This is a genomic window from Bradyrhizobium sp. 138, from assembly GCF_023074075.1.
Taxonomy (GTDB): Bacteria; Pseudomonadota; Alphaproteobacteria; order Rhizobiales; family Xanthobacteraceae; genus Bradyrhizobium.
Genome location: NZ_JADPKT010000094.1, coordinates 56415 through 171757 on the forward strand (window position 1 = coordinate 56415; position 115343 = coordinate 171757).

The 115343-nt window shown below is 64.3% G+C and carries 97 protein-coding genes (2 of these 97 cut by a window edge); 41 read left to right on the forward strand and 56 right to left on the reverse strand.

What is annotated here, in order from left to right:
- From IVA79_RS32575 to IVA79_RS32585, 3 genes are all read right to left on the reverse strand, one after another.
- A protein-coding gene (locus IVA79_RS32575; RefSeq protein WP_247560900.1) for a Na+/H+ antiporter crosses the window boundary here: on the reverse strand, positions 1–846 show its 5' portion. The gene continues 762 nt to the left of window position 1, outside the view; only the first 846 of its 1608 coding nucleotides appear in the window; it begins with the start codon at positions 844–846; its stop codon lies beyond the left edge, outside the window.
- A gap of 48 nt (positions 847–894) precedes the next feature.
- Positions 895–1749, reverse strand: coding sequence for a class A beta-lactamase (gene bla, locus IVA79_RS32580; RefSeq protein WP_247560902.1), 855 nt, complete (start codon positions 1747–1749; stop codon positions 895–897).
- A gap of 209 nt (positions 1750–1958) precedes the next feature.
- Positions 1959–2333, reverse strand: coding sequence for a nuclear transport factor 2 family protein (locus IVA79_RS32585; protein WP_247560904.1), 375 nt, complete (start codon positions 2331–2333; stop codon positions 1959–1961).
- Positions 2334–2429: 96 nt separating this feature from the next.
- Between IVA79_RS32585 and IVA79_RS32590 the strand changes: the two genes are divergently transcribed.
- A complete protein-coding gene (locus IVA79_RS32590) occupies positions 2430–2858 on the forward strand; it encodes a GFA family protein (RefSeq protein WP_247560906.1) in 429 nt (142 codons plus the stop codon).
- Between the two features lie 183 nt (positions 2859–3041).
- Entirely contained in the window at positions 3042–4853 is a 1812-nt protein-coding gene (locus IVA79_RS32595) for a caspase family protein (protein WP_247560908.1), read from the forward strand.
- Between the two features lie 116 nt (positions 4854–4969).
- Here the strand turns inward: IVA79_RS32595 and IVA79_RS32600 are convergent, their stop codons facing one another.
- The gene (locus IVA79_RS32600; protein WP_247560910.1) at positions 4970–5893 is read right to left on the reverse strand and encodes a polyprenyl synthetase family protein; all 924 of its coding nucleotides are present in this window, start codon (positions 5891–5893) and stop codon (positions 4970–4972) included.
- A 160-nt stretch (positions 5894–6053) separates the two neighbouring features.
- On the opposite strand from IVA79_RS32600, the gene mtgA reads away from it, so the two are divergent.
- The 3 genes from mtgA (at position 6054) to IVA79_RS32615 (ending at position 7872) form a co-directional block, all read left to right on the forward strand.
- On the forward strand, positions 6054–6728 hold the full coding sequence (gene mtgA / locus IVA79_RS32605) for a monofunctional biosynthetic peptidoglycan transglycosylase (RefSeq protein WP_247560912.1): 675 nt from the start codon (positions 6054–6056) through the stop codon (positions 6726–6728).
- Positions 6729–6895: 167 nt separating this feature from the next.
- Complete coding sequence (rpmF, locus tag IVA79_RS32610) at positions 6896–7078, forward strand: 50S ribosomal protein L32 (protein ID WP_007598106.1); 183 nt, start codon at positions 6896–6898, stop codon at positions 7076–7078.
- A 143-nt stretch (positions 7079–7221) separates the two neighbouring features.
- On the forward strand, positions 7222–7872 hold the full coding sequence (locus IVA79_RS32615; RefSeq protein ID WP_247560914.1) for a hypothetical protein: 651 nt from the start codon (positions 7222–7224) through the stop codon (positions 7870–7872).
- Between the two features lie 6 nt (positions 7873–7878).
- On the opposite strand, the gene IVA79_RS32620 is transcribed toward IVA79_RS32615, so the two are convergent.
- Entirely contained in the window at positions 7879–8139 is a 261-nt protein-coding gene (locus IVA79_RS32620) for a hypothetical protein (RefSeq protein WP_247561530.1), read from the reverse strand.
- 219 nt (positions 8140–8358) lie between these two features.
- Here IVA79_RS32620 and IVA79_RS32625 point away from each other — a divergent pair, with 219 nt between their 5' ends.
- A complete protein-coding gene (locus IVA79_RS32625) occupies positions 8359–10050 on the forward strand; it encodes a bifunctional diguanylate cyclase/phosphodiesterase (protein WP_247560916.1) in 1692 nt (563 codons plus the stop codon).
- A gap of 105 nt (positions 10051–10155) precedes the next feature.
- Here the strand turns inward: IVA79_RS32625 and IVA79_RS32630 are convergent, their stop codons facing one another.
- From IVA79_RS32630 to IVA79_RS32660, 7 genes are all read right to left on the reverse strand, one after another.
- Complete coding sequence (locus tag IVA79_RS32630) at positions 10156–11664, reverse strand: tripartite tricarboxylate transporter permease (RefSeq protein ID WP_247560918.1); 1509 nt, start codon at positions 11662–11664, stop codon at positions 10156–10158.
- A gap of 4 nt (positions 11665–11668) precedes the next feature.
- Positions 11669–12154: a tripartite tricarboxylate transporter TctB family protein gene (locus IVA79_RS32635; protein WP_247560920.1), complete on the reverse strand. Its 486-nt coding sequence runs from the start codon at positions 12152–12154 to the stop codon at positions 11669–11671.
- A gap of 159 nt (positions 12155–12313) precedes the next feature.
- Positions 12314–13291, reverse strand: a complete 978-nt coding sequence (locus IVA79_RS32640; protein ID WP_247560922.1) for a tripartite tricarboxylate transporter substrate binding protein — start codon at positions 13289–13291, stop codon at positions 12314–12316.
- A 201-nt stretch (positions 13292–13492) separates the two neighbouring features.
- Positions 13493–16360 (reverse strand): PAS-domain containing protein, encoded by a 2868-nt coding sequence (locus IVA79_RS32645; RefSeq protein WP_247560924.1) that lies wholly within the window; start codon positions 16358–16360, stop codon positions 13493–13495.
- A gap of 247 nt (positions 16361–16607) precedes the next feature.
- Entirely contained in the window at positions 16608–17483 is an 876-nt protein-coding gene (locus tag IVA79_RS32650; RefSeq protein WP_247560926.1) for an acyl-CoA acyltransferase, read from the reverse strand.
- 37 nt (positions 17484–17520) lie between these two features.
- Positions 17521–18501, reverse strand: coding sequence for an amino acid--[acyl-carrier-protein] ligase (locus IVA79_RS32655; RefSeq protein ID WP_247560928.1), 981 nt, complete (start codon positions 18499–18501; stop codon positions 17521–17523).
- A gap of 54 nt (positions 18502–18555) precedes the next feature.
- Positions 18556–19773 (reverse strand): acyl-CoA dehydrogenase family protein, encoded by a 1218-nt coding sequence (locus IVA79_RS32660; protein WP_247560930.1) that lies wholly within the window; start codon positions 19771–19773, stop codon positions 18556–18558.
- 358 nt (positions 19774–20131) lie between these two features.
- Between IVA79_RS32660 and IVA79_RS32665 the strand changes: the two genes are divergently transcribed.
- The 3 genes from IVA79_RS32665 to mtnA all read left to right on the forward strand — a co-directional run bounded on the left by IVA79_RS32665 (position 20132) and on the right by mtnA (position 22526).
- Positions 20132–20404, forward strand: coding sequence for a phosphopantetheine-binding protein (locus IVA79_RS32665; protein ID WP_247560932.1), 273 nt, complete (start codon positions 20132–20134; stop codon positions 20402–20404).
- A gap of 121 nt (positions 20405–20525) precedes the next feature.
- Positions 20526–21401 carry an S-methyl-5'-thioadenosine phosphorylase gene (locus IVA79_RS32670; RefSeq protein WP_247560943.1) on the forward strand — a complete coding sequence of 292 codons (876 nt, stop codon included), beginning with the start codon at positions 20526–20528 and terminating at the stop codon, positions 21399–21401.
- A gap of 18 nt (positions 21402–21419) precedes the next feature.
- On the forward strand, positions 21420–22526 hold the full coding sequence (mtnA, locus tag IVA79_RS32675) for an S-methyl-5-thioribose-1-phosphate isomerase (protein ID WP_247560946.1): 1107 nt from the start codon (positions 21420–21422) through the stop codon (positions 22524–22526).
- Positions 22527–22642: 116 nt separating this feature from the next.
- Here the strand turns inward: mtnA and IVA79_RS32680 are convergent, their stop codons facing one another.
- Positions 22643–23278: an HAD-IA family hydrolase gene (locus tag IVA79_RS32680; protein WP_247560957.1), complete on the reverse strand. Its 636-nt coding sequence runs from the start codon at positions 23276–23278 to the stop codon at positions 22643–22645.
- Positions 23279–23382: 104 nt separating this feature from the next.
- Here IVA79_RS32680 and IVA79_RS32685 point away from each other — a divergent pair, with 104 nt between their 5' ends.
- Together IVA79_RS32685 and IVA79_RS32690 are read left to right on the forward strand one after the other, a co-directional pair.
- Positions 23383–24138, forward strand: a complete 756-nt coding sequence (locus IVA79_RS32685) for a trypsin-like serine protease (RefSeq protein ID WP_247560960.1) — start codon at positions 23383–23385, stop codon at positions 24136–24138.
- Between the two features lie 124 nt (positions 24139–24262).
- On the forward strand, positions 24263–25765 hold the full coding sequence (locus IVA79_RS32690) for an NAD(P)/FAD-dependent oxidoreductase (RefSeq protein WP_247560962.1): 1503 nt from the start codon (positions 24263–24265) through the stop codon (positions 25763–25765).
- A gap of 223 nt (positions 25766–25988) precedes the next feature.
- Here the strand turns inward: IVA79_RS32690 and IVA79_RS32695 are convergent, their stop codons facing one another.
- Complete coding sequence (locus IVA79_RS32695) at positions 25989–26915, reverse strand: response regulator (RefSeq protein WP_247560965.1); 927 nt, start codon at positions 26913–26915, stop codon at positions 25989–25991.
- The gene (locus IVA79_RS32700) at positions 26899–30270 is read right to left on the reverse strand and encodes an ATP-binding protein (protein WP_247560967.1); all 3372 of its coding nucleotides are present in this window, start codon (positions 30268–30270) and stop codon (positions 26899–26901) included. Before IVA79_RS32700 ends, IVA79_RS32695 begins: the two co-directional genes overlap by 17 nt.
- A 170-nt stretch (positions 30271–30440) precedes the next feature.
- Here IVA79_RS32700 and urtA point away from each other — a divergent pair, with 170 nt between their 5' ends.
- The 9 genes from urtA to IVA79_RS32745 all read left to right on the forward strand — a co-directional run bounded on the left by urtA (position 30441) and on the right by IVA79_RS32745 (position 41664).
- Positions 30441–31700 carry an urea ABC transporter substrate-binding protein gene (gene urtA, locus IVA79_RS32705; protein ID WP_247560970.1) on the forward strand — a complete coding sequence of 420 codons (1260 nt, stop codon included), beginning with the start codon at positions 30441–30443 and terminating at the stop codon, positions 31698–31700.
- Between the two features lie 128 nt (positions 31701–31828).
- Positions 31829–32755 (forward strand): urea ABC transporter permease subunit UrtB, encoded by a 927-nt coding sequence (gene urtB / locus IVA79_RS32710; protein ID WP_247560972.1) that lies wholly within the window; start codon positions 31829–31831, stop codon positions 32753–32755.
- Between the two features lie 17 nt (positions 32756–32772).
- A complete protein-coding gene (gene urtC, locus IVA79_RS32715; RefSeq protein ID WP_247560974.1) occupies positions 32773–33912 on the forward strand; it encodes an urea ABC transporter permease subunit UrtC in 1140 nt (379 codons plus the stop codon).
- A 9-nt stretch (positions 33913–33921) separates the two neighbouring features.
- The gene (gene urtD, locus IVA79_RS32720) at positions 33922–34677 is read left to right on the forward strand and encodes an urea ABC transporter ATP-binding protein UrtD (RefSeq protein WP_247560976.1); all 756 of its coding nucleotides are present in this window, start codon (positions 33922–33924) and stop codon (positions 34675–34677) included.
- A gap of 190 nt (positions 34678–34867) precedes the next feature.
- Complete coding sequence (gene urtE, locus IVA79_RS32725; RefSeq protein ID WP_247560978.1) at positions 34868–35557, forward strand: urea ABC transporter ATP-binding subunit UrtE; 690 nt, start codon at positions 34868–34870, stop codon at positions 35555–35557.
- Positions 35558–35584: 27 nt separating this feature from the next.
- Complete coding sequence (gene fmdA, locus IVA79_RS32730; RefSeq protein WP_014491166.1) at positions 35585–36814, forward strand: formamidase; 1230 nt, start codon at positions 35585–35587, stop codon at positions 36812–36814.
- 69 nt (positions 36815–36883) lie between these two features.
- On the forward strand, positions 36884–37261 hold the full coding sequence (locus IVA79_RS32735) for a zinc ribbon domain-containing protein (protein ID WP_247560980.1): 378 nt from the start codon (positions 36884–36886) through the stop codon (positions 37259–37261).
- A gap of 43 nt (positions 37262–37304) precedes the next feature.
- Positions 37305–38345 (forward strand): aliphatic amidase, encoded by a 1041-nt coding sequence (locus IVA79_RS32740; protein ID WP_247560982.1) that lies wholly within the window; start codon positions 37305–37307, stop codon positions 38343–38345.
- A 352-nt stretch (positions 38346–38697) separates the two neighbouring features.
- A complete protein-coding gene (locus IVA79_RS32745; protein WP_247560984.1) occupies positions 38698–41664 on the forward strand; it encodes an autotransporter outer membrane beta-barrel domain-containing protein in 2967 nt (988 codons plus the stop codon).
- Between the two features lie 27 nt (positions 41665–41691).
- Here IVA79_RS32745 and IVA79_RS32750 read toward each other — a convergent pair whose 3' ends face one another.
- On the reverse strand, positions 41692–42522 hold the full coding sequence (locus IVA79_RS32750; RefSeq protein ID WP_247560986.1) for an MlaD family protein: 831 nt from the start codon (positions 42520–42522) through the stop codon (positions 41692–41694).
- Positions 42523–42682: 160 nt separating this feature from the next.
- Positions 42683–44902: an acetate--CoA ligase family protein gene (locus tag IVA79_RS32755; protein WP_247560988.1), complete on the reverse strand. Its 2220-nt coding sequence runs from the start codon at positions 44900–44902 to the stop codon at positions 42683–42685.
- A 236-nt stretch (positions 44903–45138) separates the two neighbouring features.
- Between IVA79_RS32755 and IVA79_RS32760 the strand changes: the two genes are divergently transcribed.
- On the forward strand, positions 45139–46785 hold the full coding sequence (locus tag IVA79_RS32760; protein WP_247560990.1) for a glycosyltransferase family 2 protein: 1647 nt from the start codon (positions 45139–45141) through the stop codon (positions 46783–46785).
- An 11-nt stretch (positions 46786–46796) separates the two neighbouring features.
- Here the strand turns inward: IVA79_RS32760 and IVA79_RS32765 are convergent, their stop codons facing one another.
- The 3 genes from IVA79_RS32765 to IVA79_RS32775 form a co-directional block, all read right to left on the reverse strand.
- Entirely contained in the window at positions 46797–47789 is a 993-nt protein-coding gene (locus IVA79_RS32765) for a glycosyltransferase family 2 protein (RefSeq protein ID WP_247560992.1), read from the reverse strand.
- Between the two features lie 165 nt (positions 47790–47954).
- Positions 47955–48524: a class GN sortase gene (locus IVA79_RS32770; protein ID WP_247560994.1), complete on the reverse strand. Its 570-nt coding sequence runs from the start codon at positions 48522–48524 to the stop codon at positions 47955–47957.
- A gap of 174 nt (positions 48525–48698) precedes the next feature.
- Positions 48699–50960: a marine proteobacterial sortase target protein gene (locus tag IVA79_RS32775; RefSeq protein WP_247560996.1), complete on the reverse strand. Its 2262-nt coding sequence runs from the start codon at positions 50958–50960 to the stop codon at positions 48699–48701.
- Positions 50961–51148: 188 nt separating this feature from the next.
- On the opposite strand from IVA79_RS32775, the gene IVA79_RS32780 reads away from it, so the two are divergent.
- Together IVA79_RS32780 and IVA79_RS32785 are read left to right on the forward strand one after the other, a co-directional pair.
- Positions 51149–51919, forward strand: coding sequence for a helix-turn-helix transcriptional regulator (locus tag IVA79_RS32780; RefSeq protein ID WP_247560997.1), 771 nt, complete (start codon positions 51149–51151; stop codon positions 51917–51919).
- Positions 51920–51971: 52 nt separating this feature from the next.
- Positions 51972–53456 (forward strand): hypothetical protein, encoded by a 1485-nt coding sequence (locus IVA79_RS32785; protein WP_247560999.1) that lies wholly within the window; start codon positions 51972–51974, stop codon positions 53454–53456.
- Between the two features lie 51 nt (positions 53457–53507).
- Here IVA79_RS32785 and IVA79_RS32790 read toward each other — a convergent pair whose 3' ends face one another.
- Positions 53508–55055 (reverse strand): long-chain fatty acid--CoA ligase, encoded by a 1548-nt coding sequence (locus tag IVA79_RS32790; protein WP_247561001.1) that lies wholly within the window; start codon positions 55053–55055, stop codon positions 53508–53510.
- A gap of 241 nt (positions 55056–55296) precedes the next feature.
- Between IVA79_RS32790 and IVA79_RS32795 the strand changes: the two genes are divergently transcribed.
- The 7 genes from IVA79_RS32795 to IVA79_RS32825 all read left to right on the forward strand — a co-directional run bounded on the left by IVA79_RS32795 (position 55297) and on the right by IVA79_RS32825 (position 64052).
- Complete coding sequence (locus tag IVA79_RS32795; RefSeq protein WP_247561003.1) at positions 55297–56433, forward strand: acyl-CoA dehydrogenase family protein; 1137 nt, start codon at positions 55297–55299, stop codon at positions 56431–56433.
- Positions 56434–56445: 12 nt separating this feature from the next.
- The gene (locus tag IVA79_RS32800) at positions 56446–57609 is read left to right on the forward strand and encodes an acyl-CoA dehydrogenase family protein (RefSeq protein WP_247561005.1); all 1164 of its coding nucleotides are present in this window, start codon (positions 56446–56448) and stop codon (positions 57607–57609) included.
- Positions 57609–58265, forward strand: a complete 657-nt coding sequence (locus tag IVA79_RS32805; RefSeq protein WP_247561017.1) for a glutathione S-transferase family protein — start codon at positions 57609–57611, stop codon at positions 58263–58265. Before IVA79_RS32800 ends, IVA79_RS32805 begins: the two co-directional genes overlap by 1 nt.
- A gap of 215 nt (positions 58266–58480) precedes the next feature.
- On the forward strand, positions 58481–59281 hold the full coding sequence (locus IVA79_RS32810) for an AraC family transcriptional regulator (RefSeq protein WP_247561019.1): 801 nt from the start codon (positions 58481–58483) through the stop codon (positions 59279–59281).
- A gap of 200 nt (positions 59282–59481) precedes the next feature.
- Complete coding sequence (locus IVA79_RS32815) at positions 59482–60348, forward strand: 3-keto-5-aminohexanoate cleavage protein (protein WP_247561021.1); 867 nt, start codon at positions 59482–59484, stop codon at positions 60346–60348.
- Positions 60349–60462: 114 nt separating this feature from the next.
- Positions 60463–62079, forward strand: a complete 1617-nt coding sequence (locus tag IVA79_RS32820; protein WP_247561023.1) for an acyl-CoA carboxylase subunit beta — start codon at positions 60463–60465, stop codon at positions 62077–62079.
- Entirely contained in the window at positions 62076–64052 is a 1977-nt protein-coding gene (locus IVA79_RS32825; protein WP_247561025.1) for an acetyl-CoA carboxylase biotin carboxylase subunit, read from the forward strand. Before IVA79_RS32820 ends, IVA79_RS32825 begins: the two co-directional genes overlap by 4 nt.
- A 103-nt stretch (positions 64053–64155) precedes the next feature.
- Here IVA79_RS32825 and IVA79_RS32830 read toward each other — a convergent pair whose 3' ends face one another.
- The 7 genes from IVA79_RS32830 to IVA79_RS32860 form a co-directional block, all read right to left on the reverse strand.
- Complete coding sequence (locus tag IVA79_RS32830) at positions 64156–65151, reverse strand: dipeptide ABC transporter ATP-binding protein (protein WP_247561027.1); 996 nt, start codon at positions 65149–65151, stop codon at positions 64156–64158.
- Complete coding sequence (locus tag IVA79_RS32835; protein ID WP_247561029.1) at positions 65148–66155, reverse strand: ABC transporter ATP-binding protein; 1008 nt, start codon at positions 66153–66155, stop codon at positions 65148–65150. Before IVA79_RS32835 ends, IVA79_RS32830 begins: the two co-directional genes overlap by 4 nt.
- Positions 66155–67048, reverse strand: coding sequence for an ABC transporter permease (locus tag IVA79_RS32840; protein WP_247561031.1), 894 nt, complete (start codon positions 67046–67048; stop codon positions 66155–66157). The genes IVA79_RS32835 and IVA79_RS32840 overlap by 1 nt, the downstream gene beginning before the upstream one ends.
- A 10-nt stretch (positions 67049–67058) precedes the next feature.
- Entirely contained in the window at positions 67059–68006 is a 948-nt protein-coding gene (locus tag IVA79_RS32845; RefSeq protein ID WP_247561033.1) for an ABC transporter permease, read from the reverse strand.
- Positions 68007–68105: 99 nt separating this feature from the next.
- Positions 68106–69704, reverse strand: coding sequence for an ABC transporter substrate-binding protein (locus IVA79_RS32850; RefSeq protein ID WP_247561035.1), 1599 nt, complete (start codon positions 69702–69704; stop codon positions 68106–68108).
- Positions 69705–69932: 228 nt separating this feature from the next.
- Positions 69933–71483: an AMP-binding protein gene (locus tag IVA79_RS32855; protein WP_247561037.1), complete on the reverse strand. Its 1551-nt coding sequence runs from the start codon at positions 71481–71483 to the stop codon at positions 69933–69935.
- An 18-nt stretch (positions 71484–71501) separates the two neighbouring features.
- Positions 71502–72656, reverse strand: a complete 1155-nt coding sequence (locus tag IVA79_RS32860) for an iron-containing alcohol dehydrogenase (RefSeq protein WP_247561039.1) — start codon at positions 72654–72656, stop codon at positions 71502–71504.
- Between the two features lie 284 nt (positions 72657–72940).
- Between IVA79_RS32860 and IVA79_RS32865 the strand changes: the two genes are divergently transcribed.
- The 3 genes from IVA79_RS32865 to IVA79_RS32875 all read left to right on the forward strand — a co-directional run bounded on the left by IVA79_RS32865 (position 72941) and on the right by IVA79_RS32875 (position 78700).
- Entirely contained in the window at positions 72941–74146 is a 1206-nt protein-coding gene (locus tag IVA79_RS32865) for an efflux RND transporter periplasmic adaptor subunit (protein WP_247561041.1), read from the forward strand.
- Entirely contained in the window at positions 74143–77310 is a 3168-nt protein-coding gene (locus IVA79_RS32870) for a multidrug efflux RND transporter permease subunit (RefSeq protein ID WP_247561043.1), read from the forward strand. Before IVA79_RS32865 ends, IVA79_RS32870 begins: the two co-directional genes overlap by 4 nt.
- Before the next feature lie 196 nt (positions 77311–77506).
- On the forward strand, positions 77507–78700 hold the full coding sequence (locus tag IVA79_RS32875) for an ABC transporter substrate-binding protein (protein ID WP_247561045.1): 1194 nt from the start codon (positions 77507–77509) through the stop codon (positions 78698–78700).
- 78 nt (positions 78701–78778) lie between these two features.
- Here the strand turns inward: IVA79_RS32875 and IVA79_RS32880 are convergent, their stop codons facing one another.
- From IVA79_RS32880 to IVA79_RS32895, 4 genes are all read right to left on the reverse strand, one after another.
- A complete protein-coding gene (locus tag IVA79_RS32880) occupies positions 78779–79168 on the reverse strand; it encodes an MAPEG family protein (protein ID WP_247561047.1) in 390 nt (129 codons plus the stop codon).
- A gap of 92 nt (positions 79169–79260) precedes the next feature.
- Positions 79261–80343: a lipocalin-like domain-containing protein gene (locus IVA79_RS32885; protein WP_247561049.1), complete on the reverse strand. Its 1083-nt coding sequence runs from the start codon at positions 80341–80343 to the stop codon at positions 79261–79263.
- Positions 80333–82795, reverse strand: a complete 2463-nt coding sequence (locus IVA79_RS32890) for an ABC transporter permease (protein ID WP_247561051.1) — start codon at positions 82793–82795, stop codon at positions 80333–80335. Before IVA79_RS32890 ends, IVA79_RS32885 begins: the two co-directional genes overlap by 11 nt.
- Positions 82792–83445, reverse strand: a complete 654-nt coding sequence (locus tag IVA79_RS32895; protein ID WP_247561054.1) for an ABC transporter ATP-binding protein — start codon at positions 83443–83445, stop codon at positions 82792–82794. Before IVA79_RS32895 ends, IVA79_RS32890 begins: the two co-directional genes overlap by 4 nt.
- 153 nt (positions 83446–83598) lie before the next feature.
- Between IVA79_RS32895 and IVA79_RS32900 the strand changes: the two genes are divergently transcribed.
- Complete coding sequence (locus IVA79_RS32900; RefSeq protein ID WP_247561057.1) at positions 83599–84936, forward strand: MFS transporter; 1338 nt, start codon at positions 83599–83601, stop codon at positions 84934–84936.
- 70 nt (positions 84937–85006) lie between these two features.
- Here IVA79_RS32900 and IVA79_RS32905 read toward each other — a convergent pair whose 3' ends face one another.
- The 10 genes from IVA79_RS32905 to soxX all read right to left on the reverse strand — a co-directional run bounded on the left by IVA79_RS32905 (position 85007) and on the right by soxX (position 92509).
- Positions 85007–86212 (reverse strand): MFS transporter, encoded by a 1206-nt coding sequence (locus IVA79_RS32905; RefSeq protein ID WP_247561058.1) that lies wholly within the window; start codon positions 86210–86212, stop codon positions 85007–85009.
- 150 nt (positions 86213–86362) lie between these two features.
- Positions 86363–86530 (reverse strand): hypothetical protein, encoded by a 168-nt coding sequence (locus IVA79_RS32910; RefSeq protein WP_247561060.1) that lies wholly within the window; start codon positions 86528–86530, stop codon positions 86363–86365.
- A gap of 86 nt (positions 86531–86616) precedes the next feature.
- Positions 86617–87654: an MBL fold metallo-hydrolase gene (locus IVA79_RS32915; RefSeq protein WP_247561063.1), complete on the reverse strand. Its 1038-nt coding sequence runs from the start codon at positions 87652–87654 to the stop codon at positions 86617–86619.
- 229 nt (positions 87655–87883) lie between these two features.
- Entirely contained in the window at positions 87884–88342 is a 459-nt protein-coding gene (locus IVA79_RS32920; RefSeq protein WP_247561066.1) for a hypothetical protein, read from the reverse strand.
- On the reverse strand, positions 88339–90090 hold the full coding sequence (gene soxB, locus IVA79_RS32925) for a thiosulfohydrolase SoxB (RefSeq protein WP_247561068.1): 1752 nt from the start codon (positions 90088–90090) through the stop codon (positions 88339–88341). The genes IVA79_RS32920 and soxB overlap by 4 nt, the downstream gene beginning before the upstream one ends.
- 54 nt (positions 90091–90144) lie before the next feature.
- A complete protein-coding gene (locus IVA79_RS32930) occupies positions 90145–90450 on the reverse strand; it encodes a hypothetical protein (protein ID WP_247561071.1) in 306 nt (101 codons plus the stop codon).
- Entirely contained in the window at positions 90447–91310 is an 864-nt protein-coding gene (soxA, locus tag IVA79_RS32935; protein WP_247561073.1) for a sulfur oxidation c-type cytochrome SoxA, read from the reverse strand. Before soxA ends, IVA79_RS32930 begins: the two co-directional genes overlap by 4 nt.
- Entirely contained in the window at positions 91310–91621 is a 312-nt protein-coding gene (gene soxZ, locus IVA79_RS32940) for a thiosulfate oxidation carrier complex protein SoxZ (RefSeq protein WP_247561075.1), read from the reverse strand. The genes soxA and soxZ overlap by 1 nt, the downstream gene beginning before the upstream one ends.
- A 17-nt stretch (positions 91622–91638) precedes the next feature.
- A complete protein-coding gene (gene soxY, locus IVA79_RS32945) occupies positions 91639–92130 on the reverse strand; it encodes a thiosulfate oxidation carrier protein SoxY (RefSeq protein WP_247561077.1) in 492 nt (163 codons plus the stop codon).
- Positions 92131–92155: 25 nt separating this feature from the next.
- Positions 92156–92509 (reverse strand): sulfur oxidation c-type cytochrome SoxX, encoded by a 354-nt coding sequence (gene soxX / locus IVA79_RS32950; RefSeq protein WP_247561079.1) that lies wholly within the window; start codon positions 92507–92509, stop codon positions 92156–92158.
- A gap of 262 nt (positions 92510–92771) precedes the next feature.
- Between soxX and IVA79_RS32955 the strand changes: the two genes are divergently transcribed.
- On the forward strand, positions 92772–93446 hold the full coding sequence (locus IVA79_RS32955; protein WP_247561081.1) for a DUF938 domain-containing protein: 675 nt from the start codon (positions 92772–92774) through the stop codon (positions 93444–93446).
- A gap of 149 nt (positions 93447–93595) precedes the next feature.
- On the opposite strand, the gene IVA79_RS32960 is transcribed toward IVA79_RS32955, so the two are convergent.
- Positions 93596–95668: a prolyl oligopeptidase family serine peptidase gene (locus tag IVA79_RS32960; RefSeq protein ID WP_247561084.1), complete on the reverse strand. Its 2073-nt coding sequence runs from the start codon at positions 95666–95668 to the stop codon at positions 93596–93598.
- A gap of 209 nt (positions 95669–95877) precedes the next feature.
- On the opposite strand from IVA79_RS32960, the gene IVA79_RS32965 reads away from it, so the two are divergent.
- Both IVA79_RS32965 and IVA79_RS32970 read left to right on the forward strand, forming a co-directional pair.
- Entirely contained in the window at positions 95878–97125 is a 1248-nt protein-coding gene (locus IVA79_RS32965; RefSeq protein ID WP_247561086.1) for an MFS transporter, read from the forward strand.
- Positions 97126–97318: 193 nt separating this feature from the next.
- Positions 97319–98548, forward strand: a complete 1230-nt coding sequence (locus IVA79_RS32970; protein ID WP_247561106.1) for an MFS transporter — start codon at positions 97319–97321, stop codon at positions 98546–98548.
- Positions 98549–98556: 8 nt separating this feature from the next.
- Here the strand turns inward: IVA79_RS32970 and IVA79_RS32975 are convergent, their stop codons facing one another.
- Positions 98557–99012: a helix-turn-helix domain-containing protein gene (locus IVA79_RS32975; protein ID WP_247561109.1), complete on the reverse strand. Its 456-nt coding sequence runs from the start codon at positions 99010–99012 to the stop codon at positions 98557–98559.
- 76 nt (positions 99013–99088) lie between these two features.
- Here IVA79_RS32975 and IVA79_RS32980 point away from each other — a divergent pair, with 76 nt between their 5' ends.
- Together IVA79_RS32980 and IVA79_RS32985 are read left to right on the forward strand one after the other, a co-directional pair.
- Positions 99089–99961, forward strand: a complete 873-nt coding sequence (locus tag IVA79_RS32980) for a class I SAM-dependent methyltransferase (protein WP_247561112.1) — start codon at positions 99089–99091, stop codon at positions 99959–99961.
- Positions 99954–100451, forward strand: a complete 498-nt coding sequence (locus tag IVA79_RS32985; protein WP_247561115.1) for a DUF2938 domain-containing protein — start codon at positions 99954–99956, stop codon at positions 100449–100451. Before IVA79_RS32980 ends, IVA79_RS32985 begins: the two co-directional genes overlap by 8 nt.
- 13 nt (positions 100452–100464) lie before the next feature.
- On the opposite strand, the gene IVA79_RS32990 is transcribed toward IVA79_RS32985, so the two are convergent.
- On the reverse strand, positions 100465–100959 hold the full coding sequence (locus IVA79_RS32990; protein ID WP_247561118.1) for a VOC family protein: 495 nt from the start codon (positions 100957–100959) through the stop codon (positions 100465–100467).
- 84 nt (positions 100960–101043) lie between these two features.
- Entirely contained in the window at positions 101044–101589 is a 546-nt protein-coding gene (locus tag IVA79_RS32995; protein ID WP_247561121.1) for a carboxymuconolactone decarboxylase family protein, read from the reverse strand.
- 139 nt (positions 101590–101728) lie between these two features.
- Here IVA79_RS32995 and IVA79_RS33000 point away from each other — a divergent pair, with 139 nt between their 5' ends.
- Together IVA79_RS33000 and IVA79_RS33005 are read left to right on the forward strand one after the other, a co-directional pair.
- On the forward strand, positions 101729–102928 hold the full coding sequence (locus IVA79_RS33000) for an acyl-CoA dehydrogenase family protein (protein WP_247561124.1): 1200 nt from the start codon (positions 101729–101731) through the stop codon (positions 102926–102928).
- Between the two features lie 148 nt (positions 102929–103076).
- Positions 103077–104216: an acyl-CoA dehydrogenase family protein gene (locus IVA79_RS33005; protein WP_247561127.1), complete on the forward strand. Its 1140-nt coding sequence runs from the start codon at positions 103077–103079 to the stop codon at positions 104214–104216.
- A 232-nt stretch (positions 104217–104448) separates the two neighbouring features.
- Here IVA79_RS33005 and IVA79_RS33010 read toward each other — a convergent pair whose 3' ends face one another.
- The 10 genes from IVA79_RS33010 to IVA79_RS33055 form a co-directional block, all read right to left on the reverse strand.
- Positions 104449–105486, reverse strand: a complete 1038-nt coding sequence (locus IVA79_RS33010; RefSeq protein WP_247561531.1) for an amino acid ABC transporter substrate-binding protein — start codon at positions 105484–105486, stop codon at positions 104449–104451.
- Positions 105487–105539: 53 nt separating this feature from the next.
- Entirely contained in the window at positions 105540–106133 is a 594-nt protein-coding gene (locus tag IVA79_RS33015; RefSeq protein WP_247561130.1) for a L,D-transpeptidase, read from the reverse strand.
- Between the two features lie 329 nt (positions 106134–106462).
- A complete protein-coding gene (locus IVA79_RS33020; protein ID WP_247561133.1) occupies positions 106463–107437 on the reverse strand; it encodes a hypothetical protein in 975 nt (324 codons plus the stop codon).
- 103 nt (positions 107438–107540) lie between these two features.
- Complete coding sequence (locus IVA79_RS33025) at positions 107541–108104, reverse strand: thioredoxin family protein (protein ID WP_247561136.1); 564 nt, start codon at positions 108102–108104, stop codon at positions 107541–107543.
- 31 nt (positions 108105–108135) lie between these two features.
- Entirely contained in the window at positions 108136–108834 is a 699-nt protein-coding gene (locus tag IVA79_RS33030) for a cytochrome c biogenesis CcdA family protein (RefSeq protein ID WP_247561139.1), read from the reverse strand.
- A 431-nt stretch (positions 108835–109265) separates the two neighbouring features.
- Positions 109266–109877 carry a sigma-70 family RNA polymerase sigma factor gene (locus IVA79_RS33035; protein ID WP_247561142.1) on the reverse strand — a complete coding sequence of 204 codons (612 nt, stop codon included), beginning with the start codon at positions 109875–109877 and terminating at the stop codon, positions 109266–109268.
- A 445-nt stretch (positions 109878–110322) separates the two neighbouring features.
- The gene (locus tag IVA79_RS33040; protein ID WP_247561145.1) at positions 110323–111060 is read right to left on the reverse strand and encodes a response regulator; all 738 of its coding nucleotides are present in this window, start codon (positions 111058–111060) and stop codon (positions 110323–110325) included.
- Positions 111061–111070: 10 nt separating this feature from the next.
- The gene (locus tag IVA79_RS33045; protein ID WP_247561166.1) at positions 111071–112816 is read right to left on the reverse strand and encodes a DUF3369 domain-containing protein; all 1746 of its coding nucleotides are present in this window, start codon (positions 112814–112816) and stop codon (positions 111071–111073) included.
- A complete protein-coding gene (locus tag IVA79_RS33050; RefSeq protein ID WP_247561169.1) occupies positions 112786–114864 on the reverse strand; it encodes an ATP-binding protein in 2079 nt (692 codons plus the stop codon). Before IVA79_RS33050 ends, IVA79_RS33045 begins: the two co-directional genes overlap by 31 nt.
- Positions 114865–114870: 6 nt before the next feature.
- Positions 114871–115343, reverse strand: the final stretch of a protein-coding gene (locus IVA79_RS33055) for a TRAP transporter substrate-binding protein (protein WP_346658223.1). 538 nt of this gene lie beyond the right edge of the window; the window shows 473 of its 1011 coding nt (coding positions 539–1011); its start codon lies beyond the right edge, outside the window; the stop codon is at positions 114871–114873.

Sequence of the window (115343 nt, forward strand, 5' to 3'; positions counted from 1 at the left end):
GCCGGTGAGCAGGAACAGCACACCCTCGATCAGGTAGATCACGAGGTCCCAGAAGAAGATGCCTTGCAGGCGCGTCGCCGACGAGATCAGCAGCGGGCCGTTCCAGCTCACATAGAGCCCGCAGGCAACGGTGGCGATCACGCCGGAGCCGCCGACGTGCTCGGGCAGCCAGTAGGAGACGTAGGGCGTGATCAAAGACAGCGTCAGCTCGACCTGCGGGTCCCCGGACCATTTGCGGAAGCGCAGGGAGAGCCAACCGACGCCGATGCCGAAGGCGATCTCGCTGGCGACGATCAGCAAGAACTCGCCGGCCGCGAGCGGCAGCGAGAAATGCCCGACCATGATCGCGGCCAGCGCGAAGCGGTAGAGGATCAGCGCGGTGGCGTCGTTGGCGAGCCCTTCGCCCTCGAGGATGACCACGAGCCGCCGCGGCAAGTTGAGCCGGCGCGCGATCGCGAGCGGTGCCACCACGTCGGGTGGGGCGACGATGGCGCCGAGCAGGAAGCCGATGGTCCAGGGCAGGCCGATCAGATAATGCGTGGCGGCCGCCACCATCGCCGCGGTGAAGATCACCGCGCCAACCGCAAGCAGCACGATGGGGCGCAAATTTTTTCTGAACTCGCGCCAGCTCATGGCGACGCTCGCCGAGTAGATCAGCGGCGGCAGCACCATCAGCAACACCAGTTCCGGCGGCAATTCCACAGCGGGCATGCCCGGCACGAAGGCGAGGCCGACGCCGGCCAGCATCAACAGGATGGCAGGGGCAACGTTGAAGCGGCGTGCGGCCAGCGCCACGCCCGCCAATACGGCCAGCAGGATGAGAAAGGTCTGAAACTTCGCTTCCATGATGGTCTGTCTTGAACCGGAAGCGGCGGCAACGTCAATGCGCGCGGCTCATGCCAGCCGCTCAGCCACCATCCGCCCGATGCGTGCAAAGGCGGCTTCGATCTGCCCTGCCGTCGGCGTGCCACCCTGGACATAGGCTGCGATCAGGATCGGTGTGTCGGGCTTCGGCCAGGCCACCGCGATGTCGCCCGCTGCGTCCTTGCCATTGGAGCCGGTCTTGTCGCCGATCTTCCAGCTTGCGGGCAGGCCGCCGCGCAGCCGGTTGGCGCCGGTCTTGCAGTTGACCATCCATTCGGTGAGCTGCGCGCGACAGGCCGGCGCCAGGGCTTCGCCCACCACCAGGCGCCGCAAATTGCCCACCATCGCTACCGGCGTCGTGGTGTCCTCGGGCTTGCCGGGCGATGAGCGGTTGAGCTCGGGTTCATTGTGGTCGAGCCGCGAGGTGGTATCGCCGAGTGAGCGCCAGAACGCGGTGAGCGCGGCGGGGCCGCCGATCCGCGCCAGCAGCAAATTGGCGCAGGTGTTGTCGCTGAGCTCGACGATCGCCTTGCACATGTCGGCGACCGACATCGCGCCGGCCGCGAGGTTTTGCTTGGCGACCGGCGCGTGGTCGAGCAGGTCGGCCTTGCCGTAAGAGATCATGGCCGCGAGCTCCTCGCCGCGATCGACCCGCGCCAGCACGCAGGCCGCGAGCGAGGCTTTGAATGTCGAACACATGACGAAGCGCTCGTCGGCGCGCCAGGCGAGCTTTGCGCCGCTGGCCAGGTTTTCCGCATAGACCCCGATCCGCCCGCCGCTCTCGCGCTCATAGGCTTCGAGCTCAGGCGGCGCGCCTGCGGCCAGCACGGGAGATACGGCCATCCAGCCGAATGAGGCGAGCAGGGAGCGGCGATCGAGAAGCATGGGGACTTTCAGGGGAGTTGAGGTGAGGTTGAAATGAACGCGCTATCCGCACCGTCATTGCGAGCGTAGCGAAGCAATCCAGAATCTTTCTGCGGAGGAATTCTGGATTGCTTCGTCGCAAGAGCTCCTCGCAATGACGTGTGGCGAGAGTTAGGCTCGCAGTGAAAAGTGGAGCGGGAGCAGCTCCCAAGTCGGAGGGCTTTGCCTCGTCACTCCCTCAGGTCGTACCGATAGGACTTCGACACGATCTGCCAGCCGTCGGCGAGCTTCATCGCCACCAGATAATCGGTGAAGAAACGCGGTGGCAGTTGGCACCGGACCTTGATGAAGGCGGTCTTGTCGTCCGAGCGGTCGATGGTGACGATGAAATCCTCGCGCGGCTTGCCTTCGGCCTTGCCGGAGGGGCGCTTGCGCACGCGGTCGAGCCAGTCCGACACGGTCAAAACCTGGAGCTCACCCTTCTCGACCCAGCGCAAATCCGCGGAGGGATGGAAGATGGCGCCGAGCTTTTCGGCGTCGCCCTCGTAAAGACCATCGAAATAGGACTGCACGACGGCTTCGACGCTCGAACGGTTCTGGCTCATGGGTCATCCTCTTGCATGATGGCTTGGGGCGAAACTTAGTCGTACACATCAAAATGCGCTATGGGTGTCTCTCGCCAATTGCGCAGGGACGCTGGAATGACCGGATTAGAAACTTCGAACGCTCGTATCCTGATCGGCGAATGCTACTGCCGCGCCGTACGCTTTGAGGTGGCCGACGCGTTCTCCTATGCGATGAACTGCCACTGTTCGAACTGCCGTCGCACCACCGGCGCCGCCTTCAAGCCGTTCGCCGGCATCACGCACGACAAGCTCCGCATCGTCCGGGGTGGGGACCAGCGGATGATTTTCGGCGACGAGACCGGCCATGACGCCCATTGTGGGCGATGCGGCTCGCTGCTCTATTCCCGGGTGCGTGACGGACAATGGGTCCATGTCGCCATGGGAACCCTGGTCGACGCCCCCTCGATCCGGCCGAGCGCCCACATTTTCGTGGCGTCGAAGGCGCCCTGGCACGAAATTACGGACAATCTGCCGCAATATCGGGGGCATATCGGCGATGCCTAGGGGAACTCGGCACATGCGCCTGCTTGGCAGCGAACCGTGACCGCGCTGGCGCGACAAACAAAGGGGACCTTTCGGGCTGTCGCCGCGCGGCCTTCGTGACCTCCATCACAAGCGCCGGCGCCAGATCCTGCTAAAGCGGCCCCAAAGGGGGGCTTGAACGTCCCGAACTTCGGAAGTCGTGTCATGCGCAATCTGCTCCGACTCTGCCCGCTTCTCCTCGCCGCTTCGCTGTCGTTCGGCGCTGATCCCGCTCTCGCCGGCAACCGCGTCGCGCTGGTGCTTGCCAACTCGGCCTATCAGCACGCGCCGTCGCTCGCCAATCCCGTCAACGACGGGGTGGTGATGGCAAAGACGCTGAAGGAGGCCGGTTTCGACGTCGTCGATTACCGACACGATCTATCGGCCCTGGAAACACGGCGGGTGCTGCGCGACTTTGCCGACGTGACCCGCACGGCCGACATCGCGGTGGTTTACTATGCCGGTCACGGCATCGAGGTCGAGGGCTCGAATTATCTGATCCCTGTCGACGCCAAGCTCGAGCGCGACACCGACGTCTATGACGAGGCGCTGTCCCTCGACCGCGTCCTGGTCGCGGTCGAGCCGGCAAAGCAGCTTCGTCTGGTGATCCTGGATGCCTGCCGCGACAATCCGTTCGGCAAGCGGATGAAGCGCACGGTGGCCTCGCGCGGCATCGGCCGTGGTCTGGCCCAGGTCGAGCCGACCAGTCCCAACACGCTGATCGCCTATTCGGCGAAGGCCGGCTTCACCGCCCAGGACGGCGACGGCGCCAACAGCCCGTTTACGGTCGCGCTGTCGAGGCATCTGACGACGCCGGGCCTCGATGTCCGCCGCGCCTTCGGCTTCGTCCGCGACGACGTGCTCAAGTCGACCGGTAACAAGCAGGAGCCGTTCGTCTACGGCTCGCTCGGTGGCGAGGATGTGCCGCTGGTTCCGGTCAAGGTGGCTGCCGCAGCTGCGCCGGCGCAGAACTCGCAGGCCGACATCCGCCGTGACTATGAGCTCGCGCTCCAGCTCGGCAACAAGGCGGCATGGGACGCTTTCCTCGCCCAGCACCCTGATGGTTTCTATGCCAATCTCGCCAAGCTCCAGGTCGAAAAGATCGGTGCCGAGCAGGCTCACGCAGCGGCGATCGCGAAGGCGAAGCAGGCCGAGGCCGAGCGGGATCGTCTCGCCGCCCTTGGCGCGCAGAAGGATGCGCAGGCCAAAGCCGCAGCCGATGCGAAAGCCGCCGAGCAGGCGCAGCTTGCCGCGCAGAAGGCGAAGGAGCAGGCGCAGCAGCAGGCGGCTGCCGCCGAGCAGCAGCGCGCCAATCTCGCCGCCACAGCCCCAAGCGCGGCGCCGGCCAGCACGGCGGGCCCCGCCGGAACCAACGTTGCGTCGCTGACGCCGGCGACCGCGCCGGCCGATCTCAGCCGCTCGGTGCAGGCCGAGCTTGGCCGCGTCGGTTGCTTCTCAGGTGCAGCCGATGGCAACTGGAATACGTCCTCGCAGCGCTCGCTGTCGCAGTTCAACCGCTATGCCGGCACCAAGCTCGACGTGAAGGTGGCAAGCACTGATGCGTTGGATGCGGTGAAGTCAAAACCGTCGCGCGTCTGCCCACTGGTTTGCGAGCATGGCTTCAAGGCCGACGGCGACAAATGCACGAAGATCGTTTGCCGTGAGGGTTATGCGGTCAACGACGACAATGAGTGCGAGAAGCAGCGTGCGGCCAAGCCGGCAAAGCCCGCGACGGCCAAGCGCGACGACGGCGATGAGCGTCCCGCACGGCAGCGTCGTCAGTCGGGCAGTGCGGCTGCCGGTGCCGCAGGCGGCTATGGTGCTGCAGCTGCGACCGGCGCGGGGCGCGCCTCGGCAGGCGGCGGCCAGATTTTTTGCAACGCTCTCCTCTGCCGGCCGGTCAAGCGCGGTTGCCACCTCGTATATCGCGGGGGCGGCGGCCCCCACGTCGACGCCAATGCCGAGGTCTGCGACTGAGAAGGGCGCTGCTTCTGCGCCAGTTGCCATAAGGGTGACGGCTATCTCACTGTTGCAGCGGCGGTGGTCTGCTCCCTCGCCCCGCAAGCGGGGAGAGGTGTAGATCGGGCGCTGCGTCAGCTCTTCCGTTCGGCCACGAACCGCGCCGCGGCCTGCAGCACGGCGGCCCGATCGCCGAAGATCGACACGGCGCTGTCGGCCCGCGCGAGCAGATCGCGCACGCGCTGCTTGGCGCCTTCGATGCCGAGCTGGGTGACGAAGGTGGTCTTGCCGAGCGCGGCATCGGCGCCGGCCGGCTTGCCGAGCGCTGCCGCATCGCCTTCGACGTCGAGCAGATCGTCCGCGATCTGGAAGGCTTCACCGAGCGCGCGGCCGTAATCGTCGAGCGCCTGATATTCCTTTTGCGAGGCCTGGCCGAGGATCGCGCCGGCGATGCAGCCGAAGCGCAGCAGCGCGCCGGTCTTCATCTGCTGAATACGCGCGACATCGATCGGCTCGTTGCCGCCAAAACGGCCTTCGCCGGCGAGATCGAGGATCTGGCCGCCGACCATACCGCCGATACCGGCGCAGCGCGCCAGCGCGCGTGTCAGCAGCAGTCGCACATTGGCGTCGCGATGGATCTCGTCGCGGGTGATGATGTCGAAGGCGAGCGTCAACAGGCCGTCGCCGGCGAGAATTGCGGTGGCGTCATCGGTCTGCTTGTGCAGGGTGGGACGGCCGCGGCGCAGATCCGAATTGTCCATCGCCGGCAGATCGTCGTGGATCAGCGAATAGCAGTGGATGCATTCGAGCGCCGCGCCGACGAGCAGTGCCGCCTCGCGCGGAACACTGAATACGGCTGCACTCTCGACCACCAGGAACGGCCGCAGGCGCTTGCCGCCGTTCAGGCTCGAATAGCGCATTGCGTCCATCAGTCGCTTGGGCCGGGCGATCTCATCGTGCAGGATGTCGTCCGACAGCAGGCGCCCGAGCAGGGCCTCGGTGTCATCAGCGGTCTTGTCCAGACGTTTGGCGAAATCGGACGGGGACGTGCCGGTCATCAAGAAGGGCTCCAGAACTAAAATTCGGCGGGACAATCCTTTATGAGGCCGCGCCAGTCAATCGTTTGGAAGGCCTAAAAAGTGCTGGAAAAGGCCCGAATTATCACAGACTTAATGGCAGGATCCGTGGCTGCGTTTCATTTTGCGCCGGAAAGTTGATTTGCGCATCGTCAAAATCCTTCTCCTGGTGCTCGTGGTCGCAGCTCTCGCGCCCTATGTGATCGCGCCGTTCTATCGCACCGGCCATCCCGTTTCGACGCTGATGGCGTGGCGCTCGCTTCGCGGCGCGCCGGTGCAGCGGGAATGGATCGATCTCGCGGCGATGTCGCCTTATTTGCCGCGCGCGGTGGTGGCGGCCGAGGATGCGCATTTCTGCAAGCATCACGGCATCGATTGGGGCGCGCTGCGTGAGGCGATCGACGACGCGCAGGAGGACGGCACCCCGTTCCGGGGTGCCTCCACCATCACCCAGCAGGTCGCCAAGAACCTGTTCCTCTGGCAGGGCCGGGACTTCGTCCGCAAGGCGCTCGAATTCCCACTGGCGCTCTGGATCGATTTGGTGCTGCCCAAGCCGCGGATCCTGGAGATTTACCTCAACATCGCCGAGCTCGGCCCACAGGGACAATTCGGCGTCGAGGCGGCCAGCGCCTATGCCTTCGGCAAGTCGGCCGCCAGCCTTTCCCCTCGGGAAGCCGCCCTTCTGGCCTCGATCCTGCCGAATCCGGTCAAACGCAGCGCCCGGACCCCCGGCCCGGGTGTCCGACGGTTGGCGGCGACTTATATGGCCCGAGGGCAGGCGAACTCGCTTGCGACCTGCTGGCGGGAAAATCGCTGATTTCGGGCCCATTCCGGGCGTATTTTCCGGCCCAAGAGCCTAGCTTTACGGCCGGCCTTCCTCTATAAGCCCGGCCTTGATCGGCATTCAGCTCGCCTCGTATTGCGGGTGCTGAGCCGTCCTTCCGGACGATGCCCTGACAACACCAATCCCTAGAGGATATTGAAATGGCCGTTCCGAGAAGAAAAACCTCGCCGTCGCGCCGTGGCATGCGCCGCTCGGCAGACGCCATCAAGAAGCCGACCTATGTGGAAGACAAGGACTCCGGCGAGCTCCGTCGTCCACACCATCTCGACCTCAAGACCGGCATGTACAAGGGCCGGCAGGTCCTGAAGAAGAAAGAGTCCTGAGTTTTAGGACCTTTCTTTGGGCGGGATGATTTCGCCTGCCTGATTTAGGCCCATCCCTGAGATAGACGGTGACGGCGGCGGAGCGAATGCTTCGCCGCTGCATTGTTCTGTCCGGACATCTTGATCGAGAAGGCATTTTGCCGATGGTCGGTTTCCCGCTGCTTCTGATTCCGCTCGCGGTCTACAACATCATCGCCTTCCTGATGCCGACCGTGTCCTTTACGGACGTGCTGTTCAGGGTGCCGATGGTGTCCGGCGAGGCTTGGCCGGTCACGCTCGCCGATCTCCTGCTCGCGCTCGGCGTGGTGCTGCTGCTGCTCGAAGTGGTCAAGGGCGCGCGGCCCGGCTCGAAATTCCTGATGGATCATCTGCTGTCGCTGATCGTGTTCGGCGCCGCCGCGGCCGAATTCGTGATGTGGCCCAAATTCGGCAACTCGACCTTTTTCCTGCTGACGCTGCTCGCGATGGCCGATTTCTTCGCTGGCATCGCCCAGCGCACGCGCCGCCGTGTCACCTATGTCGCCGAGACGACGGTGGCGGCGCCGCGCAAATCCAAGCGCCAGGCCGACGCGGCTGAGGATGTGGCGGCCGAGCGCAAGTTCGAGCCGGTGATTGCGCCGCAGCCGGTGCCGGTGGAGCCCCCCGCACCGTCGGCGCAATCCGTCGCCGAATCCGTGCTGATGGATCATCCTGCGCCAAAGCCCGTGCAGAGCCCGCCTTCGCCGGAAATTCCCTCGCCGCAGCTTCAGCCGGGCAACGGCACGCCGCCGTCTTCCGACACGCCGCCGCGCTGACCAGCCTCAAGCCACCTGCCGTGTCCGCGCGCTGACGCTTGGCAGCGGGCGCTTGCTGCCATAGGCCATCTGAGCGTCTTGGGAAGAGGCACGGCGCAACCGGCTCGCCTGCGGCAGGTGCTCGGCATTGGCGATGAGCTGGGCAACGAAGCTCGGATCGGGGCGCGGCATCGGCGCCTTGTGAACCCACTGCAACGTCGGCATCAACGGCACCAGCGCCGTGCCGGCCTGCCGCTCTGCTTCTTCCATTCCATCCGCAGTCGCCATCGCAACACCGTTCATCAGGTTGAACTGGCGCGTTTTGGGACATTGGCGCCGGTGCATGTGATGGTCTCGCAAGGCCTATGCCGCTCGAGCCTAATCGGTTCCTGGGTGCCTGGAAACGTGGTTTCCAAATTGTTTAACAACTTTGCCTAGGGTCGGAGGCGAATCTGGCTCTATCCTGTGCCGGCTCAGCACTTCCCGCTGTCCCGAAACGAGGCGATTTTGACCCCTGCATTGCCGCAAGCCTCCGACATTCTGGCCGCGCTCGGTCAGGCCGTGTTCGCCTGGGACATCGCCAGCGATGCGATGGTCTGGGGTGATCAGGTCGCCAGCGTCTTTCCCGGCATTCCAGCCGAGCGATTGGCGACTGGCGCCGAATTTGCCAAGCTGATCGAACCCGCGCCATCGCTGCGGACCGCCGCGCTGGCGCAAACTTATGCCGTGCATGGTGCCGACGGAACGCCATACCGGGTCGAGTACGGCGTCCGCATGAGCGCCGGCGATCCCGTGATCTGGATCGAGGAGACCGGCCGCTGGTTCGCCGGTCCCGACGGACGCCCCACGCGCGCGATCGGCTCCGTCCGCATCAACAATGAGCGCCACGCCCGCGACGAGGAGCTGACCAGGCTGGCCCGGCTCGATCCTCTGACCGGCGAGCTCAACCGTTCGCACCTGATCGCGGCGCTGGCCGAGGCGATCGAGGAGACGACCCGCTTCCGCTCGACCGCGGCCTTCATGCTGGTCGGTATCGATCATCTCGCCCGCGTCAACGACGCCTTCGGCTTCGACGTTGCCGACGCCGTCATCCTCGACATCGCCAAGCGTATCCGCTCGCGCCTGCGCGGCGGCGACGTGCTCGGGCGCTTTTCCGGCAACAAGTTCGGACTGATCCTGAAGAACTGCACTGTCGACGACATGAACGTCGCCGCCGAGCGCTTCCTCGCGGGCATCCGCGACGAGGTGGTGCCGACCAAATCAGGTCCGGTCTCGGTCACCGCCTCAATCGGCGCGGTCAGCGTGCCGCGCTATGCCCGCAACACCGATGAGGCCGTCAATCGCGCCCACGAGATTCTGGACGCGGCCAAGCGCCGCCGTGTCGGCTCGTTCGCGGCATGGCGTCCGGATGCCGCGCGCGACGCGCAGCGCCGCGTCAACATTCGTGTCACCGACGAGATCGTCACCGCGCTGAACGAGCGCCGCATCAAGCTCGCCTATGAGCCGGTGGTATCTGCCGCCTCGCGCGAGCGCGCGTTCCACGAATGCCTGGTGCGAATGGACCAGGGCGACGGCCAGGTGCTGCTCGCGCCGGACATCGTGCCGGTGGCCGAACGGCTCGGCCTGATTCGCCTGGTCGATCATCGCGTGCTCGAGCTCGTGGTCGCCGAGCTTGCGGCGGCGCCCGACATCTGCCTCAGTCTCAATATCTCGCCGGACACCACCATGGATCCGGACTGGTGGGCGGGAATCGAATCGCTGATGCAGGCCCATCCCGGCGTTGCCGAACGGCTGATCGTCGAGATCACCGAGACGGTCGCGATCCAGGATATCGATGACGTCCGCGCTTTTGTTGGTCGTCTCAAGCATTTCGGCAGCCGCATCGCCATCGACGATTTCGGCGCCGGCTACACCTCGTTTCGAAACCTGCGCAAGCTCGGCGTGGACATCGTGAAGATCGACGGTGCCTTCGTGCAGAACATCACCCATTCCGCCGACGATCGCGCCTTCGTGCAGACCCTGATCGACCTCGCCCGCCGCCTCGACATCAAGACGGTGGCCGAATGGGTGCAGGACGAGGAAGCCGCAAGCATGCTGAGCGACTGGGGCTGCGACTACATCCAGGGCCGGCTGATCGGGCTCGCCTCGGCCGAGCGGCCTTGGGGCGCGCCGCCGGATGCATTGCCTGCGGCGGGCTGAGCATCGTAGGGTGGGCAAAGGCGCACTTGCGCCGTGCCCACCATTCTTCTCCGTATTCGAGAAAGACGTGGGCACGCTTCGCTTTGCCCACTCTACGACACCTCCTCACGCCCCCTCGTCCAGCGCCACCAGCTCGCGCTTCTTGCGCAGCGCGGGCAATAGTGGCGCGATCAGCAGCACCAGGGCAAACGCGAGACACACGCCCGAGATCGGCCGCTGCACGAAGGTCCAGAGATCGCCCTGCGACAGGATCAGCGACTTGCGTAAGTTGTTCTCCATCATCGGTCCCAGCACGAAGGCCAGCACCAGCGGCGCCGGCTCATAGCCGAGCTTGCGCATGAAATAGCCGATGATCCCGAACGCGATCATCACGTAGACATCGAACACGTTGTTGCTGGAGCAGTAGACGCCCAGGATCGTGAACAGGATGATCAGGGGAAACAGGATGTTGTAGGGCAGCTTGAGCAGCTGCACCCACATTCCGATCATCGGCAGGTTGAGGACCAGCAACATCACGTTGCCGATATACATGCTGGCGACGATGCCCCAGAACAGGCCGGGGTTCTGCGTGATCAGCAGCGGTCCCGGCTGCAGGCCGTGAATGACGAAGGCGCCGAGCAGCAGCGCCATCACCACATTCGGTGGAATGCCGAGCGTCATCAGCGGAATGAAGGCGCCGCCCGCGGCGGCGTTGTTCGCCGATTCCGGCCCCGCGACGCCTTCGATCGCGCCATGGCCGAAACGCCCGGGCGTCTTCGACAGCCGCTTCTCCAGCGCGTAGGAGGCAAAGGACGCTACCACCGCGCCGCCGCCCGGCAGGATGCCGAGGAGGAAGCCGAGAATGGTGCCGCGGCCGACCGGGCCCGCGCTCGCCTTCCAGTCCGCCTTGGTGGGCAGGAGATGGGTGATCCTGGTGTTGATGATGTCGCGCTTGATCGCCTGCTCGGTGTTGAGCAGCACCTCGGCAACGCCGAACAGGCCCATCACGACGGGCACGAGCCCGATGCCGTCGATCAGCTCCATGCGGCCGAAGGTCAGACGCGGCTGCGCTGTGATGCTGTCGAGCCCGATCAGTCCGAGCACGACGCCGATGCACGCCATCAGCAGCGCCTTCGGCATCGAGCCCTGCGTCAGGAAGGTGAGCACCACGAGGCCGAGCACCATCAGGCTGAAATATTCGGCCGGGCCGAACGCGATGGCGATGCTGGCAAGCTTCGGCGCGACCAGCATCAAGGCGATCAGTGCAAACGTGCCGGCGATGAAGGAGCCGAAGGCGGAGATGCCGAGCGCAGGACCCGCGCGGCCCTGCTTCGCCATCTGGTGGCCGTCGATGCAGGTGACGACCGAAGCCGCTTCGCCGGGGATGTTGACCAGGATCGAGGTGGTCGAACCGCCATACATCGAGCCGTAATAGATACCGGCCATCATGATGATGCCGGATTCCGGCGTCCCCGACAGCGTCACCGGCAGCAGCAGCGACATCGCCGAGATCGGCCCGATCCCCGGCAGCACGCCGACCAGCGTGCCGATGAAGACGCCGATGAAACAGTAGAGAAGGTTGATCGGAAGCAGCGCGACGCCGAATCCATGGGCGACGTTGAGAAGTGTATCCATGGGGTCAGCCGATCCCGAACAGGCCCGAGGGCAGCTGGATCAGCAGCAGCCGCTTGAGCACCCACCACATGCCCATGGGCGCCAGCACGGCGATCGGGATCGCCAGTGTCCAGCGAACGGGATCGATCAGTCGCAACAACAGCAGCATCAACGGGATCGACGACAGCAGAAACCCGAGTGGTTCCAGTGCGACGGAGAATGCCACCAGACAAGCAATCAGCAGAAGCGGCTTGCTCCAGCGCACATTCTCCCAGCGCGAGGCCAGCGTCGGCCCGCCCTCGGTGATCGCCGAGACGATGATGGAGCCTGCGAACACGCACATCAGGATGCCAGCGTAGAACGGCACATAGCCCGAGCCGGGGTCGTTGATGGTGCCGAGCTTGAGCTTCAAGCCCGACCAGATCACGAAGCCGCCGAGCGCGAGCCCGATCAGCCCGCCCCAGAGTTCGGAATTGCTGAGACGGAGCTTGACGTTGGTTTGGTCGGTCATGGATTCTCTCTCGGCCGTTCCCCGGACGCTGCGCAGCGCGAAGCGGAGCGCTGCAGATCCGGGGTCCATGAGTGTGGACGAAAAAGGTGGGTCCCGGCTCTACGGCGCAGCGCTAAAGAAGCGCTGCACCGCGTCCGGGACACGAAAGCGGGCTCAGTCCTACTTCTTCGCCAGCCCGAGCGTATCGATCACCTTGCGCTCGGATTCCGTGACCTCGACGACGAACTTCTTGTAGTCCTCGGTGTTCTTGTAGTTCGGCACCATGTCGAATTTGGCAAGCGTCGCGATCACCGCGGGGTCCTCGAGCGCCTTCTTGAAGGCATCGTGCAGCTTGACGACGATCTTGGGATCCATACCCTTCGGTCCGGCAACGCCGAAGGGGGAATCATAGACCATCGGATAACCCAGTTCCTTCAGCGTCGGCACATCGGGATAGTTCGGCGAGCGGGCGCCGGTCCACACCATCAGCAGCCGAAGCTTGCCGGCGTCGACCAGCGGCCGCCATCCCGTGGAATCAGCCTGAAGCATGGTGTGCTGACCGAGCACGGCGGCATTGGTCTCTGCGCCGCCCTTGAACGGCACCTGCGTCAGCTTGATGCCGGCCATCCCGGCGATCTGTTCCATGCCGATATGGAGCGAGGTGCCGGCGCCGGGCGTTGCGTAGGTCACCTTGCCCGGGTTTGCCTTGGCGAACTCCACCACGTCTTTCCAGCTCTTGAACTGCGATTCTGCGCTGGTGGTGACGCCGAAGGTGTAACCGGTGAGATGGACGATGTAGGTAAAATCCTTTGCAGGATCCCATGACACTTCCTGCATCAGAGGCAGGCGGAAGACGGTGATCGGAATCTGTGAAATGGTGTAGCCGTCCGGCTTCGCGGCCGCTGCCATGGTCGCCGGTCCCACCGTGCCGCCCCCGCCGGCCTTGTTGTCGATCACGATCGGCTGCCCCAGCGCCTTCGCGGCGCTGTCGGCGATTGCCCGCATCGAGATGTCGGTCGATCCGCCGGCCGGCCACGGCACGATCAGCGTGATCGGCTTGGTGGGATAGTCCTGCGCACTGGCGGCAGTCGAGAGCAATGCGCCCATGACAGCATGCATCGCGGCAAATGCGATCGTCGTCAGCCCGTATCGCGACATCGAAATTCCTCCCTCGCGGCGGCCTGCTCGGGCCACCGTTTTCGTTCTTGTGGGGGCGATTGTTCCCGAAATCACGGGAGAAGAAAAGCGCCATTGCGCGTTTGCAGGGCAGGGGACGAGATGCCAATTCCGCCGGAAACGATGTGTGCGACAATTGGTCGTTCGAAGGCGTGCCGAGATACGGAATTTGAGGGAGCCGCGCTACGCCACGCGCCGGACAATGTTCAGCGTCTCGATGGTGCGGCCGACCTCCGATGCGGGGCACGGCTTGCCGAAATAGTAGCCCTGTACGGCGGTACAACCGCATTCGCGGACGAAGTCGAGTTGCTCCTCGGTCTCCACACCCTCGGCCGTCGTCTCGACGCCGAGCACGGAGCCGAGGCTTGCGATGGTGCGGACGATGGCTACGCTCTCAGGGCTTTCGCCGAGCGTGCCGACGAAGGAGCGGTCGATCTTGATGCGATCGAACGGAAACTTGCGCAAATAGCTCAGCGAGGAATAGCCGACGCCGAAATCGTCGAGGCTGACGCGTACCCCCAGCGCGCGGAGCTGGTGCAGGATTTCGATCGTGGCCTCGCTGTCGTCGAGCAGCGCCGTCTCGGTGACCTCGAGCTCGAGCCGCTGTGGCGGCAGGCCCGCTTCCGCCAGCGCGCTCGTGACCATCGCCACCAGCCCGCGCGAGCGGAACTGCACCGGCGACAGGTTCACTGCGACGGTGACATCGGGCCAGGACACGGCGGTCGCGCAGGCGCTGCGCAGCACCCATTCGCCGATCGGAACGATCAGGCCGTTCTCTTCCGCGATCGGAATGAACTCGGCCGGCGAGACGAAGCCGCGCGAGGGATGTTTCCACCGCAGCAGTGCCTCGAAGCCGGTGAGCTCCGACGAATCGAGCCGCACCTGTGGCTGGAATACCAGATGAAATTCACGTGCCTCCAGCGCGCCGCGCAGATCCTGCTCCAGCGCGTGCCGGCTGCGCGCCTCTTCTTCCATCTCGGGTTCGAACAGCTGATAGGCGCCGCGCCCCCTGGCCTTGGCCTGGTACAGCGCGAGGTCGGCGCATTTCATCAACTCGTCGGCATCGAGCCCGTGGTCGGGCGCGATCGCGATGCCGACGGAGACGCCGACGTGGATCGACTGACTTTCCAGCGGTGGCGGGTGGCCGATGATTTCGACGAGACGCCGGGCGAGCTTCTCGGCCGATTGCGGCTGCGGTCCGCGCTGGAGGATGGCGAACTCGTCGCCACCGAGGCGTGCGACGGTGTCGTGCTCGCCGACATTCTCCGTCAGGCGCGCTGCGACCCAGCGCAGCAGGCGGTCGCCGGCGGCATGGCCGAGGCGGTCGTTGACGGTCTTGAAATTGTCGAGGTCGAAGCACAGTACCGCCATCGCGCCGCCGGCGATCGCCACCTGGCTCAGTCCTTCGCCCATCTTCTCGCGGAACAGCGTGCGGTTGGGCAGGTCGGTGAGCGAATCGTGCCGCGCCATGTGCGCGACGCGCGCCTGGGCCTTGTGGCGCTCGGTGACGTCCTCATAGGTGACGACCCAGCCGCCCTGTTCCATGCGCTTGTGATTGAGCTTGATGATGCGGCCGTCGTTCAAATTCCGGTGCAGCGTGTGCTCGCCTTCGCGCAGCCGTTCGACGTAATCGGCATAAAGCCTGGCCCCCGTCATGTTAGGATGGATGCCGAGCTCGCAGCTGTGCTCCATGATCTCGCGCATCGAGACGCCGGGCTTCACGATATCAGGCGACAGGCCGTACATCTCGATATAGCGGCGGTTGCAGACGATGACGCGCAGGCTCGAATCGAGCATGCACAGGCCCTGGCTCATGTTGTTCAGTGCAGCGTCGAAGCGTCGATACTGCTCGCTTAACTCCTCAACCGCGCGCTCGCGTTCGGTGATGTCCTCGTAGGTGGCGACGAAGCCGCCGTCCGGCAGCGCACAATAGCGCACCGAGATCACCGTATCGTTCGACATGCGTCGGCGCATCGGCGAGGAGTCGCGGCTCGCGATCCTGGCGCTGGCGGCTTCCAGGAGCTGTTGCGGGCTGTATTCGGAAGCGAACGCGCCGTTCGCCATCGAGCGCTCGATCAGCTCGGAAAGATGCGTGCCGGGCCGCGTCTCCTCGGGCGACAGCAGGTAGATCTTGCGGTAGGTGGTGTTGCAGACGCGCAGGCGCATGTCGCTGTCGTAGAAGGCGAGCCCGTGCGCCATGTTCTCCAGCGCAGCATCGAGGATGAAGTTCTGCTGTCTCAGCGTTTCCTCGTATTGCAGCCGCTCCGTGACGTCCTCGTGCACGGTCACCCAGCCGCCGTCGGGCAGGAAGCGGGAGACCGTCTGCACCATGCGCCCGTCATAACGCATCACCAGCAGGGATTTTGCCTTTCTGGTGCGCACGTCCTCCAACCTGGAGTTATGGAATTCGTCGGCCGGCATGCCCGGCAAATTGCCGCGCGACACCCAATGGTCGAGCACCGTGCGATGCGAGACCCCCGGCTTCACGATCCAGGGATCGAGGTTGTAGAGATTCAGGAACCGCTCGTTGCAGACGACGACGCGGCTGTCGGCGTCGTACATGATGAGGCCGTGCGACATGTTGGCGAGAGCGTGCTGGCTGCGCTCGGTCTGTACGCGCAATTCCGCCTCGAGCCGGGCGAGGCGGCTGACATCGTCGCAGATCGTCATCCAGCCGCCACCGGGAAGCGGCTTCAGCTCGAGCGACATGACCAGACCGCTCGCAAGCCGCTGCTCGGTCCGGAACGGCTTTCCGCCTGCGATCTGCGCCATCCGCGCCGAATACAGCGCGTCGAGCTCGGTTTTCGGAAAGTTGCCACGCCCGGCGCTGTGCGCGAGCACCTCGCGGTAGCTCGTACCCACCCGCACGATGTCGGCCGACATGTCGAACAGAGACAGATAACATTGGTTGACCAACACGATCTGGTTGTCGGCATCGTAGACGCAGACGCCCTGCTCCATGTGGTCGAGCGCAAGCTGGCTCAGCGCGACCAGGGCCTCCGGGCCTTGCTCGCGGCGTGCACCAAGCTCGTTGTCGCAGGTCGACGTCATGGGATCGGCGGGTCTCGGCGGGCAATAAACTTAACGCAACCTAATTCAGCCACCGAGCGTAGCGAAGAGGCGGGAAAATTCCCTTAAGCGCAGTAGTTTACGGAGGGTGACTGGCGATGCCGAGCGAGTGCGCAAACGGCCGGCCAGCAAGGCGATAGCCCGTAGCCCGGATAAGCGTAGCGATATCCGGGCCGACCGTTCCGGCATGTCGCTGGCGCTCATGCGGGCTACGGAGCCGAGCTTTGCTCTACGGCCCGTACAACACGAGTTCCGTATCCGTGAGATCGCCGAGCTGGGGCCGATGCGGCCCCTTGAAATATTTGCGACCGCGCCGCTCGGTATAAATACCGACAAGGCCGGGAATCGGCCCGTTGGAATCGATCGCCACCGAGATCTTGCCGAGCCGAAGCAGCAGCCGGCCGATACGGCCTGCGCATTCGGCGTATTCCGCGGCGCTCCGGCAATAGATCAGCTTCATCGCAGGCGGCGCAATAAAGCCGCGGCGGATACGCACGGGTTGCAGGATGAAGGGAAATGTTCCCTGCGGCGTGCGGCAGACCAGACTGAGGCAATTGTAGCGCGCATGCCGCGTCAGCAACTCGGTCTCGGATTCGGAAAGCCCCTCGATCGTCTTGGCGTGAGGCGAGATGACCTCGATCTCGCTCCAGCGCGGGACGCGCGCCAGTGCAGGCACCGAGAAGAAGATGCCGCGGCAATAGGCGCGAAAGCCCTGGGTCTCGATGATCGGCCAGGTCCAAGGCGCCGGAGAGATGTTGAAGTAAGTCACGTCCTTGTGCCGCTGGGCGATCTTGGTCAGCAACGGAGCGTAATTGCGATAGGCCGGATCGACATACCAGCTCGACAGGTTGCATTGGATGGCGGTCTCGTCGCCGTTCTTGCGCGCCGTGTAGATCAACAGCAGCACGCCGACCGGCGTCCCGTCATTGTCGAGCATGTAGCCGAAGCGCGGATAGCCCTCCGGCACCGAGCGGAAGGCCTGCCGGCGCAGACCCTGGATCCAATAGTCCCGCGAGCGGCCGACGAAGCCGCGCGTCAGCAGGTCCGCGATCGCTTCCGCGTCGGACTCGGTGATCTCGCGGCATCGCACCTTGGTGTGAATCACGCTCGTCTTACCCGTGGAAATGACAGGCCTCGTTTGGTTAACGCCAGCCCTCGACATGGGTGTCGGTCGTGACCGGCGGCTGCAGGCCCAGGACGTCCCGCACCTTGGCGGGCCAGACGGAAAGGTCGGTGCCGTGGGTGTGGAACATGGCGACGGCCAGCCGGTCCATGCCGAAGGCGACGCAGCCGGTATGGGCTGGCTCGCCGCCGGCATCCTGGATGCCCCAGGTCGTGCCGAAATGCTCGCGGTGATAGTTGAAGCTCATGCACGCCGTCGGTTGCTCTTCCGAGCGCAGCGGAATGAGGAGCTCGAACTTGAGCTGCTGCTGCTTCTGGCTCACCGCCTTCATCTGGCCGACACGGCCGAAGAAGGGATCGCTGGCATAGTCGACACGGAAGGTGAGACCGAGATCGGTCGCAATCGCCTGCGCGCGCACCATCCAGCGCTCGCGGAAATCGGCGACGTCGTCGGGGCTGCCGATGCAGACATACTCGCGCATCCGGAACGATTGCAGCCGGTCGAGATGCTTCGACGGCTCGCGGCGGAAGCAATCCGCGGCCACGTCGAAGCGCAGGCCGCCCTTCGGCAAGGGTCCGCGGCTCGCCGCGATCGGATAGACCGGATAGCAGGCGGCCGGCGACAGCACGAGGTCGGCGGGCGACAGCGAGGTGGTCCAGTCGCCACCGGCATCGAAGCGGCTCACCGCGGCGTTGATCTCGCGCTCGGTGCCGTGCAGGCCGCAAACGCAGCCGAGCAGGTTCGGAAAGCTCTTGAGGTAGCCGGATTTTTCCAGCTGAGCCCGGCTCATCACCGGCGGGAAACGCATCACCTCGGTGCCGGTCTCGCGATGGCTCGTGATCAGCGCGGCGAGCTTCTCGACGATGCCTTCATAGAGTGCGGTACGGGCATAGACCCCGTCGGCGCCCATGCGGTGGAACAGCTTGTCGGCCAGATGATCGAGCGGATCGATCAGCTGCGGCGCGGTCGCGGGCGAGTTGGGGAGGACGGCAATGTTCATGGGTCGATGTCCTGCTATCTCAAAATTGTTCTTGTTGGTTCAGTCGCCAAGCATTTAGTCACGAAGGTTGGTCGGCACGCCGCTCATCAGCGTCGATGTCGCGGCATTGGCCAGAATGCGGTCGTTGTTGATCATGATCGGGGACGACAACACGTCGCGCAGGTGTCGGCCCATGGTGAACTCGCCGTCGTTGCGGTAGCCGGAGAGGCCGGCTGTGCGCATCGCATGCATCACGGTCTCGACCGCGAGCTCGGAGGCCTGCACCTTCAGAAGCGTGATCGAGGACTGGAAGTCGAGCGAGCTCAACGCGCGCTCGTCATGCTCGGCGCGGGCGAAAGCGTCGATGTTGGCAGCGATCAGCGCGCGCAGCTTGGCCAGCGACATCTTTGCGGCGGTGAAGTGCGCCGCGGCCGGGGGCATCTGGCCGCCGGAAGAGCGCGCCGCCTTGCGGATGAAGGCCTGCGCGCGGGTTACGGCTGCGGCGGCGATACCGGCCCAGGCCGACGACCAGCACAGATGTGCGAACGGCGTCATGGTCTGGGCGTGGATCTTGTCATAGGATTCCGGGAAGACCCGGTCGGCGGGGCAATCGACCTTCAGCTCGAAGCCGGTCGAGCAGGTGCCGCGCATGCCGAGCGTTTCCCAACTCAGTGTCCGCTTCAGCGAGTAATCGTCCTTGGCAAGCGCCAGCAGTACCTGGTCGGAGGCGGCGGCATTGGTGGCGCGGCGGGCGATGGTGACGAGACCATCGGCCTCGGCGCCGTAGGAGATCACGGTGGCGTCGCGCACCAGCGAAACCGTGTCACCGGCATGGTCGACGGCGGCGGCGCTGGCGCGGATGTTGCCGCCGTTCTGGCCTTCGGTGGTGGAGGAGGCGAGCAGCCATTGGTCGCGGGCGACCCGGCGCATCACGGTTTCCATCCAGGGGATGCCGTGGCCGTGCCTGACGACGCAGGCAACCTTGGTCTGGTGCATCGCGTAGATCATCGCGGTCGAGGCACAGGCGCGTCCAAGCGTGTAGCAGATGTCGGTGACGTCGTAGATGGAGGCACCGAAGCCGCCGAACTCGACCGGGATCATGACGCCGAGCAGTTTTTGCTCGCGCGCGATCTCGAAAGCCTTGTGCGGGAAACGGGCGTCGCGATCGACCCCGTCGGCGTCGGCCGCCGCAGCGGCCGCGGTCCGGGCGGCGCGCTCGATCAGGGAGGGACCCTGCTCCAGGAAGCTGGTCTGCGTTTCGTCGACAGTGAGGACTGCTTCACGCACGTTCATACTCGTCCGCCTCCGGTTTGCCGTTCGAGATCGCCGGCATCATTCGCGATGCGCGTCAGCGATCCTCCGGCCATCTTTGCTTGTGAGACGAGGCTACGGATTTAATTCAAATTCGTCGATGAAATAGAGGGTAAACAAAGTCCAATTCCGAATGAACAGTTAAGGTCGGGTTGTTTGCACCTCCCGATTTTCCGGCATCGCGTTAGGAATCTGGAAGATGCCTGAATTCCCGACAATCTGAGTCATCGTTTACTAAGAAACGCGAAGTATGAGTGCCGCCCATTGCGGGATCGGCAGGCCGTGCCCATCGTAGCGGCAAGCCGGTCCGACCTTTGACAGACAGACGGGAATTTTGCCGATGCAAGCCTTTGATACCGAATTGCGCAATCGCATCATCAAGCTGGTGAAGGGCATCCTCGAGCAGAATTCGCTCAGCGCCGACGTCCCGCCGTCGGCCAAACTCGTCGATGCCGGCCTGACCTCGATGGACATGGTCAATCTGATGCTCGGCGTCGAAGCCGAGTTCGACTTCACCATCCCGCAGTCCGAGATCACGCCGGAGAATTTCCAGTCCGTCGAGACGCTGGAGCGGATGGTGGCGACCCAGCTGCGGCTGGCGACCGCGGCTTAGGTCGGGCGCGCGCCTCAGCCTCCTCACACCATCGGCATCATCTCACCACCCCCGTTCCAAAGCCGCCGCAAAACTGGCATAGCTTAACCATGCCGTATGTGGCGAACATGGTGGAGCAGGCATGACGCGGGCGGTATTGGGCATCATCGGCGGCTCGGGCATTTATGACCTGCCGGGCCTCGAGGGTGCGCGCGAAGAGGTGATCGAGAGCCCCTGGGGCGAGCCGTCGGCTCCCTTAAGGCGCGGCACCATCGCCGGCCTGCCGATCGTGTTCCTGCCGCGGCATGACAAGGGCCACCGGCTGTCACCCTCCGACATCAACTATCGCGCCAATATCGATGTGCTGAAGCGTGCCGGCGTCACCGACCTGATCTCGCTGTCGGCCTGCGGCTCCTTTAAGGAGGAACTGCCGCCCGGCACGTTCGTTCTCGTCGATCAATTCGTCGACCGCACCCACAAGCGCGAGAGTTCGTTCTTCGGCCGGGGCTGCGTCGCGCATGTGTCGATGGCGCATCCGGTCTCGCCGCGGCTGCGCATCCATCTTGCCGCAGCCGCCGAGGCCGAGGGCATCCCAATCGGGCGCACCGGTACCTATGTCTGCATGGAGGGGCCGCAATTCTCGACCTACGCCGAGAGCATGACCTACAAGACGCTGGGCTATTCGGTGATCGGCATGACCAACATGCCTGAAGCGAAGCTCGCGCGCGAGGCGGAGATCTGTTACGCCACCGTCGCAATGGTGACGGATTTCGACTGCTGGCATCCCGACCACGATGCCGTCACGGTGCAGGACATCATCCGTGTGCTGACGTCGAACGCCGACAAGGCGAAGGCGCTGGTGGCGCGGCTAGCAAGAGATTTTCCGCGCGAGCATGAGCCGTGTCCGATCGGCTCGGACCGTGCGCTCGACACCGCGCTGATCACTGCGCCCGAGGCACGCGATCCGGAGCTGCTTAGGAAGCTCGACGCGGTGGCCGGGCGCGTGCTGCGGGCGTGAGACGAAAGGCAGAATGCCATGAAGGTCGACGGCAAGCATTTCCGCAGCATCTGGCGCGAAGGCGACGGCTGGTCGATCGGCGCGATCGATCAGCGCCGGCTGCCGCACGAGTTCGTCGTTGCAAAGCTGATATCGTGTGAAGATGCAGTCGTCGCCATCCGCGACATGCTGGTGCGCGGCGCGCCGCTGATCGGCGCCACCGCGGCCTATGGCATGGCGCTCGCCATGCGCGAGGACGCCTCCGACGCCGGCCTGAAGCGCGCTTACGACAAGCTCGTGGTGGCGCGCCCGACGGCGATCAATCTGAAATGGGCGCTGGACGAAATGCGTGCGACGCTCGCGCCGATCGATCCGATTGAAAGGGCCGAGGCAGCCTACGCGCGCGCCGACGAGATCGTCGAGCAGGATGTCGAGATCAACCGCGGCATTGCCGGCAACGGTCTGAAGCTGATCGACGCGATCGCATCGAAGAAGCCGGGCGAGACGGTCAATGTGCTGACCCATTGCAATGCCGGCTGGCTCGCCACCGTCGATTGGGGCACGGCGACGGCGCCAATCTATCTTGCGCATGAGCGCGGCATCAAGATCCATGTCTGGGTCGACGAGACGCGTCCGCGCAACCAGGGCGCCTCGCTCACCGCCTGGGAGCTCGGCCATCACGGCGTGCCGCACACCGTGATCCCCGACAATACCGGCGGGCACCTTATGCAGCACGGTATGGTCGATCTCGCCATCGTCGGCACCGACCGCGTCGCCGCCAATGGCGACGTCTGCAACAAGATCGGCACCTATCTGAAGGCGCTCGCCGCGCACGACAACGGCGTGCCGTTCTACGTCGCGCTGCCGTCACCGACGATCGATTTTGCCGTCCATGATGGTATCCGCGACATCCCCATCGAGCAGCGCAGCGGCACGGAGGTCACCGACATGACCGGCCGCACGGCCGACGGGAGATTGGAAACGGTGCGTATCGTGCCGGAGGGATCGCCGGTCGCGAACTACGCCTTCGATGTGACGCCGGCCCGGCTCGTGACCGGCCTCATCACCGAGCGCGGTGTACTGAAGCCGGATCGTGGATCGCTCGCGGCGGCCTTCCCGGAGCGGATCGCTGCTGCGGCGAAATAGGTCTCGTAGGGTGGGCAAAGCGTAGCGTGCCCACGATTTGTGGCGATCGAGAAAGAAGGTGGGCACGGCGCTGCGTGCCTTTGCCCACGGCTTCGCGCCTCGCAACGATGAGTTGCCTACCTCAGCCTCAGCCCCGTCGCCTGCTCAAGCTCCGCGATCGCCTGCGCACCGCTCGTCACCTTGATTGTGGTCATGCCGATCTCGCGCGCAGGCTTCAGGTTGACGCCGAGGTCGTCGAGATAGACGCACTTGTTCGGATCGACCTTCAGCGTCTCGACCATCAGCCGGTAGATCCGCGGGTCGGGCTTGCGCAGGCCGATCTTGGCGGATTCGATCACGTGATCGAACAGCACCATCACTTCGGCAATGTAAAGTGAGCGTCCGGTCATGCTGCCGATGGCGTTGGCGGGAAGGTTGTTGGTGATGCAGCCGGTCTTGAATTTCGCCTTGATGCGCTTCAACGCCTCGACCATCTCGGGGCGCAGATCGCCCTGCAGCAGCGATACCACGTCGCGTCCGCGCACCTCGGCGCCGAGTGCACGCGACTCCTCGGCAAACAGGCGATCAAACGTGTCGATATCGACCTCGGCCCGCTCGAACTTGGCCCAGGCGTTTTCCAGATGGTTGGCGGCGTTGATGCGCCGGATGATGTCGATGGGCAGGCCGCGCTCGGTCTCGAAACGCGCGAAGGCTTCGAACGGTGAACTCGTCAACACGCCGCCAAAATCAAAGATCACAGCTTCGATCGCCAATGTCCTGTCCTCGTCAATTCCTTTCCAAGAGGGCTAGCATGCGCTATCGGCAAGGGCCAGTCCGAAGCCATCCCCTGCTGTCATCGATGCCGAAGCGTGTTCCCATGAAGATGCTTGCAACTCTCATCATAGCGCTGCTGATCGCCAGCCCCGCGCATGCCATCGTCGGCGGCGGCACGCCGCAGGCCGATGGCGTGGCGCGTGCCGTCGTCACCATCGTCGGCTCGCGCGGCAATTTCTGCACCGGCAGCCTGATCGCGCCAAGTCTTGTGCTCACTGTCGCCCACTGCGTGCAGCCCGGCGCTGACTACAAGATCGTCGGTCACGGTACCGACGGTCAGCCGCAATTGATGAACGTGCGCACGGTCGCAATCCATCCGAACTTCAATATGCAGGCGATGCAATCCCACCGCGCCACCGCGGACGTGGCGCTGCTGCAACTGGAAATTCCACTCAAGAGAAAATCTGTGGTGCCGGTTGGCATGCCGCAAATTCCAATTCGGGTTGGCGGCCGCTTCACGATCGCGGGCATCGGCGTCACCGTTCGCGGCGATGGCAAGAGCGGCGGCATCACGCGCATTGCCGCGCTTGTCGCCACCGGCCAGCCCGGAACGCTCCAGATCCGGCTGGTCGATCCCGTAACCAACGGTGTTCGCGACGGAATCGGCGCTTGCACCGGCGATTCTGGTGGCCCTGTGTTCGAGGACAAGCCGAACGGTGCCGTGCTCGTCGGCCTCATCAGCTGGTCCACGGGGCCGAACGGCGCGGCCGGTTGCGGCGGGCTAACCGGCGTCACACCGCTCACGCTCTATCGCGACTGGATCTTGCAGACCGCGCGGAGCTGGGGTGCGGGGCTGTGATTTGACCGCGGCTTGATCTATGTCATTTTGAAGCTGAAGCGCGGCGGGTGATCATGCCGGCCGCGGAGGAAACGCGTCGTCCATCAAGGGCGGCCACAAAAGCAAGCAAGGCATAGAAGCAACAATGAATGTCGCTGTTCGCGGTCACAACGCTACCAAGCAAGCTTCCGAACATTTCGACGTGCTGATCGTCGGCGCCGGCATCTCCGGCATCGGCAGCGCCTATCACATCGAAAAGCAGTTGCCGGGCACCAGCTACGTCATCCTGGAGACGCAGGAAACGTTCGGCGGCACCTGGACCACGCATCGCTATCCCGGCATTCGCTCCGACAGCGATCTCCATACCTTCGGCTACAGCTTCAAGCCCTGGGTTGGACCGCCGATCGCGACCGCCGAAGAGATCCTCGCCTACATGAACGAGGTGATTGAAGAGAACGATCTCGCAAAACACATCCGCTACAGGCACAAGATCAATTCCGCCAGCTGGTCGAGCGAGCAGAATCTCTGGACCATCGAGGCGGTGACGACCGACACCGGCGAGCCCAGGACGTTCACCGCAAACTTCCTCTGGATGTGCCAGGGCTATTATCGCCATTCGGAAGGTTACACGCCGGAATGGAGGGGCACGGACCGGTTCAAGGGCCGCATCGTCCATCCCCAGACCTGGTCTGACGATATCGACCTCACGGGCAAGAAGGTGGTCGTGATCGGCTCGGGCGCGACCGCGGCAACGCTGGTGCCGAACATCGCGGACAAGTGCGCGCATGTCACCATGCTGCAGCGCTCACCAACCTATTTCCGGCTCGGCCGCAACGCAATCGAGATCGCGGAGGAGCTGCGCCGGCTCCAGGTCGACGAGGAATGGATCCACGAGATCGTGCGCCGCAAGATCCTATTCGAGCAGGATGCGTTCACCAAGCTGTGCGTCTCCAAGCCTGAGCATGTCAAGAAGGAACTGATCGGCCAGATCAGCGCGGTCCTCGGCCCCGACTACGACGTCGAGACGCATTTCACGCCGAAATACCGGCCGTGGCGGCAGCGCATCGCCTTCGTGCCGGATGCCGATCTGTTCAAGGGGATTGCCAGCGGCAAGGCCTCGGTCGTCACCGACGAGATCGAATGCTTCGTCGAGAACGGCATCCAGCTCAAATCCGGCAAGCTGCTGGAAGCCGACGTCATCGTCACCGCGACCGGCTTCAATCTCGCGGCGCTCGGCGACATCGCCTTCGAGATCGACGGCAAGCCGCTCGCCTTCGGCGACACCGTCACCTACCGCGGCATGATGTTCACGGGCGTTCCGAACATGGTCTGGGTGTTCGGATATTTCCGCGCCAGCTGGACGCTGCGCGTCGATCTCGTCGCCGATTTCGTCTGCCGGCTGCTCGGACATATGAAGAGCAAGGGCGCAAAGAAGGTCGAGGTGAGCTTGCGCGCCGAGGACCACAACATGCCGATCCTGCCCTGGATCGATCCGGAAAACTTCAATCCCGGCTACATGATGCGCAACATGGACCTGTTGCCCAAGCGCGGCGACAAGCCGGAATGGCAGCACAGCCAGGACTACTGGACCGAGAAGGACGAGATCCCGAAGACGGACTTGGATGATAAGGCGTTTGTTTACGGGTGAGGCTCGCGTTGCTGTGAGGGGCGGCGACTATCGCTACACACTCAACTGTCGTCCCGGGGCGCGGAGCGAACCCGGGACCGATAACCACGGGGTGTGGTTATCGGACGCGCTGTTAACTCCGAGTCTTCGCTAAGCTTCTCCCTGTGGTTATGAGATCCCGGATCTACGCTACGCTTGTCCGGGACGACACCGATTGTTTGGTCAGTGGCGTCGCAACTCACGCTCACGAATTCTTTCGCGTCGCGTTCGCCGCGATGGCCGCGGCTGCCGTCCGGTTCTCCACGCCGAGCTTGGCGTAGATCTGCTCGAGATGCTTGTCGACCGTGCGCGGGCTGAGGCCCAAAATCTGCGCGATGTCGCGGTTGGTCTTGCCCTTGCTGAGCCAGGCCAGCACCTCGCCCTCGCGGGTGGTGAGGCCGAGTTCGCTGGTGAATTCGGGGGGCAGTGTAGTGCCGGACTCCCTGGAGAGCCGCAGCAGAAACTCGTTCGGCGCCGTTTCGCCCATGTAATACAGCCGGAGTTGCGGGTTCTCGGGCAAGGAGGCGGCCTGAGACTTCGAGCTGCCCTTGGCCTTGGCCTGCTCCAGCCATTGCAGCAATGATGGCGACAGGACGAACTCGTCGGCCTGTGGGCCCTGATGGTCGGACATCAGCTTCTGCGCCTGCGGCGTCGCCCATAACACGTTGCCCTGGCGGTTGACCGCGAACAGGAAGCGGCCGGAGACGTCGAGCGCGGCGCGCGCGCTCTGCGTCAGCCGGGCATTGCCGAGATGGACGCGGATGCGCGCCAGCATCTCCTCGATCACGATCGGCTTTGTCACGTAATCCACGCCACCGGCCTCGAGCCCGCGAACGATATGCTCGGTCTCGGCGAGGCCGGTCATGAAGATGACAGGGACATTGGCAAGTCCCGCATCGCGCTTGAGCCGGCGGCAGGTCTCGAAGCCGTCGATGCCCGGCATCACGGCATCAAGCAGAACGATGTCGGGCGTGATCTGGTCGATGATGCGCATCGCGGCCGCGCCGTCGAGCGCGACCATCACCGTCATGCCGGCGCTGTCGAGCGCGTCGGTCAGCAGCCGAAGCGTTTCGGGCGAGTCATCGACAACGAGCGCGACGTCGCGCTTCTTTGGTTCAATGCTCATGCGCATGCAATGTCTTCAATGTGTTCATGTACTGGTCGAGTTCGAAGCGGTCGACCAGCGATCGCATCTGCGCGACGAAGTCGGCATGCTCCGGGTGCTCGTTGCCGATCTCGTCCAGCTTCAATTGAATGCCCTTGACGTAGCCGATTTGGCCGAGCCCGATCAGCGCCTCGATGTGCCGCACTGGCGGCTTCGATCCGCTCTCCGGTCGCCAGAATGGCACCGCGATCTCGTCCGAGCCATATTGCCATTCGAGCTTGAGGAGCTGGCGGATCGTCTCCAGCAGCCGCGGGATGTCGATCGGCTTCATCAGATAGCCGTCATGGAAAGGTTGCGCCAGCGGGGCGCCGTGAGCCTCCAATGCGCTAGCCGAGACCATCAGAATGCGCGCCTGGTGATGGCCGCTCGCGCGCAAGGCCTCCGCGACCGCCCAACCGTCCATGGCGGGCATCGAGATGTCCAGCAGGAACAGGTCGGGCCGGCAGTGTTGCGCCAGCGCGAGGCAGCCGGGTCCGTCGGGAGCGCTGAGCAGGATGAAGCCGAGCGGCGTCAGCACTTCGCGCAGGAGGTCGCGATGAATGGGATCGTCGTCGGTGACGAGGATGGTCTTGCGCGCGCCGTGATAGCCGGAGACCGGGGCCTCCACCGGCGCGATGCGCCGGGGATTGGTGACCTCCGACAGCAGGATCTTGACCTTGAATGTGCTGCCAGTGCCGACCGTGCTCAAGACCTTGATATCGCCGCCCATCACGCCGGCGAGCAGACGGCTGATGGTCAGGCCAAGCCCGGTGCCGGTCTGCGGCTGCGAGACGCCGAGCGCACCGCGCTCGAAGGGCGCGAAGATGCGCTCGAGATCGTCGCTCTGGATGCCCGGACCGGTATCGATCACCTCGAACTCGGCGACAGGGCTGCGATAGTGCACCACGAACTGCACGCTGCCGGTCTGGGTGAACTTGATCGCGTTGGAGAGCAAATTGATCAGCACCTGGCGCAGCCGCTTCTCGTCGGCATAGACGACGACCGGCAAATGTGGCGGCCGCCGGAATACGAAGTCGATGCCCTTGGCGGCGGCCTGCAGGCGGAACATGCCGACGAGTTGGTCGAGGAATTCGCTGAGGCGCACCTCATCGCGCGACAGATAAAGCCGTCCCGCCTCGATCTTGGAGATATCCAGGATGCCGTCGATCAGTCCGGAGAGGTGATCGGCGCTGCGGCGGACGACGCGGACCTGGTCACGCGGCTTGGTGCTCAGTGTCGCGTCCTGCTCGAGCAGTTGCGCATAGCCGCTGATCGCATTCAGCGGCGAGCGCAGCTCGTGGCTCAGGCCGACCACGTAGCGGCTCTTGGCGAGGTTTGCGGATTCGGCGACCTCCTTGGCACGCTGGAGCTCGGCGTCGGTGCGTTTGTGGGCATCGATCTCCTGGATCAGCAGCGTGGTCTGCCGCCGGGTCTCGGCTTCAGCCGCACGGCGGCTCTGTTGCGCCAGCACGAACAGCCAGGCCACCACCCCAATGATGATGCTGAGCGAAAAGAACACCTTCCAGAGCACGTCGGAGACCAGCATGTTCTCGCCACGCACGCTCGCCGAGGTCTGCAGATAGATCAGGCCAAGCACCAGCGCGACGAGGCCGGCGGAGACTACGAACACGCCGATATACTGGCCGAGTTGCGAGTTGATCCGTGCGTAGATCGGCTGCGGCATCAGCTTGCCCAGCGTCTCCGACACCTGCGCCTGGATCCGCGCGTGCGGCTTGCAGAGGTCGTGGCAGCGGGCATCGAGTGAACAGCACAAGGAGCAGATCGGCCCGGCGTAAGCAGGGCAGGACGCCATGTCCTCCGGCTCGAATGAGTGCTCGCAGATGCAGCACTGGATCGCCTCGATGTTCTGCCAGCTCCGCTTCGGCTTGCGCGCGATGTAGTACTTGCCGCCTGTGGCCCAGGCGATCAATGGTGCGGCGATGAAGGCGACCGCGAGCGCGATGAAGGCTGACAGCGCCTTCGCGGTCGGTCCGAACAGGCCGTAAAAGGCGCTGATGGAGACGATGGTCGCGATCGTCATCGCACCGACGCCGACGGGATTGACGTCGTAGAGATGCGCGCGCTTGAATTCGATCTGCTGTGGCCGCAAGCCCAGCGGCTTGTTGACGACGAGATCGGCGACCAACGCGCCGACCCAGGCGATCGCGACGTTGGAATACAGCGCCAGCGTCTGCTCCAGGGCCTTGTAGACGCCGATCTCCATCAGCAGCAGTGCCACGATGACGTTGAAGACCAGCCAGACGACGCGGCCGGGATGGCTGTGGGTCAGGCGCGAGAAGAAATTCGACCAGGCGATCGAGCCGGCATAGGCGTTGGTGACGTTGATCTTGACTTGCGACAGGATCACGAACGTGCCGGTCAATGCCAATGCGAGGTCAGGCTGCGACAGCACATAGCGGAACGCTTCGAGATACATGTGTGCCGGCTCGGCGGCCTCTTCGGGCGGCACCCCGTGGCTGAGCGCGAAGAAGGCGAGGAACGAGCCGGCCAGCAGCTTCAGCGCGCCGAGCACGATCCAGCCTGGTCCCGCGCTCATCAGCGCCATCCACCAGGAGGCCCTGGATGCGCGGCGGTCGCGCGGCAGAAACCGCAGGAAGTCGACCTGCTCGCCGATCTGCGCCATCAACGAAAACACCACCGAGGCCGCAACGCCGAACAGGAGCAGGTCGAAATGTCCGTTGAGATCGCCGTGCTCGCCCGAGAATTTGCGCCACTCCGTAAAGGAATACGGGTTGTGCCAGGCGATCGCTGCGAACGGAATGATGTGGAGCACAATCCAGAGGGGCTGTGTCCACAATTGGAAGCGGCTGATCAGCGTGATGCCGTAGGCCACCAGCGGGATGATGACGACGGCGCTGATCAGATAGCCGATCGGTCGCGGGATGCCGAAGCACATCTCGAGCGCGGACGCGAGGATCACGGCTTCGATCGCAAAGAAGATGAAGGTGAAGGACGCGTAGATCAGCGAGGTGACGGTCGAGCCGATATAGCCGAAGCCGGCGCCGCGGGTCAGCAGGTCGATGTCGATGCCGCATTTGGCGGCATAATAGGCGATCGGCACGCCACAACAGAAGATGATGATCGAGACCACCAGGATGGCGGCCGTCGCGTTGGTGACGCCATAGTTCAGCGTGATGGTGCCGCCGATCGCCTCCATCGCCAGGAACGAGATCGCGCCCAGCGCCGTGTTGGCGACCCGGGCGGCGGACCAGCGACGCGCGCTCTTCGCCGTGAAGCGCAGCGCGTAATCCTCCAGCGTCTGGTTGGCGACCCATTGGTTGTACTGGCGCCTGACGCGGTCTATTCGCTGCCGCCCTGCCACTCTTGACCCCACTCCCGATACGGACCCGAGCCCTCGCAAATTCCGTACCAAAAGCCTACGTCGGCATTTTGCGGTGCAGTATACGCGATCTTGCGTATGCTTTCGCTGCATAAATTCGAGCCATCCTCGCTGCACCAAACGCGTGTTCTCGAACAAAAGTGGGGGTGCTCATGTCAGACGAAGCAAACAAGGGCCTGTTGTCGCCGCTCCGGCGCAAATTATTGATGGGAATGGCCGCCGTGCCGGCCATCACGATGCTGCCGCGGGCATCTTTTGCGCAGGCCCCGGCGACCTCGGCAGTCAATACTACGGGTCTTGCGGTCACCGACACCGAGGTTACGGTCGGCATCCTGCATTCGGCCACCGGCACCATGGCCATTTCCGAGACCGGCTCGATCGAAGCCGAAAAGCTCGCGATCGAGCAGATCAATGCCATGGGCGGCGTGCTCGGGCGCAAGATCAAGTTCATCCAGGAGGACGGTGCCAGCGACTGGCCGACCTTTGCGGAAAAGGCCAAGAAGCTGCTGGTCAACGACAAGGTCGCGGCGATCATGGGCTGCTGGACCTCCGCCTCGCGCAAGGCGGTGCTGCCGGTCATGGAGCAGTATAACGGCATGCTCTATTACCCGACCTTCTACGAAGGCCTCGAGCAATCCAAGAACGTCATCTACACCGGTCAGGAAGCGACCCAGCAGATTCTCGCCGGCCTGAACTGGATCGCCAAGGAGAAGGGGGCCAAGTCGTTCTTCTTCATCGGCTCCGACTACATCTGGCCGCGCACCTCGAACAAGATCGCGCGCAAGCACGTCGAGAACGTGCTGAAGGGCAAGGTGGTCGGCGAGGAGTACTATGCGCTCGGCTCGACCCAGTTCAACTCGGTCATCAACAAGATCAAGCTGACCAAGCCCGACGTGATCTTCACCGACGTGGTCGGCGGCTCCAACGTCGCCTTCTACAAGCAGCTCAAGGCGGCCGGCATCGATCTCGCCAAGCAGGCGCTGCTGACGATCTCGGTCACCGAGGACGAGATCGACGGCATTGGCGGTGAGAACATCGCGGGCGCCTATGCCTGCATGAAATACTTCCAATCGCTCGACAATCCCAACAACAAGACCTTCGTGCCCGCGTTCAAGAAGATGTGGGGCGAGAAGACTGTCATCGGAGACGTCACCCAGGCTGCCTATCTCGGTCCGTGGCTGTGGAAGTTGACGGTCGAGAAGGCCGGCTCCTTCGACGTCGACAAGATCGCGGCGGCCTCGCCGGGTGTCGAGTTCAAGGGCGCTCCCGAAGGCTACGTGCGCATCCACGAGAATCATCACCTCTGGTCGAAGACTCGGGTGGGACGCGCCAAGCTCGATGGCCAGTTCGAGTTGATCTACGAGACCGCCGATCTCGTCGAGCCGGATCCGTTCCCGAAGGGTTATCAGTAAGCGCAACTCGGCCGCGCTTCTCCCCAACACCGACCCGCTCCCTGGCGTGGACCGCATATCCACGCTCAAGACCCCGCGTCGCGAACCTGCTCGCGACGCGGGACCCCTTTCCCTGACGGAGGACATCGATGTTCGGCGACTACTCGCTTGGTGATCTCGGCTCGATTTTCGTCATGCAGGGTTTTGCCGGACTGATCCTGTTCTCGGTCTATGTCCTGATGGCGCTCGGGCTTGCCATCATCTTCGGCCAGATGGGCGTCATCAACATGGCCCATGGCGAGTTCATGATCCTCGGGGCCTACGTCACCTGGATGACCTCCAATCTGTTCCAGGCCTACCTGCCGGGCCTGTTCAGCGGCTACTTTTTCCTCGCGATGATCCTGGCCTTTGTCGCATCCGGTGCGCTGGGAATGCTGGTGGAATGGGCGCTGATACGCCATCTCTACAAACGCCCGCTCGACACGCTGCTCGCCACCTGGGGTCTCAGCCTGATGCTGCAGCAGGCCTATCGCTCCGTGTTCGGCGCGCGCGAGGTCGGGGTCGAACTGCCGCAATGGATGCTGGGCTCGCTGCACGTCACCGACAGCATCGAAGTGCCGATCAACGGCGTCTTCGTGATGTGTCTCACCGTTCTGATCACGATCTCGGTCGCCTACGTGATGTACAAATCGCGCTGGGGCCGCCAGGTGCGCGCTGTCGTGCAGAACCGCATCATGGCCGGCGCCGTTGGCATCAACACCGAGAAGGTCGATCGCTACACCTTCGGCCTGGGCTGCGGCATCGCGGGTATCGCCGGAAGCGCCTTCACCATGATCGGCTCGACCGGCCCGACCTCCGGACAGCTCTACATCGTCGATACGTTCCTGGTCGTCGTGTTCGGCGGCGCCGCGAGCCTGCTCGGCACCATCGCCTCGGCCTTCTCGATCTCGCAGACGCAATCGACTCTCGAATTCTTCATGTCGGGCTCGATGGCCAAGGTGCTCACGCTGCTCGCCGTTGTCGGAATCCTGATGCTGCGGCCGCAGGGTCTGTTCGCCCTCAAGGTCCGTAAATAACGAGAAGCAGGCAAGTCATGATCAACTCACGCTTCTTCAATCGATCCGAACTCATGGGCTTCATCGCCCTGGCTGCCGTGCTGTTCGTGATCCTGCCGCTGACGCTGGATGTGTTCCGCCTCAATCTGGTCGCGAAATATTTGACCTACGCCTTCGTCGCGCTCGGCCTCGTGCTGTGCTGGGGCTATGGCGGCATCCTGAGCCTGGGGCAGGGCGTGTTCTTCGGCCTCGGCGGCTATTGCATGGCGATGTTCCTCAAGCTCGAGGCATCGAGCGTCGAGAACACCAAGATCCAGTCAACGCCCGGTATCCCCGATTTCATGGACTGGAATCAGATCACGTCGCTGCCGCTGTTCTGGCAGCCGTTTCACAGCCTGACCTTCACCATCCTCGCCATCATCCTGGTCCCCGGTCTTTTCGCCCTGATCATCGGCACCGCGATGTTCAAGCGCCGGGTCGGAGGCACCTACTTCGCGATCATCACCCAGGCTGTCGCCGCCATCCTCACCATCCTGATCGTCGGTCAGCAGGGCTATACCGGCGGCATCAACGGCATGACCGATCTGCGCACGCTCAGGGGATGGGACATTCGGCCCGACCACGCCAAGATCATCCTGTACTTCGTCGAGGTGCTGCTGCTGTTCGCCTGCATCGGCATCGCGCAATTCATCCGCTTGACCAAGCTCGGCCGCATCCTGGTGGCGATGCGCGAGCAGGAGGACCGCGTTCGCTTCTCCGGCTACAGCGTTGCCAACTTCAAGATCTTTGCCTTCTGCATGGCCGCAGTCTTCGCCGCGATCGGCGGCGCCATGTTCGCGCTCAATGTCGGTTTCATGTCGCCGTCCTTTGTCGGCATCGTGCCGTCGATCGAGATGGTGATCTACACCGCGGTCGGCGGACGGATGTCGATCTTCGGCGCGATATGGGGCGCCCTCCTGGTGAATTTCGCCAAGACCAGCCTGTCGGAATCCTTCCCGCAACTCTGGTTGTTCGGTCTCGGCGCGCTGTTCATCGCGGTCGTGCTCGCCTTCCCGAATGGTCTGTCCGGGCTCTGGGCTGACTACGTACAGCCGCGCATCGATCGGCTGTTCGCCTCGCGCAAGCCGAAACCGGACTGGAACGACAACTCGGTCGCCGACGGCGCGCCAGCAGAGTGAGGGACCATCATGCTCATTGGACATCAGCCCAAGGAATTCCTGCTCGCTGTCTCCGGACTGACCGTCTCGTTCGACGGGTTCAAGGCGGTCAATGATCTCTCCTTCTACGTCGAAGAGAATGAGATTCGCGTCATCATAGGTCCCAACGGCGCCGGCAAGACCACGGTGCTCGACCTGATCTGCGGCAAGACCAAGGCGACCTCGGGCTCGATTCAGTTTCGTGGCAAGGAGCTCACGAAGATGAAGGAGAACGAGATCGTGCAGACCGGCGTCGGGCGCAAGTTCCAGACGCCGTCGGTGTTCGAGGACCTCACCGTCTTTGAAAATCTCGAGATCTCGTTTCCGCGCGGTCGCACCGTGTTCGGCTCGCTGACCTTTCAGCGCGACCAGCTGGTGAAGGAGCGGGTCGCCGAGGTTGCCGAGATGATCTTCCTCAAGGACAAGCTCAATACCTATGCTGACGAGCTCAGCCATGGCCAGAAGCAATGGCTCGAGATCGGCATGCTGCTGATCCAGGATCCGGATCTCCTGATGCTCGATGAGCCCGTCGCCGGCATGAGCGTCTCCGAGCGGGCCAAGACGGCAGAGCTGCTCAACCGCATCATCAAGAACCGTTCGGTGCTCGTGATCGAGCACGACATGAAATTCGTCGAGGACATCGCGCACAAGGTGACCGTGCTGCACCAGGGCCAGATCCTCTCCGAGGGGACGATGGAGAAGGTCAAGAACGACCCCAAGGTCGTCGAAGTCTACCTGGGTCACTGAGCGATGGCGAAGAAGCGGGCAGGCGCGACGATCTCCGTCCACCTCTCCCACAGGGAGAGGTCGAATTGCGTAGCAATTCGGGTGAGGGGTCTTGCTCTCTCGTCGGACGCGCGCCCCCTCACCCGGCGCTACGCGCCGACCTCTCCCCGGGGGGGAGAGGTGAAGAAGCACCGAGCCTAGGAGCACGCTGATGCTGGCTATTTCTGATCTTCACGTCGCCTACGGCCAGAGCGAGGTGCTGCACGGGCTCAACGTCAAGGTCGCGCCCAACGAGATCGTCGCAATCATGGGCCGCAACGGCATGGGCAAGACCACGCTGATGAAGTCGCTGATGGGCATACTGCCGACGAAAAGCGGCTCGGTGGCCATGGACGGCGCCGAGCTCGGCAACCTCAAGAGCTACGAGCGCGTCGCCAAGGGCCTCGCTTATGTGCCGCAAGGCCGCATGATCTTTTCGACCATGACGGTGAAGGAGAACATCGAGACCGGGCTCGTCGTCTCCGGCGGATCCGAGGTGCCGGGCGATATCTATGAATTGTTTCCGGTCCTGCTCGAGATGAAAGGCCGCCGCGGCGGCAATCTCTCCGGCGGCCAGCAGCAGCAGCTCGCGATCGCCCGTGCGCTCGCGACCAAGCCGAAGGTCCTGCTGCTGGACGAGCCGACCGAAGGCATCCAGCCCTCCATCATCAAGGAGATGGCGCGCACCCTGAAGCGCATCCGCGACGAGAAGGGGCTCTCGATCGTGGTGTCCGAGCAGGTCCTGAGCTTCGCGCTCGATATCGCCGACCGCGTGCTGGTGATCGAGAACGGCGAGATCGTGCGCGACGATCCGCGCGACGCCGTCGATGCCGCGCAGGTCTCGAAATATCTGTCCGTCTAACCAACCGTGTAAAAGGGGAGCATCTCGATGCCAGAGACACTGATCAAGGTCGATCTCACCAAGTCGGCCTACGATAATGACATGGTGCACAACCGCTGGCACCCCGACATCCCGATCGTGGCCTGGGTCAATCCCGGCGACGATTTCATCATCGAGACCTATGACTGGACCGGCGGCTTCATCAAGAACAACGATTCCGCCGACGACGTTCGCGACATCGATCTGTCGATCGTGCACTTCCTGTCCGGCCCGATCGGCGTCAAGGGCGCAGAGCCCGGCGATCTCCTGGTGGTCGATTTGCTCGACGTCGGTCCACTCAAGGAAAGCCTGTGGGGCTTCAACGGCTTCTTTTCCAAGCAGAATGGCGGCGGCTTCCTCACCGATCATTTCCCGCTGGCGCAGAAGTCGATCTGGGACATCAAGGGCCTCTATACCTCGTCGCGCCATGTGCCCGGCGTGAATTTCGCCGGCCTGATCCATCCCGGCCTGATCGGCTGTCTGCCAGATCCGAAGATGCTGGACACCTGGAACAAGCGTGAGGCCGAGCTGATCTCGACCAACCCGACCCGCGTGCCTGGCCTTGCCAATCCGCCATTCGCGCCGACCGCCCATGGCGGCCGCGCCAAGGGCGATGTCAAGGCCAAGATCGGCGCGGAGGGCGCGCGCACCGTGCCGCCGCGCGAACATGGCGGCAATTGCGACATCAAGGATCTCTCGCGCGGCTCGAAGATCTACTTCCCGGTCTATGTGCCGGGCGCGGGCCTTTCGATGGGCGATCTTCACTTCAGCCAGGGCGACGGCGAGATCACCTTCTGCGGCGCCATCGAAATGGCCGGCTGGCTGCATCTCAAGGTCGAGGTGATCAAGGACGGCATGGCAAAATACGGCATCAAGAATCCGATCTTCAAGCCGTCGCCGATCACGCCGAACTACAAGGACTATCTGATCTTCGAGGGCATCTCGGTGGACGAGGCCGGCAAGCAGCACTATCTCGACGTCCACATCGCCTATCGTCAGGCCTGCCTCAATGCGATCGAGTATCTGAAGAAGTTCGGGTACTCCGGCGCGCAGGCCTATTCGATCCTCGGTACCGCGCCGTGCCAGGGCCACATCTCCGGCGTGGTCGATGTACCCAACGCCTGCGCCACGCTATGGCTGCCGACGGAGATCTTCGACTTCGACGTGATGCCGTCGGCGGCCGGGCCCATCAAGCACATCACCGGCGATATCCAGATGCCGATCTCGCCGGACAAATGACGTTGCGCTCCCTCTCCCCGTTCTTACGGGGAGAGGGTTGGGGTGAGGCGACAGCATAGGGATGATGTGATGCCGGTGTATGAATATCTCTGCGACGACTGCGGTCCCTTCAAGGACTTGCGTCCGATGGCGGAATGCGACGATCCGCAAAGCTGTCCGCATTGCGAGACGCTGGCGCCGCGCGTGATCCTGACCGCGCCAAATTTCTTCTGCATGCCGGCGGACAAGCGCAAGGCGCATGCCGTCAACGAGCGCAGCACCCACGCGCCGCAGACGCTCGCGCAATACAAGGCCTCGCATGGTCCCGGTTGCGGCTGCTGTTCGTCGGGGAAGACGGTGAAGGACAAGAGCGCGACGGACAAGAAGAAGCCGGCGCGGCTGATGACCAAAACCAACGGCGGCGCCAAGGGCTTTCCCACAGCCCGGCCCTGGATGATCAGCCACTAACGCACCCGAAGACCCAGACGAATAAAAGACAGGAGCGGCCCAAATGCTTCACGGCGACATTTCCAGCAGCAACGACACCGTCGGCGTCGCAGTGGTCAATTACAAGATGCCCCGCCTGCACACCAAGGCCGAGGTGCTCGACAATGCCCGCAAGATCGCCGACATGATCGTCGGCATGAAGGTCGGCCTGCCCGGCATGGACCTGGTGATCTTCCCGGAATATTCCACGCAAGGGATCATGTACGATTCCAAGGAGATGTACGAGACGGCGTCGGTGGTGCCGGGCGAGGAGACTGCGATCTTCGCCGATGCCTGCCGCAAGGCCAAGGTCTGGGGCGTGTTCTCGCTGACCGGCGAGCGCCATGAGGAGCATCCGCACAAGGCGCCCTACAACACCCTGATCCTGATGAACGACAAGGGCGAGATCGTCCAGAAGTACCGCAAGATCATGCCGTGGGTGCCGATCGAGGGCTGGTATCCCGGCAATTGCACCTATGTCTCCGAGGGACCGAAGGGTCTCAAGGTCAGCCTGATCATCTGCGATGACGGCAATTATCCGGAGATCTGGCGCGACTGCGCCATGAAGGGCGCCGAGCTGATCGTACGCTGCCAGGGTTACATGTATCCGGCCAAGGAGCAGCAGGTCATGATCTCCAAGGCGATGGCGTGGGCCAACAACGTCTATGTCGCGGTCGCCAATGCCGCCGGTTTCGACGGCGTCTATTCTTATTTCGGTCACTCCGCGATCATCGGATTCGACGGCCGCACGCTCGGCGAGTGCGGCGAGGAGGATTACGGCATCCAGTATGCGCAGCTGTCGAAACACCTGATCCGCGATGCGCGCCGCAACGGCCAGTCGCAGAACCATCTCTACAAGCTGGTCCACCGCGGCTACACCGGAATGATCAATTCCGGTGATAGCCCGCGCGGTGTCGCCGCCTGTCCGTATGACTTCTACAAGAACTGGATCAAGGACCCGGAGGGCACACGCGATATGGTCGAGGCCATGACCCGCTCGACGCCGGGCACCGACGAGTGTCCGATCGACGGCATCCCGAATGGGTCGTCCCCGAGCAACTACTGAGCCCTTGCTGGTGCCACGAACTGGCTGGTCAACCCCTGATGTGAATGGCCGTCCACCGGTATGGACCTTCCGACGCATCGGCGTATGCGCGGGATGGGAATAGCGCTCGGCAAAGCGTGGCGCGGCTGCAACATGGGCTGTTGAATCTGTTCGACTTGCGGTCGGCTTGGCAGATTCTCGGGGCACCGTGGTTCTACCGTCCCTCCTCATCGCCTAAGTTCCCTCGCGGCGCCGCCGGGGAGCGCCGCAGCTGAGGGGACGGGCGTTGGGGGCCTGGTTGCGATCGAGCGGGCGGGATCGCCTGCGCCGAAGTGCTGCGGCAATGCGCGCGGCTCTCGGAGCGGGCCTTGCCTTGAGCGCGATCGCTCTGGCGGGTCCCGTCCGGGCCCAGCAGGTCTTCAACGGATCACAGACCACACCGAACGGCGCCGTCAACGGCGGAGGCGGGGTCTGGGACAACACCACGACCAACTGGACAGACGCCTTCGGTGCGGTCAGCACGGCCTATGATCCCGCATCAGTCGGCACGCTATTCGGCAGCAGCGGTCCTTCGACGCCGGCAACGGGAGGCACGGTGACGGTCACGCCGGGAGGCGTGCAACTCACCAACCTCGTTGGGTTCGACATCACCGGTGACGGTTCGATCTACACCATCCAGGGCGGCGATCTCAGGCTGGCCCTGGGCGGCACCACATTCTTCACGGCCGACGTGACCGGCACCAGCGATCCGTCGGCCGTCATCGTTTCGCGCATCGTCGGCAGCCACGGAATCAACGTTCAGGGCTCAGGTACCCTGGCGCTGCTCGGCGCCAACACCTATACCGGTGGCACCTTCATCTGCAATTGCGGATCCCTGCAGCTCGGCGACGCGACCCATACCGCGAGCATTGTTGGAACCGTCACCAATGAGGGCCTCTTCAGCATCGTCAATGCCGACACCTCGGGGATCACCTCGCTCCTGAACGACTTCTCCGGCACGACACTGTTTCTCAACGCCAGCTCCGCCAGCTCGATCGCGATCACCAACAAGGGCCAGCTGTATTTCGGCGATCCGAACGGGGGTGGCTCAGACACCGCGACGGCCGGACGGGCGACCATCACCAATGACGGCGGCCTGGTCGGCTTCTTCGGACGTACCAATGCGGGCATCGCCAACATCACCAACCAGAATGGTGGCGGCACCGCATTTCTCGAACAAGCCTCGGCGGGCTCGGCGACGATCGTGAACAAGGATTTCAGCGGCACCATCTTCGGTACGCTGGCCGGCTCCGATACGGCGACCGCCGGCAATGCCACCATCATCAATGAAGCTGATGGTCTCACCAATTTCGGCGCGTTCACGACGGCCGGCAATGCGACGATCATCACCAAGGACGGCGGCAAGACCGAGTTCTTTGACAATTCCACTGGCGGCAACGCCCGCTTCATCACCACCGGAACAGGCATCGTCGATTTCGGGATCAGCGTCGGGCCGAACAGCGACGGCCGCATCACCGCGGGCTCGATCGAAGGCAGCGGCTTCTACTACATCGGCGGCAGCAACACGCTCATCGTCGGTAGCAACAACCACTCGACCGAGGTCAGCGGTGCCATCGGCGATTACGATCCCTGCGGTTGCGGCCCGATCGGGTCGGGCTCGCTGGAGAAGGTCGGCAGCGGCACGCTGATCCTCTCGGGCACGAACACCTACACCGGCACCACCACGGTGAACGGTGGCATCCTGCGGGTCGATGGCGATATCTCCCAATCGAGCCTGATCACCGTCAATGCGGGCGGTGCGCTGCTCGGTGCCGGAATCGTCGGCAATACCGTGATCGCCAGCGGCGGCATGTATGCACCCGGTGACGGCGGTCCGGGCTCGAGCATGCAGGTTCAGGGCGATCTCACCCTCCAGCCCGGCTCGGTTTATGGCGTTCAGGTCGGTAGCGGGTCCAGCATAAGCCACGCGCTCGTCATGGGCAATGTCACACTAGATGGCACCGTTGGCGTCGCGCTGTATCCGGGCAGCACGGTGAAGAAGCACTATTCCATCATGGAGTTCTTCGGCACTCCCACCGGCAATTTTTCCGGCGTCGCCGCGCCGGGCGGCCTGATCGGCACGACGAGCGTCGGATCGAACGACGTCTTTCTCGATTTTGCACTCGACTATGGCGCAAAACACGCGCTCAACGTCAATCAGAAGAACGTCGCTACGACGCTTCAGAATTTCTTCAACGCCAACGGTTTCCTGCAAGCCGAATTCGCAGGCCTGGGGCCCAATGGCCTGACGCAGGCCTCGGGCGAGCCTGCAACGGGATCGCAGCAGACGACGTTCAATGCGATGAATCTTTTCATCGGCCTGTTGACCGACGTCTTCAGCGCGGGACGCAGCGGCACCCCTGGTGCAGCGCCGTTTGCCGTCGACACGAACGCGCGGGGCCGGAACGCGCATGACGCCTTTGCCTCGATTGACCGCAAGGCACCGACTGCGACGTTCGAGCAGCGTTGGGATGTGTGGGCGGCCGGCTACGGCGGCTCGCAGACTACCGACGGCAATGCCGGCCTCGGCTCGAACAACACGACCAGCAGGGTCTATGGCACCGCCGTGGGCCTCGATTACCGCTTCTCGCCGTCGACGATTGCGGGCTTTGCGCTCGCGGGCGGCGCGACTGGATTCAACGTCAACGGACTCGGTTGGGGCCGCTCCGATCTGTTCCAGGCCGGCGCGTTCGTGCGTCATACGGCCGGACCGGCCTACGTCACGGCGGCGCTGGCCTATGGCTGGCAGGACGTCACGACCAACCGCATCGTGACGGCTGCCGGTTACGACCAGTTGCGCGCGCAGTTCAACGCCAACGCGGTCTCGGGCCGCATCGAGGGCGGCTACCGCTATGCCATGCCGTGGGCCGGCATCACGCCCTATGCCGCGCTCCAGGCCACTCTGTTCACCCTTCCGGGCTACGCAGAGTCGGCCGTGGTCGGCAGCAACATCTTCGCGCTCAACTATGCCGCCAAGGACGTGACCAGCACCCGCACCGAGTTCGGCCTGCGCGCGGACCGGTCGTTTGCCGCGGCCGGGGGCCTGATGACCCTGCGCGGCCGCCTCGCCTGGGCGCATGATTACAATCCGGACCGCACGGCGGCCGCGGGGTTCCAGACGCTGCCGGGATCGGCCTTCGTTGTGAACGGCGCCGTCCAGGCGCGCGATTCGGCTCTGACCACGGCATCAGTGCAGATGAACTGGATGAATGGCTGGTCCGCATCGGCGACCTTCGAGGGGGAGTTCTCGAACGTCACGCGCTCCTATGCCGGCAAGGGCGTCGTGCGCTACGCCTGGTGAGGCGTTGTTAAGCGGGTAAGGAGGGCGTCACCGCTTCTGCTGTGCAGGCTTGCGTGGTGGACGCGGGGCCGCGGCGGGTGCCGGTGTCCCGCTCATCTTGTTGGCGGCTTCGCTGACGTCGAGCAGCGAGCGACGGATATCCTCGAGATAGCCCGCCGACTTCTTCTTCATGATATCGGCAAGCTCGCGCAGTCCCTTGATCTTCTCATACAGCTCGTCGGCCTTGCCGTCGACGAAGCCCGGCACGGCGCCCTCGATCTTCGTGACCGCCTTGTCGAAGCCGGCGAAGGCGCTGTCGACCTTGGCCATGACGGAATCGATCTCGCCGCCCTTGCTCCGGAGATCGGCGGTGTAGTTTTCGAATGTGTGCAGGCCGTCCTTGATTGCAGGGGCGTTGCTGACGATCGTGCGGTCGACACTGTGCAGGGTCTCGACAATCGATTCGGCGTCGCTGAGATCGGCGGTCAGGACCGGGATGCCGTCCGAGTCCAGCGGCACCGGTGGTGCGGAGGGCGCGCCCCCGATCAGCGAGATCGCGGCAACGCCGGTGAGGCCCTGGAACTCGATGCCCGCCACGGTGTCCTTGCGGATCGGCGCGGTGTTGTCGAGCATCACCAGCGCCACGATCCTGCGCGGATTGTCCAGTTTGATCGAAAGGATCTGGCCCGCCGGGACGCCGTCGAAATTGACCGGCCCGCCGCGACGCAGACCGCTGGCGGACCCGCCCTCGAATACCACGCGCAACTGGCTGCGGCTCTGGAGGGTGCGCCATTTCTGTACGCCGAGCAGGCCGCCGAACGCCACGGCGATCACTGCCAGCGTCGCCGTTCCGATCACCAGATTGCTCGCGCGTGCCATGCGGGGAAGGTTTTACGGCCAAAGCAGGGAAGTTGGAAGGTGTTCGAACGGCCCGATCCTAAGCAGGGCGGGTTAGCGAAGCGTAACCCGCCGCCTTCTTCGCCTGTCGGACAGAGCGGCGGATTACGCTGCGCTAATCCGCCCTACGGGCTACGGTACTTCAATGCCCGGCCGCACGCTTCGCCGCGGCGTTGTTGAGGACGATCAGCGCATCGACGGCGACGCCCGTCCTGGTGTTGATCAGGAACGGATTGATGTCGATCGAGGCGATGCGGTCGCCGGCATCCGCGATCAAATTGGACAGGCCGACCAGCGCTTTCACTGCGGAGGTCTCGTGCAAGGCCGGTTTGCCGCGATAGCCGCGCATCTTGATTCCGGCCTTGGTGCGGCCGATCAGGAGCCGCGCCTCGGCCTCGTCCAGCGGCGCGCCGGCGAGCGCGACGTCCTTCATCAGCTCGATGTCGATGCCGCCGGTGCCGAACAGCACGACCGGCCCCATCTCGGCATCGAGCGAGGCGCCGACGACGAGCTCAAGCTCGGCCTTGACCTGTTGTGCGATCAGGATGCCGTCGAGCTTCGGCCTGCCTTTCAGCTTTGCCACCCGTGCGGTGATGTCGGCGAACGCCTTTTTCACCTCGGCGGCACTGTTGAGGTTCAGCACGACACCGCCGATGTCGGATTTGTGCAGGATCTCCGCGCTGACGACCTTTGCCACGACCGGAAAGCCGATCTGCTTGGCGATCTCGACGGCTTCCGCCGCGGTCTGTGCGATCGCCTCCTTCGAGATCGGAATGCCATACGCCTTCAGGAGCTTCTTCGAGGCGACCTCGTCGAGCGCGGCACCGCTTGCCGATCTCAGCGCCTTCTCAAGCACGGCCCGAGCGACGGGTTTCGAGCTCGAGACGACGTCGGGCACCTCTTTGCGCAGCTTGGCGTAGTCGAGCAGCGACTTGATCGCGGTCACCGCCCGGTCCATGCCCTGCATGACCGCGAGATGCGGCAGCGATTTGCGCAAGGATTTGGTGAACTCGGTGAAGCCGATCGACATCGCGCTGATATAGATGACGGGCTTGGCCGCGCGGCTCGCCATCTCGTTGACGATGCGCAGGTTACGTTCGCGCAGCTCGTGCGGCGCCTTGGGCAGTTCGGCGTCGATGATGACGATGTCGATATCGGGATCGTCGATCATCAGCTTGATCGACTTCATGTAGACGGAGGGATCAACGACCGCGGCGAAGCCGGCGTCGAGCGGATTGCCGACGATCGAGCCCGGTCCGAGCATTTTTGCCAGCTCCGAGCTGACATGCGGGCTCACCGGCGCGAAACTAAGACCTTCTGCGTCAAAGGCGTCGATCAGCATGCCGCGCTTGCCGCCCGACAGCGTGACGGCGGCGAGCCGGTTGCCTTTGGGCACGGCCGCGTGGACGAAGCATTCTGTGGTCTCGATCAGCTCATCGAGCCCGCCGACCCTGATGACCCCTTCGCGCGTCGCAATCGCGTCGAACGTCTCGATCGAGCCTGCGAGCGCGCCGGTATGCGCCATCGCCGCGGCGCGGCCACCCTCTGACGCCCCAAGCTTGAGCGCGATCACGGGCTTGCTCGCGGCACGCGCCGCCTTGCAGGCATCGCGAAACGCCTTGGTGTTGCGCACGCCTTCGAGATAGACCACGATCACCTTGATGCTCGGATCCTCGGCGAAATAGCGCATCAGGTCTGGCGTCTCTAACCCGGCCTCGTTGCCGGATGTCACCATGTAACCGACACCGACGCCCCGGTCTTCCAGCGCCTGACGGATCGCCATGACGATGGCGCCCGACTGTCCGGCGATTGCCACCGCGCCTTGTTCCATGGTGACGACGCGGTCGTCGATATTGGTGAAGAGCTTTTCGCCGGCGCTTAAGTTGCCGAGGCAATTCGGGCCGGTGACGGCAAGCCCCGTCTCGCGCACGGCCACCTGCAATTCGGCGGCGAGCCTCTGGCTCTCCTCATCCTGCAACTCGCTGAATCCAGAGGTGACGATGGTGGCCGACCGTGCGCCGGCCGCGTGGGCGTCGCGGATCACCTGGACGGCGAAGCGCGCCGGCACCAGCACCAGAACGTGATCGGGCTTCTCCGGGAGGCTCGCAAAGTCCTTGTAGCAGGGGACGCCCCAGATGGCTTCGCGCTTGGCGTTGACCGGATAGAGGCCACCCTCGTAACCGTATTTGACCAGATTATTCCAGATGCGTTCGGCATAATTGCCGGGCTTGTCGGTCGCACCCACCAGCACGATGTTGAGCGGGTGCAGCATGGCGTGGATGCCCTTGACGATCTCCCCCGCGTCGGGCGCCGGAGACCATGGGCGTTGCGAAACCGACGCGGCAGGCACTTGAGCTTCCATGCGCTTCCCTCACTTCTTGTTCTTGTTGCAACGCGCTGTTGCGCCGGCTTCGCGGGCCGGTCGTGGCGGACTCCATGCCGCGAGACGGAATGGGCAAGACTTAACGACAAGACTTAACGACAAGACTTGACGACAAGACCTGACGACAACGCTAGCATCACGAGACTTTTGGCGAAAGTGCGAACGATCCGGCAAGATGCTAGGAAACCGTAACGCTCATTCCATCAATGGTGATCATGCCGCTTCTGTCCATCGTGGTGCCGACTCTCGATCGTCCCGACACGCTTCGCCACGCGCTCGCGACCATGGCGTGCCAGCCTGCGCATGCAGACTGCGAGTTCGTCGTTCAGAACAATGGCGGCAATCCTGAGATTGCGAAGATGGTCGCAGACCTCCAGGACAAGCGCTTCAAGCACTTTGCCAGCGAAACCGTCCTGACCATGACCGACAATTGGGAGGCGGCGCTCGGTCATGCCTCGGGCGAATACATCGCCTTCCTCGGCGACGACGACGGGTTGATGCCCTATGCATGCGCCACGGCCTCGGATCTGCTCTCCGGCCGGAAGATCGACCTCCTGAGCTGGCGCGCCTACAGCTATTACTGGCCGGGCTACTACCATCCGGCTTTCCGCAATCGGCTGCTCGCCGAGATCGACCTGACCTCGTCGGCGAAGCGCGTCGCCTCGCGTGACGAGCTGGCGCGCATCTTCGGCTTCCAGGCGCACTATGCGAATCTGCCGATGATCTACAATTCGTTCGTCCGCCGCAGCGTGATCGATCGGATGCGTGCAGTCGGTGGCCGCTACTTCATCGGCCTGTCGCCCGACGTGGCGTCAGGTATCGCCAACGCTGCGCTGACCGACAGTTTCGTCCGACTGTCGCGGCCTCTGAGCATGGCCGGATTTTCGCAGCACAGCACTGGTCACGCGCTGTTCTTCGAGACCACTGATCTGCTCGAAACGTCGCGAGGAGCGCGCGATTTCGGACCCATTGACGACGATCCCCGGCTCCCTGATCTCAACGCCCTCCAGCTCTTCATCGCCAAGGACATGCTCGTCCTCAAACGACTGCTGCTGACGGATGACGACGACGTGCGGCTCGACTTCAAGGCGCTGGCACAGGCGCTTGCGACCAACATCAACAATCGGCCGCCGCTGTATGATCGAACCGTCCGGACCATCGGCGAGCTCGCCCGCACGCATGGGTTTGACGTCGCCGACATCATCATTCCCGCCCGCCTTGCGGATCGGCCGCCGCCCGGCAAGGGTGTTCGCGTCATCGGACAGAACCGCGTGGTTTACGAGCTGGATGGTTCTGCGCTCGGGCTGAATTCGATTGAGGATGCAGTGCGGGTGATCGCGCAGTTCGTGCCGGATCAGGAGCCGTTCGCTCCGGCCGCTCTGGAGGCTCCCGTGTCAGCGCCGGTCCTCGGCGCAGAGAAGCTCGACTTCGGACGCGGCGGGGCGGGCGTGGCCGCGTTGGTCGAGGGATGGAGCGAGCCGGAGCAATGGGGCACCTGGTCCGTTGCCAGGAATTGCGTGCTCCGCTTCGAGATTCGTCCCTTTCCGTCACGACCGGTCGAGCTCGTGCTCGCGTGCCGGGCCTTCGTTTCCGACGGCAACCCGCAGCTGCGTGCGGCTTGCCGCGTCGGCAACGGAGCGCCGCAGCAATTGACGTTTTCGAGTGAAGCGTTCGCGGGCTTGCGCAGATTGGTGCTCGATCCCGCCGCGATTGCCGCCGACGGGATGTTGACCGTCAGCCTGTCGCTGTCCGATCCACGCTCCCCCGCTGATCTGGGATTGAGCTCCGATGTGCGCCCCCTCGGCATCGGCCTCGAGCGGATCTGGCTCGATGACGGTGTCCATGCGTCACGCGACGGCTGATCGCCGCCTGCTCAGTACCGTAGCAGGGTGAGCTTGTGGGCGTAGTGGAAGACGGCCTGCCTCGCGAGATAGGGAGCGATGGCACGGCGGATCTGCATATGTGTCGGATCGAAGCCGAGAACGCGGCGCCGCAAGATGCTCATCTCCTTCACGCCGATTGCGTAGGTTGATGCCGTCTTCTGGGCATCATGGATTCGGAAGCAGGCGAGAAATCGCGGCAGGCGTACGAATTTGAACCCTGCGGCCTGTGCGCGCAGGATGAAGTCCCAATCCATCGCGTAGTGGAAGCTTTCGTCGAGCGGCCCGATCGTGTCCCACACGCGCCTGCGCCAGAACATCGTCTCCTGCGGGATATAGTCGGCATATTGCAGCGCGGGCCCGTCATGGGGCGGCAGCACGGCACGGCCGACCTCAAGCCCGTCGCGATCGACGAAGACGCGATGGCCATAGACGATGTCGACATGTGGATGCGACGTAAAGTAGTTGGCGACATAGGCCAGCGTCCCCGGCAGCAGCATGTCGTCGCTGTTGAGATAGGCCATGATCTCGCTGTCGACGCCGGCAAAGCCGAGATTGATGGCGTTCGACTGCCCACTGTCAGGTTCGCTCTTCCAGCTGATGCCCTCGCCGCGGCTTCTCAGGAGATCTGTCGTGCCATCGATCGAGGCGCCATCCTGCACGTGATAATACAGGTTTGGATACTTCTGGCTCACGATGCTCTCGATTGTGGCGCCGAGATATTGTGCGTGGTTGTAGCTCGGCGTGACGATCGCGATCCGCGGTGCATCCTCGTGGATCGGGGGGGCCGGCGAGAATGCCCTCAAATTGAGCAGGCGCGGCGGATATTGCTCGAAAGTCCACATCGGCGGGCGCCGCCAGAGGCTCCGCAGCGAGGATCGCCTTTGCCCGGCGGCGATGAGATCCTGATTCCGCTCCAGGAGCGCGACGCGATTTTCGAGCTGCCCCAATCGTTGTTCGAGGCGGTGCCTGAACTCGTCGTCCATTTATCATTCTTTCAAAAATCACAACGTACAAAGATCAATGCGTCATTCTTACAGGCCTTCGGCCGGCAGCGCCAGTTCACGGCCCCGTCAAACGCGACGGCCCGGGCCTGTTCCAGCGCGATTTCAGGGGGCTCGATCGATCCGGAATGGGCTGATTGCGAACCGCTATTCACCTGTTTCGATCAGAGTGGCACGCAGGACATACCGCTCCGGGCCGGACGTGACAGCGTCGAACGGCCAGCAGGTCGTAAGCACGAGTTCGGTATCCCGCGCGGTGGGATCGATGCCCGATGCATCGAAGCGGACCACGGCAGATGAATCCGCGCGATAGCGAAAGTGCTTGCCGTCACCGCGTGTGACATCGATCACGTCACCAATGGCAACGTTCCGCAAGAAGCGGAAATGTGTGTCGCGATGTCCGGCATATACGGTAACACCGCGCTCGCCGGCATCAGCCGTTTGGTGGATGTGACCGGGTCCAAAGGCAAGCGCCTGCCCGCTCGCGCCTTCCAGCGCGATGGCGCTGGCGCCGATCCGCTTCACCTCGATCCGTGCCACCGGCCAGGTGTCGGCCCATGACCAAGGCTTGATTACCTCGCCCGTTACCAGGCTTCTGTCGAAGGCGCGCTCCAGCAGCACCTGCGCGAACCACGCCTTGGCATGGATATAGGCGCCGTCGCCGAACAGGATGAGGCCGATCAGTGCCAGAACCAGGGGAGATATGAGCCGGGGCATTGTCTCTACACTCGTCATTGCGAGCGAAGCGAAGCAATCCAGAATCTTTCCGTTGAGGCAGCCTGGATTGCTTCGCTGCGCTCGCAATGACAGGAAGAAAAAAGGCGCGCGCGGCCGTTGGGTACGGGACGGGCGACCGCGCGCGCTAACAGAGGAGTCGGGGGAGCTCCTCTCTCAAGCGGCGTCAGTGAGCAAGGGCTGACGTCGTTTGAATACGATCAGGATCAAGGCCAGCACGATCAGGATCAGACCCGCGATCATCTTCAGCTCGGCTGAGGTTGCCGTCTTGGGCAGACGGACCGCATCGGGCGCTGCAGGTGTTGGACGCCGCGCGGCTGGCGAGGTGCGCGCATCGGCATGGCGTTCACGCAGCTGCGCTGGGATCGGCGACCGTTCGCCAAACACCTTCTCGAAATCCCAGCCGGCGGGCAGGTTGATCGGCAGCTCGCTGAGCTTGAGCGGCGCGCCTTCGGGGCGGCTCGGCGTCTTGTCGACGGCGACAAGGCTAGTCAGGCGCGTGACGATCTGGTGGTCGAGCGCCAGCGCCAGGATCGCCTTGTCGGCCTCTTCAGGCGCAAGCTCCCGCATGGCGCGCGCCACCTCGGCGTCACCGATCTTGCGCCTGGCCCAGAGTTTCGACAGGCCCTTGCCTTCCGCGGCATTCTGCAGCGGCAGCGTCACCGACCATGGATGATCGCCGACGCGCCCCCTGATCTCGAGCGAGCCCGCGAGCTTGTCGAGCTTTGCCGCCAGCACCAACGGCTCGCCGCGATAGACGTCGGGGATGATCGCCGGGGTGACGTCAGCCTTGGCTTCGGAGAATTTCGCGGTGAGGCCGGTCACGGCCGGATTTTCGAGCTTGGCGAACAAACCGCGCATGCGCTCCTCCACCTGCTCGGCGGACCCGATATGGGTGAAGGCGCCACGGCCGAGCTCGGCGGCGCGTGTCATCAGATAGGTATTGGGTGCCGATCCGATACCGACCATGAAGACGCGCGAGCGGCCGCGCATCGCCGTGATCGCTTCGAACAATTGCTGTTCGTTGCCGATTGCACCGTCGGTCAGGAAGACCACCTGGCGAACCATGCCGGTGTCGCCGAGCTTGTCGGCCAGCGCGGCGCGCATTGCCGGCACCATCTCGGTGCCGCCGCGCGCCTGCAACGCGCTCACGAACGAGGTCGCCTCGCTGACACGCGCAGCGTCTGCCGGCACTGAAGCCGGAAACAGCACGTCCATCGTGTCGTCAAAGCGGATGACGTTGAAACGGTCGGTCGGCTGGAGCCGAGAGAGCGCGTAAGTGAGGCTCGCCTTGGCCTGGACGATCGACGTGCCGCCCATCGACCCCGAATTGTCGATCACGAACACGAGCTCGCGCGGCAGTGGCTTTTGTGTCGGCTGCTCGGCGCTGGGCGGGGTGACGAAGGCGAGCAGGTAGTCGGTATCGCCGACATGTTCACGGAATAGGCCGACCGTCGGCGCCTTCTCGGCGGCGGGCATCCAGGTCAGCTCGAAGTCGCGGTCGGCAGGCACAGCGCCTTCGGCGAGCGTGATGACACGCGTCGTGTTGTCCGGGCTCTCGATCTTGACGTTGTGGTGGTGGCTCCTGACCTCGCCGAGCGCGAAGCCAGCCTTCAGGCGCACCGTGATGGTGGTTGGATTGACCGGTGCATTCCTGGCGGGATCCAGCACAGGCGGCGAGATGCGGTCACGGTCCGGTACCGGGTCCGACGTCGCCGCGCCCCAGCCCGATCCGTCGTTGCGGAAGTCGACGCTCTGGACGATGGGCGCCGGATTGTGGCGCGGTCCGACCACCAGCGGCAGGCGGAGCGAATATTCGTTGCCTGATTGATGCACGGGCTCCTGATATTCGATCTGCACCAGCACGGTTTCACCGGGACCGACATTGGCGATCGAGTTGGTGAAGATGTTCGGCCGTTCCTGCTCGGTGAGCGCAGCCTTCTGGCCGGCGCGCCGCGCAGCTTCGTAGATGATGCGCGCCTGCTGCCGCTCCTTGATGTCTCCGACGATGACGCGGTCGCCGACCACCATCTTCAACGTATCGACGGCCCCGCCGGTCGCGAGCGGATAGACATAGGTTGCTTCGACCCAATCCTGGGTCGGGTTGCGAAAGATTTGGGTGACCCGGGCGCGCAGCGTCGGGCCTGAGACCGTGATGTCGACGTCGATGCCGAGGCGGATCGCTTCCGTGGTGACGCCGTCGTCCTTCAGAAGCAGCGTGCCGGACCGTGCATCGCCGGGCTGGAGCAGGCTGGCCTGCTCGGTCGTTGCCGACCAGCTCGTTCCGAAGCTGACGAGCAGGGCCACGAAGGCCATCAGCATCACCGCGATGCCCTGGGCGAGAAGAAGCAATCCGAGCTTGATCAGCCGGTTCAACATCGGGTGCGCGTCGTTGTCAGCTGCGTCGTAGGTGCCCATTTGGCCTGCTCCCGAAAGGACGTTTGCTGGCTCTGAGCATTCGCCGGGAGGGGCCGATTTCGCGAGCGGAATGATCGGTCATGTTCCGCCGCGGCCGGCCCCGGGCACGCCGCCCGTGGGCGGTCATGTGCGGTTTTGTGCTGGTTTGTCCGCCCTGCTAGGATGGCCATGCTGGAGCAGGGCTAGCGATGCAGATTCAGGATAAATCCACCGACAAGCAGCTTTCGGACGAGCAGAGCCGCGAGATCGCCGAGACCGTTCGCGAGGAGCTCGCCAGACGCCGGATCTCCCGGCAGGCGCTGGCCGAGCAGGCCAAGCTCAGCCTGTCGACATTGGAGAAAGTCCTCGGCGGCCGCAGGCCGTTTACGCTGGCGACGACGGTCCGGCTGGAGCAGGCGCTGGGCGTCTCCTTGCGCAAGAGCGTCGTCGTGGTGGCGCCGCAGGCCGCCAACGACGTCGCGCCCGACAGCCTCGGCTCCTATGCACATCGCGCCGTGAGCTGGCTCGAGGACGTCTACATCACGCTGCGGCCGTCGTTCGGCGACAAGGACGCGATCTTCGCCTATCGCACCGAGATCGTCTGGGAACCGAAAGTCTCTTCGTTGGTCTTCCGCGAGGGCGATCGGACCGATGCCGCCTATGAGCACACCGGTGAGGTCGCCGTTCCCCATCAGTCCGGCTTCATCTACCTCGTCATCATCAAGCATGGCCAGCATCGCGTGATCACGGTGTCGCGGCCGACGGTCGCCGGCGAGATGTACGGCATCATCTCGACGCTCCGCGCAGGCCCCGGCTCGCAGCTTACGCCGATCGCGGCGCCGATCGCCTACGTGCCGCTGAAAAATATCCAGAAGCCCTCCTTGGGGCGGGTAGCGCCCGACGATGCCAACCATGCCTTGTATCGGAAGCATCTGCGACGCACGGTAGAAGAACCGTTCGCGTTGTTTTTGACGCTATAGTACGCAAGAAATAGTCCTGCAGCGGCTTGGCATGCGTCTATAAGGACAGACCATGCAGGACGGGTCCGTGCGATACGGCGGTGGATCTCCGCTGTTCTCCATCATCATCCCGCTCGAATATCATCGCGGGCAATGGGAGCAGTCCTGGCTGGGCTGGACATCGCAGACCGCGGACAAGTCGCTCTACGAAATCATCCTAGTCGTGCCGCCCGATTTTAGGGCGCGCGAGGATTTGAAGGCGCTGGCCGGTGACAAGGCGCGCCTCGAGTTCACCGACTCCGAACACGACATCGGGCTGTGCGCATTCGGCGCGACCAAAGCCCGCGGTAGCCATCTGTTCTTCACGGAGTCGCATTGCTGGCCCGAGCCCGACGTGATCGAGCTGTGCATCCGCGCCATCGAGACTCACCCCGACTGGGCCGGCTTTTCCTGCCATTCGGTCGCGATCTGCCACAATCGATTGTCCGTGGCAGAGGCTGCGATGTACCAGGCCGACATCGAATTCGGCATGAAGCAGCATCCCTGGCGAAAAGTGCTCGATCAGTGCTTCGTGACGCGGCGCGACGTCTACTGGGAATGCGGAGGCTTGCGGGAGGAACTCGGCCATTTCGCCGAATGGGTGCTGGCGGCGGCCTATCACGCGAAAGGCCATGCCATTGGGTATCTGGAAGAGGCGCGCTTCCATCACTATTACGTCGGCGAGCTCGGCGAACTGAAGACGTTCACGCTCGATTTCGTTCAGGGCGAGATTCGCTATCTCGGCGAGGCACGCCGCGATCCCGGCAGCGAGCTGCTCGAGGTTCCCGTTGAATGGGTCGAGTGGGCCGGATTCGACGTATCGCTCGCCCGCGCTGCATGGAGTGCGCTCGTGCATGACAGCTTTGCCGGTCGCGGCTGGAAGCGGCCTGGCGAAAAACTGCGCGCCTTCTGGCGCTGGAGTGTACTGGCGTTGTGCGGCGATCTTGGGGCGCGCGTCGCCGCGCGCCTGGCGATCATGCAAGCGCATTTTGGTCTGCGCGCACTGATGGTGTTCGGGCCGAGCGAGGCGATAGCGCGATGGATGAGGCGTTACATCGCCGCGCTGATCCACTTGCAGCGGCTTGAATGCATTCGCCGCATTCGCGGCTGTGCTGGGCCGGCGGCGAGATTTCTCGGAGATCGCGTTCTCGGACAAACCGGATTCCATGCCCTCGAATCGTCATCGGGGCACGTCTTCCGCTGGAGCGAGCCGCAGGCCGCGGTTCGCATCCAGGGGAGCGCGGGCCGCAACACCGTTCGTATTCGAAGTCCCGCCTTGCGCGAGCCGCTGCGCGAGATCGGTGCGCATTTCTATCTCGACGGCGTGCGCGTGGATGCCTCTGCAATCGCAACCGGCCCCGACAGCTACACGATGCGCCTCGACCTGCCGCCCTCAGGCATCGCCATCATGGCATGGTCATGCCCCGTATTCAGGGGCATTGGCGATCCCCGCCGCCTTGGACTTTCCGTGGCATCCATCGGGTTGAGCCAGGATGTCGAAGCTTCAATTCAGCCCTGAGCCGTCCTGTCGCGGGCGGCTCTGCATGTGGGGCAGGGGCACGCGCTCTGATCAGGCGTTGGCGGCTTTCTTGTCGACTTCGACCACCGAGAACTCCTTGCGCAAGGTCGGCTTGTGGATCTTGCCTGTGGCGTTGCGTGGGAGCGCGTCGACGAAGCGGATCTGGCGCGGGCATTTGAAGCGCGCCAGATTGGCCGCGCAATGCACCAAGACATCGGCCTCGGTCAGCTTCTGGCCCGGCTTGGACGCGACGATAGCGAGGCCCACTTCGCCCCATTGCGGATCCGGGATGCCGATCACGGCGGCTTCCGAAATGGCCGCGAGCTGGTGCAGGACGTTCTCGACCTCGGCCGGATAGACGTTCTCGCCGCCGGAGATGTACATGTCCTTCCAGCGATCGACGATGTAGTAGAAGCCCTCCTCATCGACGCGCGTGGCGTCGCCGGTGTGCAGCCAGCCGTCGGTGAAGGAGGTCTTGTTCGCCTCCGGCCTGTTCCAGTAGCCCGGCGTGATGTTGGGACCCTTGACCCAGAGTTCGCCAAGTTCGCCGACATTTGCATCGCTGCCGTCGGGCCGCACGACGCGCACCTCGGTGTGCAGCACCGGCTTGCCGGCGGAGCCGGCTTTCCGCGCCGCATCCTCGCGGTCGAGCACCAGCACGGCCGGCGAGGTCTCGGTCATGCCATAGCCCTGCTGGAGCGCAACGCCGCGCGCCTCCCAGACTTTGAGCAGCGGCACCGGCATCGGCGCGCCGCCGACACCGCCGACGATCAGCCGGCTGAGATCGGTGGTCGCGAAGGCGGGGTGCTGCGCCATGAACTGGTAGATCGCGGGCACGCCGAAGAACACGTTGATGCCCTGCGCGGGATTGTTGATCAGGCCGAGCGCGGTGCCGGGATCGAAGGCGCGCATGATCATCACGGTACCGCCGGCGTGCAGCACGGGATTGGTGTAACAATTCAGCCCGCCGGTGTGGAACAGCGGCAGCACGGTGAGCAGCACCGAGGACGGCCCGATGCAGGTAGGGCCTCCTAGATTGACGCAATTCCAGAACGTCATGCCATGGGTGATGGTCGCACCCTTGGGATGTCCCGTCGTGCCCGACGTGTACATGATGGTCGAGACATCATCGAGCGTGACCTCTTCGGCGCGGTCGAGCGGCTCTGCGGCAGCGATGCCGGCCTCATAGGATCCGCCGGGGCCGAGCAGCAGGCTGGTCCCGATGCCGCAGAGCTTTGCAACGCTCAGTGCGGTCTCGGCCAGATCAGTGTCATGGATCATCACCTTCGGCGCGCAGTCAGCGGTGATGAACTGTAGCTCGGGAACGGTGAGGCGGGTGTTCAGCGGCACGAAGATCGCGCCTAACCGCCCGCAAGCGAACTGCACCTCCAGCGTATCGGTCGTGTTCAGCGCCAGCACCGCGACGCGGTCACCGCGCGAGACCTTGAGCGTGTGACGCAGGAACGAAGCGAGGCGCGAGACGCGGGCATCGAGCTGCGAATAAGTAAAGCGGCGCTCGCTCGCGAGGTCGATCACCGCGACCTTATCAGGCGTGCGGCGGCCATGATGAACGATCCAGTCGTAGTAACGAACGGCCAAAAAATCCTCCCTCGGCGGTCGTGTGCCCCTGCACCATGCCCGGCGTGGTCCTGGGGCCACCCGAAGCCTGCGCAGCAGCGTCTTTTTTTCTTGGAGTTGGCGCGCGAGGGGGCAAAATCGTCTTGCGTTGAGTTGCTGGCCATGGGCCTGCGACTGCCGTTCCCGGTCAGCCACTCCACGCAAGTAACCGCCGGTGTTCCGGCGATGGTGGGTCGAGCCGAATCCGTCAGCGAGGCGAAAGATGAAGAGCCCGTTCTATACCGCCGAGCATGACGCCTTCCGCGACGTGATGAGACGCTTCGTCGAGAAGGAGATCACACCGTTCGCCCATCAGTGGGACGAGGCCGGCGAATTCCCGCGCGAACTCTATCGCAAGGCGGCCGAGATCGGGCTGTTGGGGCTGGGATTCCCCGAGGAATATGGCGGCATCGCCGCCGACCAGTTCATGAAGATCGTGGCCAGCCAGGAGCTGGCGCAGGCCGGCGCCGGCGGTATCAGCGCCAGCCTGATGAGCCACACCATCGGCTCGCCGCCGATCGCGCGCGCGGCCCGGCCTGAGGTGAGGGCACGCGTGCTGCCGCAAGTGCTCGCAGGCGAGAAAATCTCAGCGCTCGCGATCACGGAGCCGGGCGGCGGCTCCGATGTCGCGAACCTCAGGACGAGGGCGCGGCGCGACGGCGATCACTACGTCGTGAGTGGTGAGAAGACCTTCATCACCTCAGGCATGCGTGCCGATTATCTGACCGTTGCGGTGCGCACGGGCGGCGAAGGTGCCGGCGGCGTCAGCCTGCTCCTGATCGAAGGCGACATACCCGGCCTGTCGCGCACCAAGCTGAAGAAGATGGGCTGGTGGGCCTCCGACACCGCGACGCTGCATTTCGACGAATGCCGCGTCCCGGCAGAAAATCTGATCGGCGAGGAGGGGCAGGGCTTCAAGATCATCATGCAGAACTTCAACAGCGAGCGTATGGGCATGGCGGCGAGCTGCACCGCCTTCGCAAGGGTCTGCCTCGACGAGGCGATCGCCTATGCCAGGGAGCGCAGGACGTTCGGCAAGCCGCTTGCCCAGCACCAGGTCATCAGGCACAAGATCGTCGACATGGCGCAGAAGGTCGCGGCCTCGCAAGCGATGCTGGAGATGCTGGCCTGGCGGCTGGAGCAGGGCGAGAGCCTGGTCGCCGAAATCTGCATGATGAAGAACCAGGCGACGCAGACCATGGCGTTCTGTGCCTCGGAAGCCGTGCAGATTTTTGGCGGCGCCGGCTTCATGCGCGGCATCAAGGCCGAACGCATCTACCGCGAGGTCAAGGTCAACGCCATCGGCGGCGGCACCGAGGAGATCATGAAGGATCTGGCAAGCCGGCAGATGGGGCTGTGACGAGAGGAAGAAATGCTATTCACCGCCGACCACGACGACATCCGCCGTTCCCTGCAAAAATTCATCGCCAACGAGATCAATCCTTATGTCGATGAATGGGAGAAGGCCGACATCTTCCCGGCGCACGAGCTGTTCAAGAAGATGGGCAGTCTCGGCTTCCTCGGCCTGAACAAGCCGGTCGAGTTCGGCGGCTCGGGCCTCGATTATTCCTATGCGCTGATGATGGCGGAGGAGCTGGGCGCCATCACCTGCGGCGGCGTGCCGATGGCGATCGGGGTGCAGACCGACATGGCGACACCGGCGCTGGCGCGATTCGGCTCGGACGAGGTGCGGCGCGAATTTCTGGCGCCCTCGATCTCGGGAGATTTCGTCGCCTGCATCGGCGTCTCCGAGCCGGGCGCCGGCTCCGACGTCGCCTCGATCAAGACGCAAGCGCGCTCCGACGGTGACGACTACGTCATCACCGGCGGCAAGATGTGGATCACCAACGGCACCCAGGCCGACTGGATCTGCCTGCTCGCCAACACCGGCGACGGGCCGGTTCACCGCAACAAGTCGCTGATCTGCGTGCCCATGAAGTCCAAGGGCGTCACGGTCGCGCGAAAGCTCGACAAGATGGGCATGCGCTCGTCCGACACCGCGCAGATCTTCTTCGACAATGTCCGCGTGCCCAAGCGCAACCGGATCGGCGAGGAGGGCAAGGGCTTTACCTACCAGATGATCCAATTCCAGGAGGAGCGGCTCTGGGGCGCGGCGGCCTGCCTGAAGGCGCATGAATACATCATCGACCAGACCATCGAATACACCCGCAATCGAAAGGCCTTTGGCCAGAGCATTCTCGACAACCAGGTCGTGCACTTCAAGCTGGCGGAGATGCAGACCGAGGTCGAGCTGCTGCGCGCGCTGATCTATCGTGCCGGCGAGGCGCTGGTGGCGGGCGAGGACGTGACGAGGCTTGCGACCATGGCCAAGCTGAAGGCCGGCCGGCTTGGCCGCGAGCTCACCGACGCCTGCTTGCAATATTGGGGTGGAATGGGCTTTACCAACGAGACGCCGGTCAGCCGCGCCTATCGCGACAGCCGCCTGACCTCGATCGGCGGTGGCGCCGACGAGGTCATGCTGATGGTCCTGTGCAAGATGATGGGCACGCTGCCCGGCAGCAAAGGAAGCTCCTGATGATCACGCTCTATCACTGCGACGCCGCGCGCTCGTTCCGCCCGCTCTGGATGCTGGAGGAGATGGGGCTGCCTTATGAGTTGAAGATGCTGCCGTTCCCGCCGCGGGTCTTCGCCAAGGAATATCTCGCGCTCAATCCGCTCGGCACGATTCCCTTCATGGTCGACGGCGAGACCAAGATGACCGAGTCCTCCGGCATCTGCTACTATCTCGGCATCAAGCATGGACCGACGCCGCTGATGGTGGGGCCGGAAGATCCCGCCTATGGGGCCTTCCTGAACTGGATGTATTTCAGCGACGCCACGTTAACCTTTCCGCAGACGCTGGTGCTCCGCTACAGCCAGCTCGAGCCGGAGGAGCGCCGCAACCCGCAGGTCGCCAGCGACTATGCGAAGTGGTTTCTGGGGCGCCTGCGCGCCGTCGAGGCAGCCACCGCCAATGCCGAAACCTTGTGCGCGGGCCGCTTCACTGCCGCTGACATTGTCATCGGTTATGCGCTTCGCCTTGCCGACAATATCGGCCTTGCCAAGGACTTTGGGCCAAATGTCGCGGCCTATTGGGCGCGACTCCAGCAGCGCGAGGGCTTCAAACGCGCGGTTGCTGCGGAGCAAAAGGCCGGCGTCGAGCAGAATGTTGCGCCAAGGGTGAGGGCGTAGGTTACAAGGCGTCATTCCGGGGTGATGCGCAGCCATCGAACTCTGGGGCGCAATTGCGCACCTGAGAATTTCGAGGTTCCGGGTTCGGTCCGAGGGACCGCCCCGGAACGACGCGCTGTGTCTTTGACAGCGCTATCCTACCGTGACAGCGCCCAAATTTCCGCTAAGGTGACCTCCGTCCGCAGCGGCCAGAGAGCCGCGCGAGGAGGATCCCAATGGAAGATAAAGGTCGCGAATCCGACCATCTGATGCTGATCACGCCGGAGCGGGTATTCTATGCCGGCCTGCTCGGCCGTCCTCGCAAGCGGACCCCCGGCTGCTGCCATGTCTATGTTGCGGTGAAGGGCAATCTGCACCTGACCATCGACGACGCTCTCGCCACCGGCGAGCTGTTCGTCACCCTGCCGAACCAGCGGCATTCCATTGCAAGCGACTATCGCACCGCCGTCAGCGTGACGCTCGAGCCCGAGAGCATGCCGGATGGCGTCATCGAGGCCCTCGCCGAGCGGTTGACCGGACCCGATCGGGCCGCCTATGCCCGCAAGATCCTGGCCGCCTATGCGCTGCTGCGTCAGCGCCGCTATGGCGACATCACCACCGCCGAGTTCGACGAGATGTGCTTTGGCGAGGCGCTTCCGCGCCGCGTGCTCGATCCGCGTGTGACTCGCGCCGTCGCCCGCATCGAGCGTTTCTCCGGTGAGCCGGTGACGGCCGATACCTGCGCGGCGGAAGCAGGGCTCTCGGCTTCGCGCTTCCTGCATCTGTTCAAGGAAGAGACCGGCATCTCCTTCCGCTCCTTCCGCGCCTGGAAGCGTGCGCGTCATTTGCTGCACTTCGCCAACCAGGACCTCAACCTCGCCCATCTCGCGCAGGACATCGGCTATCCCGATTCCACGCATTTCAGCCACTCGATCCGCCGCTTCTACGGCTTGAAACCGCGCGCGATCTTCGTCGGCTCGCGCGACCTTGCGATCTACCGCAGCACCGAGACGGTGCGGCTGGCGGAAGCTAGCTAACACCGCTCTCGTAGGGTGGGCAAAGGCGCTCTTGCGCCGTGCCCACCACCTCTCGGCAACCGGCAAAGATGTTGGGCACGCTTCGCTTTGCCCACCCTACGAAAGCTTGCTCTTTTCCAGCTTCTCCGCGCAAGAAGCCGTGTGCCACCCCATCACATGATCGCAAGCGTTGAATTCTCAACGTGCGAGACATTAGTGGCATGAGCGACAAGGCCGTCATCACCTGCGCGCTGAACGGCGTGCTCACCGACCCGAAGCAGCACAACGTGCCCGTGACGCCCGAACAGATGGCGCGCGAGGCCAAGGCTGCGTTCGATGCCGGTGCGTCCATCATGCACATCCATCTGCGCCAGCAGGCGCCGAACAAGGGGCATCTGCCGTCCTGGGAGGTCGCTGTCAGCAAGGAGATCCAGCAGGCGATCCGTGAAGCCTGCCCGGGCGTGATCATCAATCATACGTCAGGCGTCTCTGGCCCGAACTACTCAGGTGCGCTCGATTGCATCCGCGAGACCAAGCCCGAGATCGCAGCCTGCAATGCAGGCTCGCTGAATTACCTGAAGGTCAAGGCCGACAACACCTGGGCCTGGCCGCCGATGATGTTCGATAACGCGGTCGAGAAGGTGAAGGACTATCTCGACGTCATGAACGAGGTCGGCACCATCCCCGAGTTCGAGTGCTTCGACGTCGGCATCGTTCGCTGCGTCGGCATGTACACCCAGGTCGGCATGTACAAGGGACCGCTCGAATATAACTTCGTGATGGGCGTCGCTTCGGGAATGCCGTCGGATCCGGAGTTGCTCCCGATCTTGATCAAGCTGAAGCGCCCCGAGGCGCATTTCCAGGTCACGGCCATCGGCCGCGAGGAGATCTGGCCGCTGCACCAGCGCTGCGCCGAGCTCGGTGGCCATTTGCGCACCGGCCTCGAGGACGCCTTCTATCTCGCCGATGGCAAGAAGGTGACGTCGAATGGCCAGCTGATCGAGGCCATCGCCGCCTGCGCAAGGCGTGCGGGCCGCGAGATTGCAAGCCCAGCCGAGGCGCGGAAGATCTTTGGGACGAATAGGTAAAGTATCGCCTCACCCGTCATTGCGAGCGTAGCGAAGCAATCCAGAATCTTTCCGCTGAGGCAGTCTGGATTGCTTCGTCGCTTCACCCCTCGCAATGACGAGCAGGATCAAGTCATGTCCATTCTCGAAAACACAATCTCCCCCGGCAGCGCCGCCTATCACGCCAACCGCGACGGCATGCTGGGCCTCATCGACCGCATGCGCACGCTGGAAGAGCGCACACGGGCGGCGTCGGCCGCGGCAAAAGACCGCTTCCACAAGCGCGGCCAGTTGCTGCCGCGCGAGCGCGTCGCGCTGGTGCTCGATCCCGGCGCTCCCTTCATCGAGCTGTCGACGCTCGCCGGTTACATGTTCGACGTACCGGACGCGGCCAAGAGCGTGCCCGGCGGCGGTGTCATCGCCGGCATCGGCTTCGTCTCGGGCATCCGCTGCATGGTCAGCGCCAGCGATTCCGGCATCGATGCGGGTGCGCTGCAGCCTTACGGCCTCGACAAGACTTTGCGTGTGCAGGAGCTCGCGCTGGAAAACAAGCTGCCTTATGTCCAGCTCGTCGAAAGCGCCGGCGCCAATCTCCTGCGCTACCGCGTCGAGGATTTTGTCCGCGGCGGCAACATCTTCCGCAACCTCGCCCGGCTCTCGGCATCAGGCTTGCCCGTCGTCACAGTCACGCATGGCTCTTCGACTGCCGGTGGCGCCTATCAGACTGGTCTCTCCGATTACATCGTCATGGTCCGCGGCCGTACCCGCGCCTTCCTCGCGGGGCCGCCGCTGCTGAGAGCCGCGACCGGCGAGATCGCGACTGAGGAGGAGCTCGGCGGTGCCGAGATGCATACGCAAGTCTCCGGCCTTGGTGATTATCTCGCCGAGGACGACCGCGACGCACTGCGCATCGCGCGCGAAATCATGGCGGCGATGGAATGGGGACGGCCGGGCCGGGCGACACTGGAATTCAAGCCGCCGCGCTACGACCAGGACGAGTTGCTCGGGATCATGCCGATGGACCACAAGCGTCCCGTGGACATGAAACAGGTGATCGCGCGCATCGTCGACGATTCCGACTTCACCGAGATGGCCCCGAATTACGGCCCGGCCACGGTCTGCGGTCATGCCCGCATCGAGGGCCAGGCGATCGGCATCATCACCAACAACGGCCCGCTCGATCCCGCCGGTGCCAACAAGGCGACGCATTTCATCCAGGCCTGCTGCCAGACCCGCACGCCGCTGCTCTATCTCAACAACACCACAGGCTACATGGTCGGCAAGGCTTATGAGGAAGCCGGCATGATCAAGCACGGCTCCAAGATGATCCAGGCGGTGACGTCGGCGACCGTGCCGCAGATCACCATCTATTGCGGCGCTTCCTTCGGCGCCGGCAATTACGGCATGTGCGGCCGCGGCTTTCATCCGCGCTTCTGCTTCTCCTGGCCCAACGCCAAAACCGCGGTCATGGGCGGCGAGCAGGCGGCCGAGACCATGGCGATCGTGACCGAAGCTGCTGCCGCGCGCCGTGGCAAGCCGATCGAGAAGGACAAGCTGGACGCCATGAAGGCGCAAATTGTCGGCGTGTTCGACGGCCAGATGGACGTGTTCTCGACCAGTGCGCGCGTGCTCGACGACGGCGTGATCGATCCGCGCGACACCCGCGCGGTGCTGTCCGAAGTGCTTGCGATCTGCCGTGAGGGCGATGCGCGCACGCCCCAGCGCATGCAGTTTTCGGTGGCCCGCCCATGAGGAACGGATCAGTGCAGCACCGGCCGTTCTTCAAGGTCTTGGTCGCCAATCGCGGCGAGATCGCGCTGCGCGTGATGCGCAGCGCGCGGCGGCTCGGCCTCGGCGTCGCCGCGGTCTATTCGGATGCTGATCGCGAGGCACTCCACGTCAAGCAGGCCGATCAGGCCGTGCGCATCGGCGAAGCCTTGCCCGCACAATCCTATCTCAACATCCCCGAGATCATCGCCGCGGCGAAAGCGAGCGGCGCGGATGCTGTCCATCCCGGCTACGGCTTCCTTGCCGAGAACGAGGACTTTGCACAAGCTTGCAAGGATGCCGGCCTCGTCTTCATCGGCCCGTCGCCGCAGGCGATCGAAGCCATGGGCCACAAGGCGGGCGCCAAGGAGATCATGAAAAAGGCCGGCGTTCCCGTCGTGCCCGGCTATCAGGGCGCCGATCAGGGCGACGAAGCGATGCTGGCGGAAGCCAAGAAAATCGGCTTCCCCGTGATGATCAAGGCCGTCGCCGGCGGCGGCGGACGCGGCATGCGGCTCGTCACCGATGCGGCGTCTTTCGCCGAAGCGCTGCGCAGCGCGCGGTCGGAAGCGAAAGCGGCGTTCGGCGATCCCACGTTGATCCTCGAGCGCGCGATCCAGAATCCCCGCCACATCGAAATTCAGGTGTTTGGTGACAGCCATGGCAATGCCATCCATCTCGGCGAGCGCGATTGCTCGGTGCAGCGGCGGCACCAGAAGCTGATCGAGGAGGCGCCGTCGCCGGCCGTGACGCCGGAGCTACGTGCGAAGATGGGCGAGGTCGCCGTCGCTGCTGTGAAGGCGCTGCGTTATGAGGGTGCCGGCACGTTGGAATTCCTGCTGGATAGCAGCGGCGAGTTCTATTTCATGGAGATGAACACGCGGCTCCAGGTCGAGCATCCCGTGACGGAGGCCGTCACCGGGCTCGACCTGGTCGAGCTGCAGCTGCGCGTCGCGCGCGGCGAGCCATTGCCGGTCAAGCAGCAGGACATCAAGTTCTCAGGCCATGCCATCGAGGTGCGGCTCTGCTCGGAAGATGCTGCGCACGATTTCATGCCGCAGTCCGGCCGCATGGCTTGCTGGCAGGTGCCTGACGGCATCCGCGTCGAGCACGCGTTGCAATCGGGTTCGGAGATTCCGCCGTTCTACGATTCCATGATCGCCAAGGTGATCAGCCATGGCGCCACGCGCGAGGAGGCGAGGGGACGGCTGATCGTCGGCCTGGAGCAGCTCACCGCTTTCGGTGTGACCACCAACCAGTCGTTCCTGCTGTCGTGCCTACGTCATTCCGGCTTTGCCAAGGGCGAGGCGACGACGGCTTTCATCGGTGTGCACCGCGACGAACTGTTGGCGCCACGTACCGGTACTGCTTTCGATACGACGCTGGCGGGCCTGCTGCTCTACGTGACAAATCCGCGCGCGCCGTCATGGCAAGGAGGCCGGAGCCTGTCGGCAACGTTCCCGCTGCCGGCGAAGATCGAGGTCGCCGGTCAGATCCTGGAGCTCGAGGTCACGCGCGAGCGCGACGGCAGCTACGCCGTCGCCGCCGAAGGCAGGCAGGATAGATTCGAGATCGACCAGCTCGATGCAGGTGCCATCCGCTTCCGCCACGATGGCGTGATGGACAGTGCACAATTCCTGCGCGACGGCGATCGGCTCTATCTCCAGCATCGCGGCAACCCGCTCGCGATCACTGATCTCACCCTCGCCGCGCCGAAGGCCGCAGCAAGCAACGGCGGTGACGGCAAGGTCCGCGCCGCCATGAACGGCCGCGTCGTCGCCGTCCTGGTCAAGCCCGGCGACCGCGTCACCGCCGGCCAGCCGGTGCTGACCCTGGAAGCGATGAAGATGGAGCACGTCCACAAGGCCGGCATCGACGGCATCATCGCCGCGATCGACGTCGCCGAGGGTGAGCAGGTCACCACGGGCCGGATCGTCGCGGAGATCGGGGCGGGCTAGCGCGGTATTGTTGGTATCGTAGGGTGGGCAAAGGCGCAGAGCGCCGTGCCCACCATCTCTCTCAATCGCGAGAAATGCGTGGGCACGCTTCGCTTTGCCCACCCTACGCAGTCGCGTTGCTCCGCCCCGTGCCCTCGTTGAGCAAACACGCCACCTGATGCCCGTCGTCGGCGTCCAGCAGCGCCGGCCGCTCGATCTTGCACCGCTCCATCGCAAACCGGCAGCGGGTGTGAAACGCGCAGCCCGAAGGCGGGTTCACCGGGCTCGGCACGTCGCCGTCGACCAGCGGCACAAGCTTTTTCGCCAGCGGGTTGGCGACCGGCACCGAGGCCAGCAGCGCCTGCGTGTAGGGATGTCGCGGATTGCGGAACAGCTCATCCTTGCCGGCGATCTCGACGATGCGGCCGAGATACATCACGGCGACGCGGTGGCTGATATGGGCGACCACGGCGAGGTCGTGCGCGATGAAGAGATAGGAGAAGCCGTGCTGTCGCTGCAGGTCGATGAGCAGATTGATCACCTGCGCCTGGATCGAGACGTCGAGCGCGGAGACTGGTTCGTCGCAGACGATCAGGCGCGGCCCGAGCGCCAGCGCCCGCGCAATGCAGATACGTTGGCGCTGGCCGCCAGAGAATTGATGCGGGAAATTGCGCATCTGGTCGGGTCGCAAGCCCACTTGCTCGAACAGCTTTGCGACGCGTGCCTCCAGCGCCTTCCCGGTTGCGAGGCCATGAACGGCGAGCGGCTCGCCGACGATGTCGCCGGCGGTCATGCGCGGATTGAGCGAGGCAAACGGGTCCTGAAACACGATCTGCATCGAGCGGCGGTGCGGGCGCAGTGCCGACTTGGACAAATGGGTGATGTCCTCACCATCGAGACGAATCTCGCCCGAGGTCGGCTCGACCAGCCGCAGCACGCTGCGCGCCACGGTCGACTTGCCGCAGCCGGACTCGCCGACAAGCCCAAGCGTCTCGCCCGCACCAAGCGAAAACGAGACGCCGTCGACCGAGTGTACGGTGCCGACCTGTCGCCGCAGCACGCCGGCGCGCACCGGGTAATGCTTCTTGAGATCGGTGACCTCGAGCAGTGCCTTGGTCATGCCACCTCCGCAATCTCCGCCGCGCGCCAGCAGGCGGCGAGATGGCCACCGTCCCAGTCTTCGAGCGGCGGATATTCGGCCTCGCAGCGTTTGATCGCGAGCTTGCAGCGCGGCGCGAAGGCGCAACCCCTGGGCAACCGGACCAGTGACGGCACGGTCCCGGGAATTTCGTTCAGCCGCGCCGGCGCGGCAACGCCGGAGGCGGGCACGGCCGGGATCGAGGCCATCAGCCCCCGCGTATAGGGGTGCTTTGGCGACGCAAACAGCGCCTCGACGCTGGCTTCCTCGACCTTTCGCCCCGCATACATCACGATCACGCGCTGCGCGGTCTGCGCGACGACGCCGAGGTCATGCGTGATCAGCACGAGGCCGGTGCCGAGCTCCTTCTGAAGGTCGAGGATCAAGGCCAGGATCTGCGCCTGGATGGTGACGTCGAGTGCGGTGGTCGGCTCGTCCGCGATCAGCAGCGCCGGCCGGCAGGCCAGCGCCATCGCGATCATCGCGCGCTGGCGCATGCCGCCGGACAGCTGATGCGGATACTCGCGCGCACGTCGCGCCGGCTCGGGAATACGTACCAGGCGCAGCATCTCGACGGCGATCTTCTGGGCCTCTTTGGCCGAGATGTTCCGGTGCAGCCGCACGGCCTCGACGATCTGATCGCCGATCCGCATCACCGGATTGAGCGAGGTCATCGGCTCCTGGAAGATCATGGAGATGCGGTTGCCCCTGACCGCGCGCATCTCCGCTTCGTCCAGGGCCAGCAGATCGGTGCCTTCGAGCGTGACGGATCCGCCGACGATGCGGCCAGGCGGATCCGGCACCAGCCGCATCAGCGACAGCGCGGTGACACTCTTGCCGCAGCCGGATTCGCCGACGATCGCCAGCGTCTCGCCTCGCTTCACGCTGAACGAGAGATCGTCCACGGCCTTGAACAGGCCGGAATTGGTGAAGAACACCGTCTTCAGGTTCTTCACCTCGAGCACGAGATCGGATTTGTGCGCCATCAGCCGCGTTGCCTCGGGTCGAGAATGTCGCGCAGCGCGTCACCGAACAGATTGGCGCCGAACACGGCGAGGCTGATGGCGATGCCCGGGAAGATCACGAGCCAGGGCGCGGTGCGGACATATTCGGCGGCGGATTCGGAGAGCATGCGGCCCCATGACGGATAAGGCTCGGGAATGCCGAGGCCGAGGAAGGAGAGGGAGGCCTCGGTTAGGATGGTCGAGCCGAGCTGGGCGGTCGCGAGCACGATCAGCGGCGCCAGCGTGTTCGGCAGCACGTGCCGGAGCGCGATGCGGACCTCGCTCATGCCGATCGACTTGGCTGCCTCGACGAAGGGCTGCTCGCGCAGCGCCAGGGTGTTGGCGCGGATGACGCGCGACACGGTCGGGATCAGCGGAATGGCGATGGCGATGATGACGTTCGGCAAGGACGGACCGAGTGCCGCCGTCATGATCAGCGCGAGGACCAGCAGCGGCAGCGCCTGCAGAACGTCGGAGACGCGCTGGAACACGAGATCGACCCAGCCGGACAGATAGCCTGATGTCAGCCCGACGATGACCCCGATGGTGCCGCCGAGCGCGGTCGAGCCGATCCCGACGGCCAGCGAAATGCGCGCGCCGTGAATGATGCGGCTGAACACGTCGCGGCCGAACGAATCGGTTCCCATCCAGTGCGCCAGGCTCGGCCGGGCCAGCGCGCGCGCGGAATCGATCGTCAGGGGATCATAGCGCGCGATGAAGTCGGCAAAGATCGCGGTCAGCACGAACAAGGTCATGATGGTGAGCCCGGCCGCGCCGAGCACGTGCCGCTGCGCCATGAACAGCACGCGCCGCCAGCCGCCGGTCGCATGCGCGCCGGCCCGCCGGAGTTCGAGATCGTAGTCGATCGCGGCCAAGCTGGTCTCCCTAATCCGTGTACCGGATACGAGGGTCGAACACTGCGTACAGCATGTCGACGATGAAATTCGCGCTCACCACCACGACGGCGATCAACATCACGAGGTTCTGCACGATCGGATAATCGCGCCAGCGGATCGCCTCGACCAGGAAGCGGGCGACGCCGGGGATGTTGAACACGGTCTCGGTGACGATCAGGCCACCGATCAGGAACGCCGCTTCGATGCCGATCACGGTGATGACGGGTAGGATGGCGTTCTTCAGCGCGTGGTGATAGTTCACCGCGGTATCGGAAGCGCCCTTGGCGCGCGCGGTGCGAATGTAATCCTGCCGCAGGACCTCCAGCATCGAGGAGCGCGTGATGCGCATCGTCAGCGCGGCGCTGCGGAAGCCGACAGCGGCGGCCGGCACGGCGTAGGTTGCGAACGCCTCGAGCCAGGTCTGCGGATTCGGATTGAAGATCGGCATCTGGCCGAACATCGCCACCGACGCGGTGAGGATCAAAAGGCCGAGCCAAAACGAAGGCAGTGACAAGCCGCTGAGGCTGACGACGCGGAGCGCGTAGTCCAGCCGCGTGCCCTGCTTGACGGCGCTGATGACGCCGAGCGGAATGCCGATCGAGGCCGAGAACAGCAGCGCCAGGCCGGCGAGCCGCGCCGTGATCGGGATCCGCGGCAAAATCTCCTGCAGCGCCGGCTTCTCCGAGACGTAGGAGTAGCCAAAGTCGCCGCGCAGAAAACCGCTGATCCAGTGCCAATATTGGACGACCAGCGGCTGGTCGATGCCGAGCTCCTTCTCCAGATTGGCCTTGTCGGCGGGATCGACATAGCCGGCGGCGGCGAACAGGATGTCGACGATATTGCCGGGCACGATACGCAGCAGAAGGAAGATGACGACCGAGATCCCGAACAGGGTCACGAGCATCAGGAACAGGCGTCGCACCAGATAGGCAAACATCCTTCGCCCTCCGCGAGCCGTTAGAGCATGATCCGGAAAGGTGCGTAGCGGTTTTCCGAGAGGATCATGCGCAAAACCAAAAGTCTTCAGCCAGGCAGGCTACTTGTCGAGCCACACATCCTCGTAGCGAAAGCCGTTATAGGAGCTGTTCGACATGATCGTGACGCCCTTGACATGGGGCTGCCAGCACGTGCCGGCCCTTGCATGGAAGATGATCGGGCGGGCGACATCCTCCTGCAGCTTCTTGTCGATCTCCCAGACCAGCGGTTTGCGCTTGCTGGTGTCGGTCTCCTGCGACTGCACGTCGAACAGCTTCTCGATCTCCTTATTGCAATAATTGGTGTAGTTCCGTTCCGAGCCGCAGGAATAGTTCTCGTAGAAGGACTGGTCGGGATCGTCGACGGAATTGCCGGTCAGATTGAGGCCCAGCATATAGTCCTTGCGGGCGACTTTCGGGAACCAGTTCGCAGTCTCGACGACGTCGAGCTCGCCGTCGATATAGATGCTCTTGAGCTGATCGATCAGAATCACGGCGGGGTCGCGATATTCCGCAAGATTGCGCGTCGAAACCTTCACCGCGAGGTGCTTGTCGGGGCCGTACCCCGCCTTCTGCATCAGCTTCTTGGCTTGCTCCCGGTTCGCGTTCACGTCGCGGCCATAGCCCGGAATGGTCTCAAGCTTGTCTTTGGGCATGCCCCAGATGCCCTGAGGCGGCGGCAACATGGTGCCGCCGATATCGGCCTGGCCTTCGAACAGGATGTCGATGAAGGCCTTGCGGTCGAGTGCAAGTGCCACCGCCCGGCGAATGTCGATGTTGTCGAACGGCGCAGAGGTCGAATTGACGATGATATTGGTCGAAACGTTGGTCGGTTCGACGACGCAGGTCGCGTTCGGCGCCTGCGACTTGAGGTCCTTCAAAAGCGGGATCGTGATGTGCGTCGGGAAGGTCATGTCGAACTTGCCGGCGACGAAAGCGAGAATCGCAGTCGAGCGGTTCGGGATGATCGTGTACTCGATGCCGTCGAGATAAGGCAGGCCCTTCTTCCAATAGTCCGGATTTCGCGTCAGCTTGATCGATTCATTGGCCTTGAACTCGACGAATTTGAACGGGCCGGTCCCGATCGGATGGGTGCGCATGTCCGCCGGCGAGACGTGACAGGGGTAGACCGGCGTATAGCCGGAGGCCAGCATTGCCAGCAGGGAGGGCTGCGGCCGCTTCAGGTCGAAGGAGACCTCGAAATCGCCGCTCGTCGTGATCTCGTTGACTTCGCTGTACCAGGCCTTGCGCGGATTCTGCCGCAGCTTCTGCTGCGATTTGCCCATCAGGAGATCGAAGCTGCATTTGACGTCGGCCGATGTGAACGGCTTGCCATCGTGCCATTTGATGCCCTGGCGCAGCTTGAATGTCAGCTTCTTGTTGTCGCTGCTCCAGGACCAGCTTTCGGCCAGCTCAGGCCGGAGGGTATCGGGACTGTTCTGCGCGATGTGCTGGTCATAGATGACGAGATTATTGAAGACCCCCATGAACGGCACGTTGATCGAATAGGTCGCGCCTTCGAGGATCGACGCGTTGGCCGGACTGTCGCGGTGATACATCCGCAAGATCCCGCCCTGCTTGGGCTCGCCTGCGAGCGTGGTGGTTGAGGCCGTCAGCACAGATAGCGCCGCCATTGCGGCGAGCGCCCACACGCTCCGCATGCTCATCCTCCCTTGACATCGGCCTTTTGCAGCCTGTTTGTCGCAACGATAGCACGCAAGTTGAGGGAGGCAACCCCGGTAAGGCCGCATGCCGTCTCGACAATTCGGATGACGCAAGGCCGCAGGAAGCTCACACTTCCGCAATGTGAGAGTGCAAGTGCGAACGGACGCCTCGCGCGTCCATGTTGCGCATATGCCGGGACGGCAGCGGAGTATGCCGCCCCACCCTCAAACAATCCGTGACGCCTTGTTCCCCCAATATCGATCCCTCAGCAGGCGCTTGTACAGCTTCCCGGTCGGCAGCCGCGGCAATTCCTTCTCGAAATCGACCGAGCGCGGCACCTTCTGCCGCGACAGAGATTTTGCGCAGAAGGCGATCAGCTCTTCGGCGAGAGCCGGCCCCGGCACCACGCCTGGCATCGGCTGCACCACCGCCTTCACCTCTTCGCCGAGATCGGGATTGGGCACGCCGAACACAGCGGCATCGGCGACTTTCGGATGGGTGATCAGGAGATTTTCGCATTCCTGCGGATAGATGTTCACGCCACCGGAGATGATCATGAAGGTCGCGCGATCGGTGAGGTAGAGGAAGCGGTCCTCGTCGACATAGCCGACATCGCCGACCGTACTCATGCTGCCGTCGGCCGAACGCGCCTCCCTGGTCTTCTCAAGGTCGTTGAAATACTCGAACGGCGAGGCGGTCTTGAACCAGACCTGGCCCGGCGTGCCGGTCGGGCATTCCCGCATGTTCTCGTCGAGGATGTGGAGGTCGCCGAGCAGCACCTTGCCGACGGTGCCGCGATGAGCGAGCCATTCCTCGCTGTTGCAGGCGGTGAAGCCGAGGCCCTCGGTCGCGCCGTAATACTCGTGAATGATGGGTCCCCACCATTTGATCATGTCGTCCTTGACCAGGGCCGGGCAGGGCGCGGCGGCGTGGATCGCGATCTCCAGCGAGGACAGATTGTAGCGGCTGCGCACCTCTTCCGGCAACTTCAGCATGCGCGAGAACATCGTCGGCACCAGCTGAGTGTGGGTGATGCCCCATTGCTCGACGAGTTCGAGGTAACGCTCGGGATCGAAGCTTTCCATGATGATCACGGTGCCGCCCATGCGGATCGTGAGGTTCACGGCCGCTTGCGGTGCGGAATGATAGAGCGGAGCCGGCGACAGGTAGACCATGCCCTCACGGTAGTGCCAGAGCTTGGTCAGGAAATCGAATAGCGGCAGATTGTGCTTCGGCGGCTCCTCCGGCAGTGGCCGCAAAATGCCCTTGGGCCGTCCGGTGGTGCCGGACGAATAGAGCATGGCGGTGCCGAGCCATTCATCCGCAATCGGTGTTGCCGGCATATCGGCGGTCACCTCGGCAAGGCCGACGATGCGGTCGCTCTCGCCGGGGCCATCGGCGACGATGCAGAGCTTGATATCGGGGCAGGCCTGGATCGCTTCTCGTGCGATGTCGAGTTTTGCCACCGACGTGATCAGAATCCGGGACTGACTGTTGACGAGCAGATAGGCCAGCTCGCCCGGCGTCAGGAAGGAATTGATGCAGGTGTAATAGAGACCAGAGCGTTCGCCCGCGCCGCAGGTCTCCAGATAGCGCGAATTGTTCTCCATGAAGATCGAATAGTGATCCAGCCGCTTCAAGCCGTGCTTGCGGAACAGGTGCGCCAGCCGGTTGCTGCGTGCATCGAGCTCGCGATAGGTGACGGCCTCGCCCGTGGCCGCCATGATGAAGGCGGGCTGCAGCGGACGCAGGCGGGCATGCTGACCTGGATACATTTATCCTCCGGCTTTGGATCAAGCGGCGAGAAGCAGGATTTCGCGCACGTCTGCGGGGCCATCGATCTTGCGCGGGTTGCGCGGAATCCAGTTCGTGCGCATCGCCTGTTCGGCGATGGCGTCGAAATGCTCGGGCAACACATGCACTTCGGTGAGGCTGCGCGGCATGCCGAGCGAGCGGATGAAGGCATCGAGCACGTCGGCGGCGTTGTGGCCGGGGAAGCCCATCGCGGCCGCGACGATCATTTGCCGCTCGGCATTGTCGCGCGCATTCCAGCGCATCACCGCCGGCAGCATGACGCAGGAGGTGTATCCGTGCGGCACGTCGAAGGCCCCGCCCAGCACATAGCCGATGCCATGGCTCGCGCCCATCGGCACGCCGGCCGCGAGGGCGCCCATCGACAGCCAGGTGCCGATCTGCGCATCCATCCGCGCGTCGAGATCGGACGGATCGGCCTTCACCCGCGGCAGCGCGTCGGCAAGCATGGCGAGGCCCTTCACCGCTTGCGCGTCCGCGTAGGGATGCGTCTCACGCGAGCAGATCGCCTCGACGCAATGGTCGACGGCGCGGACCCCGGTCGACAGGAACAGCCATTCCGGCGTGTGCACGGTGATGCCAGGGTCGAGGATGGTCGCTCGCGGCACGAGAAGCGGATGCCGCAGCATCTGCTTCACATGCGTTGTGCGGTCGGTGACACCGGCAATCGCGCTGAACTCGCCGCCGGCGATCGTGGTCGGAACGCTGATCTGCCGCACCGTCGGCGCAGTCATCTGGGGTGCGACGCCTTTGTGGACGCGGATGCGCTCGATGCCGTCGATATCGGTGATGCCGTTGGCGAGGCAGAGCTGCACCGCCTTGGCGCCGTCGGTGATCGAGCCGCCGCCCACGGTGACGATCAGGTCGGCATTCACCTCGCGCGCCGCATGGGTGGCGGCGATCACCGCCTCGCGCGGCGTATGCGCCGGCATGGCGTCGAACATGCCGGCGCAGCGGGAGCCCAACGCATGCTTGATCTGCTCGATTTCGTCGGTCTGCCGGTTAAGCGTGCCCGAAACCATCAGGAAGGCACGATTTGCTCCCAGCCGGTCCATCTGCGCGACGATTGCGCCGGCCGCAGGATGGCCGAACACGACCTCCTCGATCGCGCCGAAAACGACACGTCCCTGGTGCACGTCTGTCCTCCCGGACAATTCGTCTTGTTCTTGTGGGCGTAATCTAGCCGTGTGGACGCCCCTCGTCATGTGTGAAGACGCTGGCGTTTTGCCTCCTCCCTCGCCCCGCTTGCCAGGAGGAGGCGAAGACCGTCTTTCCTGTCAACCCGCCATCCGGTCAGGCCATGCCTGGAAGCATTGCGCGCACCGCGGCCTTGAAGAGTTCATCTTTGCCACCCATCTTGTGGCGCCCGCAGGTAGAGGCGTACCCTGCTTCTTCTGCGGTTTTTGTGCGAGGACCTGGGATGAGCGGACCGGACGGAAGCGAGCAGTTTGTCAAAAAGCACGATTTCGTTCTGGCCCGAGTAGGCGCAATCGTCGCGCTTGTCGGCGCGACATTCGCGCTCACCGGTTGTGGCCAGCCGGCCTCGCAGGCATCTGCCCCGCCGCCCGCACCGGTGACAGTGGCTCAGCCGGTCAAGCGCACCGTCACCGATTGGGACGAGTTCACCGGCCGCTTCGAGGCGGTCGAGGAGGTGCAGGTACGCCCGCGCGTCGGCGGCTTCGTCAACTCGGTCGAATTCCAGGACGGCGCCATCGTGCGTCAGGGTGACCTGCTTTACGTGATCGACCCGCGCCCGTTCGAGGCGGTGGCCACGCAGGCGGAGGGCCAGCTGTCGGATGCCCGCGCCAGGGTGGAGCTTGCCAAGCGCGAGCTCGATCGTGCCCTCAGCCTGGTGCAGACCAGCGCGGTCTCCGAGCAGGTCGTCGATCAGCGCCGTCAGGCCTTGCAGGCCGCGCACGCCGCCGAGGTGCAGGCCGAAGGCGCGCTCAAGGCCGCCAAGCTCAACATTGAATTCACGCATGTGTCGGCGCCGTTGACGGGCCGCGTCAGCCGCCATCTCGTCAGCCCCGGTAATCTCGTGCAGGGCAGCGACAACGGCGCCTCGACCCTCTTGACCTCGATCGTGACCCTCGACCCGATCTACGTCTATTTCGACATGGATGAAGCGACCTTCATCAAATACAGCAAGCTGTGGTTCGAAGGCCGCCGCCCGAGCTCGCGCGATACGGCGAACCCGGTGCAGGTGACGCTCGCCGGCGAGACCAAGCCGTCGCATGAAGGCACCATCAACTTCCTCGACAACCGCCTCGACGTCTCCACCGGCACGCTGCGCAGCCGCGCCGTGGTCAAGAACACCGATCTGTCGATCCTGCCCGGCCAGTTCGGTCGCGTCCGCCTGATCGGCAGCGCGCCTTACGAAGCGCTGCTAATTCCCGACGTCGCGATCGCGACCGACCAGTCCCGCAAGATCGTGTTCGTCGTCAAGCCCGACGACACGGTCGAGGCGCGTCCCGTCGTGCTCGGGCCGCTGGACGACGGCCTGCGCGTGATCCGCGAAGGATTGAAGGCGGAGGACCGCGTCATCGTCAATGGCATCCAGCGTGCCCGGGTCGGCGCCAAGGTCGCCCCGCAGACGGCGCCAGCCCCGGCCGGTGGCAAGTCATGAATCTCGGTCGTCTCTCCATCAACCAGCCCATCCTGGCGATGGTGCTGTCGATCGTGCTCTTGATCGTCGGCGCGATCGCCTACACCACGCTCCCGGTCTCCGAATATCCGCAAGTGGTGCCGCCGACCGTGGTCGTCACCACGCAATATCCCGGCGCCTCCGCACAGACCGTGTCCGACACCGTCGCCGCACCGATCGAGCAGGAGATCAACGGCGTCGAGGACATGCTGTATCTCTACAGCCAGGCGACCTCGAACGGCCAGCTCACCATCACCGTCACCTTCAAGCTCGGCACCGATCTCGACAAGGCCCAGGTACTTGTGCAGAACCGCGTCGCGATCGCGCAGCCGCGCCTGCCCGAGGAAGTCCAGCGCAACGGCGTCACCACGCGCAAGAACTCGCCCGACATCCTGATGGTCGTGTTCATGCTGTCGCCCGACGACACCTTCGACCAGCTCTACATCTCGAACTACGCACTGCTCCAGGTCCGCGACCAGCTGCTGCGCCTCGACGGCGTCGGCGACATCCAGATCTTTGGCGCGCGCGATTACTCGATGCGGCTGTGGCTCGATCCTGACCGCATCGCCAATCTCGGCCTGACCTCGGGCGAGGTGCTGGCGGCCATCCGCGCCCAGAACGTGCAGATCGCCGGTGGCCAGATCGCAGAGCCGCCGATCGCGGACCGCGCTTTCCAGCCGAACCTCACCTTCACGGGCCGCCTGAAGGATCAGAAGCAGTTCGAGGACATCCTGATCAAGGCCGGCTCCGACGGCCGCGTGGTGCGGTTACGCGACGTTGCCCGCATCGAGCTCGGGGCACTGGCGTATTCCACCAACAGCTTCCTGCTGCGCAAATCGGCGGTTGCCATGCTGGTAACGCAGCGGCCCGGATCGAACGCGCTCGCGACGGCAAAGAACATCTCCGACACCATGACGAAGCTCAAGGAGAGCTTCCCGAAGGGCCTCGACTATAATATCGGCTACAACCCGACCGAGTTCATCGCGCAGTCCGTTCACGAACTGATCAAGACCATCTACGAGGCCATGCTGCTCGTGGTCGTCGTGGTGCTGGTGTTCCTGCAGGGATGGCGGCCTGCGATCATTCCGATCATCGCGATACCGGTCTCGCTGGTCGGCACCTTCGCGGTGATGGCCGCGCTGGGCTTCTCCATCAACAATCTCACGCTGTTCGGCCTCGTCCTTGCCGTCGGCATCGTGGTCGACGACGCCATCGTGGTGGTCGAGAATGTCGAACGGCATTTGGAGCACGGCATGAGCCGGCGCGACGCCGCGCTCAGGACCATGGAGGAGGTCGGCGGCGCGCTGGTCTCGATCGCGCTGGTGCTGTGCGCGGTGTTCGTTCCGACGGCGTTTTTGGGCGGCATTTCCGGGCAGTTCTTCCAGCAATTCGCGGTCACCATTGCAGTTGCGACCGCCATCTCCTGCTTCTGCTCGCTGACCCTTTCGCCGGCGCTGGCTTCGCAGATCCTCACACCGCATGAAGCGAAGCGGCCGCCGGCAGGCTGGAATGTCATCGCGCGGGCGTGGGGTGCCTTCACCGGGGTCTTCAACCGCGTGTTCGACCGGCTGGCGCACGGCTATGCGGGCCTTGCCGATTTCGTGATCCGGCATTCGGTGGTGATGCTCCTGATCTACGTCGTGCTGATCGGTAGCGCCGGCTGGCTGATCGTGACCACGCCGCAAGGCTTCATCCCGGCGCAGGATCGCGGCTACGTCATCGTCTCCGTGCAATTGCCCGGTGCGGCCTCGCTGGCGCGCACCACCGAAGTCGTGCGCGAGATCGAGCGGATCGCGCTGGATACGCCGGGTATCGTCCGCGTCGCCGCCTTTGCCGGCTTCTCCGGCGCCACGCGAACGCAGGCCGGCAATGCCGCGGCGCTGTTTCCGGTGTTCGACGAACCCGAGGCCCGGATAAAGAAGGGATTGTCCGCGAACGCCATCACGGTCGAGCTGCGCAAGCGCCTGTCCGCGATCCAGGGCGCCTTCATCATCGTGATTCCGCCGCCGGCCGTGCCCGGCATCGGCACCGGCGGCGGCTTCACCATCCGCATCCAGGACCGCCAGGGCCGCGGGCCTGAGCTGCTCGCTGCCGCCACCGACGAGCTTGTCGCCGCGGCGCGCAAATCGCCTTCGCTGCTCGGTCCCTCGGTGTTCTCGCCGTTTGCGGCCAACACGCCGCAGCTCTTCGTCGATATCGACCGCACCAAGGCGCAGAAGCTCGGCGTTCCCATTGCGAATATCAACGACACGATCCAGAGCTATTTCGGATCGACCTATGTCAACGACTTCAACCTGTTCGGCCGCACCTATCACGTCACCGCACAGGCCGACTTCCCGTTCCGGAAAGAACCCAGCGATCTCGCGCGCCTGCGCACGCGCAACGCCGCCGGCGACATGGTGATGCTCGGCAGCGTGGTCGAATTCAAGGACGTCTCGGGCCCCGACCGCGTCGCGCGCTACAATCTCTATGCCGCGTCCGAGCTCCAGGGCGAGCCGGCACCGGGCACCAGCTCGACCACCGCGCTCAACACCATCAAGAAGCTGGCAGATGACACCTTGCCGAGCGGCTTCACCTTCGAATGGACGGACCTGTCCTATCAGCAGATCACCGGCGGCAATGCCGGCCTCTACGTATTCCCGATCTGCGTGCTGTTCGTCTACCTCGTGCTCGCCGCACAATACGGCAGCTGGACCTTGCCGTTCGCGGTGATCCTGATCGTGCCGATGTGCCTGCTCGCTGCCACCATCGGTGTCCGCATCATGGGGCAGGACGTCAACATCCTTACCCAGATCGGCTTCGTCGTGCTGGTGGGATTGGCGGCAAAGAATGCGATCCTGATCGTCGAGTTCGCGCGCGACATCGAGCTCGAAGGCAAGTCGCGGCTGGAGGCCGTGATCGAAGCCTGCCGCCTGCGCCTGCGGCCGATCCTGATGACCTCCTTCGCCTTCATCCTCGGCGTGCTGCCGCTGGTGATCTCGACCGGCTCCGGCTCGGAGATGCGGCAGGCGGTCGGCGTCGCCGTGTTCTTCGGCATGATCGGCGTCACCCTGTTCGGCCTGTTGTTCACGCCGATCTTCTATGTGGTGGTGCGGAACCTGGCGGAGGGGCGGAACGAGGGGAAGAAGCCGGAGGTCGTGGCCTGATCGTCGCTACTTTGGCCGCCGCTGCATCCACATCCGCGCTGTCGTCCCGGATCTTCGCTTCGCTCGTCCGGGACGACAGCGGTTGTTTGGCGCACAGCTGCCCATACTAACGACCAACGTGAAATGGATGGGCACGCGCGGGGTTCCTCACTACTATCCGCGCGATTTCAAAACAGAAAACTGCTGGAGATAACATATGAAATCAGCACTTTTGGCCGCCGTCGCAACCTCTGCTCTGGTGCTGGCGGCGCCGGTGTCCGCGCAAGGCGTCAAGATCGGCATCCTCAACGACCAGTCCGGCGTCTATGCCGATTACGGCGGCAAATGGTCGGTCGAGGCGGCCAGGATGGCGATCGAGGATTTTGGCGGCGAGGTGCTGGGCCAGAAGATCGAGCTTGTCACCGCAGATCACCAGAACAAGCCCGACCTCGCGACTTCGATCGCGCGGCGCTGGTACGACGTCGAGAACGTCGACATGATCACGGAGCTGACGACCTCCTCGGTCGCGCTCGCGATCCACGAGCTCTCCAAGGAAAAGAAGAAGATCGACATCGTCGTCGGCGCCGCCACCTCGCGGCTGACAGGCGATGCCTGCCAGCCCTACGGCTTCCACTGGGCCTACGACACCCGCGCGCTCGGCGTCGGCACCGGCGGCGCACTGACGAAAGCCGGCGGCGACACCTGGTTCTTCCTCACCGCCGACTACGCCTTCGGCTACGCGCTGGAGAAGGACACCAGCGAGATCGTCACCGCCAATGGCGGCAAGGTGGTCGGCTCGGTGCGCGTGCCGCTCAACTCCTCGGACTTCTCCTCCTTCCTGCTGCAGGCGCAGAGCTCGAAAGCGAAGATCGTCGGCCTCGCCAATGCCGGCCTCGACACCACCAACTCGATCAAACAGGCGTCCGAGTTCGGCATCGTCGCCAGTGGCCAGAAGCTCGCCGGCCTCCTGATGACGCTTGCCGAAGTGAATGGCCTCGGCCTCCAGGCCGCGCAAGGCCTGGTGCTGACCGAGGGCTACTATTGGGATGTCAACGACAAGTCGCGCAATCTCGGCGAACGCTTCCTCAAGCGCACCGGCCGGATGCCGAACATGATCCAGGCCGGCACCTACTCGGCGACGCTGAGCTATCTCAAGGCGGTCAAGGCCGCCGGCACCAAGGATCCCGATGCCGTCGCCAAGAAGCTGAAGGAGCTGCCGGTCGACGACGACTTCGCCCAAGGCGGCAAGGTGCTCGAGAACGGCCGCATGATCCACGACATGTATCTGTTCGAGGTCAAGAAGCCCTCGGAATCGAAGAAGCCGTGGGATTATTACAAGCTGCTCGCCACCGTCCCCGGCGACAAGGCGTTCTTCACCGCCAAGGAAAGCGGCTGCCCGCTGACGAAGTGACGTCCGCGTGTCCCGGACGCGCCGCAGCGTGAATCGCTGCACCGCGCCCGGGAGACGAGCGCGCATGATGCAGTGCTTTCACTTCACCAGCCGCAGAACAACCGCTCCCAGTGCCCCCGCCCACAGCGCAAACGCCGCGAGAAACTGGATCGCAAAGCCCGTGCCGCGCTTGGCGGCAGCTTGCGAATAGCCCACGAAGTAGAGGATGCGGCCGATGATCCAGACCGCGCCAATTCCTGCTGCAATGGCATCGCTGATATAGATCGCGAACAGCCAGAGTGCCGGCAGAAAGATCGGCATCCATTCCAGCGTGTTCATCTGGATGCGGAAGGCGCGTTCGAAATCCGGATGGCCCGACATCGCAGGCACCTTGACGCCGGTCTTTGTGCGCGAGCGCGAGACGTTGATGGCGGAGAAGAAATAAAATGCAATCGCCAGCAGCGTGACGAGGGCGGTGAGGTGATACATCGGTAGTTTCCCCAAAGCGTTGTCGAGCGGAGTGGATCCCGGTTCGCGTCAAGAGAACGCGTCAAGACGAGAATCCAAGAGAGGTCGCGGCTTCAATAGCCGGTCAGCTCGAGATAGCCAACGCCGTCATGCGTGCCGGCAAAGCTGATCGGCCCCTCCCAATAGGAGAAGCCGGTCCCCATCCAGGCCCCGGGATTGAGCGGCTTGCAGAGAATCGAGAACGAGCGCGAGGGGATCGCGATCTGCCATTCCACCGGCAGCTTGCGTCCCGCAACCTCCGTCGTCGCTTTCGGGATCATCTGGATCTCGCCACCCGCAATCATCTGCGTCTCGCCGGCGGCGCTGATCCAGTTGCCGAACGGATAGTCCCTGCCGTCCTTCTGCCGCAGCCGGTACAGCATCAGCTTGTCGCCCGACGACAGGTGCAGCGACAGCCAATCCCAGCCGGTCTGGTCGGCATCGAGCGGCTGGCTGCTCCATTCCCGGTCCATCCAGGCCTGGCCCGAAACATCGACCGGCTTGCCATCGATGATGAGGGTGCCGCGGGCGCGGTAGAACGGCTGGCTGTAATAATAGGACGCCTGGCCGCGCTCCGACTTGCGGCTGTAGCCGCTATCGCCCTGCAACACGATCGGATGATCGGCCTCCAGCGTCAGTGCGTAGCTGAAATCGGTGCCGGACGCCTTCAGCGTCAGCGGCGCCAAACTGCGATCGTCGCTGCGCTCGAGAGCCTTCATCTCCCAGTCGTCGATCCACGCCGCAAACGGTGTTGCGGTGACGCCGGCCTGCCCGATGCCACCGCGTGAAAAGACTTCGTTGAAGCGGTGGGTATCCGCGCGCGTCACCGCGGCATGCGCCATCCACACCTGCTGGTTGGCCCAACCTTCGCCCTGTGGGCCCGGCTGCGCCGCCTGCCGGAACAGCGTCCATTGCAGGCCGCAGGCCGCACCGCTGCGGTCGACGAGATTCGCCGTGAGATACCACCACTCGATACGAAAGTCCGGATGCGGCCCGTGATCGGCCGGAAAGGCGAACAGCTTTCCCGGTGTGACCTTCGCAAAGCCATCCGCTTTCTCACCGAGCCCGGCATAGCCTTGCGCACCGGCGCGGCGTGCGAGCGCCAGCGCAGCGATGCCGCCGGCGAAGGCACGGCGAGATATCAGCTCAGCGCTCATTGGCAAACACCTTGACGAGATCTGCCGGCTGCATCCGCGCCAGCCGTGCCACCGGCAACAGAGCCGCAAGCAGCGACGCAAGCAGCGCCACCGCGACCAGCTCGACCAATTGCAGCGGGAATACGTGGAACGGCAGCCGCCAGCCGAACGCTTTCACATTGACGATCGCGATCAGGCACCACGCCACCACAAGGCCGAGCGGCACGGCGAGCAGCGACGTCAGCAGTGCGACCGACAGCGTCTTGGTCAATTCGATCGCAGCGAGGCGCGGCCGCGTGATGCCGATCGCCCATAACGGTGCGAGCTGCGGCAGGCGTGAATTCGCCAGCGTCAGCAGGCTCGTGAACAGCGCGATTCCGGCGACGCCGAGCGTGAACGCATTCAGGGCCGAGGTCACCGCGAAGGTGCGGTTGAAGATGCGGATCGATTCCGCCTTCACGGTCGCCTGGTCGGCGACACTGCGGTCGCCGAGCGCAAACTGCTTTTGCAGGGCCGCGATCAGGCCGGAGATATTCTCCCTGGCGACGATCAGGCCGATCCGTGTCTGCGGCGTCTGCGGAAATTGCCGCATCAGCGCCGCGACATTGACGGCGAGCTGCCCCTTGGGATTGCCGTAGTCGGCATAGACGCCGACGATGTCGAGCTCCCAAATCCCGCTGGGCGCCGGCACCTCGACGACGTCGCCGATGCGGATGTTGAGGCGGCGGCTCAATTGCTCGCTGATGAAGGCGGCATTGCCAGGCACGAGCCGGGTCCAGGCGCGCGGCGCGGCGTCGAGCAGCGGCCAGCGTTCGCGATAGAGCGCATGGTCAGGCAGGCCGAGCACTTCCACCGGCTGTCCCTGAACCTGCGCATCGGCGCGGCCACCCGACAGGATCGCCTGCACGTCGCTGCGCTCCTTCAGCCAATTCCGGATCGCGAGGGCTTGCGCATTGTCTGATGCGCTGATGTAGACGTCGGCTGCGAGCCGCCCGTTCAGCCAGCCGATGAAGGTGCGGCTGAACGTCTCCACCATGGTGGACACGCCGACATTGACGGCGAGTGCCAGCAGCAGCGCCATCAGCGCCAGCGACAAGCCGGAGAGCTGCTGCCGGCTGTCCGCCCAGAACCACAGTGCGAGCGGTCTTCGCGTAGCGCGCTGGCCTGCGAGCAGCAGCAGTTCGAGCAACGCCGGCAGCATCAACGCCGCGCCGAGCATCAGCGCCGCCAGCAGGCCAAAGCCCGCGATCAGCGATTCGCCATAGCGAAGCAACAGCAGTGCGATCGCGAACACGGCGCAGGCGGCCAGGCCCTGCAGCATCAGCCAGCGGCGCTGCCGCTGCTGCCAGGCGCGCGGCTGCGCCGTTGCCAGCACCGGCATCCTGATCGCCTTGATCAGGCTGGTCGCCGCCGCAACAAGCGCGCCCGCAATGCTGATGCCGATGCCGGCGAGCCACCATTCAGGCCGTAAAGAGAGCTGCCCCGGAATCTGTGCGCCATAGAGCCCGCGCAGCGAGGCCGCGACGTCGGGCAGCAGCGCGGCGGCGATGAAATAGCCGCAAGCGAGCCCGATCAGCCCGGCGACGAGGGCCAGGACCACGAGCTCGATCACCAGCACCGTATTGACCAGCCGGGCCGAGGCGCCGCAGGCGCGCAGCGTCCGCAGCATGGGCAGCCGCTGCTCGAAAGCGAGGCCGACGGCCGAATTGACGATGAACAGACCGACGAAGAACGACAGCAGGCCAAACGCGGTGAGGTTGAGATGGAAGCTGTCGGTGAGGCGCTCCAGCTCGGTCTCCGCGGTCGGCTCGATCAGCTGCAACTGATCGCCGACGACGCTTGCCAGCGGCGCAGGCTTGCTCCTGGGCTTGCCGAGCAGAAGCCGCGACACCTGATCCGGCTTGTTCAGCAGACGCTGCGCCACGCCGATGTCGACCACCAGCACGTCGGGCACGAGCTGGGGCAGCACCCGCAGCGGCGGCAATGTTGCGCCGTCGCTGGTCGGAGGCGCCGCGCCCTCCTGCTCCTGCAGGTCGCTCAGCGTCTCCCGTGCCACCAATGTCTGGCCCGGCGATGCAACAAAACTGCTCAAATCTGCAGCCCCGAGACGAGGTGCGTTGCCGACGTCGATCGGCAGCGTCACCGGTTCGATCCCGAGCAGGCGTACCGAACGTCCATTGATCTGGACCCGGCCCTCCAGCGCCGGCGACACCGGCCAGCCGGCGCGGCGGAGTTTTACGAAAAGATCCTGTGAGAAGGTTGCTGCATGGGGCGCAACCAGCATCGCCGTGCGGGCGCCGCCGAACGTCGCCGCGGCGCGGTCATAGGCGTTGCGGGCCTGCTGGTTGATGGCCTGCACGCCGCTCCACAGCGCGGTCGCCGCGATCAGCCCGACCAGAAGCGTCGCGAATTGCATCTTGTGACGCCGCCAATGGCTGAGCAGCACGGCAAGGACCCACAGCGCGCGTCTCATGCGATCCGCCCCGCATGCAGGGTGACGTGGCGGTCGAGCGTCGCGGCCAGATGCATGCTGTGCGTCACCATCAGGAAACCGCAGCCGGTGCGCGCGACGAGATCGCGCGTCAGCGCCAGCACGTCCTCGGCGGTGGCCTCGTCCAGATTGCCGGTCGGCTCGTCGGCCAGCAGAAGCGACGGCTTCGTCGCCAGCGCCCGGCCGATCGCGACCCGTTGCTGCTGTCCGCCCGATAATTGCTCTGGATAACGTTTGAGCAGGCTGCCGAGCCCGAGCCGCTCGATCAGCTCTTTTGTCCAGGCCGCATCGTAACGGTCGGCGATCCGTGCCTGAAAGGTCAGATTATCCCCGACCGATAGACTCGGGATCAGGTTGAATTGCTGAAAAACCAAGCCGACCCGGTCGCGCCGCACGCCGGCGCGCCCCGCGTCGGACAGTTTGGTGATCTCGATATCCGCCAACCGGATCGTGCCGCTATCGGCGGCATCGAGCCCTGCGATCAGATGCAGCAGCGTGCTCTTGCCGCTGCCGGATTCGCCGGTCAGCGCGATGCGTTCGCCGTCCCCGAGGTCGAGATCGACGCCGCGCAGCACATGGACCGGTTCGCCGGCCGAGGAGAAGGTCTTGGAAAGATTTCGGATGCTCAGCACGATCAATGGCGCCGGACGGAATTAACGGAATTGCTGCGTAGCACACTTGCCGGGGAAATGCTGGTTGCGTTGGTCCCGAAGCCGTTGTTAGCTTCCAGGACGGCCAAATCAGAAAAGTGTCAAAAGACCGAAAGACAACGACGGGGGAGATTCATGAGCGCTCAGGGAACGCCAGAGGTGGCGGGCAAGTCGGCGACGGTGTCAAACGCGACGCCAAAGGGCGCCTGGACCATCACCTTTCTTCTCTTCCTCTTCATGCTCGTGAACTTCGCCGACAAGATCGTCGTGGGTCTCGCCGGCGTGCCGATCATGACCGATCTGAAGCTCACCCCGGAGCAGTTCGGTCTGCTCGGTTCCTCGTTCTTCTTCCTGTTCTCGATCGCGGCCATCGTGGTCGGCTTCATCGTCAACAAGGTGCCGACGCGCTGGGTGCTGCTGGCGCTTGCGGTGGTCTGGGCGCTGGCGCAGTTTCCGATGGTCGGCACCGTCTCCTTCACGACGCTCTTGATCTGTCGCATCGTGCTGGGTGCCGGCGAAGGCCCGGCCTTCTCGGTCGCCGCGCACGCCATCTACAAATGGTTCCCCGACGAGAAGCGCACGTTGCCGACCGCGATCCTGTCGCAGGGCTCGGCCTTCGGTGTGATCCTCGCCGTGCCGGCGCTGAACTGGATCATCGTCAACCATTCCTGGCACTATGCCTTCGGCGCGCTCGGTGTCGTCGGCCTGATCTGGGTTTGTGCCTGGCTCGCGCTCGGCAAGGAAGGGCCGCTGGAGGACACGCAGGTCCTGGCCGCGACCGAGCAGAAGATCCCTTACTTGCAGCTGCTCACCTCGCGCACCTTCATCGGCTGCGTCGCGGCGACCTTCGGCGCCTATTGGGCGCTGTCGCTTGGTTTGACCTGGTTCACGCCCTTCATCGTCAAGGGGCTCGGATTCTCGCAGAGCCAGGCCGGCTTCATCTCGATCCTGCCCTGGGTGTTCGGCGCCACCATTGTCATTCTCACGGGCTGGATCTCGCAGGTGATGATGGCGCGCGGCTACAACACCCGTGCGGCTCGCGGTGTTCTCGGCTCGGTGCCGCTGGTGATCGGCGGGCTGATCCTGGCGACGATGCCGCATGCCCAGGGCGCCGGCCTGCAGATCGCGCTGCTCGTGGTCGGCTCGGGCCTGTGCGGGGCGATCTACGTCGTCTGTCCGCCCATGCTCGGCGAGTTCACGCCGACCTCGCAGCGCGGCGCCATCCTCGCGATCTATGGTGCGCTCTACACGCTGGCCGGCATCATCGCGCCGGCCGTGATGGGGGCGATGATCCAGCGTGCCGGCAGCACGGTCGATGGCTACATGACGGGCTTCACCATTAATGCCGCGATCATGGTCGGCTCCGGCTTGCTCGGCCTGCTGCTGCTGTGGCCGAACACGGAAAAGGCCAGGCTGACGCGTGGTGCCGCCGCGCAGCCTTCATCACTAAAGGGTGCGGTCTCGCCGACGTAAGAGGGCTTCTGGCTAGTCCTAACGACGACTGTCGTCCCGGACAGGGGAGCGCAGATCCGGAGCTTGATTCTCAGGCCTTGGCCGGCTTCCGTTCCGTGAACGGCGACAGCACCACGGTGGCAACCATGAAGATCACGGACGCGCCGAACACCCAGTGCGAGGCGTTTTGGTCCATGATCCAGCCGAACAGCAGCGGCGAGACGATGCCGCCGAGATTGAAGCCGGTTGAGACGATGCCGAAGGCGCGGCCGGCTGCGCCCGCGGGCGCGGCGTTACGCACCAACATGTCGCGCGAAGGTGCAATTACGCCGGAGAGGAAGCCTGCGAGCGTCATCGCGGCAGTCAAGATCCAGCCGGGCAGGACCACGAGCGCGATCAGCAGCACGATCGCCGCGTTCGCGGCAAAGCAGGCGGCGGCGACATAGCCATGGCGTTCGGTGTGATCGGCGAGGAAACCGCCTGCCAGCACGCCGGCGGCGCTGGCGCCGAGGAATGCCGTCAGCATGACGTTGGCGGCCGAGTAAGACGTCCCGTAGCCGCTGATCAGCGCGACGACGCCGAAATTGTTGATGCCGGCGACCGACAGGCTGAGCAGCATGAACAGCGCCGTCAGCACGATCAGCGCCGGCGTAATGATGGCCTGCTTCGGCGCGTTCGCGCTGCCCGGCTTCTTCTTGTGGGCACCGGCGTCGGGAATGTTCATGACGAGCAGCAGCAGCGCCACCAGAATGCCGATCGCGCCCGATGCGATCAGCGCTCCGGCGCCACCGGACAAGGTGACGAGCGCAGCCACGATCGCCGGCGCCACCGCTCCGCCGAGAAAACCGGCAAAGGTATGGATCGAGAAGGCGCGGCCCATCCGCGCCTCGTCCATGTGCTCGGCCAGGATCGCATAGTCGGCGGGATGATAGACGCTGTTGGCGAGGCCCAGCAGCACGGCGCAGGCGATCAGCGAGGCGTAGCTGAGGTGCAGGCCAAGCAGGATCAGCGCGAAGCCGCCGAGCGTGAGCCCGGCCAGCAGAATTTTGCGCGCACCAAAATGGTCGACGAGATAGCCGGTCGGAGCCTGGGTCAATCCGGACACCACCGCGAACACGGTGAGCGCGAAGCCGAGCTCGATATAGCCGACGCCGAGTTGGCTCTTGAGGAACGGGAACAGCATCGGCAGCACAAGCAGATGGAAATGGCTGACCCAATGCGCGATCGAGATTCCCGTCAGCGTGCGCAGCGCGCTGTCCGCCTTGCCTTGCTGCGGTGCGGCGAGAACGTCGACCATGGCAGTTCCGTTTCACTCCCTGAAGCCGCGGAAACTATCGGGGAGAGCGGTTATTTGTCCATGAACGCAGCCGCATGGCAGGTAGTGCGGGAGCAGACGCTGCAAAGGGGGGAGGGAACGCACCGTTCGTGAGGTGCGAGCTTCACACCCTCACAACGGTTCGTCGTCCGGACCGTGGCGGTCGCGTTTGGGTGTTGCGATGTCGCCGTCTTCGTAATCGTCGTCGTCGCGCGGCGGAGGCGGCTTCTTCGCCTTGTCGTCCGTCGTCCGATTCTCGACGATTTTGGGCGGCGCGTTCGGCTTGCCTATCTTGGCCATGGCTGTTCCGGGATGGTGATGCTCATCCGTCCTAGCCGGAATATATGGGCGGTTCCTGATGTTTCTCAAGCAGGCCGGCGAGGCCGTCAATGTACCACCGGCCCGCCAGCCTTCTTCCAGGCATCCAGGCCGCCGGCGATGTGCGCCGTGTTGGAGAGGCCGGCCGCCTTGGCGGCGGCCACCGCCATCGCCGAGCGCTCGCCGAAGGCGCAGAAAAACACGACACGACGGCCGGTGGCGGCCGCGACCTCGCGCAGCATGCCGCCGGGCTTGAGGCTTTCCTCCACGGATTGGTAGGGCGTATGCAGCGCGCCTTCGAGCATGCCGTGCTTGAAGCGCTCGTTGCTCTCGCGCAGATCGACCAGCAGGATGTCGGGCCGGCCGAGGCTGCGGATTGCCTCGACAGCGCTGAGCGCGCGGCCTTCTTTCTCGAGCTCCTCCTGATGCAGGCCGACATGCATGTTGGCGGGCACCGCCACATCCATCATCTTCGGATTGGGCAGCTTCAGGTTCGCCATCAGCTCGATATATTCGTCGACCGAGCGGACCTGGAGCCGCGGATTGTAGCGCCTCTCCTCGCCGATGGTGGAGACGGTGTCGCCCTTGTAGTCGTGCGCGGGGAATACCATCGTCTCGTCCGGCAGCTTCAAAAGCCGGTTGAAGATCGAATCATACTGGGCGCGCGACGAACCGTTCTGGAAATCGGTGCGGCCCGTGCCGCGGATCAGCAGCGTGTCGCCGGTGAAGACGCGATCGCCCATCAGATAGGAATAGGAATCGTCGGTGTGGCCGGGCGTGTACATCACGTCGAGCGACAAGCCCTCGATCGTCACCTTGTCGCCGTCGGCGACCCGCATCGCCACGACGTCGGCCTTGGTCTGGTCGCCCATCACGGTCATGCAGTGGGTGCGGTCGCGCAGCTCACCGAGGCCGGTGACATGGTCGGCATGCAGATGGGTGTCGACCGCCTTGACCAGCTTGAGGTCGAGCTCGCGCAGCAATTGGCAGTAGCGGTCGACCTTCTCCAGCACGGGATCGAGAATCAGCGCCTCACCGCCAGGCCGGCTGGCAAGGACGTAGCTGTAGGTGCCTGAAACGCTGTCGAAGAGCTGGCGGAAGATCATGGCAGGAGGTCCGGCGGTGGAACTGACTTCGAGGATTCTACTACGCCGGGGGCCATGAGGAGAAGTAATTCACTGGGCAGATGACAAATTTTGGAAGATTTTTGTCGCAAGCCTCGCCGTCATTCCGGGGCGATGCGCAGCATCGAACCCGGAATCGCGAGATTCTCAGGTGCGCAATTGCGCACCAGGGTTCGGCTCTGCGAGCCGCCCCGGAATGACTGTGCAGCCCCTACGGCCGCACCACCGTGTACCCGTTCTCGCTGAGGAGCAGGATCTGCCCGACGCCGACCTGCACCGGTGTTGCGGCCTGGATGAACTCCGGCCGCTTGCCCGTCTCGCGCTCGATCGTGTCCACCGTGTTGAGGCAGATGTCGAAACGCACGCCCTGTGCGATCAGGCTCTCGACCTGCTTGCGACGCTCGCTGCCTGACAGCAGCAAGTCGATGCCGGGACCGAACACCACCACCTCGATCGCGATCTTGTCGGGATCGTAGGCCTTCAGCAGATTGTTGGCGACGCTCAGCACCAGCGCCTGCTTCCTGGCATCGCCGTCGGAGAGTTGAAGCACGATCTTGTGCTCGGCGAATGGCTTGTCCTGAAGCGGCACCTGTTGCGCCGAGGCCGGCAAGATCGCGGCGAAGGCAAGCAGCGCCAGCATCATTCCGGATAAGATCTGCGCTCGCCTCATCCCTGTCCCGCAATGCCTGGATTGCCGTCGACGCCCTTCAGCGTGACACCGGAGCCGAGCCGTTCCTGAAACATCCGGCCCGAGCGCAGATATTTGCCGACGACGTCCCACACCGGCGCGCCTTGCTGGCCGTTGATTGAAGCCCAGCCTGCGACCTTGTAGCGGTGGCTGGCGCTGAGCGCCTTGCCATTATGGAGCTTCAGCTCGGAGATGCGGCTGCCGATCGCACCCGTCGGCGTGCAGGTGTAGCTGAGCCCGCCGGCGCGCACCATGTCGCCGCCCTGCTGGTAATAGGGATCGGCGTTGAAGAGGTTGTCGCAGATGTCTTCCAGCACGTCCTTGATCTGGGCTCCCGTCATCTCCTGCACATAGGTCTCGGGATAGGTGATCGCGGTCTGCGCGAGCAGGTCTTCCATGGTCAGCCCCTGGCCGGACAGCGCGGTGACGCCCCAGCGGAATCCCGGTGACAGCGCGATCTCGGTGTCGAGCTCGGTGCGGAGCGCGGTGCAGATCAGCTCGTCGACCGGTCCGGAGAAATTGCCGCGCCGATACAGCAGGCGGTCGGGCGTCGCGATCTTCGCCGACCAGTCGGTCACATGCGGCGCGCGCAGCCGGCCGATCAGCTCGGCCATTCCAGGGTCGGGCTTCAGCAGCTCGGAATAAACAGGCAGCAGATGATAATGAACGTCGCTGACCTTGCCCTTGTCGATCGCGAGATCGAGCACGGCCAGGAATTTTCCGTTGGAGCCGGCATTGGTGACGAGCGTGGTGCCGCCGGCGTTCTTCACGGCAATCGGTTGCGGCACGGCGTCGTGGGTATGACCGCCGAGAATGACGTCGATGCCGGTGACGCGGCTTGCGAGCTTGAGGTCGACATCCATGCCGTTGTGCGACAGCAGGATGACCGCATCGGCCTTGTCGGTGCCGCGCAAGGCATCGACATGCTTCTGCAATTCCTCCTCGCGGATGCCGAAGGTCCAATTCGGCGTGAACCGCTTGGGATGCGCGATCGGCACGTAAGGGAAGGCCTGGCCGATGATCGCGACCCGATGGCCGCCGATCTCCTTGATCATCGATGGCTTGAACACGCGCCCCGTGGCCTTGTCGAATGCGGGGGCATCGTTGAAAGCGGCTTCCTCGGTCAGGAAAACGTTCTGCGCCAGGAACTCGCCCTTGAATCGCTGGAGATTGTCGCGCAGCACCTGCTCGCCATAGGTGAATTCCCAATGTCCGGTCATCGCTTCGATGCCGAGCAGATTGGCGACCTCGACCATGTCGCCGCCCTGCATGACGTTGGCAAGCCCGGTGCCCTGCCAGAGATCGCCGCCGTCGAGGAGCAGCGAACGTTTCTCGCCGACGTCGGCACGCAAGCGGTCGACCAGCGTCTTCAGGTGGGCAAAGCCGCCGAGCTTGCCGAAGCGGCCTGCGGACTTCTCGAACTCGATGCAGGTGAAGGCATAGGCATCGGCGCTGTCGGAACGGATGCCGAAATGCTCGAGGAAGGCGCGGCCGACCAGATGCGGCGGCCGTCCGGCCATCTCGCCGATGCCGATATTGACGCTGGGCTCGCGAAAATAAACCGGATTGAGCTGCGCATGCGTGTCGGTGATGTGCAGGATTCGCGCGTTGCCGAACCGCTCGAGGTCGTAAATGCTCGCCGTGTCAGTGCCCCGTGCAAGCCGCGGCAGGCTGAGCGATGCGGCGCCAAGGCCCGCATATTTCAGAAAATCGCGGCGGCGGATCGCCATTCAAGAATTCTCCGCGCCTCTCGTGATCGCTGGACTGTTCCACGCGGGAGCAGTCTAGCGGATTTCCATCGCCTTCCAGGCTTCTTTTTCAGACGTCGCCTGGAAGATCGACGCTTTCGCCAGCGCCTCGGCCTCCTTGGCTGCGGCGGTGGCGCGGTCGAAATCGCCGCCATCGGCCGCCTTCTTCGCTGCCGCCAGCGTCGAAACCGTGGTAGTCCATTGGTGACGCAGGCTGGCTGCCTCCTTGGCTGCGGCTTCCGCGGCAGCATAGGCTGCCTTGTAGTCCGCTTCGGTGGCCGCGCGCGCCTGGGCTACGAGGCCGAGTGCAAGCAGCATGGCGAAGGCAAGTGTCCGCTTCATGGCCGCGCTCCCGGGCCCGATATCGGCAGGCCGTTGGCGACGTAGGACAGGAAATATTCGACGTCGCGATATTCGTCCGCCTGCGGCTCCAGCGGAACCGCGCGGGTCTGGCTGTTGCAGGTGACGAAGCGGCGGCTGGTCGTGCCCATGCCGCTCCATTCGGAGCGGTAGATCGGCATCGCGTTGACGATACCGAGCGCCGGCGCCAGGGTTTCGGCGCGGATGCGCTCGCCCGGGCTCTGTACATGACAGCCCGCGCAGGAAAAATTCATCTGGCCGCGCCGCGTATAGAAATAGCGCTTGCCGTTTTCGAACGCCGCGAGTGCACGCGGATCATCGGGAATCTTGATGTCCATCGGCTTGCCGCGCGAGGTGAAGGCCATGTAGGCGGTGAGCGAGGCCATCTCGTCCTTGACGTAGGAATAGGGCGCCTCGCCATTGGCCTCGCGGCAGCGGTTGAGCGCGAGCTCCAGCGTGACGACCTTGCCTTCCTTCGTGTCGAAATAGGGATAGTTCTGGCGGATGCCGATGCCGCCGTTCGGGAAGCAGTCGGCATAGGTCTTGCCGTTCTTGAACGGGGTCGAGAACATCTCCTTGCCGGCATCGAGCGCAAACTCGTAAGGCGGGAATTCTTCCTTCTCCTGCCACTGCCGCTTCATGTCCTCGTTCATCGAATAGGGACCGTTGACGAAGTCCTCGTGCTTCACGTTCGGAAACTTCTGGAAGAAGAAGTTCTGGAATGCCTTGGCATCAGTGACAGGATCGATCTTGTCGGCTGCGACGACATGCGGAGAGGTGAGGGCGAATGCAACGAGTGCGGCGCTCACCGAGCCGAGCAGGAGGGAGAGACGGGTCTTCATCACGCGATCTTCGCGGTGGTGGTGTCCGAACCACCCTTGTTGTCGGTCCAGGAGATCTTGAGCTCGTCGCCCTTCTTGGCCCCCTTGAAGCTGAACTTGACGTAGGGGTCCTTGGAGACCGCAGTGCCCCAATTGGCGACGAAGACGTCCTTGCCGTTACATTCGAACTTCAGTTCCTGGATGTAGTGCGCCGGGATCAGCTCGCCGTTGGGATTCTTGACCAGGCCGGTGTCCATGGGGTGCTGGATCAGCGCCTGCACTTCGGTGATGTCGCCGTTGGCGTTGGCGCGGACGCGAATGCTGGATGCCATCTGTTTCTCCCTCGCCGTTAGCCGCCGCAGCCGCCGACGGTGACCTTCACGTCCTTGGTCGCGCTGTAGAGCTTGCCGTCGGCCTCGACGATAGCGACCAGCTTGGTGCTCTTGGCCATCTTCAGCCGGTTGGCGACAGCAGGAATCGTGCCTTCGGCGAACTTATAGGACGCTGCGAGCGCATACGGGTTCTCCGCCACGAAGAACGAGATCGAGCTCACCTTGTCGAGCGTCGTCGTCACCGAGACCGGCACCACGCCGCCGTTTTCGGCAATCTCCGGCGCATCAAGCTTGACCTTGTCGGAGGGCTCGGCGTTCCTGCCATAGAGCGCCTTGATCGCATCGGCCTCGCTCTTCTGCTTGAAGGCCTCTTCCGGATATTTGTCGTTGGCCGCCGCGCGCGCGGGGCTGGCCGCGAACGGCAGATTGCCAAGGCCGATCAGCGCGACGGAGACCGCGCCCTGAAGGATCAGGCGCCGCGTCGGGTGAGGGCCGGTGGTCGTGGTCATCTCTGGTCTCCTGGGCAGCCGGCCGTTACAGGGTTTGCAGGAAATCAACGATTGCGCTGATCTCCTGTTCGGTCAAAATCCGGTTCCGGCCGAACGGCGGCATCATGGTCTGCGGATTGCGCTTGGTCTCGTCGAAGATGATCGCGGTGAGCTCGTTGCGATCGGGATACTTGGCCTTGAGGTCCTTCAGTTCCGGCCCGATCGTTCCTGGCAGGTCGCCGCCTTTGATGACGTGGCAGGTCAGGCAATTGCCCTTGCCGCGGTCGAAAGCGAGCTTTTGGCCGTCGGCGACGGCAGATTGCGCCCGCGCCGGGCTGGCGAGGCTGGCGACGATGGCCAGCAGGAGGAACAGGACGGATATCCGGGACAAGGCGGTCAAGGCGTCATTCCGAGGCGTTGTGGCGATGGTCGCAATCGCGGAAATAGGAGCGTTCCAAAGCACAAAGGGCATCGCCTGACAATCAGGACTATGTACGCGGCAAAATGGAGTTAATATCTTCCGCATTGCAACTCATGTGATTATGAGTTCGGCTGATTTGGCCCAAAGTGTAAGGGCCATTGGCGCCGGCCGGCTGTTTCCAGGGCGGTTGGGCGCTCATCCTGTTTTCATCGTGTTCTCGTTTTTTCAAGGGGACCTCACTTTGGCTGAATATGTCGTCGAATTTGGCAGGGACGGCGGACGGGTCGAGCCGGATGGGCGGCTCGATGCACCGGCCTTCCATCGCAATCACGCGCCGATCTGGGCGGCGCTGGAAAAGCACCTCACGGAGCTAACCGGCAACGTGGTCGAGCTCGGCAGCGGAACCGGCCAGCACGTGGTCCATTTCGCCCGCCACACACCCGGCCTGATCTGGTGGCCGAGCGACCTCAATCAACGTCACCTCAGGAGCATCGAGGCCTGGCGTGTGCATGCGGGCCTGCCAAACATCCGCTCCCCCCTACGGATCGACCTCACCGATCCCGACTGGTGTCCGGAGATGAAAAGCGGGCAGGGGCCGACGAGTCTTGCAGCCGTGTTCTGCGCCAATGTCATTCACATCGCGCCCTGGGCCGTGGCCGAAGGCCTGTTCACCGGCGCCGGCCGCTATTTGCGGGCCGACGGCAAGCTGTTCCTCTACGGCCCCTTCAAGCGCGACGGCAAGCACACCGCACTCAGCAATGCGGTGTTCGACACCTCCTTGCGTGAAGGCAATCCCGACTGGGGCGTGCGCGACATCGGCGACGTCGAGGCGCTGGCGAAAGGCGCAGGCCTCCGGTTGGTCGATACGATCGACATGCCCGCGAACAATCTGACACTGGTGTTTGCGCGCGGCTGAATCGATGCCTGCTTGAGCCCGGAAGCACGCCACGGAGGCAGTGCGCTTCTTCCCCCTTGCGGGTGTGTCTGAACACGGGTGTAAGGGGGAGGGAATGAGAGAGTGCTACCTCCCTCACGTCGCGATGCGGTGAAAGCGCGAAGCGACAGCTACTGTCCCTCCCCATCCCTCCACCCGATCTTCTCCTTCAAGAACCGGAAGCCGAGCACCTCGAAGCCGGCGCGCTCTTTGTTGTCCTTGCCGTAGCCGTGACCGCCGGCTGTCGGCTCGTAGAACCAGGCTTCATAGCCCATCGCCTGCAGCTTGGCCGCCAGCTTGCGCGCGTGGCCGGGATGGACGCGGTCGTCGCGGCGCGTCGTCGCGATCAGGATCGGCGGGTAGGGCTGGCTAGCCTTCACATTGTGATAGGCCGAGTAGGTCTTCAGCCATTCCCATTCATCGGGCTTGTCGGGGTCGCCATATTCGGCAATCCAGCTCGCGCCCGCCAGCAGCTTGGTGTAGCGGCGCATGTCGATCAGTGGGATGGTGCAGAACAGCGCGCCGAAGCGCTCGGGGTAGCGCACCAGCATGTTGGTGATAAGGATGCCGCCGTTCGATCCGCCCTGGGCCGCGATGCGCTTTGGCTGTGTCACGCCGCGCCGGACGAGATCGGCCGCAACCGCGGCGAAATCGTCATGCGAGAGCTTCTTGCCGGCGAGCCGGCCGGCATCGTGCCAGCGCGTGCCGAACTCGCCGCCGCCGCGCAAATTCGCCTGCACAATGGTGCCGCCGCGCTCCAGCCAGAGCTTGCCCAGCGAGGAATTGTAGTACGGCTTCACCGCAAGAGCGAAGCCGCCATAGGCGCTCATATAGACCGGCGCATCGCCGGTCTCGCCGGCCGGGCCGGTCTGGACATAGGGAATGCGCTCGCCATCGACCGAAACCGCTTCGTGCTGTGTCACTTTGAGGCCGTCGGCGGTGAACGTCTTCGGCGCCTGCTTCAGCACGACGGGGCTTGCGACACCGCGTTCGAGCAGCAGCAGCGACGGTGGCGTGAGCGGGTCCTGCACATTGGCGAGCAAATCGCCATTGCTCTCGCTGGGATGGCGATCGAGCGACCAGACGTCGACGACGCCGATCTCAGGCAGGCCGGCAAGCGTTGCGCGGCTCCAGCCCGCGGCCGATGGCGTGCAGATCTCGAATCGCGGCCTGAGCTCGTCGAGGATCGAGAGCACCAGCTTGCCCGCCGCCCAGAACAGACCTTGCAGCGCGCGCCGCGGCGCCGGCTCGAACAGGACGGTGAAATCGCGGCTGCCGCCAAGGAACGCCGAGAGCGAGATGCCGAGCACGGTGTCGGTGGCGTAGGTCCGTCCCTCGACCGTCCAGTCCTTGCGCAGCTTGATCGCGAACCAGTCGCCATGGGCCTGCATCCAGACATCGGTCGGCAGATCGAGCTTCGTCGTGCGACCGGCCGCGTCGCGCAGCCAGATGGCGGCATTGAAGAAGTCGATCTGGTCGACGATCCAGACCCGCGGCGTCGCACCGGTGTCGTCTGTGCTGCCATAGATCACCATGTGATCGGCCGTGGTCTCGCTGATCACCTGCGCCTGGTCGACAGGCTGACCGCGTCGCCACAGGCGAACCGTTCGTGCATAGCCCGAGCTCGTCGCCATGCCCTCGCCATGGGCGCTCGACAGCAGCAGCGTGTCCGCATCGATCCAGTCGACGCTGCCCTTGGCTTCCGGCAGCGTAAAGCCGTCGGCAACAAAACTCTTCGTGGCGAGGTCGAATTCCCGCAATGTCACGGCGTCGCTGCCGCCGCGCGACAGGCTCAGAATCGCGCGCATGCTTCCGGGCATCGTGGCAATGCCGCTGAGCAGCCAATCCTCGCCTTCGCTCGCTGCGAGCTTGTCGACATCCAGCATGGTCTCCCACGCAGGGCTCACTTTGCGAAACTCCGTCAGCGTCGTCCGCCGCCACAGGCCGCGCGGGTTGGCGGCATCCTTCCAGAGGTTATGCAGATCGGTGCCGCGCCGGCTGACATAGGGGATGTTGTCCGGGCGATCGTAGATCGCAGCTAGGATGTCGCGGTCGTGCTCGAAGGCTTTCCCGCCGAACGCTTGGAGCGTGATTTGATTCTGCCGCTCGACGAAATCGAGCGCTTGCGTGCCCTCGATCTCCTCCAGCCACAGAAAGGGATCGTCGTCGGGAGCGCTGAGCGTGGGCCTGTCGTCGACGGTCATGAACGAAACTCCCAAAAATCGTGCCGGATAGGATTTGATCGAGCGCAAGCCGTCAAGAGCGCGGCCGGCTATCATCCGCCCGATTGCGTCGGAGGCATGGCCTGCGCCCGTTTGCGCCGGTTGCCCGCCCACCTGCGTCCCTCCATAGTGCCCGGGAATCAACAAGGCCCTTGTGAGCCCCTTGAAAGCCCCTTGGGGCGGAAAAGCCGATGCTTGACGTGACTTCAGCCCATGAGATCGCCGACGACGCACGCGCGCGTGCCAATGTGGTGCGCCTTGCCGCCGCGCAGGCGCTGACCGGCGCCAACTCGGCGGTGATCTTCGCCACCGGCGCGATCGTCGGGGCCACGCTTGCGCCCGACATATCGTTCGCGACCGTGCCGATCTCGATGTATGTGGTCGGGCTTGCTGCCGGCACGCTGCCGACCGGCGCGATCTCGCGCCGCTTCGGCCGCCGTGTGGCCTTCGTCATCGGCACCGGCCTCGGCACGCTGACCGGCCTGCTCGGCTCGGTCGCGATCCTGCAAGGCTCATTCGCGCTGTTCTGCATCGCGACCTTCCTCGGCGGCCTCTATGGCTCTGTGGCGCAGTCCTATCGCTTCGCCGCCGCCGACGGCGCCAGCGCGGCCTACCGGCCCAAGGCGGTGTCCTGGGTGATGGCGGGCGGCGTGTTCGCCGGCGTGCTCGGTCCACAGCTCGTGCAATGGACCATGGATGTCTGGCAGCCCTATCTGTTCGCCTTCAGCTTCCTGGTCCAAGCCGCGGTTGCCCTGGTCGCCATGGGCATCGTTGCCGGCGTCGATATGCCCAAGCCCGCGCCGGCCGATCTGCATGGTGGCCGTCCCTTGCTCGAAATCGTGGCGCAGCCGCGCTTCATCGCCGCGGCGCTGTGCGGCGTCATCTCCTACCCCATGATGAATCTGGTGATGACCTCGGCGCCGCTCGCCATGAAGCTGTGCGGCCTGTCCGTGACCGATTCCAATTTCGGCATTCAATGGCACATCGTCGCCATGTACGGACCGAGCTTCTTCACGGGTGCGCTGATCGCCCGCTTCGGTGCGCCGAAGATCGTGGCCGCAGGCCTGCTGCTGGAAGCGGGCGCCGCCGGCATCGGCCTCTCCGGGCTCACCGCGATGCATTTCTGGGCGACGCTGGTCGTGCTCGGTGTGGGCTGGAATTTCTCCTTCATCGGCGCCTCCGCGCTGGTGCTGGAGACGCACCGGCCGCAGGAGCGTAACAAGGTTCAGGCCTTCAACGATTTCCTGGTGTTCGGCATGATGGCGATCGGCTCGTTCTCCTCGGGTCAGTTGCTCGCCAATTACGGCTGGTCGGCGGTGAACCTGGTGGTGTTCCCGCCGGTGGTGCTCGGCCTTGCCGTGCTCTCGCTCGTCTCCTGGGCCCGCCGCCGCAAGGCGCGGCTGGATGCGGCCATGGGCGAGTTCCCGGACGCGGTCTGACCGCATGCTCCCGAAAAGTGCGAAGCGGTTTTCGGGAAAGATCATGCGCATAAGTGGCAGGAGGCTGTCAGCAACGTTGATGCTTCGATCGCTGTCGAAGTGATTTTCGGGAGCGGTATCGTTACATGATGCTCGTCATGGACAGACGAGCGTGCGGCAAGGCGCTCGCGGGGGATGCGAAGGAGAAGCGCAAATGCTCGATAACCCTCGTCACATCGCTCCGCTCGACGAATCCTCCCTCCGCTACGAAGGCTGGCGCATCGTCGCGGTCTGCTTCCTGCTTGCGACCTTCGGCTGGGGGCTCGGCTTCTACGGCCAGAGTGTCTATGTCGCCGAGCTCCAACGCGCGCATGGCTGGTCGGCCTCGCTGATCTCCTCCGGCACCACGTTCTTCTATCTGTTCGGTGCGCTGCTCGTCGTCTTCGTCGGCGAAGCTGTGCGGACATACGGTCCGCGCCTCAGCCTGATCGCCGGCACGCTGGCGATGGCGGCAGCTAGCGTCGCGATCGGCGCGGTGCGCGAGCCCTGGCAGCTTTATCTCGCCAATGCCGTGCTGGCCTTCGGCTGGGCCGGCACCAGCCTTGCCATGATCACCAACACGATCAGCCTGTGGTTCGACCACAAGCGCGGCATGGCGATCAGCCTTGCGCTGAACGGCGCCAGTTTCGGCGGCATCGTCGGCGTGCCGCTGCTGGTGACGCTGATCGGCCATATCGGCTTCGCCAGTGCGATGTACGCCGCTGCCGGCGCGATGCTGGTGCTGCTGCTGCCGGTGATCCTGCTTCTCGTCGGCCGTCCGCCGGATCATCACGGTTGGCACGCGGCGGCCAAGGCGAAGCCGCAATCATCAAGGGAGATTCAAACAGCTGCGCTGCGCGATGTCGGCTTCCTCACCGTGACGATCGCCTTTGCTCTGGTGCTGTTCGCGCAAGTCGGCTTCATCGTGCACCTGATCTCGTTCCTCGATCCCGTGATCGGCCGCGAGCGCGCCGCGGTTGCGGTCGCGGTGCTGACCGCGATGGCGGTGGTCGGCCGCGTGCTGTTCTCGTTGGTGATCGATCGCCTCAACCAGCGGCTCGCATCCGCGCTGTCGTTCCTCAGCCAGGCGGCGGCGCTCCTCGTCGTTATCAATCTGCACAACGACTATGTGCTGATCGCGGCCTGTGCGGTGTTCGGCTTCTCGGTCGGCAATCTCATCACGTTGCCGTCGCTGATCGTGCAGCAGGAATTCGATTCAGCCTCGTTCGGCGTGCTGATCAGTCTGAATACTGCGATCAACCAGGTGACGTATGCGTTTGGTCCCGGCGTCGTCGGGGCCTTGCGCGATTGGTCCGGTGGCTATGCCCTGCCGTTCTATCTCTGCATCGCGCTGGAGCTGGCGGCCGCGGCGCTGATCTTGGTGCGGGGCAGGCGCGTGGAATAAGAAGCGGTTCAACGTGCGCGGCGCTTGCTGGTCGTGCTCCGCACCGAGCGCGGCGCCGCGAGCTTCCGCTCGATTGCGCCGGATGCCGCTGCCCGCAGCAGGCGGCGGAAAGTCGGACACTCCATGTGGCTTGGCGCCGGACAGACGGCTGCGTGCCGCAACCCCTCGCGCATTGCCGTCAATCTGTGGATCGTTCCATCAAGTTCCTCCGCCTTGGCTGCCAGCTTGACTCGGTCGATGCGCGGGCGCCCGTCAGGTGCGAACATCAGGGCAATCTCATCGAGCGAGAAGCCAGCCGCGCGTCCGAGCGCGATCAGCGCCAGCCGATCCAGCACCTCCGAATCGTACAACCTGCGCAGTCCGCGCCTGCCGATCGGGACGATCAGTCGCTTTTCCTCATAGAAGCGCAGTGCCGACGCCCGGACACCTGACCGCCGCGAGACTTCGGTGATGTCGATCTTCATCGCTTGACCTCAAGTTGACTTGAAGTGGCAGAATGCAGCTTCCATCGCGAAGAGGCAAGATGAAGGGAAGGCGGTCATGGACATCGCGCGACAAGAGCACGAGCAGATGCGGCTTTGGAACGGCCCTGCCGGACGAGCCTGGGTGGAGGCGCAGGACATCCTGGGCGAGATGTTCAAGCAGTTTGAAGGGCCGCTTATTGAGGCCGTTCGCGCCGGATCGGCGCGTCGTGTACTCGACCTCGGATGCGGGACCGGCGGCCTGACGGTCGCCGCTGCGCGAAAACTTGGAGAAGGCGGCGGGGTCGTCGGCATAGACATCTCCGCCCCGATGATCGCGACGGCGTTGGCCCGCGGCACTTGCGAAGGTGCATCGGTCGGATTCATCTGCGCCGATGCGCAACGTCACGAATTCGAGGCCGCGAGCTTTGACACCGTCATTTCACGCCTCGGCGTCATGTTTTTCGATGACCCGGTTGCCGCGTTTGTGAATTTGCGACGCGCCGTCACAGAAGGCGCCGAGCTCCGCTTCATTGCATGGAGGAGCGCGGTCGAGAATCCCTTCATGACGACAGCCGAGCGGGCCGCCGCGCCGCTCCTGCCGGATCTTCCGGTGCGTCGTCCCGATGGGCCAGGACAGTTCGCCTTCGCCGATCGGGATCGAGTCAGAGCAATCCTTCAAAGCAGCGGCTGGATCGACATCGATATTCGAGCCATCGACATTCCGTGTAGCTTTCGCGCGAGCGACCTCCGCCGCTACATCACTTGGCTCGGGCCTGTCGGAACCATCCTGCAGAACGCCGACGAAGCGATGCGCGAAAGGGTCATCGACGCGGTGCGACCGGGCTTCGATGACTACGTGCAGGGAGCCCTGATCTGCTTCACGGCCGCATGCTGGGCAGTCAGTGCGAGGGCGCAGTCCGGTGACCCCGGCGAGGTGCCCAATGGGTGAGGCGATGGCCTTCATCGCTGGCGCCGCGCTGATCGGATGTGGAGCGACTGCGGTGATCGATGTCTGGGGGATTGTCCGCGCACGGTTGTTCGGCGTTGCCATGCTGGATTATGGCCTGGTGGGCCGCTGGGTCGCTCATCTCGCGCGCGGACGCTTCTACCATTGCCGGATCGCGGCCTCAGACCCGGTGCGCGGCGAGCGCCTGATCGGTTGGACGGCTCATTATCTGATCGGCGCTATCTTTGCTGTGATTCTGCTTGCCATTGGCGGGCCTGATTGGTTGCGTTCCCCAACGATCGGCATCGCATTGACCGTCGGAATCGGCAGCGCGGCTGCGCCCTTCCTGATCATGCAGCCTGGCATGGGCCTCGGCGTCGCGGCGAGTCGCTCGCCACGTCCGAATGCGGCCCGCCTCAACACGCTGCTGACGCACGCCCTATTCGGTCTTGGGCTGTACGCGGCCGGATACGTCGCGAGCCTCGTGCTCTGACCGATGGTGTTGGCTATGCCTCCCGATCCCGCAGCAGCGCCTCCACATCCAACCGCTTCGTGAACATCGCGAGCTTCCCGTCCGGCCCGAACGGCCATTGCTCCCGCGGCTTGTCCCAGTACAGCTCCACGCCGTTCTCATCCGGATCGCGCAAGTAAAGCGCCTCGCTGACACCGTGGTCGCTGGCGCCGTCGAGCGCAATGCCGGCCGTGAGCACGCGGTGCAGCGCGTCCGCCAGCGCAGGCCGTGTCGGATAGAGGATCGCGGTGTGATAGAGCCCCGTCGTTCCTGGCGGCGGCGGCGAGCCGCCCTTGCTCTCCCAGGTGTTGAGCCCGATGTGATGATGATAGCCGCCGGCCGAGATGAAGGCCGCACCCGAGCCCATCTTCTGCATCAGCTCGAAGCCGAGTACGCCGCAGTAAAAACCGAGCGCGCGATCGAGATCGGCGACCTTGAGGTGGACATGGCCGATCCTTGTGCCGGCGGCGACGGCTGGGCTTTGCGACATGTGGCTGCTCCGTTGATGAACTCCACATAGGGCGAGCCTCGGGACAGTGCTATGGCCCATCCCGAAACCCAAGGTTTCCGGAAACTAAGCCAGCTCCTGCACCTCGCCCTCGGGCAGCTCGAACTCAAAGGTGTTCAGCGTCATCGACACCAGCGTGTAATAGCCGCACAGCCCGATCACCTCGACGACGCCGCGCTCGCCGAGCACCTTCACCGCCTCATGATAGAGGCCCTTCTCGACGCCGTGGCCCTCATGCAGTGATTTTGCGAGATCGTAGATCATCTTGCCCTTGGGGTCATCGAACTCAGGCGTACGGCGGTCGCGGATCGCGTCGATGATGTCAGGGGCCATGCCGCCGGCGAGCGCGAGGCGCTTATGCGCGTACCATTCGTAATGCGCGGTCCAGTGCCGCGCCGTCACCAGGATCGCGATTTCCGAAAGCTTCGCCGGGTAGATCGTGTCGAAGCGCAGCACCTCGCCGAGCCGCGTGGCGTGGCGCGCCATCTCCGGGCTGTTGAGCCAGGCCATCATCGGCGCCGGCGGCTTGCCGCGTTTGCCGGCGATCGACTCGTCATAGGTCTGGCGTTGGCTCTCGTTCATTTCGCCAGGCGAAAGAAGCTTCAGGCGCATGGTCGTTTCCTCTTTGTTTTCAAGCTCGCCATGGCGCCGACTATAGCCGATGCGCAGGCAACGGAAGTGGTTGAATTCCGCGGGGGCTTGGCCCAGAGTCGCGCCCAACAAGCCGATTTTTGAGTGATGGAAACGGACCATGAGCGACACTGAGACCGCCGAACTCGAAACATTCCGCAACGAGACGCGCGCCTGGCTGGAAGCCAATTGCCCGCCGGAAATGCGCAAGCCCGCGACTTCGGACGCCGACGTGTTCTGGGGCGGACGCAACGCCAAATTCTCCTCCGAGCCGCAGCGCATCTGGTTCGAGCGCATGCGCGACAAGGGCTGGACCGTGCCTGACTGGCCGAAGGAATATGGCGGCGGCGGATTGAGCGCGGCCGAGCACAAGGTGCTGCGCGCCGAGATGGGAAGAATCGGCGCGCGTCCGCCGCTGTCGAGCTTCGGCATCTGGATGCTCGGGCCGGCACTGCTGAAATACGGCAACGATGCCCAGAAGACGGAGCATCTGCCAAAGATCGCCGCGGGCGAGATCCGCTGGTGCCAGGGCTATTCCGAGCCGAATGCCGGCTCGGATCTCGCCTCGCTCCAGACCCGCGCCGAGAGCGACGGCGACGATTTCGTCATCACCGGCCAGAAGATCTGGACGTCCTACGCCAATTACGCCGACTGGATCTTCTGCCTGGTGCGCACCGATCCCGCGGCCAAGAAGCACGACGGCATCAGCTTCATCCTGTTCGACATGACCTCGAAGGGTGTGACGACCAAGCCGATCCTCCTGATCTCCGGCTATTCGCCGTTCTGCGAGACCTTCTTCGACGGCGTCCGCGTGCCGAAATCGCATGTGGTCGGCACCGTCAATCGCGGTTGGGACGTCGCGAAATATCTGCTTCAGCACGAGCGCGCGATGATCTCAGGCATGGGCGAGCGCGGCGTTGGCCGTCCGCTCGGCCAGATCGCGACCGATTCCGTCGGCACCGACGCGCTGGGGCGGCTCGACGATGCGATGCTGCGCGGCAAGATCGCCAGCTTCGACGTCGACGAGGCCGCACTCGCGGCCTGCGCCGAGCGCGCAGTCGATCTCGCCAAGGCAGGGCAGGCGCATCCGGCGTTCTCCTCGGCGATGAAATATTACGGCACCGAGCTCAACAAGCGCCGCTACGAGATCCTGATGTCGGCCGGCGGTGTCGATGCGCTGGAATGGGAGAGCGAGCGCTCCAAGCACGGCGCCCGTCCGCGCGCCTGGCTGCGCACCAAGGCGAACTCGATCGAGGGCGGCACCAGCGAGGTGATGCTCGGCATTGTCGCCAAGCGCATCCTGGATCTGCCGGGGGCGTAGGACTTTCGGTCGTTCCGGGGCGATGCGCAGCATCTAGCCCGGAACCTCGAGATTCTCAGGTGCGCAATTGCGCACCGTAGTTCGCGTCTTCGACGCGCCCCGGAATGACTCAACAAAAGCATCCCACCAGACGTTAGAGACTTTGCACATGGCCCTCGTCCTCACCGAAGAACAATCGATGCTCCGCGACAGCGCGCGCGGGCTGATCAGCGACAAGGCGCCGGTGTCGCACCTGCGCCATTTGCGCGACAGCAAAGACCCCACCGGCTTCTCGAAAGAGCTTTGGCACGCCTTCGCCGAGATGGGATTTGCCGGCCTGCTCGTGCCGGAGGAGTTCGGCGGCAGCGGGCTCGGCTATGTCGAGGCCGGAATCGTGATGGAGGAGATCGGCCGCACCTTGATGCCCTCGCCCTTCCTCGCCACCTCAGTGGTTGCCGCTTCCGCGCTGAACCGCGGCGGCAATGCCGCGCAGAAATCGGAATACCTGCCGAAGATCGCGAGCGGTTCGTTGCTTGCGACGCTGGCGATCGACGAAGGCGCAAAGCATCGCCCGTTACAGACCAGCTTGCAGGCCGTGCGTGCCGGCAACGGCTTCAAGCTCTCGGGCGCCAAGGCCCTGGTGGTTGACGGTCACGTCGCCGATCTCGTGATCGTTGCTGCGCGCACCGCGGGCTCCGCGGGAGAACGCGACGGCCTGACGCTGTTCCTGGTCAACCCCAAGGCCAAGGGCGTCGCGGTCGAACGCACCATCATGGTCGACGCGCACAATGCCGCCCGGATCGAGCTCGCCAATGTGGAAGTCAATGCCGACAGCGTGCTCGGCGAAGTCGATCAGGGTGCCGCCCTGCTCGATGGCGTGCTCGACGTCGGCCGCGGCGCGGTCGCCGCTGAAATGGTAGGCCTCAGCGACGAAGTCTTTGGCCGCACCGTCGAGTATCTCAAGAACAGAAAGCAGTTCGGCAAGCTGATCGGCGAATTCCAGGCGCTGCAGCACCGCGCCGCCGAGCTCTATGTCGACATCGAGATCACCCGCGCCGCCACCATGAAGGCGCTGCAGGCGCTGGATGCGGACGTCGCCAAGGCCGCGCAGGCCGTCGCGGTCGCAAAGGCGCGCGCCGGCACCACCGCGACGCGCGCGGTGCAGGAGGGCGTGCAGATGCATGGCGGCATGGGCATGACCGACCAGTTCGACATCGGCTTCTTCATGAAGCGCGCACGGGTGTGCGAGGAATTGTTCGGCGATGCGAACTACCACACCGAGCAGCTGGCAAGGGCGCGCGGGTATTGATCGGGGACCTGTAGCCCGGATGGAGCGAAGCGAAATCCGGGGTTCTCTCCGCGCGGCGAGCCCGCCCCGGATTGCGCTGCGCTCCATCCGGGCTACGGCACCGAGTGGTTGGGCTGCGCCTGCCCCAAGCTCGTCATTGCGAGGAGCCCTTGCGACGAAGCAATCCAGAGTCTTTCCGCAGAGGCAGTCTGGATTGCTTCGCTACGCTCGCAATGACGGCCGATAGGCCGCCTTACCTCATCGGCGGTGCATACTGCACGCCACCCGCGTTCCAGAGCTGGTTCATGCCGCGTGGGATCTTCAGCTTCGACTTCTCGCCGATATTGCGCTCGTACATCTCGCCGTAATTGCCGACGTTGCGGATGATGCGGACGGCCCAGTCCTTGGTGAGGCCGAGCTGCTCGCCGTAACTGCCTTCGGTACCGACGAGGCGCATCACTTCGGGCTTCTTCGACTTCAGGGCCTCGTCGATGTTCTCCGAGGTGACGCCGAGCTCTTCGGCGTTGATCATCGCGTACAGCGTCCACTTCACGATCATCATCCAATCGTCGTCGCGCTGGCGCACGACGGGGGCGAGCGGCTCCTTGGAGATCATGTCCGGCAGGATCATGTGGTCGCCGGGCTTCGACAGGTTTATCCGTAGGGCGTAGAGCTGCGAGACGTCGGCGGAGAGCGTGTCGCACTTGCCGGTGTCGTAGGCCTTCACGACGTCGGCGAGGTTTTCGAACTTCACCTCGTCATACTTCATGTTGTTGGCGCGGAAGTAGTCGGCGACGTTGAGCGCCGTCGTGGTGCCGGCCTGGACGCAGACCTTGCTGCCGGTCAAGTCCAGCGAGGTCTCCTTGTTGCGCGAACGCGGCAGCATGAAGCCTGCACCGTCGTAATAGGCGACCGCGGGGAAATAGAGGTCATAGTCGAGCTCGCGCGCCATGCTCCAGGTCGAGTTGCGCGAGAGGATGTCCACCTTGCGGCTCTGCAATTCCTTGAAGCGTTCGCTGGCATCGAGCGGGATGAACTTCGCCTTGCCCGGGTCGTTGAAGATCGCCGCGGCCACCGCGCGGCAGAAATCGACGTCGAAGCCGGCCCAGTTCTTGTTGTCCTCGGAGTACGAGAAGCCCGGCAGGCCCTTGTTGACGCCGCACAGCACCTCGCCGCGGCGCACGGTGCGCTTCAGCGTACGGGTGTCGTAGAACTCGTAGATGATGGCCAGAACGGCGACCAGCACGGCGACCGCGAGCCCGATCAGCAGGCCGCCTCGAAAACTGCGCATCATGTTGCTCTCTCGAAAAATCGGGAAAAGGAGTGTGGACGAAGAGGGGATATTTAGAGTTCAGGCTTCTGCCGGATGACCACCTTGGTGCCAACAGGGACGCGTTCGTAGAGGTCAGCGACGTCGTTGTTGACGAGACGGAAGCAGCCCGAGGACACCTTGGTGCCGATCGTATCGGGCCGGTTGGTGCCGTGGATGCGGTAGACCGTGGTGCCCAAATACATGGCGCGGGCGCCCAGCGGATTGCCGGGGCCGCCGGCCATGAAGCGCGGCAGATAGGGCTGGCGCTGGATCATCTCCGGCGGCGGCGTCCAGTCCGGCCATTCCTTCTTGTTGGTGATCGTCACCAGCCCCTGCCACTGGAAACCGTCGCGGCCGACACCGATGCCGTAGCGGATTGCCCGCCCGCCGGGCTGCACCAGATAAAGGTGACGCTCGGCGGTCGAGACGATGATCGTGCCCGGCGGTTCGGTGGTGCGGAAGTAGACCACCTGCTTCTGCCATTCCGGCTCGAGCTGGTAGGCCTCGTCGGCGACCAAGCCCGGCTCGTCGCCGCGGTCGGGCTGCTGGGCGAAGGCTTGCGGGGCGGACAGAATAAGCCCCACCGCAGCCATGAACATCCCGGTCAGGCGACGCAAATCCGTCATCTCAAACTCTCCCCGCTGCCACAGCGCAAATCATTCAAAGGCATCAAACCTGAGGGGCAAGTTCATGGCAAGTTGATGGCGCGACGCCCTGGTATGGCGCGAGAATGCCTATGGTTTTTTGACGGAGTCGGGCAATGCCACAAACAGGGGATGGCGCGAAAAGCTTAGGTTATGGGGTCGCGCACATGATGAGGCGGATGGATTGAAGGCCGATCGAGTCTGGCCACCCCAGCGCTCTCTCCGTTCCCTCCTCCCTTGCGGGGCCCCGCAAGGGAGGAGGGAACGCACCTACGTCGGGGAGCTAGTCGAGTCTTAATCCCGTCATCCGTCTAAATCTTATTGCTCTCCGCCGGGATCCCCAGCCGCCGCACGATCTCCGTCGCCACGGCGCGGGCCTCGACCCGCGATCCGATCCGCGGGCTGCGAAACCTCCGCCCCGAGTGCAGTCGGATCACGACGATGCAGTGCTCGTCCTCGGACCGGCCGCGGCGCTCGACGGTGATCGTCTTCACGTCGCCACCCTGGATGTGGTCTGCGCGCAGGCTGCCGTCGCCCCACAGCCGTTCGACGCGAATGTCGGCTTGCCGGATGATCCAGAAGGCGCCGGTCACGAGGTTGGCGTAGCGGTGCACGGCAAACGCGGCGATCGCGCCGAGCGGCAGCAGCAGGATATCGACATGGGTCGGCGATAGCCCCCGCCAGAGCTTGTAGGCGTAGGGGACGGCGCACAGCGCGACCGCGATCAGCGACACGATCCAGATGTCCCGCGCGGGAAACGGCTCGAGCGGCTCGCCGAGATGCATCTCGGGATGGCTGGCATCGAGCGGATTGACGGGGTCCTCGACATTGGGGACTTCGAACTGCGCCGCGATTCGGGCCACGGTGTCGCGAACATGGGTGACGTCGGAGATCGGCGGCGACGTCAGGCGCTCCCCCGAGGTCAGCGTGAAGACGAGTTGAAAGCGGGCCTTCACCCGCTTGCTGCCGGGAACCTGTAACGCCGTGATCTCGTCTTTCCCGACGAGGCGCGTGCGCAGCTTCCCGAACGGGCTTTGCCGCCCGATCAGGATCTCGTTCGGCGTGATGATCCACACCACCGCCGGCACCATCATGATGCCGACGACGAACCCTGCCCCGACGAGCAGCGCCACCACGGAGATGATGATCTCCATGGTGTCGTGCGTGAACAGGCCCGGCGTGAAGCAGAGCGCAACCGCGGCCGCGCAGCCGGCCACGATCAGCCGCTGCGCGATCGAGGAACCTTCACGAAGGCGAATGTCGGTGCTGGTGTTCGCGTCGTCCATCGCGGGCGGCTGATTTCAAGGCTTGCGAAACTCCACGGACGGGTCCGTGGAGTCAAGCAACAAGGACGAGACCTGAAATCCGCCGCGCGATGCCGGTGTGGCGTCAACTGCTGGCGTTCAGCAGCTTTGCCACGGTGCGGTCGATCTGGTCGTAAGCCCCTTCGCCGGCATGCTGGAACACGATCTTGCCGGTCTGGTCGATGATGTATTGGGCCGGCCAATATTGGTTGCGGTAGGCGTTCCAGGTCTTCGAATCATTGTCCTGCGCCACCGGATAGGAGATGCCGTGGCGCTTCAGTGCCGCCTGCACGTTGGAGGCCGAACGCTCGAACGGGAATTCCGGAGTGTGCACGCCGACCACGACGAGGCCCTTGTCTTTGTACTTGGCGTAGAGCTCGGTGACATGCGGCAGCGTGTTGACGCAGTTGACGCAGCCATAGGTCCAGAAATCGACCAGCACGACCTTGCCGCGGAGATCGGCGATGCTCAGCGGCTTGGAGTTGAACCAATTGTTGATGCCGGTGAAATCGGGCGCGGTCTGCTGGCTCGCGGCGGCGGTGACGACAGGCGTCGCGCGCGCGGCCTCCTCGCAGATGCCGGGGATGACGGCGCCGGTCACGGTGAAGCCGATCAGCGCGGCGGCTACAGTGAGCAGTTTGAAAGTCATGGAAGCGTCCTCCGGTGAAATGAAGCGATGATCACAGGCCGATCTGGCCGGTGGGATAGAAGCCGGTAAGCCACGCCACGATCAGCGTGTCGTATTGGAAATAGGCGGCGAGCGCGAAGCCGATCACGACGATTCCAAAACCCTGCTGCAGTCGCGGCGAGATCCGCGAAAGGCTGCGCACGCGCGTGGTCGCGGCCTGTCCGCCATAGGCGATGAGCAGCATCGGGATCGCCGCGCCGATGGCATAGGCGATCAGCAGCGTGCCGGCCCAGCTCAGGTTCTTCGAGGTCGCAACCAGCGTCAGGATCGAGCCGAGCACGGGGCCGGCGCAGGGCGTCCAGACCAGGCCGAGCGTGGTGCCGAGGATCAGCCCGCCGAGCGCGCCCTCGCGCTGCGCGGCGCTGGAATTGCCGAGATCGAGCCAGCCATTGAGCCGGATCGACAGCCATTCGAACGGCGCCGGCCACAGCATCAACAGGCCGAAGCCGAGCAGCAGGATCGAGGCCGCCTCGCGCAGCACGTTCGGATCGAAATCGAACAGCCGCGTCAGCGCACCTAACAGCAGCGCGACCGCCGAGAAGGAGACGACGAAGCCGAGCGCGATCATCGCAGGACGCAGATGCCCGGCGCGTCCGATCGAGGCGCCAAGCAGGATCGGCAGCATCGGCAGCGTGCAGGGTGCGGCGATGGTGAGGATGCCGGCGAGGAGAGCGAAGAGCAGGTCGAGCATTGGCCACTCGTGGATGGGGTCACGAGAACAGTTCGGGCGCGGTGGGGCGCTCGTTACGCGGCGTCACGCCTTCGTGACGGGGCGGTAGTTGCGGAGTCGTCATGCCCGGGCCTGTCCCGGCATCCACGTTCTTTGTGCTGCGGGGAAGGCGTGGATGGCCGGGGCAAGCCCGGCCATGACGATGTGGAGGCGTCACGGCCCTCTCAATGCCCGCATCAATCCCCCCAAACACAAAACGACCCGGAGGGGGGCATCCCGTCCGGGTCGTTGGAGGTCCTTGGGAGGTTTAACGAAACCGTATGTCAGCTTTATAGGAGAGAAGTTTTTCCGCCTGATGTTGTGCTTTGTTTCAATTGTTTCGTCGGCGGTAACACTTCCGTGTCCTCGGGAAGGACCCGACATCGGGCCCTATCCCTTTGAAATCGTTGAGGTCAGGCGGCGAACCGCTCGACGCCGCAGCCTTTAAGCAATTCGGCCAGTTGCTTGCGGGCATAGAACATCCGCGTCTTCACAGTGCTCTGGGGGATGCCGATGATCTGGCCGACCTCCTCCACCGACTTCTCGTGGTAGTAGACGAGGTTGATGATCTCGCGATGCGCGGGTGACAGCTTCTGCACGCAGGCGCGCAGGATGGCGCTGGTGTCGCTGCGGTCGAGCGAGGTCTCCGGCGTCTCCGCATCGTCGGGAATCTGGCGCACGTCCTCCTGGTCGATGTCCTCGAAGCGGCGCTGGCGCATCGCGGTCAGCGCCTTGAAACGGGCGATCGACAGCAGCCAGGTCGAGACCTGGGAGCGGCCCTGGAACTGGCCGGCAGTCCGCCACACGTCCAAAAACACCTGGCTGACGAGGTCTTCCGCCGCGGTGGCGTCACGCACGATGCGCAGGATGAAGCGGTACACCCGCACATTATGCCGGCAATAAAGGATATGCATCGACGTCGGGTTGCCGCCGGCAATGCTCTCGAGAAGCATGTCGTCCGAAGTCGCCTGAGCGGCGATGATGCTCTGGCTGGCCTGGGCGTTGATGGCGATGACGTTCCGCATGGACTTGGCTCCCCGTAGCGCCGCAACCGAGCGGCGTTTCCTTGAGCCGAAGTGTTAATGAGCCAACGTTTCGGGACGTCTGCACGAAAAGGAGAAAATGGTTTCGTGCGCCGCCAAATTGTTTCGTCGGAGGGGAGGCGACGAAACATTCGGGGCAAAAAGTCGTGAAATTTCAATGTGCGGGAAATGCGGGGCCGGTGTTCGGCAGGGCAGGAACGAATTTCCGGGCCTTGCGTTCGGTCGCGCTAGACCCATTGCCGTCCTCCCGGAGCGCGAGGCGCGCAGCCAAGACGCCGGTCTCGTAGGGTGGGCAAAGGCGCAAAGCGCCGTGCCCACGAGCTCTCGCAATCATCCAGGGAATGGTGGGCACGCTTCCGCCTTCGCTCTTCGAGCTACGGCGGACAGGTCGCTTTGCCCACCCGCACCTGCTTGCGCGGCGCCGCCCCTACGCCTTCTCGCCCGCCGGCGAGAACAGATAGCCGCCGCCGCGGATGGTGCGGATCACGGCGGGCTTGGCCGGATCGGGCTCGATCTTGCGGCGGATGCGCATGATGCGGAGATCAACCGCGCGGTCGAAGGCTTCGGCGTCGCGCGCATTGGCCAATTCCAGCAGGCGCTCGCGCGACAGCACGCGCTTCGGATTGGCCGCGAACACTTTCAGCAGCCCGAACTCGGACGCGGTCAGCGGATGCTCGTTGCCCTCGTCGTCGCGCAAGGCCTGGGCTTCGAGGTCGAGCCATTTGGTGCCGAACCGCACCAGCTGCTCCTTGTCGGATTTCGCCGCCGCAGCTTCCGGCGCCGCCGCCTTGGCCGGCACGCTCCGCCGCAGTACCGAGCGGATGCGCGCCATCAGCTCGCGCAGCTCGCAGGGCTTTGCCACATAGTCGTCGGCGCCGAGCTCGAGCCCGACGACGCGATCGATCGGGCTCGCGGTTGCGGTGAGCATGATGACCGGCACGTTGATGCGGCTCTTGAGGTCGCGGATGATCGAGAGGCCGTCCTCCTCGGGCATGTTGAGATCGAGCACGACGAGGTCGGGCATGCTGCTGTCGATCGCAGTGCGCAAGGACTTGCCGCCGTCGCACAGCGTCACGGTGAAGCCGTGCATCTTGAGATAATCGCCGACCATCTCCCGGGCCGGGGCTTCATCGTCGACGATCATGATGTGCTGGCTTTGGGTCATGGTCTCTGCATCACGGCATTTCGGTCGCGGGGAGGGTGATGGTGAAGGTCGAGCCCTTGCCGGGCCCGTCGCTGTCGGCGGTCACCTCGCCGCCATGCATGTCGACGATACGCTTGACGATGGACAAGCCAAGTCCCGTCGAGCTTTCGCCGGCGGTCGGTTTTGCCGACAGCCGCTGGAACCGGCCGAACAGGCGGCCGAGATCCTCCGGGGACAGGCCGGCGCCCTCGTCGCTGACGCGGACGAAGGTGTCGCCGCCCTCATGGGTCACGGCGACGGCGATCTTGCCGCCGATCGGTGAGTACTTGATGGCGTTGCTGATGAGATTGTCGATCGCCTCGCGGATGCGGTCGGTGTCGCACATGGTGACGATGTTGGCCGGCGCGGCGACGCTGATCGCCTGCTGCTTGTTGACGGCGAGCGGCTGGTTGGCCTCGGCGACCTCCTTGACCAGGGCTGCGACGTCGACCGGCTCGCGGCGGATGGTGATGTCGAAGGCATCGGCCATCGCGTCCGAGATCAGATGGTCGACCATCGTGGTCAGCCGCTTGGTGGCGTCGCGGATGTGATCGACCTGGGCGACCACGCCGCTTTCCGAGGCGCCGGTCGAGATCAGCTCCTTCAGCATCTCGGTACGGCCGAGGATGACGCCGAGCGGATTCTTCAGATCGTGCGCCACTGTGCCCAAAATCTCGTTCTTGAAGCCGTTGGCGCGCTGTAGCCGCAGCCATTGCGCCGACAGGCGGCGGTTGGCCTGCATCAATGCGCGGGTGCGCTGGGCGACGCGGTCCTCCAGCTGCGTGTTGGCGTCCTGGAGCTGCTGGTAGAGGATGACGTTGTCGAACGCGATCGAGAGCCTGGAGGAGAAGATCTCGACCAGCGAGCGGTCGGTCTCGGACAGCTCGCGCTCGGCCTGCAGCAGCACCACCACCTCGCGGCCGCTGCCGGTGCGCAAATAGATCACGCTGCGATGGTCGGCGAATTCGTTCTTGCGGCGCTGGAACGCGGCCTCGACCATCTGGCGCAGTTCGGGGTCGAGCGCCTTCGACGTGGTGGTGCCGATGAAGCGGCTGTAGCAGCCGCTGCCGGCGAGCACGGAGAGCTCGGGGTCGATGCCGCCATTGTCGCGCAAGACCAGTATGCCGGCGCAATCGACGTTGAGCAGCGAGGCAAGCTGGGTCAGCACGCCCTCGGCGAGCCGCTGCATCGACTTGAAGTCGTACAGCGTCGAGGCGGCGTCGATGATGATCTCGAGCCCGCGCCGCGTCTGCACCATGCGCTCGAGCTGCTGATAGGAGCGCAGCGCCGCGGTCAGCGAGGTGAACAGCTTGTCCGCGGTGAGCTCGGTCTTGGCCTTGTAGTCGTTGATGTCGTACTGCACGATCACGCGCCGCTCGGGCGCCTGGCCGGGCTGTCCGGTGCGCAGGATGATGCGCACGGTCTCGTTCCGGATCTCGTTGCGGATGAACTCGACCAGCTCGAGGCCGGCGACGTCGGTCTCCATGATGACGTCGAGCAGCACGGCGGCGATGTCGCCGTGCTCGGCCATCAGCTTGCGGCCTTCCGCCGCGGAATAGGCCGACAGGATTTCCAGACCCTGGCCGTTCAGGCTGTAGTCGGACAGCGCGAAACGGGTGCCGTCATGCACGGCCGGATCGTCGTCGATGACGGCGATCTTCCATTTCCGGGCGTTGCTATCCTCCGACGCGGTACCGGTATCGTCGATCAGGTGGAGGACATCGTCCTGTTCGGCCATTGAGAAGTCCCGTCACTTTCTGTGCTTTGCGCGCCGCCCTTGGCGACCCGGGGCATGATAATGCGAAAAGTAGTGCCTTGTCCCAGCTTGGATTCCAGCATCATGCGCCCGCCGAGCTGCTGGGTGACGAGGTTATAGACGATATGCAGGCCAAGTCCCGTGCCGCCTTCATTGCGCCGGGTGGTAAAGAAAGGGTCAAAGGCCTGGCGCTGCACGTCCGGGGTCATGCCGGCCCCGTCGTCGGTGAAGATGAGCTCGACGTCGTCGGCCCCGCGCGGCCGCGCCGAGATCGTGATCGTGCCGGCGCGCCCGTCGGCGAAGGCGTGGTTGGCGGCGTTGAGGAACAGATTGGTCAGGATCTGGCCATAGGAGCCCGGATAGCCGTCGAGCAGCAGCCCCTCGGGCACGTCGACCTGGAGCGTGGTCGGCGAGCGCTTCAGCACCGGCCTGAGGCTTGCAATGATCTGGTCGGTGGCTTCGCTGAGCGAGAATTGCCGCCGCTCGGCATGGGAGCGGTCAACCGCGACCTGCTTGAACGACTGGATCAGCTCGCCGGCGCGCTGGAGATTGGCGACGAGCTGCTGCGAGGCATCGCGCGAGGACTGCACGAACTCCTCCAGCTGCGAGCGGCGCAGGCCGCCCTCGCCCTTGAGCTGGGCTTCGAAGATCTCGGTGCGCCGGGCGAAGCTGGAGGCTACGGTCAGGCTGATGCCGATCGGGTTATTGACCTCGTGCGCGACGCCGGCAACGAGACCGCCGAGCGCGGCCAGCCGCTCGGCGTCGATCAGATTCTGCTGCGCGGTGTTGAGCTCGAGCAGCGCGCTCTCGGCCTTCTCCTTGGATGCGCGCAATTCGTCCTCGGTCTCACGCTTCGCGATCGCGTTCTCGCGGAACACCTCGACCGCGCGCGCCATCGCGCCGACCTCGTCACGGGCCTTGGTGCCCTGCACCTCGCGGTCGAGGTCGCCGAGCGTGATCGCGCGCATCGCGGCCATGATCTGCTGCAGCGGCAGGCGGATCGACAGCGCGATCATCACACCGGCGGTGAGGATGATGCCGAGGAAGATCACCGCGATCGACAGCACCCGCCGCGAGATATCGGCCAGCGTGCGGTCAAAGGTTTCCTGCGCCTTCTGCTCGCGCCGGCGCATCTTGGTGGAGAGATCGTCGATGGCGCCGATTGCCTCGGCCTGGCTGGCGTCGATGCTGTTGCGCAAGAGCTCGGTGCGGCTTGCAAGCTGTTCGGAGAGCTTTGCAAAGCCCTCGCGGAGCGCGGCGGTGCGAGCTCCGAGCCGCCGCAAGGCCATCTTCTGCAGGTCGTTGTCGGCGAGATCGATCATCACCGGGATGGTTTTCTCGATCGTCTCGGTGTTGCGGCGCGCGTCGTCGGCCGCGCCCGACGAGAGTGACAGATAATAGGAATTGGCCGCCACCAGCATCGCGGTGAAGGCCTCGCGGGATTTCCCGAGCGAAGGCCAGATCAGCGCGTCGCGATGGCCGGTGGCGCCTTCGATGATGGAATAGAGGCCCGCCATGTCCCTGGCCGGGCCCTGCACCTGCTCCTCATAGGTCCTGGCGATGGTGGCCTGGACGCTGCGCAGCTCGCCGAAGCCGTTGAGGAAGCGGTCGGTGGTGCGCTCCAGCTCCTCGACCGAGCCCGACAGCATCGGGTCCTTGGCGGCGCGGTTGGACAGCGTGCCCAGCACCGCCTCGCGCAGCAAGAGGATCTCGGCGAACAGGTCCGGGCTCGGCTGGTTGATGTAGCGGTGGATCAGATTGTGCAGGCGTCCGGTCTCGCTTTCGAGCAGCGCCAGGATCCGGTCGGACTCGCGCACCTGGCGCACGTCGTCCCAGGCCGAGCCCAGCACCTGCGCGCCGTTCCAGATCATCGCCACCAGCACCACCACCACGGCGGAGTTCAGCGCCGCGATCGACAGGATGCGCCAGCGGATCGGCACCGCCCGCAGCACGCCGACGATGCGCGCGCGCGCCCTCCCGATCGGGCCGGGCGGCCTTTCCGCGGTCTCGCTATGTCCGAGCCCAGCCAAGAAGCTCTACTCCACCTTGCGAATGCGTTCGATCAGCGCGGCCGCCGCCGGATCGCGCCCGGCCTTCTCGTAGATTGCGGCCATCGCCTGCTCGAACGGCTTGCGGTCGATATCCCTGACGATGGTGACGCCCGCTTCCTGCGCCTTGCGCTGCGACTGCTCCTCCAGGTCGCGCCATTTCTCGCGCATGAACCGGCTGGAGCGCTGCGCGGCCTCCCGGAAGATGATCTGGTCGTCCGGCGACAGGCTCTGCCAGGCCTTCAGCGAGATCACCAGCACTTCGGGGCTCATCGTGTGCTCGGTGAGGGTGTAGTGGCCGGCATGTTTGTAATGGTCCGTCGTCACGAAGGATGGCCAGTTGTTCTCGGCGCCGTCGATCAAATGGTTGGTGAGCCCGGCGAGCACCTGCCCGTAGGGAAGCTCGACCGGCTCGGCACCGAGCGAACGGATCATCTGGCTCATCAACTCCGACTGCTGCA

Bases quoted from the DNA above. Each gene is read 5' to 3' on its own strand.
- bla (WP_247560902.1), bottom strand. From the start codon at position 1,749: ATGCTTCTCGATCGCCGCTCCCTGCTCGCCTCATTCGGCTGGATGGCC.
- IVA79_RS32585 (WP_247560904.1), bottom strand. From the start codon at position 2,333: ATGAGCCAGAACCGTTCGAGCGTCGAAGCCGTCGTGCAGTCCTATTTC.
- IVA79_RS32590 (WP_247560906.1), top strand. From the start codon at position 2,430: ATGACCGGATTAGAAACTTCGAACGCTCGTATCCTGATCGGCGAATGC.
- IVA79_RS32595 (WP_247560908.1), top strand. From the start codon at position 3,042: ATGCGCAATCTGCTCCGACTCTGCCCGCTTCTCCTCGCCGCTTCGCTG.
- IVA79_RS32600 (WP_247560910.1), bottom strand. From the start codon at position 5,893: ATGACCGGCACGTCCCCGTCCGATTTCGCCAAACGTCTGGACAAGACC.
- rpmF (WP_007598106.1), top strand. From the start codon at position 6,896: ATGGCCGTTCCGAGAAGAAAAACCTCGCCGTCGCGCCGTGGCATGCGC.
- IVA79_RS32615 (WP_247560914.1), top strand. From the start codon at position 7,222: ATGGTCGGTTTCCCGCTGCTTCTGATTCCGCTCGCGGTCTACAACATC.
- IVA79_RS32620 (WP_247561530.1), bottom strand. From the start codon at position 8,139: ATGGCGACTGCGGATGGAATGGAAGAAGCAGAGCGGCAGGCCGGCACG.
- IVA79_RS32630 (WP_247560918.1), bottom strand. From the start codon at position 11,664: ATGGATACACTTCTCAACGTCGCCCATGGATTCGGCGTCGCGCTGCTT.
- IVA79_RS32635 (WP_247560920.1), bottom strand. From the start codon at position 12,154: ATGACCGACCAAACCAACGTCAAGCTCCGTCTCAGCAATTCCGAACTC.
- IVA79_RS32640 (WP_247560922.1), bottom strand. From the start codon at position 13,291: ATGTCGCGATACGGGCTGACGACGATCGCATTTGCCGCGATGCATGCT.
- IVA79_RS32645 (WP_247560924.1), bottom strand. From the start codon at position 16,360: ATGACGTCGACCTGCGACAACGAGCTTGGTGCACGCCGCGAGCAAGGC.
- IVA79_RS32655 (WP_247560928.1), bottom strand. From the start codon at position 18,501: ATGAACATTGCCGTCCTCCCCAACTCGCCCGCGACCGCGCCGCAGCTG.
- IVA79_RS32660 (WP_247560930.1), bottom strand. From the start codon at position 19,773: ATGAACGTGCGTGAAGCAGTCCTCACTGTCGACGAAACGCAGACCAGC.
- IVA79_RS32665 (WP_247560932.1), top strand. From the start codon at position 20,132: ATGCAAGCCTTTGATACCGAATTGCGCAATCGCATCATCAAGCTGGTG.
- IVA79_RS32670 (WP_247560943.1), top strand. From the start codon at position 20,526: ATGACGCGGGCGGTATTGGGCATCATCGGCGGCTCGGGCATTTATGAC.
- mtnA (WP_247560946.1), top strand. From the start codon at position 21,420: ATGAAGGTCGACGGCAAGCATTTCCGCAGCATCTGGCGCGAAGGCGAC.
- IVA79_RS32685 (WP_247560960.1), top strand. From the start codon at position 23,383: ATGAAGATGCTTGCAACTCTCATCATAGCGCTGCTGATCGCCAGCCCC.
- IVA79_RS32690 (WP_247560962.1), top strand. From the start codon at position 24,263: ATGAATGTCGCTGTTCGCGGTCACAACGCTACCAAGCAAGCTTCCGAA.
- IVA79_RS32695 (WP_247560965.1), bottom strand. From the start codon at position 26,915: ATGCGCATGAGCATTGAACCAAAGAAGCGCGACGTCGCGCTCGTTGTC.
- urtA (WP_247560970.1), top strand. From the start codon at position 30,441: ATGTCAGACGAAGCAAACAAGGGCCTGTTGTCGCCGCTCCGGCGCAAA.
- urtB (WP_247560972.1), top strand. From the start codon at position 31,829: ATGTTCGGCGACTACTCGCTTGGTGATCTCGGCTCGATTTTCGTCATG.
- urtC (WP_247560974.1), top strand. From the start codon at position 32,773: ATGATCAACTCACGCTTCTTCAATCGATCCGAACTCATGGGCTTCATC.
- urtD (WP_247560976.1), top strand. From the start codon at position 33,922: ATGCTCATTGGACATCAGCCCAAGGAATTCCTGCTCGCTGTCTCCGGA.
- urtE (WP_247560978.1), top strand. From the start codon at position 34,868: ATGCTGGCTATTTCTGATCTTCACGTCGCCTACGGCCAGAGCGAGGTG.
- fmdA (WP_014491166.1), top strand. From the start codon at position 35,585: ATGCCAGAGACACTGATCAAGGTCGATCTCACCAAGTCGGCCTACGAT.
- IVA79_RS32735 (WP_247560980.1), top strand. From the start codon at position 36,884: ATGCCGGTGTATGAATATCTCTGCGACGACTGCGGTCCCTTCAAGGAC.
- IVA79_RS32740 (WP_247560982.1), top strand. From the start codon at position 37,305: ATGCTTCACGGCGACATTTCCAGCAGCAACGACACCGTCGGCGTCGCA.
- IVA79_RS32750 (WP_247560986.1), bottom strand. From the start codon at position 42,522: ATGGCACGCGCGAGCAATCTGGTGATCGGAACGGCGACGCTGGCAGTG.
- IVA79_RS32755 (WP_247560988.1), bottom strand. From the start codon at position 44,902: ATGGAAGCTCAAGTGCCTGCCGCGTCGGTTTCGCAACGCCCATGGTCT.
- IVA79_RS32760 (WP_247560990.1), top strand. From the start codon at position 45,139: ATGCCGCTTCTGTCCATCGTGGTGCCGACTCTCGATCGTCCCGACACG.
- IVA79_RS32765 (WP_247560992.1), bottom strand. From the start codon at position 47,789: ATGGACGACGAGTTCAGGCACCGCCTCGAACAACGATTGGGGCAGCTC.
- IVA79_RS32770 (WP_247560994.1), bottom strand. From the start codon at position 48,524: ATGCCCCGGCTCATATCTCCCCTGGTTCTGGCACTGATCGGCCTCATC.
- IVA79_RS32775 (WP_247560996.1), bottom strand. From the start codon at position 50,960: ATGGGCACCTACGACGCAGCTGACAACGACGCGCACCCGATGTTGAAC.
- IVA79_RS32780 (WP_247560997.1), top strand. From the start codon at position 51,149: ATGCAGATTCAGGATAAATCCACCGACAAGCAGCTTTCGGACGAGCAG.
- IVA79_RS32785 (WP_247560999.1), top strand. From the start codon at position 51,972: ATGCAGGACGGGTCCGTGCGATACGGCGGTGGATCTCCGCTGTTCTCC.
- IVA79_RS32795 (WP_247561003.1), top strand. From the start codon at position 55,297: ATGAAGAGCCCGTTCTATACCGCCGAGCATGACGCCTTCCGCGACGTG.
- IVA79_RS32800 (WP_247561005.1), top strand. From the start codon at position 56,446: ATGCTATTCACCGCCGACCACGACGACATCCGCCGTTCCCTGCAAAAA.
- IVA79_RS32805 (WP_247561017.1), top strand. From the start codon at position 57,609: ATGATCACGCTCTATCACTGCGACGCCGCGCGCTCGTTCCGCCCGCTC.
- IVA79_RS32810 (WP_247561019.1), top strand. From the start codon at position 58,481: ATGGAAGATAAAGGTCGCGAATCCGACCATCTGATGCTGATCACGCCG.
- IVA79_RS32815 (WP_247561021.1), top strand. From the start codon at position 59,482: ATGAGCGACAAGGCCGTCATCACCTGCGCGCTGAACGGCGTGCTCACC.
- IVA79_RS32820 (WP_247561023.1), top strand. From the start codon at position 60,463: ATGTCCATTCTCGAAAACACAATCTCCCCCGGCAGCGCCGCCTATCAC.
- IVA79_RS32825 (WP_247561025.1), top strand. From the start codon at position 62,076: ATGAGGAACGGATCAGTGCAGCACCGGCCGTTCTTCAAGGTCTTGGTC.
- IVA79_RS32830 (WP_247561027.1), bottom strand. From the start codon at position 65,151: ATGACCAAGGCACTGCTCGAGGTCACCGATCTCAAGAAGCATTACCCG.
- IVA79_RS32835 (WP_247561029.1), bottom strand. From the start codon at position 66,155: ATGGCGCACAAATCCGATCTCGTGCTCGAGGTGAAGAACCTGAAGACG.
- IVA79_RS32845 (WP_247561033.1), bottom strand. From the start codon at position 68,006: ATGTTTGCCTATCTGGTGCGACGCCTGTTCCTGATGCTCGTGACCCTG.
- IVA79_RS32850 (WP_247561035.1), bottom strand. From the start codon at position 69,704: ATGCGGAGCGTGTGGGCGCTCGCCGCAATGGCGGCGCTATCTGTGCTG.
- IVA79_RS32855 (WP_247561037.1), bottom strand. From the start codon at position 71,483: ATGTATCCAGGTCAGCATGCCCGCCTGCGTCCGCTGCAGCCCGCCTTC.
- IVA79_RS32865 (WP_247561041.1), top strand. From the start codon at position 72,941: ATGAGCGGACCGGACGGAAGCGAGCAGTTTGTCAAAAAGCACGATTTC.
- IVA79_RS32870 (WP_247561043.1), top strand. From the start codon at position 74,143: ATGAATCTCGGTCGTCTCTCCATCAACCAGCCCATCCTGGCGATGGTG.
- IVA79_RS32875 (WP_247561045.1), top strand. From the start codon at position 77,507: ATGAAATCAGCACTTTTGGCCGCCGTCGCAACCTCTGCTCTGGTGCTG.
- IVA79_RS32880 (WP_247561047.1), bottom strand. From the start codon at position 79,168: ATGTATCACCTCACCGCCCTCGTCACGCTGCTGGCGATTGCATTTTAT.
- IVA79_RS32885 (WP_247561049.1), bottom strand. From the start codon at position 80,343: ATGAGCGCTGAGCTGATATCTCGCCGTGCCTTCGCCGGCGGCATCGCT.
- IVA79_RS32890 (WP_247561051.1), bottom strand. From the start codon at position 82,795: ATGAGACGCGCGCTGTGGGTCCTTGCCGTGCTGCTCAGCCATTGGCGG.
- IVA79_RS32900 (WP_247561057.1), top strand. From the start codon at position 83,599: ATGAGCGCTCAGGGAACGCCAGAGGTGGCGGGCAAGTCGGCGACGGTG.
- IVA79_RS32905 (WP_247561058.1), bottom strand. From the start codon at position 86,212: ATGGTCGACGTTCTCGCCGCACCGCAGCAAGGCAAGGCGGACAGCGCG.
- IVA79_RS32910 (WP_247561060.1), bottom strand. From the start codon at position 86,530: ATGGCCAAGATAGGCAAGCCGAACGCGCCGCCCAAAATCGTCGAGAAT.
- IVA79_RS32915 (WP_247561063.1), bottom strand. From the start codon at position 87,654: ATGATCTTCCGCCAGCTCTTCGACAGCGTTTCAGGCACCTACAGCTAC.
- IVA79_RS32920 (WP_247561066.1), bottom strand. From the start codon at position 88,342: ATGAGGCGAGCGCAGATCTTATCCGGAATGATGCTGGCGCTGCTTGCC.
- soxB (WP_247561068.1), bottom strand. From the start codon at position 90,090: ATGGCGATCCGCCGCCGCGATTTTCTGAAATATGCGGGCCTTGGCGCC.
- IVA79_RS32930 (WP_247561071.1), bottom strand. From the start codon at position 90,450: ATGAAGCGGACACTTGCCTTCGCCATGCTGCTTGCACTCGGCCTCGTA.
- soxA (WP_247561073.1), bottom strand. From the start codon at position 91,310: ATGAAGACCCGTCTCTCCCTCCTGCTCGGCTCGGTGAGCGCCGCACTC.
- soxZ (WP_247561075.1), bottom strand. From the start codon at position 91,621: ATGGCATCCAGCATTCGCGTCCGCGCCAACGCCAACGGCGACATCACC.
- soxY (WP_247561077.1), bottom strand. From the start codon at position 92,130: ATGACCACGACCACCGGCCCTCACCCGACGCGGCGCCTGATCCTTCAG.
- IVA79_RS32960 (WP_247561084.1), bottom strand. From the start codon at position 95,668: ATGACCGTCGACGACAGGCCCACGCTCAGCGCTCCCGACGACGATCCC.
- IVA79_RS32965 (WP_247561086.1), top strand. From the start codon at position 95,878: ATGCTTGACGTGACTTCAGCCCATGAGATCGCCGACGACGCACGCGCG.
- IVA79_RS32970 (WP_247561106.1), top strand. From the start codon at position 97,319: ATGCTCGATAACCCTCGTCACATCGCTCCGCTCGACGAATCCTCCCTC.
- IVA79_RS32975 (WP_247561109.1), bottom strand. From the start codon at position 99,012: ATGAAGATCGACATCACCGAAGTCTCGCGGCGGTCAGGTGTCCGGGCG.
- IVA79_RS32980 (WP_247561112.1), top strand. From the start codon at position 99,089: ATGGACATCGCGCGACAAGAGCACGAGCAGATGCGGCTTTGGAACGGC.
- IVA79_RS32985 (WP_247561115.1), top strand. From the start codon at position 99,954: ATGGGTGAGGCGATGGCCTTCATCGCTGGCGCCGCGCTGATCGGATGT.
- IVA79_RS32990 (WP_247561118.1), bottom strand. From the start codon at position 100,959: ATGTCGCAAAGCCCAGCCGTCGCCGCCGGCACAAGGATCGGCCATGTC.
- IVA79_RS32995 (WP_247561121.1), bottom strand. From the start codon at position 101,589: ATGCGCCTGAAGCTTCTTTCGCCTGGCGAAATGAACGAGAGCCAACGC.
- IVA79_RS33000 (WP_247561124.1), top strand. From the start codon at position 101,729: ATGAGCGACACTGAGACCGCCGAACTCGAAACATTCCGCAACGAGACG.
- IVA79_RS33005 (WP_247561127.1), top strand. From the start codon at position 103,077: ATGGCCCTCGTCCTCACCGAAGAACAATCGATGCTCCGCGACAGCGCG.
- IVA79_RS33010 (WP_247561531.1), bottom strand. From the start codon at position 105,486: ATGCGCAGTTTTCGAGGCGGCCTGCTGATCGGGCTCGCGGTCGCCGTG.
- IVA79_RS33015 (WP_247561130.1), bottom strand. From the start codon at position 106,133: ATGACGGATTTGCGTCGCCTGACCGGGATGTTCATGGCTGCGGTGGGG.
- IVA79_RS33020 (WP_247561133.1), bottom strand. From the start codon at position 107,437: ATGGACGACGCGAACACCAGCACCGACATTCGCCTTCGTGAAGGTTCC.
- IVA79_RS33025 (WP_247561136.1), bottom strand. From the start codon at position 108,104: ATGACTTTCAAACTGCTCACTGTAGCCGCCGCGCTGATCGGCTTCACC.
- IVA79_RS33030 (WP_247561139.1), bottom strand. From the start codon at position 108,834: ATGCTCGACCTGCTCTTCGCTCTCCTCGCCGGCATCCTCACCATCGCC.
- IVA79_RS33035 (WP_247561142.1), bottom strand. From the start codon at position 109,877: ATGCGGAACGTCATCGCCATCAACGCCCAGGCCAGCCAGAGCATCATC.
- IVA79_RS33040 (WP_247561145.1), bottom strand. From the start codon at position 111,060: ATGACCCAAAGCCAGCACATCATGATCGTCGACGATGAAGCCCCGGCC.
- IVA79_RS33045 (WP_247561166.1), bottom strand. From the start codon at position 112,816: ATGGCCGAACAGGACGATGTCCTCCACCTGATCGACGATACCGGTACC.